The sequence below is a fragment of the Micromonospora phaseoli genome (genome assembly GCF_900109115.1).
Classification (GTDB): domain Bacteria; phylum Actinomycetota; class Actinomycetes; order Mycobacteriales; family Micromonosporaceae; genus Micromonospora; species Micromonospora phaseoli.
Window position 1 is genome coordinate 376,371 of sequence record NZ_FNYV01000003.1, and the last position, 115,343, is coordinate 491,713.

The 115,343-nt window shown below is 71.6% G+C and carries 96 protein-coding genes, 2 pseudogenes and 1 riboswitch (2 of these 99 cut by a window edge); of the genes and pseudogenes, 35 read left to right on the top strand and 63 right to left on the bottom strand.

The annotated features are described in order from the left end of the window. From sucD to BMY89_RS10000, 3 genes are all read right to left on the bottom strand, one after another. Nucleotides 1-113 carry the 5' end (the start) of a succinate--CoA ligase subunit alpha gene (sucD, locus tag BMY89_RS09990; protein WP_092378383.1) on the bottom strand. 775 nt of this gene lie to the left of the window's left edge, so only the first 113 of its 888 coding nucleotides appear in the window; the start codon lies at nucleotides 111-113; the stop codon falls past the left edge of the window. 2 nt (nucleotides 114-115) lie between these two features. Then, nucleotides 116-1,294 carry an ADP-forming succinate--CoA ligase subunit beta gene (sucC, locus tag BMY89_RS09995; RefSeq protein ID WP_092378386.1) on the bottom strand — a complete coding sequence of 393 codons (1,179 nt, stop codon included), beginning with the start codon at nucleotides 1,292-1,294 and terminating at the stop codon, nucleotides 116-118. A gap of 533 nt (nucleotides 1,295-1,827) precedes the next feature. Then, nucleotides 1,828-2,232: a coenzyme B12-dependent isobutyryl CoA mutase small subunit gene (locus tag BMY89_RS10000; protein WP_092378389.1), complete on the bottom strand. Its 405-nt coding sequence runs from the start codon at nucleotides 2,230-2,232 to the stop codon at nucleotides 1,828-1,830. 523 nt (nucleotides 2,233-2,755) lie between these two features. On the opposite strand from BMY89_RS10000, the gene BMY89_RS10005 reads away from it, so the two are divergent. After that, complete coding sequence (locus BMY89_RS10005) at nucleotides 2,756-3,469, top strand: M23 family metallopeptidase (protein ID WP_092379237.1); 714 nt, start codon at nucleotides 2,756-2,758, stop codon at nucleotides 3,467-3,469. 274 nt (nucleotides 3,470-3,743) lie between these two features. Beyond that, nucleotides 3,744-4,532 carry a M23 family metallopeptidase gene (locus tag BMY89_RS10010; protein WP_175510335.1) on the top strand — a complete coding sequence of 263 codons (789 nt, stop codon included), beginning with the start codon at nucleotides 3,744-3,746 and terminating at the stop codon, nucleotides 4,530-4,532. 50 nt (nucleotides 4,533-4,582) lie between these two features. Here the strand turns inward: BMY89_RS10010 and pcrA are convergent, their stop codons facing one another. Further along, on the bottom strand, nucleotides 4,583-6,985 hold the full coding sequence (pcrA, locus tag BMY89_RS10015) for a DNA helicase PcrA (protein ID WP_092378394.1): 2,403 nt from the start codon (nucleotides 6,983-6,985) through the stop codon (nucleotides 4,583-4,585). A 325-nt stretch (nucleotides 6,986-7,310) separates the two neighbouring features. Between pcrA and BMY89_RS10020 the strand changes: the two genes are divergently transcribed. Next, nucleotides 7,311-7,694, top strand: a complete 384-nt coding sequence (locus BMY89_RS10020; protein WP_092378398.1) for a chorismate mutase — start codon at nucleotides 7,311-7,313, stop codon at nucleotides 7,692-7,694. A 160-nt stretch (nucleotides 7,695-7,854) separates the two neighbouring features. On the opposite strand, the gene BMY89_RS10025 is transcribed toward BMY89_RS10020, so the two are convergent. From BMY89_RS10025 to BMY89_RS10055, 7 genes are all read right to left on the bottom strand, one after another. Next, nucleotides 7,855-8,865 (bottom strand): ABC transporter ATP-binding protein, encoded by a 1,011-nt coding sequence (locus tag BMY89_RS10025; protein ID WP_092378401.1) that lies wholly within the window; start codon nucleotides 8,863-8,865, stop codon nucleotides 7,855-7,857. Then, a complete protein-coding gene (locus tag BMY89_RS10030; protein WP_092378404.1) occupies nucleotides 8,858-9,895 on the bottom strand; it encodes an ABC transporter ATP-binding protein in 1,038 nt (345 codons plus the stop codon). The genes BMY89_RS10025 and BMY89_RS10030 overlap by 8 nt, the downstream gene beginning before the upstream one ends. Nucleotides 9,896-9,980: 85 nt before the next feature. Then, nucleotides 9,981-10,919, bottom strand: a complete 939-nt coding sequence (locus tag BMY89_RS10035) for an ABC transporter permease (protein ID WP_092379240.1) — start codon at nucleotides 10,917-10,919, stop codon at nucleotides 9,981-9,983. A 75-nt stretch (nucleotides 10,920-10,994) separates the two neighbouring features. Further along, on the bottom strand, nucleotides 10,995-12,005 hold the full coding sequence (locus BMY89_RS10040; RefSeq protein ID WP_092378406.1) for an ABC transporter permease: 1,011 nt from the start codon (nucleotides 12,003-12,005) through the stop codon (nucleotides 10,995-10,997). Nucleotides 12,006-12,105: 100 nt separating this feature from the next. Beyond that, nucleotides 12,106-13,740 (bottom strand): peptide ABC transporter substrate-binding protein, encoded by a 1,635-nt coding sequence (locus BMY89_RS10045; RefSeq protein ID WP_092378409.1) that lies wholly within the window; start codon nucleotides 13,738-13,740, stop codon nucleotides 12,106-12,108. Nucleotides 13,741-14,109: 369 nt separating this feature from the next. Beyond that, nucleotides 14,110-14,781, bottom strand: a complete 672-nt coding sequence (locus tag BMY89_RS10050; protein WP_372433331.1) for a response regulator — start codon at nucleotides 14,779-14,781, stop codon at nucleotides 14,110-14,112. Nucleotides 14,782-14,795: 14 nt separating this feature from the next. Continuing rightward, complete coding sequence (locus BMY89_RS10055) at nucleotides 14,796-16,061, bottom strand: ATP-binding protein (RefSeq protein ID WP_092379243.1); 1,266 nt, start codon at nucleotides 16,059-16,061, stop codon at nucleotides 14,796-14,798. Nucleotides 16,062-16,231: 170 nt separating this feature from the next. Between BMY89_RS10055 and BMY89_RS10060 the strand changes: the two genes are divergently transcribed. From BMY89_RS10060 to BMY89_RS10070, 3 genes and pseudogenes are all read left to right on the top strand, one after another. Next, on the top strand, nucleotides 16,232-17,812 hold the full coding sequence (locus BMY89_RS10060; protein ID WP_092378415.1) for a PspC domain-containing protein: 1,581 nt from the start codon (nucleotides 16,232-16,234) through the stop codon (nucleotides 17,810-17,812). After that, nucleotides 17,809-18,060: pseudogene (locus tag BMY89_RS31455) on the top strand (hypothetical protein); the annotation flags it as partial. The gene BMY89_RS10060 and the pseudogene BMY89_RS31455, both read left to right, overlap by 4 nt. Nucleotides 18,061-18,466: 406 nt before the next feature. Beyond that, nucleotides 18,467-19,714, top strand: coding sequence for a phosphatidylserine decarboxylase (locus BMY89_RS10070; RefSeq protein WP_092378422.1), 1,248 nt, complete (start codon nucleotides 18,467-18,469; stop codon nucleotides 19,712-19,714). A 56-nt stretch (nucleotides 19,715-19,770) separates the two neighbouring features. Here the strand turns inward: BMY89_RS10070 and BMY89_RS10075 are convergent, their stop codons facing one another. The 3 genes from BMY89_RS10075 to BMY89_RS10085 all read right to left on the bottom strand — a co-directional run bounded on the left by BMY89_RS10075 (nucleotide 19,771) and on the right by BMY89_RS10085 (nucleotide 23,022). Further along, nucleotides 19,771-20,691, bottom strand: coding sequence for a CDP-alcohol phosphatidyltransferase family protein (locus BMY89_RS10075; protein WP_092379246.1), 921 nt, complete (start codon nucleotides 20,689-20,691; stop codon nucleotides 19,771-19,773). 366 nt (nucleotides 20,692-21,057) lie between these two features. Then, on the bottom strand, nucleotides 21,058-21,963 hold the full coding sequence (locus BMY89_RS10080; protein ID WP_092378425.1) for an NUDIX hydrolase: 906 nt from the start codon (nucleotides 21,961-21,963) through the stop codon (nucleotides 21,058-21,060). 111 nt (nucleotides 21,964-22,074) lie between these two features. Continuing rightward, nucleotides 22,075-23,022 carry an NUDIX hydrolase gene (locus BMY89_RS10085; RefSeq protein ID WP_092378428.1) on the bottom strand — a complete coding sequence of 316 codons (948 nt, stop codon included), beginning with the start codon at nucleotides 23,020-23,022 and terminating at the stop codon, nucleotides 22,075-22,077. A gap of 144 nt (nucleotides 23,023-23,166) precedes the next feature. Between BMY89_RS10085 and BMY89_RS10090 the strand changes: the two are divergent. Further along, a pseudogene (locus BMY89_RS10090) lies at nucleotides 23,167-23,460 on the top strand (PspC domain-containing protein); the annotation flags it as partial. 330 nt (nucleotides 23,461-23,790) lie between these two features. On the opposite strand, the gene guaA reads toward BMY89_RS10090, so the two are convergent. Then, on the bottom strand, nucleotides 23,791-25,347 hold the full coding sequence (gene guaA, locus BMY89_RS10095) for a glutamine-hydrolyzing GMP synthase (protein ID WP_092378431.1): 1,557 nt from the start codon (nucleotides 25,345-25,347) through the stop codon (nucleotides 23,791-23,793). 161 nt (nucleotides 25,348-25,508) lie between these two features. On the opposite strand from guaA, the gene BMY89_RS10100 reads away from it, so the two are divergent. Further along, complete coding sequence (locus tag BMY89_RS10100) at nucleotides 25,509-26,213, top strand: bacteriorhodopsin (RefSeq protein WP_092378434.1); 705 nt, start codon at nucleotides 25,509-25,511, stop codon at nucleotides 26,211-26,213. 3 nt (nucleotides 26,214-26,216) lie between these two features. On the opposite strand, the gene BMY89_RS10105 is transcribed toward BMY89_RS10100, so the two are convergent. Then, nucleotides 26,217-27,908: an FAD-dependent oxidoreductase gene (locus tag BMY89_RS10105; protein ID WP_092378437.1), complete on the bottom strand. Its 1,692-nt coding sequence runs from the start codon at nucleotides 27,906-27,908 to the stop codon at nucleotides 26,217-26,219. A gap of 213 nt (nucleotides 27,909-28,121) precedes the next feature. On the opposite strand from BMY89_RS10105, the gene BMY89_RS10110 reads away from it, so the two are divergent. Continuing rightward, on the top strand, nucleotides 28,122-29,219 hold the full coding sequence (locus BMY89_RS10110; RefSeq protein WP_092378440.1) for an LCP family protein: 1,098 nt from the start codon (nucleotides 28,122-28,124) through the stop codon (nucleotides 29,217-29,219). Between the two features lie 58 nt (nucleotides 29,220-29,277). Here BMY89_RS10110 and BMY89_RS10115 read toward each other — a convergent pair whose 3' ends face one another. From BMY89_RS10115 to guaB, 4 genes are all read right to left on the bottom strand, one after another. After that, nucleotides 29,278-30,732, bottom strand: a complete 1,455-nt coding sequence (locus BMY89_RS10115) for a M1 family metallopeptidase (RefSeq protein ID WP_232521165.1) — start codon at nucleotides 30,730-30,732, stop codon at nucleotides 29,278-29,280. Nucleotides 30,733-30,916: 184 nt separating this feature from the next. Then, nucleotides 30,917-32,290 carry a M1 family metallopeptidase gene (locus BMY89_RS10120; RefSeq protein WP_232521214.1) on the bottom strand — a complete coding sequence of 458 codons (1,374 nt, stop codon included), beginning with the start codon at nucleotides 32,288-32,290 and terminating at the stop codon, nucleotides 30,917-30,919. 170 nt (nucleotides 32,291-32,460) lie between these two features. Next, nucleotides 32,461-33,579 (bottom strand): GuaB3 family IMP dehydrogenase-related protein, encoded by a 1,119-nt coding sequence (locus BMY89_RS10125; protein ID WP_092378445.1) that lies wholly within the window; start codon nucleotides 33,577-33,579, stop codon nucleotides 32,461-32,463. Between the two features lie 37 nt (nucleotides 33,580-33,616). Next, nucleotides 33,617-35,179 carry an IMP dehydrogenase gene (gene guaB / locus BMY89_RS10130; protein ID WP_092378448.1) on the bottom strand — a complete coding sequence of 521 codons (1,563 nt, stop codon included), beginning with the start codon at nucleotides 35,177-35,179 and terminating at the stop codon, nucleotides 33,617-33,619. Nucleotides 35,180-35,406: 227 nt separating this feature from the next. On the opposite strand from guaB, the gene BMY89_RS10135 reads away from it, so the two are divergent. After that, the gene (locus BMY89_RS10135; protein ID WP_092379252.1) at nucleotides 35,407-35,820 is read left to right on the top strand and encodes a DUF5319 domain-containing protein; all 414 of its coding nucleotides are present in this window, start codon (nucleotides 35,407-35,409) and stop codon (nucleotides 35,818-35,820) included. A gap of 17 nt (nucleotides 35,821-35,837) precedes the next feature. Here the strand turns inward: BMY89_RS10135 and BMY89_RS10140 are convergent, their stop codons facing one another. Continuing rightward, nucleotides 35,838-36,641 carry a helix-turn-helix transcriptional regulator gene (locus BMY89_RS10140; protein WP_092378451.1) on the bottom strand — a complete coding sequence of 268 codons (804 nt, stop codon included), beginning with the start codon at nucleotides 36,639-36,641 and terminating at the stop codon, nucleotides 35,838-35,840. Nucleotides 36,642-36,895: 254 nt separating this feature from the next. Here BMY89_RS10140 and BMY89_RS10145 point away from each other — a divergent pair, with 254 nt between their 5' ends. Further along, entirely contained in the window at nucleotides 36,896-37,279 is a 384-nt protein-coding gene (locus BMY89_RS10145) for a WhiB family transcriptional regulator (protein ID WP_092379255.1), read from the top strand. Between the two features lie 151 nt (nucleotides 37,280-37,430). On the opposite strand, the gene BMY89_RS10150 is transcribed toward BMY89_RS10145, so the two are convergent. The 3 genes from BMY89_RS10150 to groES all read right to left on the bottom strand — a co-directional run bounded on the left by BMY89_RS10150 (nucleotide 37,431) and on the right by groES (nucleotide 41,223). Beyond that, nucleotides 37,431-39,020: a molybdopterin-dependent oxidoreductase gene (locus BMY89_RS10150; RefSeq protein WP_092379259.1), complete on the bottom strand. Its 1,590-nt coding sequence runs from the start codon at nucleotides 39,018-39,020 to the stop codon at nucleotides 37,431-37,433. Nucleotides 39,021-39,188: 168 nt separating this feature from the next. After that, nucleotides 39,189-40,838 carry a chaperonin GroEL gene (gene groL, locus BMY89_RS10155; RefSeq protein WP_092378454.1) on the bottom strand — a complete coding sequence of 550 codons (1,650 nt, stop codon included), beginning with the start codon at nucleotides 40,836-40,838 and terminating at the stop codon, nucleotides 39,189-39,191. Between the two features lie 70 nt (nucleotides 40,839-40,908). Next, nucleotides 40,909-41,223, bottom strand: coding sequence for a co-chaperone GroES (gene groES, locus BMY89_RS10160; protein WP_089155197.1), 315 nt, complete (start codon nucleotides 41,221-41,223; stop codon nucleotides 40,909-40,911). A gap of 458 nt (nucleotides 41,224-41,681) precedes the next feature. Between groES and BMY89_RS10165 the strand changes: the two genes are divergently transcribed. The 7 genes from BMY89_RS10165 (at nucleotide 41,682) to BMY89_RS10195 (ending at nucleotide 50,161) form a co-directional block, all read left to right on the top strand. Continuing rightward, the gene (locus tag BMY89_RS10165; protein ID WP_092378457.1) at nucleotides 41,682-42,926 is read left to right on the top strand and encodes a class I SAM-dependent methyltransferase; all 1,245 of its coding nucleotides are present in this window, start codon (nucleotides 41,682-41,684) and stop codon (nucleotides 42,924-42,926) included. Between the two features lie 216 nt (nucleotides 42,927-43,142). Then, entirely contained in the window at nucleotides 43,143-44,237 is a 1,095-nt protein-coding gene (locus BMY89_RS10170; RefSeq protein WP_092378460.1) for a sugar ABC transporter substrate-binding protein, read from the top strand. Between the two features lie 103 nt (nucleotides 44,238-44,340). Beyond that, nucleotides 44,341-45,159 carry an ATP-binding cassette domain-containing protein gene (locus BMY89_RS10175; RefSeq protein WP_092378463.1) on the top strand — a complete coding sequence of 273 codons (819 nt, stop codon included), beginning with the start codon at nucleotides 44,341-44,343 and terminating at the stop codon, nucleotides 45,157-45,159. After that, nucleotides 45,156-46,415 (top strand): sugar ABC transporter permease, encoded by a 1,260-nt coding sequence (locus BMY89_RS10180; RefSeq protein WP_092378466.1) that lies wholly within the window; start codon nucleotides 45,156-45,158, stop codon nucleotides 46,413-46,415. Before BMY89_RS10175 ends, BMY89_RS10180 begins: the two co-directional genes overlap by 4 nt. 29 nt (nucleotides 46,416-46,444) lie before the next feature. Then, on the top strand, nucleotides 46,445-47,626 hold the full coding sequence (locus BMY89_RS10185) for an ROK family transcriptional regulator (RefSeq protein ID WP_092378469.1): 1,182 nt from the start codon (nucleotides 46,445-46,447) through the stop codon (nucleotides 47,624-47,626). Nucleotides 47,627-47,764: 138 nt separating this feature from the next. Continuing rightward, nucleotides 47,765-48,502, top strand: a complete 738-nt coding sequence (locus BMY89_RS10190; RefSeq protein WP_092378473.1) for a DUF4142 domain-containing protein — start codon at nucleotides 47,765-47,767, stop codon at nucleotides 48,500-48,502. An 18-nt stretch (nucleotides 48,503-48,520) separates the two neighbouring features. After that, complete coding sequence (locus tag BMY89_RS10195; protein WP_092378476.1) at nucleotides 48,521-50,161, top strand: copper resistance CopC/CopD family protein; 1,641 nt, start codon at nucleotides 48,521-48,523, stop codon at nucleotides 50,159-50,161. A gap of 31 nt (nucleotides 50,162-50,192) precedes the next feature. Here BMY89_RS10195 and BMY89_RS10200 read toward each other — a convergent pair whose 3' ends face one another. From BMY89_RS10200 to BMY89_RS10245, 10 genes are all read right to left on the bottom strand, one after another. Then, on the bottom strand, nucleotides 50,193-50,447 hold the full coding sequence (locus BMY89_RS10200) for a hypothetical protein (RefSeq protein ID WP_092379261.1): 255 nt from the start codon (nucleotides 50,445-50,447) through the stop codon (nucleotides 50,193-50,195). A gap of 14 nt (nucleotides 50,448-50,461) precedes the next feature. After that, nucleotides 50,462-51,508 (bottom strand): tRNA (adenosine(37)-N6)-threonylcarbamoyltransferase complex transferase subunit TsaD, encoded by a 1,047-nt coding sequence (gene tsaD, locus BMY89_RS10205; protein WP_092378478.1) that lies wholly within the window; start codon nucleotides 51,506-51,508, stop codon nucleotides 50,462-50,464. A 7-nt stretch (nucleotides 51,509-51,515) separates the two neighbouring features. Further along, a complete protein-coding gene (rimI, locus tag BMY89_RS10210; RefSeq protein ID WP_092378481.1) occupies nucleotides 51,516-51,968 on the bottom strand; it encodes a ribosomal protein S18-alanine N-acetyltransferase in 453 nt (150 codons plus the stop codon). Next, entirely contained in the window at nucleotides 51,965-52,642 is a 678-nt protein-coding gene (tsaB, locus tag BMY89_RS10215; protein ID WP_092379265.1) for a tRNA (adenosine(37)-N6)-threonylcarbamoyltransferase complex dimerization subunit type 1 TsaB, read from the bottom strand. The genes rimI and tsaB overlap by 4 nt, the downstream gene beginning before the upstream one ends. A gap of 416 nt (nucleotides 52,643-53,058) precedes the next feature. Next, nucleotides 53,059-54,219 (bottom strand): glycoside hydrolase family 11 protein, encoded by a 1,161-nt coding sequence (locus BMY89_RS10220; RefSeq protein ID WP_170147625.1) that lies wholly within the window; start codon nucleotides 54,217-54,219, stop codon nucleotides 53,059-53,061. 318 nt (nucleotides 54,220-54,537) lie between these two features. Then, nucleotides 54,538-55,239 (bottom strand): uracil-DNA glycosylase, encoded by a 702-nt coding sequence (ung, locus tag BMY89_RS10225; RefSeq protein ID WP_092378487.1) that lies wholly within the window; start codon nucleotides 55,237-55,239, stop codon nucleotides 54,538-54,540. Between the two features lie 60 nt (nucleotides 55,240-55,299). Then, nucleotides 55,300-55,788 carry a tRNA (adenosine(37)-N6)-threonylcarbamoyltransferase complex ATPase subunit type 1 TsaE gene (tsaE, locus tag BMY89_RS10230; protein ID WP_092378490.1) on the bottom strand — a complete coding sequence of 163 codons (489 nt, stop codon included), beginning with the start codon at nucleotides 55,786-55,788 and terminating at the stop codon, nucleotides 55,300-55,302. Continuing rightward, on the bottom strand, nucleotides 55,785-56,888 hold the full coding sequence (locus BMY89_RS10235; RefSeq protein WP_092378494.1) for an alpha/beta fold hydrolase: 1,104 nt from the start codon (nucleotides 56,886-56,888) through the stop codon (nucleotides 55,785-55,787). The genes tsaE and BMY89_RS10235 overlap by 4 nt, the downstream gene beginning before the upstream one ends. Then, the gene (gene alr / locus BMY89_RS10240) at nucleotides 56,885-58,003 is read right to left on the bottom strand and encodes an alanine racemase (RefSeq protein ID WP_092378497.1); all 1,119 of its coding nucleotides are present in this window, start codon (nucleotides 58,001-58,003) and stop codon (nucleotides 56,885-56,887) included. The genes BMY89_RS10235 and alr overlap by 4 nt, the downstream gene beginning before the upstream one ends. Before the next feature lie 41 nt (nucleotides 58,004-58,044). Beyond that, the gene (locus tag BMY89_RS10245) at nucleotides 58,045-59,514 is read right to left on the bottom strand and encodes an NAD(P)H-hydrate dehydratase (protein ID WP_092378501.1); all 1,470 of its coding nucleotides are present in this window, start codon (nucleotides 59,512-59,514) and stop codon (nucleotides 58,045-58,047) included. Between the two features lie 152 nt (nucleotides 59,515-59,666). Between BMY89_RS10245 and BMY89_RS10250 the strand changes: the two genes are divergently transcribed. Both BMY89_RS10250 and BMY89_RS10255 read left to right on the top strand, forming a co-directional pair. Further along, nucleotides 59,667-60,014 (top strand): hypothetical protein, encoded by a 348-nt coding sequence (locus BMY89_RS10250; protein WP_232521166.1) that lies wholly within the window; start codon nucleotides 59,667-59,669, stop codon nucleotides 60,012-60,014. After that, nucleotides 60,011-61,630 carry an alpha/beta hydrolase gene (locus BMY89_RS10255; protein WP_092378505.1) on the top strand — a complete coding sequence of 540 codons (1,620 nt, stop codon included), beginning with the start codon at nucleotides 60,011-60,013 and terminating at the stop codon, nucleotides 61,628-61,630. The genes BMY89_RS10250 and BMY89_RS10255 overlap by 4 nt, the downstream gene beginning before the upstream one ends. 11 nt (nucleotides 61,631-61,641) lie before the next feature. Here the strand turns inward: BMY89_RS10255 and glmS are convergent, their stop codons facing one another. Continuing rightward, nucleotides 61,642-63,555, bottom strand: coding sequence for a glutamine--fructose-6-phosphate transaminase (isomerizing) (gene glmS / locus BMY89_RS10260; protein ID WP_092378508.1), 1,914 nt, complete (start codon nucleotides 63,553-63,555; stop codon nucleotides 61,642-61,644). A gap of 156 nt (nucleotides 63,556-63,711) precedes the next feature. Between glmS and BMY89_RS10265 the strand changes: the two genes are divergently transcribed. Beyond that, a complete protein-coding gene (locus tag BMY89_RS10265; RefSeq protein WP_092378511.1) occupies nucleotides 63,712-64,905 on the top strand; it encodes a pyridoxal phosphate-dependent aminotransferase in 1,194 nt (397 codons plus the stop codon). A gap of 17 nt (nucleotides 64,906-64,922) precedes the next feature. Here BMY89_RS10265 and BMY89_RS10270 read toward each other — a convergent pair whose 3' ends face one another. Continuing rightward, on the bottom strand, nucleotides 64,923-65,522 hold the full coding sequence (locus tag BMY89_RS10270; RefSeq protein WP_170147626.1) for a PadR family transcriptional regulator: 600 nt from the start codon (nucleotides 65,520-65,522) through the stop codon (nucleotides 64,923-64,925). A 108-nt stretch (nucleotides 65,523-65,630) separates the two neighbouring features. On the opposite strand from BMY89_RS10270, the gene BMY89_RS10275 reads away from it, so the two are divergent. Then, nucleotides 65,631-68,480, top strand: coding sequence for an FtsX-like permease family protein (locus tag BMY89_RS10275; RefSeq protein ID WP_092378518.1), 2,850 nt, complete (start codon nucleotides 65,631-65,633; stop codon nucleotides 68,478-68,480). A 119-nt stretch (nucleotides 68,481-68,599) separates the two neighbouring features. Then, nucleotides 68,600-69,229 (top strand): ABC transporter ATP-binding protein, encoded by a 630-nt coding sequence (locus tag BMY89_RS10280; RefSeq protein ID WP_372433330.1) that lies wholly within the window; start codon nucleotides 68,600-68,602, stop codon nucleotides 69,227-69,229. Between the two features lie 63 nt (nucleotides 69,230-69,292). Here BMY89_RS10280 and glmM read toward each other — a convergent pair whose 3' ends face one another. From glmM to BMY89_RS10310, 6 genes are all read right to left on the bottom strand, one after another. Beyond that, nucleotides 69,293-70,651, bottom strand: coding sequence for a phosphoglucosamine mutase (gene glmM, locus BMY89_RS10285; RefSeq protein WP_092378523.1), 1,359 nt, complete (start codon nucleotides 70,649-70,651; stop codon nucleotides 69,293-69,295). A 132-nt stretch (nucleotides 70,652-70,783) separates the two neighbouring features. Continuing rightward, complete coding sequence (rpsI, locus tag BMY89_RS10290; RefSeq protein WP_092378526.1) at nucleotides 70,784-71,248, bottom strand: 30S ribosomal protein S9; 465 nt, start codon at nucleotides 71,246-71,248, stop codon at nucleotides 70,784-70,786. A 20-nt stretch (nucleotides 71,249-71,268) separates the two neighbouring features. After that, nucleotides 71,269-71,712: a 50S ribosomal protein L13 gene (gene rplM, locus BMY89_RS10295; protein WP_092378529.1), complete on the bottom strand. Its 444-nt coding sequence runs from the start codon at nucleotides 71,710-71,712 to the stop codon at nucleotides 71,269-71,271. 210 nt (nucleotides 71,713-71,922) lie between these two features. After that, complete coding sequence (locus BMY89_RS10300; protein WP_092378532.1) at nucleotides 71,923-73,290, bottom strand: NarK family nitrate/nitrite MFS transporter; 1,368 nt, start codon at nucleotides 73,288-73,290, stop codon at nucleotides 71,923-71,925. 102 nt (nucleotides 73,291-73,392) lie between these two features. Continuing rightward, nucleotides 73,393-73,698 carry a type II toxin-antitoxin system PemK/MazF family toxin gene (locus tag BMY89_RS10305; RefSeq protein ID WP_175510336.1) on the bottom strand — a complete coding sequence of 102 codons (306 nt, stop codon included), beginning with the start codon at nucleotides 73,696-73,698 and terminating at the stop codon, nucleotides 73,393-73,395. Further along, nucleotides 73,676-73,933, bottom strand: a complete 258-nt coding sequence (locus BMY89_RS10310) for a hypothetical protein (RefSeq protein WP_175510337.1) — start codon at nucleotides 73,931-73,933, stop codon at nucleotides 73,676-73,678. The genes BMY89_RS10305 and BMY89_RS10310 overlap by 23 nt, the downstream gene beginning before the upstream one ends. A 292-nt stretch (nucleotides 73,934-74,225) precedes the next feature. On the opposite strand from BMY89_RS10310, the gene BMY89_RS10315 reads away from it, so the two are divergent. From BMY89_RS10315 to BMY89_RS10335, 5 genes are read left to right on the top strand one after another with little or no spacing between them, the layout of a single operon-like run. Further along, nucleotides 74,226-76,244 (top strand): molybdopterin oxidoreductase family protein, encoded by a 2,019-nt coding sequence (locus BMY89_RS10315; protein ID WP_232521215.1) that lies wholly within the window; start codon nucleotides 74,226-74,228, stop codon nucleotides 76,242-76,244. Further along, entirely contained in the window at nucleotides 76,241-77,677 is a 1,437-nt protein-coding gene (locus BMY89_RS10320; RefSeq protein ID WP_092378541.1) for an FAD-dependent oxidoreductase, read from the top strand. Before BMY89_RS10315 ends, BMY89_RS10320 begins: the two co-directional genes overlap by 4 nt. Further along, nucleotides 77,674-80,196, top strand: a complete 2,523-nt coding sequence (gene nirB, locus BMY89_RS10325) for a nitrite reductase large subunit NirB (protein WP_092378543.1) — start codon at nucleotides 77,674-77,676, stop codon at nucleotides 80,194-80,196. Before BMY89_RS10320 ends, nirB begins: the two co-directional genes overlap by 4 nt. Then, a complete protein-coding gene (nirD, locus tag BMY89_RS10330) occupies nucleotides 80,193-80,540 on the top strand; it encodes a nitrite reductase small subunit NirD (protein ID WP_092378546.1) in 348 nt (115 codons plus the stop codon). Before nirB ends, nirD begins: the two co-directional genes overlap by 4 nt. Next, complete coding sequence (locus BMY89_RS10335; RefSeq protein ID WP_092378549.1) at nucleotides 80,540-81,628, top strand: uroporphyrinogen-III synthase; 1,089 nt, start codon at nucleotides 80,540-80,542, stop codon at nucleotides 81,626-81,628. Before nirD ends, BMY89_RS10335 begins: the two co-directional genes overlap by 1 nt. A 57-nt stretch (nucleotides 81,629-81,685) precedes the next feature. Here BMY89_RS10335 and BMY89_RS10340 read toward each other — a convergent pair whose 3' ends face one another. Genes BMY89_RS10340 through BMY89_RS10355 form a run of 4 tightly spaced genes read right to left on the bottom strand, consistent with a single transcriptional unit; the run spans nucleotide 81,686 to nucleotide 86,215 of the window. Beyond that, nucleotides 81,686-82,309 (bottom strand): GTP-binding protein, encoded by a 624-nt coding sequence (locus BMY89_RS10340; protein WP_092378552.1) that lies wholly within the window; start codon nucleotides 82,307-82,309, stop codon nucleotides 81,686-81,688. Beyond that, nucleotides 82,290-82,652 (bottom strand): DUF742 domain-containing protein, encoded by a 363-nt coding sequence (locus tag BMY89_RS10345; RefSeq protein WP_092378555.1) that lies wholly within the window; start codon nucleotides 82,650-82,652, stop codon nucleotides 82,290-82,292. Before BMY89_RS10345 ends, BMY89_RS10340 begins: the two co-directional genes overlap by 20 nt. Nucleotides 82,653-82,688: 36 nt before the next feature. Beyond that, the gene (locus BMY89_RS10350) at nucleotides 82,689-83,096 is read right to left on the bottom strand and encodes a roadblock/LC7 domain-containing protein (protein WP_092378558.1); all 408 of its coding nucleotides are present in this window, start codon (nucleotides 83,094-83,096) and stop codon (nucleotides 82,689-82,691) included. Next, on the bottom strand, nucleotides 83,093-86,215 hold the full coding sequence (locus BMY89_RS10355; protein WP_092378561.1) for a sensor histidine kinase: 3,123 nt from the start codon (nucleotides 86,213-86,215) through the stop codon (nucleotides 83,093-83,095). The genes BMY89_RS10350 and BMY89_RS10355 overlap by 4 nt, the downstream gene beginning before the upstream one ends. 444 nt (nucleotides 86,216-86,659) lie before the next feature. Between BMY89_RS10355 and BMY89_RS10360 the strand changes: the two genes are divergently transcribed. Further along, nucleotides 86,660-87,841: an ABC transporter substrate-binding protein gene (locus tag BMY89_RS10360; RefSeq protein ID WP_092378565.1), complete on the top strand. Its 1,182-nt coding sequence runs from the start codon at nucleotides 86,660-86,662 to the stop codon at nucleotides 87,839-87,841. Between the two features lie 2 nt (nucleotides 87,842-87,843). On the opposite strand, the gene BMY89_RS10365 is transcribed toward BMY89_RS10360, so the two are convergent. Both BMY89_RS10365 and BMY89_RS10370 read right to left on the bottom strand, forming a co-directional pair. Next, nucleotides 87,844-88,704, bottom strand: coding sequence for an ABC transporter permease (locus BMY89_RS10365; RefSeq protein WP_092378568.1), 861 nt, complete (start codon nucleotides 88,702-88,704; stop codon nucleotides 87,844-87,846). Between the two features lie 91 nt (nucleotides 88,705-88,795). Further along, the gene (locus BMY89_RS10370; protein WP_092378572.1) at nucleotides 88,796-89,821 is read right to left on the bottom strand and encodes an ABC transporter substrate-binding protein; all 1,026 of its coding nucleotides are present in this window, start codon (nucleotides 89,819-89,821) and stop codon (nucleotides 88,796-88,798) included. A gap of 269 nt (nucleotides 89,822-90,090) precedes the next feature. On the opposite strand from BMY89_RS10370, the gene BMY89_RS10375 reads away from it, so the two are divergent. From BMY89_RS10375 to BMY89_RS10390, 4 genes are all read left to right on the top strand, one after another. Continuing rightward, the gene (locus tag BMY89_RS10375; protein ID WP_092378575.1) at nucleotides 90,091-90,876 is read left to right on the top strand and encodes an ABC transporter ATP-binding protein; all 786 of its coding nucleotides are present in this window, start codon (nucleotides 90,091-90,093) and stop codon (nucleotides 90,874-90,876) included. Between the two features lie 2 nt (nucleotides 90,877-90,878). Further along, on the top strand, nucleotides 90,879-91,829 hold the full coding sequence (locus tag BMY89_RS10380; protein WP_092378577.1) for an LLM class F420-dependent oxidoreductase: 951 nt from the start codon (nucleotides 90,879-90,881) through the stop codon (nucleotides 91,827-91,829). Further along, nucleotides 91,826-92,155 carry a cupin domain-containing protein gene (locus BMY89_RS10385; RefSeq protein WP_092378580.1) on the top strand — a complete coding sequence of 110 codons (330 nt, stop codon included), beginning with the start codon at nucleotides 91,826-91,828 and terminating at the stop codon, nucleotides 92,153-92,155. The genes BMY89_RS10380 and BMY89_RS10385 overlap by 4 nt, the downstream gene beginning before the upstream one ends. Before the next feature lie 78 nt (nucleotides 92,156-92,233). Next, nucleotides 92,234-94,591 (top strand): hypothetical protein, encoded by a 2,358-nt coding sequence (locus BMY89_RS10390; RefSeq protein ID WP_092378583.1) that lies wholly within the window; start codon nucleotides 92,234-92,236, stop codon nucleotides 94,589-94,591. A gap of 156 nt (nucleotides 94,592-94,747) precedes the next feature. Here the strand turns inward: BMY89_RS10390 and thiC are convergent, their stop codons facing one another. The 7 genes from thiC to BMY89_RS10425 all read right to left on the bottom strand — a co-directional run bounded on the left by thiC (nucleotide 94,748) and on the right by BMY89_RS10425 (nucleotide 101,038). Beyond that, a complete protein-coding gene (gene thiC, locus BMY89_RS10395; RefSeq protein WP_092378586.1) occupies nucleotides 94,748-96,340 on the bottom strand; it encodes a phosphomethylpyrimidine synthase ThiC in 1,593 nt (530 codons plus the stop codon). Between the two features lie 14 nt (nucleotides 96,341-96,354). Further along, nucleotides 96,355-97,146: a bifunctional hydroxymethylpyrimidine kinase/phosphomethylpyrimidine kinase gene (thiD, locus tag BMY89_RS10400; protein ID WP_092378589.1), complete on the bottom strand. Its 792-nt coding sequence runs from the start codon at nucleotides 97,144-97,146 to the stop codon at nucleotides 96,355-96,357. Then, nucleotides 97,143-98,201 carry a thiamine phosphate synthase gene (locus BMY89_RS10405; RefSeq protein ID WP_307818765.1) on the bottom strand — a complete coding sequence of 353 codons (1,059 nt, stop codon included), beginning with the start codon at nucleotides 98,199-98,201 and terminating at the stop codon, nucleotides 97,143-97,145. The genes thiD and BMY89_RS10405 overlap by 4 nt, the downstream gene beginning before the upstream one ends. After that, nucleotides 98,198-98,983 carry a thiazole synthase gene (locus tag BMY89_RS10410; RefSeq protein ID WP_092379274.1) on the bottom strand — a complete coding sequence of 262 codons (786 nt, stop codon included), beginning with the start codon at nucleotides 98,981-98,983 and terminating at the stop codon, nucleotides 98,198-98,200. The genes BMY89_RS10405 and BMY89_RS10410 overlap by 4 nt, the downstream gene beginning before the upstream one ends. A gap of 5 nt (nucleotides 98,984-98,988) precedes the next feature. After that, nucleotides 98,989-99,189 (bottom strand): sulfur carrier protein ThiS, encoded by a 201-nt coding sequence (thiS, locus tag BMY89_RS10415; RefSeq protein ID WP_092378594.1) that lies wholly within the window; start codon nucleotides 99,187-99,189, stop codon nucleotides 98,989-98,991. Continuing rightward, nucleotides 99,180-100,418: a glycine oxidase ThiO gene (thiO, locus tag BMY89_RS10420; RefSeq protein WP_092378597.1), complete on the bottom strand. Its 1,239-nt coding sequence runs from the start codon at nucleotides 100,416-100,418 to the stop codon at nucleotides 99,180-99,182. The genes thiS and thiO overlap by 10 nt, the downstream gene beginning before the upstream one ends. Beyond that, nucleotides 100,412-101,038, bottom strand: coding sequence for a thiamine phosphate synthase (locus BMY89_RS10425; RefSeq protein WP_092379277.1), 627 nt, complete (start codon nucleotides 101,036-101,038; stop codon nucleotides 100,412-100,414). The genes thiO and BMY89_RS10425 overlap by 7 nt, the downstream gene beginning before the upstream one ends. Next, nucleotides 101,033-101,141: riboswitch (TPP riboswitch) on the bottom strand. Its footprint overlaps the gene before it by 6 nt. A 358-nt stretch (nucleotides 101,142-101,499) precedes the next feature. On the opposite strand from BMY89_RS10425, the gene BMY89_RS10430 reads away from it, so the two are divergent. Then, complete coding sequence (locus tag BMY89_RS10430) at nucleotides 101,500-107,325, top strand: ThuA domain-containing protein (protein WP_092379280.1); 5,826 nt, start codon at nucleotides 101,500-101,502, stop codon at nucleotides 107,323-107,325. A 69-nt stretch (nucleotides 107,326-107,394) separates the two neighbouring features. Here BMY89_RS10430 and BMY89_RS10435 read toward each other — a convergent pair whose 3' ends face one another. The 3 genes from BMY89_RS10435 to BMY89_RS10445 all read right to left on the bottom strand — a co-directional run bounded on the left by BMY89_RS10435 (nucleotide 107,395) and on the right by BMY89_RS10445 (nucleotide 110,748). Further along, complete coding sequence (locus tag BMY89_RS10435; RefSeq protein WP_092378600.1) at nucleotides 107,395-108,345, bottom strand: aldo/keto reductase; 951 nt, start codon at nucleotides 108,343-108,345, stop codon at nucleotides 107,395-107,397. 70 nt (nucleotides 108,346-108,415) lie between these two features. Further along, nucleotides 108,416-110,095 (bottom strand): ABC-F family ATP-binding cassette domain-containing protein, encoded by a 1,680-nt coding sequence (locus BMY89_RS10440; RefSeq protein ID WP_092378603.1) that lies wholly within the window; start codon nucleotides 110,093-110,095, stop codon nucleotides 108,416-108,418. 47 nt (nucleotides 110,096-110,142) lie between these two features. Beyond that, nucleotides 110,143-110,748, bottom strand: coding sequence for a class I SAM-dependent methyltransferase (locus BMY89_RS10445; RefSeq protein WP_092379283.1), 606 nt, complete (start codon nucleotides 110,746-110,748; stop codon nucleotides 110,143-110,145). Between the two features lie 131 nt (nucleotides 110,749-110,879). On the opposite strand from BMY89_RS10445, the gene BMY89_RS10450 reads away from it, so the two are divergent. Beyond that, a complete protein-coding gene (locus BMY89_RS10450) occupies nucleotides 110,880-111,959 on the top strand; it encodes a hypothetical protein (protein ID WP_092378606.1) in 1,080 nt (359 codons plus the stop codon). 97 nt (nucleotides 111,960-112,056) lie between these two features. On the opposite strand, the gene truA is transcribed toward BMY89_RS10450, so the two are convergent. The 5 genes from truA to rpsK form a co-directional block, all read right to left on the bottom strand. Next, nucleotides 112,057-112,887, bottom strand: coding sequence for a tRNA pseudouridine(38-40) synthase TruA (gene truA, locus BMY89_RS10455; RefSeq protein ID WP_092378609.1), 831 nt, complete (start codon nucleotides 112,885-112,887; stop codon nucleotides 112,057-112,059). 73 nt (nucleotides 112,888-112,960) lie between these two features. Further along, nucleotides 112,961-113,518, bottom strand: coding sequence for a 50S ribosomal protein L17 (rplQ, locus tag BMY89_RS10460; protein WP_092378612.1), 558 nt, complete (start codon nucleotides 113,516-113,518; stop codon nucleotides 112,961-112,963). 34 nt (nucleotides 113,519-113,552) lie between these two features. After that, nucleotides 113,553-114,575 carry a DNA-directed RNA polymerase subunit alpha gene (locus BMY89_RS10465; protein ID WP_074472529.1) on the bottom strand — a complete coding sequence of 341 codons (1,023 nt, stop codon included), beginning with the start codon at nucleotides 114,573-114,575 and terminating at the stop codon, nucleotides 113,553-113,555. 97 nt (nucleotides 114,576-114,672) lie between these two features. Continuing rightward, nucleotides 114,673-115,299 (bottom strand): 30S ribosomal protein S4, encoded by a 627-nt coding sequence (gene rpsD, locus BMY89_RS10470; RefSeq protein WP_092378615.1) that lies wholly within the window; start codon nucleotides 115,297-115,299, stop codon nucleotides 114,673-114,675. Between the two features lie 14 nt (nucleotides 115,300-115,313). After that, nucleotides 115,314-115,343: the final stretch of a 30S ribosomal protein S11 gene (gene rpsK, locus BMY89_RS10475; protein ID WP_030329919.1), read on the bottom strand. Its footprint extends 378 nt past the window's final position; the window shows 30 of its 408 coding nt (coding positions 379-408); the start codon falls outside the window, past its right edge; its stop codon occupies nucleotides 115,314-115,316.

A 115,343-nucleotide genomic window follows, 5' to 3' on the forward strand; every position in this document is an offset into this window, starting at 1 on the left:
CCGCCCACCACATTCGTGCCGGCGGCGAGCATCCGCCGGGTGTGCTTGGAACCCTCGGAACCGGTCATCCCCTGCACGATGACCTTCGAGTCCTTGGTCAGCCAGATAGCCATTGTCAGACCCCCGCAGCCGCCAGCTCGGCGGCCCGCTCGGCCGCGCCGTCCATGGTGTCGACCCGCTCGATCAGCGGGTTGTTCGCCCCGTCGAGGATCGCCCGACCGGCCTCGGCGTTGTTGCCGTCGAGGCGCACGACGAGCGGCTTGGTGACCCGCTCGCCCCGCTCCTCGAGCAGGCCCAACGCCTGCACGATGCCGTTGGCCACCGCGTCGCAGGCGGTGATGCCGCCGAAGACGTTGACGAAGACGCTCTTGACCGACGGGTCGGAGAGCACGATCTCCAGGCCGTTGGCCATCACCGCGGCGCTCGCGCCGCCGCCGATGTCGAGGAAGTTGGCCGGCTTGACGTTGCCGTGCCGCTCGCCGGCGTAGGCGACCACGTCGAGCGTGGACATCACCAGACCCGCGCCGTTGCCGATGATGCCGACCTCGCCGTCGAGCTTGACGTAGTTGAGGTCCTTCTCCTTGGCGGCCTGCTCCAGCGGGTCCACGGTCGCCTGGTCGACCAGGGCCTCGTGGTCGGGGTGCCGGAAGCCGGCATTCTCGTCCAGCGAGACCTTGGCGTCCAGCAGCAGCAGCTTGCCGTCCTTGGTCTTGGCCAGCGGGTTCACCTCGACCAGCGTGGCGTCCTCGGCGACGAACGCCCGCCACAGGCCCACGGCCACCTCGACGACCTGGTCGGCGACGTCGGCCGGGAAGCCGGCCGCCTCGACGATCTCCCGCGCCTTGGCCTCGTCCACGCCCTTGACGGCGTCGATCGGAGCCTTGACGACCTTCTCCGGGGTCTCGGCGGCGACCTGCTCGATGTCCATGCCGCCGGCCACGCTGGCGATGCAGAGGAAGGTGCGGTTCGCCCGGTCGAGCAGGTACGAGAAGTAGTACTCGTCGGCCACGTCCGCGGTCACCGTGATCATGACCTTGTGGACCGTGTGGCCCTTGATGTCCAGGCCGAGGATGTCGGTGGCGCGGGCCACCGTCTCCTCCGCGCCCTCGGCCAGCTTGACGCCGCCCGCCTTGCCTCGTCCGCCGACCTTCACCTGCGCCTTGACGACCACCCGGCCGCCGAGGCGTTCGGCTATCGCGCGGGCCTCCTCCGGGGTCGTTGCGACGCCGCCGGCGAGCACGGGAAGTCCGTGCCGCTCGAACAGGTCCCGCCCCTGGTACTCGTACAGGTCCACGATTGCGCGTCCCGTCCCGTCTCTGCGGCGCACCGTCGCGCCGCCACCAGCGTATGGAAAGAAAACAGTGCGATGCCTGACATCAGTTGAAGTTGACGCAGGCCGTTCGAAGCCTTGCCAACCGGACCGCTCGGCGGTGCGTACCGCTGCCGGCCTCGCGATCTCCTCCGACCGCAAGGAGAGGTTGGAAAGGATTCACTGGGCGCAGCCTAGCGATGTCGGCACGGCCGGCAACCGAGCGGGTGCGCGGTGTGCGGTAATGCACAGCCGCAGGCGACGCTGCGTCACCGGTGCCGCACCACGGGGCTGCGGACGGCGGGCCGTCACCCGTTCGGGCGATCTTGCCGGGCCGGCAGCGGATCTCGGCGGTCGCGCGTAACCCCGCTGGAAGGGCGTCGTTGAGTGAGGTGTCGGAGCGCTGGAAAGCGCGAAGACGGAACGGCCGATGCCCTGTCGGTCGAGGGGTGGCGGCGGGGCATCGTGCATAGAGGGGCCGGACGTGTGAGGGGTGCGTCCGGCCCCTCCCCCTGCGCTCAGCTCACCGGCTGGGCGACGTTGCTCCGTACCCACTCCACGATGGACTGGGTGGTCGCGCCGGGGGTGAAGATCTTCGCCACTCCGAGTTGCTCCAGCTCGGGCAGGTCGGCGTCCGGAATGATGCCGCCGCCGAACACGACGATGTCCCGGGCGTCCCGCTCGTCGAGCAGTTCGAGGACCCGGCGGAACAGCGTCATGTGCGCTCCGGAGAGCACCGAGAGGCCCACGGCGTCGGCGTCCTCCTGGATCGCGGTCTCCACGATCTGCTCCGGGGTCTGGTGCAGCCCGGTGTAGATGACCTCCATGCCGGCGTCCCGGAGGGCACGCGCCACCACCTTGGCGCCACGGTCGTGGCCGTCCAGGCCCGGTTTGGCGACGACGACCCGAACACGAGAGCTCATCTGGGCATCCCTTTCACCGGCTCCGCGGCACTTACCTGAACGAACGGTAACCCGGCCGGCCGGCGCCGGGGAACGGGGGCCGGCATGGAGCCCATGATCACGCCGATATCCGGACGGACCAGGACGGCCCGGCGGCCCGGTATCGCCGCTCAGCACAGCGGCATGGCGAACCAGCGGGCGGGAGTCACCGACGGAACGCGCCGCCATCGCAACCTCACGCAGAGGCACGACCGACGCGGGCCACGTCAAGCGGGACGACTCCGCCGATCGGTCACGGTGTGCGACGAAAGGATGATACCGAGGACGCCCCTCCAGCACCCCAAGCCGTGACAATCTCGGACGGAAATGGACAGAACATCGCAGGCAATTCGGCGCTCCGGCTTGTGACAGGACTGACGGTTGGCTACCGTGTCCACGGTTGTCATCAGGTCTACGGACGGGTGACGACGCGGTCAGCCGACACAGGGTCACCAGATCCGAACGACGGTTGAGTGCTTCGGAACCCCGACAACGGAGGGTGTGCGTGCGCCAGCGCCTGTCGTCTGAGCCCGATCGATATCGCGGTCGTCGCCGCGTACCCACCCCCCCACGTAGCCGCTACGCCGCGGTCGTCACCACCGCCTTCGTCGGTGCCGGTGTGGTGGCCCTCGGCGCCAACGCCATGCCGGACGCGAAGAGCGTCAACCCCTCGGTGCTCGACGAGCTGAAGCAGGCGTCGATCAGCAGCCAGGGCGTGGCGGAACGCGCCGACGCGGCCGAGCGCCCCTCCCGTGACAGCCGCACCGGCCCGGAGACCGCCACCGACTCCGGGGTCTGGCTGCTGCCCCTGCAGGGCTACGACTTCAAATCCCCGTACGGGATGCGTTGGGGCAAGCTGCACACCGGCATCGACCTGGTCGCCCCGGAGGGCACTCCCTACGTCGCCATCCACGAGGGCACGGTCACCAAGGCCGGCTGGTTCGGCGGCTACGGCTACGCGGTCATCGTCACGCACGTGGACGGCAGCGAGGCCATCTACGGCCACTCCTCCGCGCTGAGCGTGCGCGAGGGCCAGCAGGTCAAGGCCGGCGATCAGCTCGGCCTGGTCGGCAACACCGGCCACTCCTACGGCTCCCACCTGCACCTGGAGATCCATGTCAAGGGGTCACCGCTCGACCCGGTGCCGTGGCTGCAGGAGCGCGGAGTGGACATCAAGCTGCAAGTCGAGGCAATCTACAGCGAGGTAGCTGCGTCCTGACGCCGCGTAACGCCCGTTGACCGCCCGGATCGTCGGATCCGGGCGGTTTTCTTTGCCGCCACGATGACGCAAGTGTCCCAGCTCACAGCAGGAACTGTACCCGGCGCCACAGGCAGCGGGATCCACCGCTCTGGGCACTCGGCCACAGGCGCGGACAGAACCGGACAGCGTGCCGGCCGCCGTCACCGGCCGACCAAGACCCCGGTACCCGTACCGACCCGGATCGACACCAGGATTTCGAGGTCATGTGCCACTCGAACCAGTGAGGTCCGCCGTGCAGGACGACAACCCCACCCCGAACCGCAAGACCCCCCACGCCCCGGCCCGGCACCGGCGCCGCCTCGGTTGGCGCGCCCGCTACCTGGTCGTCGGTGCGGTCACCCTGGTCGGCCTCGGCGTCGGTGGTGCCGTCGCAACCACCCGCGACGGCGGCCCGACCCCGAGCCCGGTCTCCGTTGATGCGCAGGCCCGGGCCGAGGCCGCCGCCCGCGCCGACCGCTCCGGGCGCGAACCGGTCACCCCCGCGGCCACGGACAGCCCGGCACCGACCCCGTCGGCGAGCCCGACCGCGAGCCCGACCGCGAAGCCCAGCCCGCGGGCCACCAAAGCGACCAAGGCCACCACGGCGACCCGGAAGCCGGCCAAGAGCACGCCGCCGAAGGCGTCCTGGGTCCTCCCGATGGCGGGAGCCTCCATCACGTCCTGCTACGGACCGCGCTGGGGCACTCTGCACGCCGGCATCGACTTCGCGCTGCCCGCCGGCACCCCCGTCCGGGCCGCGTTCGGCGGCACCGTGACGAAGGCCGGTGACGTCGGTGACGGGTACGGCATCTCCGTCTTCATCGACCACGGGAACGGCTACCTCACCCACTACGCCCACCTGAGCACCGCCAGGGTGGGTGTGGGCGAGAAGGTCAGCACCGGGCAGACCATCGGCCTGGAGGGGTCCACGGGCGACTCCACCGGCCCGCACCTGCACTTCGAGGTGCATCAGGGTCAGATGTGGAACCAGATCGACCCGGTGCCGTTCCTGCGCGCCCGGGGCATCGACGTGGGCTGCTGAGCCGCCGACCGACGGGGTTGCCGTCCCGGCGCGAACACCGGGACGGCCCCTCAGATCTTCTCGATCGGAGCGTGCCGCAGGACCAGCCACAGCGTCTGGTCGCCGAAGTCGATCTGAGCCCGGGCGCCCGCGCCGTGCCCCTCCACCGCCACCACCCGGCCCAGCCCGTACCGCTGGTGGTTGATCCGGTCCCCGGCGGTGACCTTCGGCCCCTGCGGCAGCTCGCTCGCGGTGGCCAGCCGGCTGCCGTCCACGCCGAGCTTCCGCGCCAGCTGCACGGCCCTGGGGGTGCCACCGGCAAAGGAGCCACGGCCGTCGGAGACCCGCTCCGCGCGGCCACCGACACCGCCGCCCCCGCCGCCCCACGAGGTGTACGACCCTTCGGTCCGCTCCCAGCGGACCAGCTCGGGCGGCAACTCCTCGACGAACCGCGACGGCGGGTTGTAGGACGGTTGTCCCCAGGCCGAGCGGGTCACCGCCCGGGAGAGGTAGAGCCGCTGACGGGCACGGGTGATGCCGACGTACGCCAGCCGGCGCTCCTCCTCCAGCTCCCGGGTGTCGCCCAGGGAGCGCAGGTGCGGGAAGACGCCGTCCTCCAGACCGGTCAGGAACACCACCGGGAACTCCAGGCCCTTGGCGGTGTGCAGGGTCATCAGGGTGACCACGCCCTGATGCTCGGGATCATCGGTGGGCACCTGGTCGGCGTCGGCGACGAGCGCGACCTGCTCCAGGAAGCCGGCCAGGGTGGCCCGTTCCCCCTCCGCGCCGGTCGCCTCGATCCGCTCGGTGTACTCGCGGGCGACGCTGACCAACTCCTGAAGGTTGTCGACCCGACCGGCGTCCTGCGGGTCGAGGCTCTCCTCCAGCTCGGTCAGGTAGCCCGAGCGGGTCAACACCGCCTCCAGGACGTCCTCCGGGGTGCCGCCGTCGGCCAGCTCACGGGCGGCGTCGAGCAACGCGACGAAGTCGCCGATGCCGTTGGCCGCGCGGGTCGAGATGCCCGGCGCGTCCTTGGCCCGGCGCAGCGCGGCGCCGAAGGAGATGCGGTCCCGGCCGGCCAGCGCCTCCACACACGCCTCGGCGCGTTCGCCGATGCCCCGCCGTGGTGTGTTGAGGATCCGGCGGAGGCTCACCGTGTCGTCGTCGTTGACCACCGCCCGCAGGTAGGCCAACGCGTCCCGGACCTCCTTGCGCTCGTAGAAGCGCACCCCGCCGACGACCTTGTACGGCAGGCCGACCCGGATGAACACCTCCTCGAAGACGCGGGACTGGGCGTTGGTGCGGTAGAAGACCGCCACATCGCCCGGCCGGGTCTCTCCGGCGTCGACCAACCGGTCGATCTCCCGGGCCACCCAGTCCGCCTCGGCGTGCTCGGTGTCGGCGACGTACGCGACGATCGGCTCACCCGTGCCGGCGTCGCTCCACAACCGCTTCGGTTTGCGGGACGTGTTGCGGTCGATCACCGCGTTCGCGGCGTTCAGAATGGTCTGGGTGGAGCGGTAGTTCTGCTCCAGCAGGATGGTGCGGGCGTCGGCGAAGTCGCGCTCGAACTCCAGGATGTTGCGGATCGTCGCGCCACGGAAGGCGTAGATCGACTGGTCCGCGTCGCCGACCACGCACAGCTCCGCCGGATCGAGACCCTCGGTGCCGGAGACCAACTCCTTGATCAGGACGTACTGGGCGTGGTTCGTGTCCTGGTACTCGTCGACCAGAACGTGCCGGAACCGACGGCGGTAGGTCTCCGCGACGTGCGGATGTGACTGGAACAGGTGCACCGTCGTCATGATGAGATCGTCGAAGTCGAGCGCGTGCGCCTCGCGCAACCGCCGCTGGTAGAGCGTGTACGCCTCGGACAGGGCGCGTTCGTTGGGCCCGCTGGCGCGGCCGGCGAAGGTCTCCGGGTCGACCAGCTCGTTCTTCAGATTGGAGACCTGAGCGGCCAGGCCACGCGCCGGGTAGCGCTTCGGATCCAGATCGAGCTCCCGGGTGACCAGCTGCATCAGCCGGCGCGAGTCGTCCGCGTCGTAGATCGAGAACGTGGACTTCAAACCGGCGTGCTCATGCTCGGCGCGCAGGATCCGCACACAGGCGGAGTGGAACGTGGAGACCCACATCAGCCGGGCGCGCGCGCCGACCAGGGCGGTCACCCGCTCCTTCATCTCGCCGGCGGCCTTGTTGGTGAAGGTGATCGCGATGATCTCACCGGGGTGCACGTCCCGCGCGGCGAGCAGGTACGCGATCCGGTGGGTCAGCACCCGGGTCTTCCCGGACCCGGCACCGGCCACGATCAGCAACGGCGAGCCGGCGTGGGTGACCGCGTCCCGTTGCGGGCCGTTGAGTCCCTCCACCAGTTGCGCCGGGTCGAGGCGGCCGGGCACGGGCCGATGCGGCGGCCGCGCCTGGGCGGGCTCGGGCGCGGGCGGGGACGCGGGGATGTCGAAGAGAGGATGCATCGCACGGCGAGTCTATGCCGCCGCCCCGACATCACCCGCCTCGGCTGCGGTGCAAGGAAGGGCCCCTTATTAACGCCTGGAGTAGAGCAGGGGCCCCTTCTTAACGGCTTTGACGGCTTTCCTTGCGCACCCCCCACAGCGGGCGGCATACTCGACGGCGTGTTCGATCAGCGCTTCTACTTTTACTACGGCACCGGGAGTCCGGCAGCCGTAGGTCGCGCCTGATCGACTAGACCTGCGAAAAGCCCCGGGCTCCGAGGAGCCCGGGGCTTTCGTCGTCCCGGGATCCGGGCACTGGGCACCAGACCGTGAGAGGTACCCGAAGATGACAGACGTGATGGAACAGAGCGGAGCCCCGGCTGGTTCCGGCGCGACCCCGAACGGCGCGGGCCGCGACGGCACGATCGCGGCCGGTCGTCCCGACGGCGACCCGGGCAGCCCTGTCACCGGCACCCAGCAGCCCGACGCCGCCGCCCGGATCGCCGAGATCCGGGTACGGATCGACGAGATCGACCGGACGCTCATCGAGCTGTGGCAGGAGCGGGCCGCGCTGTCCCAGGAGGTCGGCACGGTCCGGATGGCCTCCGGCGGGACGCGGCTCGTGCTCTCCCGCGAGCAGGCGATCCTGGAGCGGTTCCGATCGGCCCTCGGCGCCGACGGCACGCAACTCGCGCTATTGCTGCTGCGGGCCGGCCGCGGCCCGCTCTGAGCGGTGACGGGTGACGACCTGCCGGTCCTCGTCCACCCGTCAGCCGAACGAGGACCGGGGCGCCGGCCGCTGTAACAGCCGACGCCCCGGTCACTGAGGAGGCACTACCTTCACCGTCGCTCCCGGTACGGATGGTCGGGCACGGACGGCGTCTGTGTGGCTACTCCGCCGCGTGCACCACGTCGCGTACCTCGGCGAAGTGGCAGGCGCTCGGGTGGCCGGACTTGTCGCGGATCTGCAGGAGCGGCTCCTGCTCGGCGCAGATGTCCTGTGCCTTCCAGCAGCGGGTACGGAACCGGCAGCCCGACGGCGGGTTGGCCGGCGACGGGACGTCACCGGTCAGCACGATCTGGTCCCGGAGTCCCCGCAGCTTCGGGTCCGGCACCGGCACCGCGGACAGCAGCGCCTGGGTGTACGGGTGGGTCGGCTTGTCGTAGATGTCGTCCTCGGTGCCGATCTCGATGATCTTGCCGAGATACATGACCGCGACGCGGTCGGCGATGTGCCGCACCACCGACAGGTCGTGGGCGATGAAGACGTACGACAGGCCCAGCTCCTTCTGGAGCTTCTCGAGCAGGTTGATCACCTGTGCCTGGATGGAGACGTCCAGCGCCGAGACCGGCTCGTCACACAGGATGATCTCCGGGTTGAGCGCCAGCGCCCGGGCGATGCCGATCCGCTGCCGCTGCCCGCCGGAGAACTGGTGCGGGTACCGGTTGATGTGCTCCGGGTTGAGGCCGACCAGCTCCAGCAGCTCCTGCACCTTGCCCCGCCGGCCGCTCTTCGGCACCACGTCCGGGTGCACCTCGAACGGCTCGCCGATGATGTCACCGACGGTCATCCGCGGGTTGAGCGAGGTGTAGGGATCCTGCATCACCAGCTGGATGTTGCGCCGGCCCCGCCGCCGCTCCTCCGCGCTGACCTTGGACATGTTCTTGCCCTGCACGAACAGGTCACCGGAGGTCGGCGTCTCCAGCCCGACCAACATCCGGGCCAGCGTGGACTTGCCGCAGCCGGACTCGCCCACGATGCCGAGCGTCTCGCCCCGGCGCAGCTGCAGGTTGACCCCGTCGACAGCCTGGACCGCACCGTACTGCTTCTTGAAGACGATGCCCTTGGTCAGCGGGAAGTGCTTGACCAGGTCTCGGGTCTCCAGCACCACGTCACTCATCGCCCTTGACCTCCTTCCAGAAGTGGCATGCGGCGGTACGGTTCGGCGACACCTGGTACAGCGGCGGCGCCGGGTCCTTCCGGCAGACGTCCTGCGCGTAGCGGCACCGAGGGTTGAAGGCGCAGCCCGGCGGGATGTTCGTCAACGCCGGCGGCAGGCCCTTGATGGCGCTGAGCTCGTGGCCCTTGAGGTCCAGGCGCGGGATCGACTCCAGCAGACCCTTGGTGTACGGGTGGGCCGGCGTGGCGTAGATGTCGTTCACGCCGGCTTCCTCGATGACCCGGCCGGCGTACATGACCGAGATCCGGTCCGCCACGTCGGCCACCACACCCATGTCGTGGGTGATCAGCACCAGGCCCATGTTCCGTTCCCGCTGCAGTTCGGCCAGCAGCGCCATGATCTGGGCCTGCACGGTCACGTCCAGCGCGGTGGTGGGCTCGTCCGCGATCAGCACCTCGGGGTCGAGCGCCAGCGCCATGGCGATCATGACGCGCTGCCGCATACCGCCCGAGAACTGGTGCGGGTAGTCGTTCACCCGCTGGCTCGCGGCCGGGATCTTGACCAGGTCGAGCAGCTCGACGGCGCGAACCTTGGCGTCCTTGCGGGACATCCCCCGATGCTTGCGGAAGAGCTCGGCGAGCTGGAACCCGACGGTGAAGACCGGGTTCAGCGCGGAGAGCGCGTCCTGGAAGATCATCGCGATCCGGTTCGCCCGCACCTTGCGACGCTCGGACTCCGGCAGCTTGAGCAGGTCGACGCCCCGGTAGAGGATCTCCCCACCGGTGATGAAGCCGGGTGGGGAATCCAGGATGCCCATGATCGCTTGAGCGGTCACGCTCTTGCCGCAGCCGGACTCACCGAGGATCGCCCGGGTCTCGCCGGCCCGCAGGTCGAAGCTCACCCCGTTGACGGCATGCGCGATGCCGTTGCGGGTGCGGAACTCCACATGCAGATCCTTGACCTGCAGCGGCAGCGCGTTCGGGTCGACACCCGCCAGCGCCTCCAGCTTGACGTTCACATCAGTGCTCATGCCGGCACTCCGCTTCGCTCCGTGCCTTCGTGAGGCACCGTCGCCGTGTGCTGATGATTCGCTCGCTGACACTCGCTCATGGGACTCACCGGAACTTCGGGTCGAGGGCGTCACGCAGGGCGTCACCCATGAGGATGAAGGACAGCACCGTGCCGACCAGCAGACCGCAGGGGAAGAGCAGCAGCCACGGGTCCTCCAGGAAGTAGACCTGGTGGGTGCTGATCATGATGCCCCAGGACTGCGCGGGCGGCTGGAGCCCGACGCCGAGGAAGGTCAGCGTGGCCTCCGCGGCGACGAACGACCCGAGCACGATGGTGGCGTAGACCAGCATCGGGGCGATCGCGTTCGGCAGGATGTGCCGGAACATCAACCGCGAGTTGCGGGCGCCGACCGCCTTGGCGGCCTGCACGTAGTCCAGGTCCTTCGACGAGATGACGCTGCCCCGGATGATCCGGGCGATGGTCGGCCAGGCCAGCAGGAACAGCACTCCGGTGATGGTCCAGATGTTCTGCCGCTTGATCACGGTGAGGAAGACGATCGCGCCGAGCAGGAACGGCAGCGAGAAGAAGATGTCCATCACCCGGGAGATGATCGTGTCGACCCAGCCGCCGTAGTAGCCGGCGAGCAGGCCGAGCGTCCCACCGAACAGCACGATGCCGCTGGTCGCCATCACCGCGATCACCATCGACGGACGCGCGCCGTAGATGGCGTGTGCGTAGTAGTCGCACCCCAGGATGTCGAACCCGAAGGGGTGCTCCCCGCTCGGGGAGATCCGGGACCGGTCGGTGTTGCAACTCCGCGGGTCCTGGCTGGTCCACAACTTCGGGAAGGCCGCCATGGAGCCGACCACGAGGACGTAGATGAACGCGATCACGAAGATCGGATCGCGCAGCAACTGCCGCCGGGCGTCCGCCCACAGGCTGGCGCTGCGCCCCTCGCCGCCGGTCGTCGCCTCGGTCGACGGACCGTCACCGCCCACCGGCGCACCGCCGACGGCGGTACCCGCGCTCGTCAGGTCGCTCATGTCCACACCTCGTTTCGCTCCACCCGGCCACCGGGGGCGGTCGGAAGACCCTGCGTCAGCCTCAACACGATCCGCTCACTCATAGCGGATCCTCGGGTCGAGCACGGCGTACAGGAGGTCGACCAGCAGGTTGGCGACCAGCACGACCAGCACCAGCATGGTCACCACGCCGACCACCACCGAGGACTCACCGGTCCGCGCGGACATCGTCACCAGCCGGCCGATGCCCGGCACGTTGAAGATGGTCTCGGTGACCACCGCGCCGGCCATCGCGGCGCCGATGTCGACGCCCAGGAAGGTGATCACGGGGATCAGCGAGTTGCGCAGCGTGTGCACGCCGATGACGCGCTTGTTGGTCAGGCCCTTGGCCCGGGCCGTCCGGACGTAGTCGGCCCGGATGTTCTCCATGATGCTGGTCCGGGTGAGCCGGGCGGTGACCGCCAGCGAGGTCGCGCCGAGCACCATGCCCGGGATGATCAGACTGGCCATGGGGTAGTCGGGCTTGAAGACGGGGCTGAACATGCCCGACGAGATCACGTCTGGAATCCAGTCCTGGCCACGCAGCACGTTGCCGAACTTGACCCCGACGAACTCCCGCACCACCACACCGAGCACGAAGATCGGCACCGAGATGACGAAGACCGTGCTGATCTTCACCAGGTAGTCGGCGAAGCTGCCGCCGCGCAGGCCGGCGAGCACGCCGGCGGCGATTCCCACGACAGCCTCGAAGAGAATCGCGATCACCAACAGCTTGAGGGTGAACGGAATGGCATCGGCCACCAGGTCGGTGACCTCCCGCTGGCGCAGGTTGATGCCGAAGTCGAAGTGGAAGAAGATGTTCTGCAGCCGGTCCGCGAAGAGCCCGAAGCAGGGATTGCCCCGCTGGTCCAGGCAGGGGTCGCCGTAGCCGAGCCGCTCGGTGATCGCCTGCAGCAGGGCGGGCGGCGGCGTCCGGTCTCCGAACAGCGCCCGGACCGGGTTCCCGCTGAACTGGATCGCCAGCGCGGTCATGTAGTGGAGCAGGAACATGGTGCCCAGCACGGTGGGAATGAACTGGAGCAACCGTCGAATGACGTAGCGCCCCATGTCGGGGTCTCCTCTCGGCGCTGACGTGGCGGCAACGATCACCCTGGTGGGGTGATCGTTGCCGCCACGTCGTGTTACGGCATGATCAGGAGGCGGAAGCTCAGTTCTGCTTCAGCGAGGTCGCACCGTAGTCGGCGTCCGAGACGGAGTTCCAGACGAACTGGTCCACGTTCTCACCGTAGACCGCCGCCACCTTGCTCCACCACATCGGGATGACCGGCAGGTCCTCGCCGAGGATGTCCTCCGCCTTCTGGTAGGACGGGATCGCGGCCTGGATCGAGTCGGCCGAGTCACCCTCCTTCATCAGCGCGTCGAACTCGGCGTTGGTGTAGCCCGAGTTGTTGCTGCCGGCACCGGTGCCGTACAGCGGGTAGAGGTAGGTCTCCATGAACGGGTAGTCCGGGCCCCAGCCGAGGCGGAAACCACCGGTGAACTTCTTCTGGTCCGCGGTCTCCAGGTACTCGGCGAACTGCAGGTTGACCTTCAGCTCGTAGTCGATGCCGAGGGCCTCCTTGATCTGGTCACCGACCGCCTGCAGCCACTGGTCGTGACCGGCACCGGCGTTGGCCCACAGGATCAGCTTCTCGCCGGCCGGCCAGCCGCCAGCCTCGGCGAGCAACTGCTTGGCCTTCTCGACATCCTTGGCGCAGTACTTGCAGACGCCCTCGCGGGCACCCTCGAAGGTCGGCGCGACGTAGCCGGTGGCCGGGGTGAACCGACCGTCGAAGACGGCGTCGATGATCGACTGGCGGTCGATCGACAGCGACAGCGCCTGGCGGATCCGCTTGTCCTCGAACGCCTTGTTGTAGATCGGCATGCCGACGTAGGTGAAGCTGTCACCCGGCTGCTCGTACATCCGGTCGCCGTAGGTGGCCTTGGCCTCCTTGTAGCGGGCCGGCGGCAGGGTGTACATCACGTCCAGCTCGCCCGCCTGGAAGGCGGCGTAGCCGGCGTCGACGTCGGCGAAGATGCGGTACTCGATGCGGTCCGGCTTGCCAGCCTCGCCCTTCCAGGTGTCGCTACGGACCACGTTGATCGCGACGTTGTGCTGCCAGCTGCCGTCGATCTTGTACGGGCCGTTGCCGATCGGCGTCTCGTTGCACTTGGCGATGTCGTCGACGCACGCCTGGGCCATCGGGAAGAAGCCCGGGTAGCCGATCGTGGTCGGGAAGCCGGAGAACGGGGCGTCCAGCTCGACGGTGAAGGTCAGGTCGTCGACCTTCTTCAGACCCGACAGCTCCTTGGTGGCCGGCTCCGGAGCCTTCTGCGGGCCCTCGCCGTCCGGGTCCGCCGGCGCCACGTCGTCCTTGCCGACGATCCGCTTCATGAAGTAGCCGTTGTTCTGGGCGTTCGGCCCGTAAGCGGCGAAGTTCCACGACCGGATGAACGCGTCGGCGTTGACCGCTTCACCGTTGTCGAAGGTGTAACCGCTCTTGAGCTTGATCGTCCAGAGCTTCTGGTCCTCGGACTCGACCGACTCGGCCAGGTCCATCTCGACCGCCGAGCTCTCCGCGTTGTACTTGACCAGACCACGGAAGAGCTGACGGATCACATACAGCGACGGCTCGTCGTCGCCACCGGACGGCGTCAGGAACGCCGGCTCCGAGGCATAGACGCGAAGCGTGCCGCCAGTCTGGCCGCTCGACTCGTTGTCGTCGCCACCGCCGCCGCAGGCGGTGGCCAACATGGCAGTGGCGGTCGCCGCGACCGCCACCTTCAGGAATTTCCCGCGCATGGGAGTGCCTCCTCAGGGCGCTCGGCTCACGAGGGGGTGTGAGGTGGTTGCCACTGTGACACCCGATGCGCCCAGGCGGGAAGGCGTGTTATCAACCCGATACGCGGCCGGGACGACGCCGACATCGACCCGAAGCCGCCCTCACGCCGCCTCAGCGGCATGGTATGACCTGCTCGTCAACGCAATTTTCGCGCTCAGCGGGTCGTCAGCGGCACCGGGCGGACGAATCCACGAAGTGACCGATACATCGACGTGAGTCCCGCCACTCTGGGCAGGATGCTACCCGAAAGGATGAGTCTGATTCCAGCCTCGCGGCCGATCCAGGTCAACGCGCCAAAGATCTTGAGGGGTGACCCGATACGGTCCCGGTCACACCAGACGGCGGTCCGCCGCCCATCGGGACAGCTCGTACCGGTTGGACATCTGGAGCTTGCGCAGCACGTTGGAGACGTGCGTCTCGACCGTCTTGATCGAGATGTAGAGCTCCCGCGCGATCTCCTTGTACGCGTAACCCCGGGCGAGCAGCCGCAGCACCTCGCGCTCCCGGTTGGTCAGCTGGTCCAGTTCGGGATCGGCGACCGGAGCGTCCGGGCGGGCCGCGAAGGCGTCCAGCACGAACCCGGCCAACCGCGGACTGAACACCGCGTCACCGTCGGCCACCCGCCGAATCGCCGCGGTCAACTCGTCCGGCGAGATGGTCTTGGTCACGTAGCCCCGGGCACCGGCTCGGATCAGCCCGATCACGTCCTCCGCGGCGTCGGAGACGCTGAGCGCCAGGAAACGCACCTGGGGATGGCTGCGGCGCATCGCCTCCAGCACCGCCCGCCCGCCGCCGTCGGGCATGTGCACGTCGAGCAGGACGACATCCGGTTCGGTCGCCGCGATCCGGCTGACCGCCTCCGCGACGGTGCTCGCCTCGCCCACCACCTCGACGTGCGCGCCGAGTTCGGCGCGTACGCCGGCACGGAACATGGCGTGGTCGTCGACCAGGAACACCCGCAGCCGCTCGGGCCCGGTGCCTGCCGGTTCGACCGGTGACATCGACTGCTCGGCCATCATCTGTCCCTCTCCGCCGTGGCCGATTCCCGGGAGATCGGCAGGATCAACCGGACCTCGGTCCCCTCTCCAGGCCGGGAGCGGATCTCCGCCCGGCCGCCGTGCCGCTTCATCCGCCCGACGATGGAGCCTCGGACACCGTGCCGATGGTCCTCCACCGTATCCGGGTCGAAGCCCGTGCCCCGGTCCCGTACGAAGACACTGACCTGCTCGGGCTCCACCTCGGCGTAGAGCGACACGGTCTGCACCCCGGCGTGCCGGGCGGCGTTCACCAACGCCTCACGGGCCGCCGCGACCAGCGCACCGACCCGCTCGTCGGTCTCCCGGTCGCCGACGACGACGGCCTCCACGGTGATCGCGAACGTGTCCTCCACCTCGGCCGCGGCCTGCTCCAGCGCGGCGGCGAAGCGTTCGGTCGGCGACGCGGTGGGCTTGTACAGCCAGTTGCGCAGCGACCGCTCCTGCCCACGGGCCAGCCGCTGCACGGTCTTGACGTCGCTGGCGTTGCGCTGGATCAGCGCGAGCGTGTGCAGCACCTGGTCGTGCACCATGGCCGCCAGCTCCGCCCGCTCCTGTTCCCGGATGCGGCCCTCGCGCTCCGAGCGGAGCTGGCTCCACGTGCGCCAGAGCACCGGCGCGGCCACCACCCCGACGCCCGCCAGCCCGACCAGCGCGAAGATCACACCGTTGATCACGGCGTCGAGGTTCTGCGCCGGGGAGTAGACCGCGGCGACGCCGATGATGCCGACCGCGACCAGCACCCCGCCACCGACGAAGCGGAGCACGAAGGCCCGCCGGTCGCTCTCCTCTATCACCGCGCCGAGCCAGGGCACTGGCATCGACTCGCCCCACTGCCGTCGCCGTTCCGGTGCCGACTGGTGCCAGATCACCCCGGCGCCGACCGCGATGATGGCGACCAGCCACCCCGCGGTGCCGGTCGCACCCACCGAGTCGAAGACCATCACCTGGATCAGCAGTACGCCGAGCCCGATCGCCACGAACGGCAGCAGCTGGGCAACATCCCGGCGGGGCGGTACCGCGGTGTCACCGGGGCGCAGCGGGACGACGGCCCAGAAGGCCGCGTAGAGCAGCAGACCGAGCCCGCTCAGTCCGAGCAGCACCATGAAGGCGATCCGGACCCGGACCACCGGGACGTCGAGGTGCTCAGCGATACCGGCTGCCACCCCGGCGGCCATCCGGTGCTCCGGGGCGCGGTAGAGGCGGGGTGGTTGACTGACGGTGCTGATCGCGGGCTCCCTGGTCAGGACGGTCGGGCCGGACAACGGGCGGGGTTCCGGCGTCGATTCGATCGTCACACGCGCCGTGGTGGTCCGACCACGGGGACGCCCCCGACATTCCGGCAGGCTGGATCTCAGGGTGGGGTCAGGGTCGCTTCCGGAGGTCGCTCGGGCCCGCGGCGCAGCAGGATCGAAGCATGACCGACGATGCTGCCCGACCGCAGCGGCCGGAGCCGACGGAAGCGGACCCGACGAGACCGCCGTCTGCCCCGCCGGCCGACACACCGCCGGCCGGGGGGACGGCATGGGACGCGTACGCCACACCACCGCCGCCCGGACCCGAGGGACCGGGTGGTACGCCCTTCGGTGGCACCGGTTTCACGTCACGCTACGGGCTGGTCCGGCCCCGCGAGGGCCGCTACCTGGCGGGCGTCTGTGCTGCGGTCGGCCGGGCGACCAACACCGATCCGGTGCTCTGGCGGGTGCTGCTCGCGGTGCTCGGTTTCTTCGGCGGCGTCGGCATCCTGGTCTACGTCGCCGCCTGGCTGATCATTCCCGGCGAGGGCGACAGTGCCTCCCCGGTCGAATCGATGCTGGGGCGAGGCCGTTCCAGCATGTCCCCGGTCACCGTGATCGTGCTCAGCGTCCTGGTCGCGGTGGGCTTCGGCTTCATCGTCACCGACCCGTTCCGCGCGGTGCTGCTCGGCGCGGCCATCCTGGTCGGCGGCGCGCTGCTGCTCAACCGTCAGCAGCGCGAGCAACGACCCGGCGCGGCACCGCCCTCGCCGGCGATGCCGGGCGTGCCCCGCACCGACGCGCCGGCCCCACCGCCAGGTCCGGTGCCACCGGTCGGCTACCTCGGCGCGCCTGCCTACCCACCGCCGTACCCCGGCTTCGGCCGGACCGCGACCGCTGTGCCGGCCGCCTTCCACACCCCCGGCCCCGCCTCCGGCGTCCCGCCGGCACCGCCGGTGTCCCCGGGGCCCGGCGAGACCACCCTCAATCTGGCAGCGGCACCGGCACCAGCGTGGCCTCCAGCCGCCCCGCCGGGCCTCCCGGCCACCGCACCGACCTACCGCCCGCCGTTCGCCCCGCACGGCCCGTACGCCGGGCAGGGCACGGTCGCTCCGCCTCCGCCGACGAAGGTCAAGCGACCCAAGAAGCCCCGCGAACGATCCGCCCTCGGCGCGGTGACCTTCTCGCTGATCTTCGTCGCGCTGGGTGTGGTCGGTGTGCTCGACCTCCTGGACGTGTTTTGGATCGGTGCCTCGGCCTACTTCGCCGCGGCGCTCGCCGTGATCGCTCTCGGCCTGCTGGTGGGCACCTGGTTCGGCCGGGCCCGCTGGCTGATCGCACTCGGTCTGGTGACCGCCGCCGCGTTGGCCGTGGCCACGGTCGCCGAGAGCTACGACCGGGTCCGCGGCGTGGACGGCGCGGTCACCTGGGCACCGACCGACCACGGCAGCCTCGCCGTGCGGTACGAGCAGAGCTTCGCCGACGCGGTGCTCGACCTGCGCGCGATCGATTTCAACGAGCGGGACACGGAGATCACCGTGGTCATCAACTTCGGCGAGGCCACCGTCGTGCTGCCGCCCAACGTGGACGTAACCGCCGTGGCCCAGGTGACCGCCGGTGACGCGAACATCTTCGGCCAGCGGGCGCGTGGACTGGAGAACCGGCTCGCGGAAACCGTCGATCTCGGCGCGGACGGCTCCGGCGGCGGCAAACTGCGCCTGAACCTGCACGTCAACGCCGGACACATGGAGGTGACCCGGTGAGGGCACACCGCACCGATCTGGTGTCATTCGCCTTCGGGCTGCTCTTCCTCGCCCTCGCCGCCTGGTGGCTGCTCGCCCAGGTGCTCGGCCTCGTCCTGCCGCCGGTCGGCTGGTTCCTGGCCGGCGGGCTGATCCTGGTCGGCGGGCTCGGTCTGATCGGCGCCCTGCGCTCCAGCCGGCACGGCGGCAGGCCGGCGACGGCCGATTCGCCTGGCGAGGCCAGCCAGGAACCGCCGGAACCGGCCGACACGCAGGAGCCGGCCAACACGCAGGAGCCGACCGACACGCAGGAACCAGCCAGCCCGCAGGAGCCGGCCGACTCGCAGGAGCCGGCCGCCACGCGGGACCGGGTTGACACCCAGGAACTAGCCGACACGCAGGAACGGGCCGGCACGCAGACCGACGACGACCGTACGCTCAATCTGCTCGCCGACGAGGAGGCGCCACCGACTGGCCGGCCGGGGCCCGCCTGACCATGCGGCGCCGGCCGTCCGCCGCCTATGCTGGCCGGTGTGCCCCGCCGGTGCCGGCCGGCCACGTCGCAGGGCAGCGTTCGCGGGTCACCGGCTCGCGGGTCGTCCGTGGCCGGGCCGACCTCGCCGCTGGCGGTGATCTCGCGTCAGTCGCCACTACCCCGTCAGGAGCCCGTTCGAGATGACCCAGTCCCCCGCCGTGCGTACCCCCGGCCGATCCGGCCCGGTCCGCCTCGGCGAGCGCGCCGCCCGTACCCTCGTCTCCGAGCTTGCCCGGATCAACGATCCCAAGGTCGCCCTGCTGGTCGGCGCGGCCCCGGAGTCCGCGGTGCTGGCCGCGGCCATCGAAGCGATGCTGCCCGGCGACACCCTCACCGTGGTGCCCGCCGAGCGGGTCAGCGTCACGGCGCTACGGGAGCACGTCAGCGCCCAGGGCCGCTGGGTCGCCGACCGGGTCCGCGTCGTGGACAGCCTGGCCGAGGCCGAGCCCGCCGCGGTGGTCGTCGCCGGCGAGGCGCTCACCGGCACCGCGGACGAGGCCCGCCTCGCCATCGAGGCACTCACCAAGTACCTGGCCGACGGCGCGGTACTCAGCGTCGCGACCGCCGTCGCCCGGACCGCCGGCGCCGCCGCGGAGTTGGACCGGCAGGGCGCGCTGCACGGCATCGGCGAGGACCTGGTGCTGCGCAACTCCCCGCCGGTACGCGTGTACCGGCTCCGCTTCACCCCGGCGGACGCGGCTTCCGCCGAGCGGCTCGCCCCGGCGTACCGGCCGTCGAGCGTGCCGCTGACCCGCGACATGCACATCGACAGCAACGGTGTGGCCGCGGCCGGCATCGCCCTCGGGCTGGCCGCGTTGACCCGGCTGTCCCGGCCCAAGTCGAAGCTCTGGCTGCTGCCGGCGCTGGCCGCCGCACCGATCGCCGCCTTCTTCCGGGACCCGGAGCGGGACGTGCCGGAGGATCCGTCGGCCGTGGTGGCCGCCGCCGACGGTCAGGTGCTGTCGGTGCAGCGCCTGCATGACGAGCGCTTCGGCGACGGCGAGTTCCTGCGGATCGCCGTGTTCCTCTCGGTACTGGACGTGCACGTCAACCGTTCCCCGGTGGCCGGCAAGGTGGTCGACTACTTCGTCGCCGACGGCGGGTTCGTCAACGCGATGAAGCCGGACGCGGAGCACAACGTGGCCGCCTACACGGTGCTGGACACCACGCACGGCACCGTGGTGGTGGCCCAGCGGACCGGCCTGATCGCCCGGCGGATCGTCCAGCGTGCGCCGATCGGCGCGTTGCTGGCTCGGGGCGAACGGTTCGGACTGATCCGCTTCGGCTCGCGTACCGACGTCTACCTGCCGGCGGACGCCGCGGAGCCGTTGGTCGGGCCGGGTGACAAGGTGGTCGGCGGAGCGAGCGTCGTCGCCCGCTGGCGCTGACCGCAGATACGTGAAAGGGGCACCGCGTCCGCGGTGCCCCTTTTCGCTGTGCGGGGTCAGGCGATGGTGCGCCGCTGACGCAGCCAGAGCACCGGGCCACTGATCAGGTACCCGACCACGATCAGACCGAAGGTGAGCCGCACGTCGATCAACGCGCCGATCACCGGAGCGAACCACACCCACGGCGGCAGCTTGACCAGCCGGGCGAGCTTGGCGTACGGGAAGCTGCTGACCATGGTGAAGGCGAGCAGCGCCACCCCGGCGACCTGCACCGCCCCGGGCACCGGCATGCCGATCACCACCATCAGGGCGAGCACGGCCGCGGCCATGGTGGTGGGCACTCCGCAGAAGAACCGACCGTCCTGGGGCGAGACGTTGAACCGCGCCAGGCGAATCGCGGCACAGGCCGCGACGAGCGCGGCGGCCACCGCGGCGGCAGCCGTCGGCACGGAGCCGACGAGCGAGGCGTAGACCACCACGGGCGCGGCGAGGCCGAAGGAGCACATGTCGGCCAGCGAGTCCATCTGGGCGCCGAACGGGCTGGCCACCCCGAGCTTGCGGGCCAGTGCGCCGTCCAGGCCGTCGAAGGCGACGCAGGCGATGAGGAGCAGGGCGGCGAGCCGCACGTCGCCCTGCATGGCGACGAAGATCGCGTTGATGCCGAGCACGAGGCTTGCCAGCGTGCAGGCGTTGACCAGTGCGAACTTCATCCGCCGAGCCGTTGTCCGCTCGCCGGGGAGCAGTGGGGCGGGTGTCGCCGCCGACTCGTCGGGCACCGGGGTCGGCACGACGGCCGGGCTGACCGGCGTGATCGGCTCCAGCCGAACGCGGTGGAACCGCTGCAGGCCGTATCGACGGCGCGGGCGGTCCTGGTACCGGGGCTCGGGCAACACGTCGGCCGCGCCGTGCAGTTGCGTACCTCGGCGGCCGACGCGAACCAGCAGGACCTGGCGGGCGAGGGTGCCGCTGCGGCGCAGCGGGCCCGTCCAGCTTCGCCCTGCGGGGCGCGGGCTGTCAGTCGTACGACGCCGGCGCCATGGGGCTCTCGGCACGTTTCCTCCATCACCGGATCAACTGGCCGCCACGGGGGCGGGTGTCCGGCTGTCTCGTGCCGGACCTTCCTGGTCCGGCAGCCGTTTTGCGGAGTACACCATCGCACAGGGGGGTGGAGATTGGCGATAGCTGCCGGCGGTACTTAATACATCCCTTAACCGCGCGAACCGCCGTGTTGTTCCCATCCCGGACTTCAGGGCCCGTTTCCTCCGCTTCCCCTGCCCTCGACTGTACCGGAGGCTGTCTGCGCGGGCTCGACGAGCGGACCCGGGCCGAGCCAGACCTCTGAGTTACGCCGGCCAATCGAAGGCCGCGGCGGCGATCTCCGTCAACGGAAGTTTTCGCAGCTCAGATGGGGTGAACCAGCCGGCGCGGGCGGTGGAGCCGCCGGCCAGTTCGGTCACCGCCGGTTCGGTCGGAAAATCGACCAGCACGCGGTAGACGACGCGGATGCCGTGCCAGTCGAGTGGGTACCCCTCCGGGCCGAGGGCGGCCGGATTGTGCAGATTGTCCATGCCGATCAGCTCGGTCACCCGGCCCAGCTGCCCCGACTCCTCTACCAGTTCACGTAGCAACGCGGTGACGGGTTGTTCGCCATGGTCCGTTCCGCCGCCCGGCAGGTGCCACCGCCCAGCACCCGGATAGCCGTCGGCGATCAACGACAGCAGCACCCGCCCGGCGGGATCGGTGACCACCCCGTACGCCCCAAAGCGCTGCCGTCGATCGCCGTCAGGTGCGGCGAACGGCAACCGACGGCGCAGCGCACCGGGCGGCAGCGGGACGACCGGCAGCCCGAGCGCCTCGGCGCTGAACGCCAGCAGCGGCAGCTCGGCCGCCTCGTCCAGGGTCAGCCAGCGCGCCAGGTCGGTGGTGCCGTCACGCTCGGCAGACAACTGCCCGCCCGTCGGCACCACGTCGAAGAGCATCCGGTCGGTGTGCAGGGCCACCCCCAGATCGGGGTACGGCAGCACATCGGCGACCACCGCCCGCAGCCCAGCCACCGCGACGGTCAGCCCGGTCTCCTCGGCGACCTCACGGACCACCGCGTGCGCGGGATGCTCGGCGTGCTCCAGCCCGCCGCCCGGCAGCGACCACACCCCCGGAAAGTCCGCCAGCGCGGATCCCCGCACCAGCAGCACCCGTCGATCGGCGTCCCGCAGCACCCCGTACGCGCCGACCCGCCGTACCTGCTCCACGACGCCCCCGTCCCGCCGCCAACCGCCGCACTCCGGGCCGGAGCCGCGCCGATCATCAGGTTATCGCCGTACGACGATAACCTCATGATCAACCCGCGGGCCGAAGTGGGGTCAGGTGAGCTGGGCGGCCTGGACCGCTTCGGCGGTGACCTCGGTCAGCCGGTCGGTGGGCAGGGCACCGAGCTCGTCGCGGCCGAACCAGCGGGCTTCGCAGGTGGAGCCGCCGATGTCGCCGACGGTGGGCGGGGCGGGCTGGTCCACCACCACCCGGTAGAAGGCGCGCACGCCGTGCCAGTCGATCGGATAGCCCTCCGGGCCGAGCGAGGCGGCATCCCGGTGGCTGGCCACCCCGAGCAGCCCGACGAGTCGCCCGGTCTGCCCGGTCTCCTCGACCAACTCCCGGATCAGCGCCGCGCCGGGCTGCTCGCCGTAGTCGGTGCCGCCGCCGGGCAGGTGCCAGCAGCCCGCACCCGGGTAGCCGTCGGAGACCCGGGTCAGCAGCACCCGCCCGTCCGGGTCGGTGACCACGGCGTACGCGGCGAAGCGCTGCGCTCGGTGCAGCCCGTCCGGGCCGGGCACCGCATAGAAGGAGGGGAACTCCGGCGCCTCGTCCGGCACGATGTCCGCCGAGGAGGCGGGCAGCGCCAGCGCACGCGCGGTGAACGACCGCAGCGGCAACCGCCGCGCCTCGTCCAGGGTGAACCAGCGGGCCAGGTCGGTCGGGCGGTCGACGCGGTCGGTCAGCGAGCCGCCCCGGACCGAGACCCGGTAGACCAGCCGGTCGGTGTGGATGGTGATGCCACGCTCGGGCAGTGCCCGCATGTCGGCCAGCACATCGTGCAGGCTGCCGACGGCCACCGACAGGCCGGTCTCGGCGGCGGTCTCGCGGACGACGGTGTGGTGCGGATCCTCGCCGTGGTCAACCGCGCCACCGGGCAGGGACCACGTACCAGGGGTGCCGGAGCGCTCCGATGCGCGGACCAGCAACACTCTGTCTACGGAATCAGTACAGACTGCGTATGCCGCGATTCTGCGGAGCGGCTCCAGCATGGTGGTCACGGAGCCAAATTCTCCCCGCGACCGGTTACCAGCGCGGAAAAGAGTCAGATTCCTGACTGATCACTCGTCCCTGAGGGGAGGCTCAGGGTATGGATCCGGGCGGTCACCGAGGTCGATGCGCCTCGCGGCGTGGACCGTGGAGGCATGACTTCCACACCTCAGGCGCCGTACAAGCAGCTGCGCCGCCCCACCACCGACCGGATGATCGCCGGGGTGGCCAGCGGAGTCGGCCGCTACTTCGCCGTCGACCCCAACCTGGTCCGCGTCGCCTTCGCCGTCGCCACGCTACTGACCGGCGGTATCGCCGCCCTCGCGTACCCGATCATGTGGTTCCTGATGCCCGAGGAGCCGGCCGATGCGCCCGCCTGGCCGCACCCGGCGGGCAACCCGCCGTTCGGACCCGCCGGGCCGCAGCCGACGGGCACCGCCCCGCACCCCGCCTGGCCGCAGCCGGCCACACCGACGGGCGGCACGCCGCACCCCGCCTGGCCGTTCCCCGGCTCCGCCGGCCCGACGGCGCAACCGGCCCCGCACGACGCCCCGCCGGCATCGGCCACCTGGTCACCGCCGGCGTACCCGGGCACGCCGGCCGCCGACGCCGTGCCCGACCCGGCCACCGCACCCGAGGAGGTCGCGCCCGGATCCGCTGCCGTCCCGGTGCCGGAGCCCACATCGGGACCGGAACCCACGGCCACTCCGGAGCCAGCACCGCGGCCCACGCCGCAGCCGCCGGCGTGAGCCGACGTCATGCCCAGCGGTGGGCCGATGTCACTCCCACTCGATGGTGCCCGGGGGCTTGCTGGTGACGTCCAGCACCACCCGGTTCACCTCGGCCACCTCGTTGGTGATCCGGGTGGAGATCCGGGCGATCACGTCGTAGGGCAGCCGGGACCAGTCGGCGGTCATCGCATCCTCGCTGGAGACCGGGCGCAGTACCACGGGATGACCGTAGCTGCGCCCGTCGCCCTGCACGCCGACGCTGCGCACATCGGCCAGCAGCACCACGGGGAACTGCCACACGTCCCGGTCCAGGCCGGCGGCGCTGAGCTCCTGGCGGGCGATGAAGTCGGCCCGGCGCAGCACGTCGAGCCGCTCCTGGTCGACCGCGCCGATGATCCGGATGGCCAGGCCGGGGCCGGGGAACGGGTGCCGCCAGACCATCGCCTCGGGCAGGCCGAGCTGGAGACCGAGCGTACGGACCTCGTCCTTGAACAGCGTCCGCAACGGCTCGACCAGGGCGAACTTGAGATCCTCGGGCAGCCCGCCGACGTTGTGGTGACTCTTGATGTTGGCGGTACCGGTCCCGCCGCCGGACTCGACCACGTCCGGGTAGAGGGTGCCCTGCACCAGGAACTCGACGTCGCCGTGCGAGGCGATCTCCCGGGCGGCGGCCTCGAAGACCCGGATGAACTCCCGGCCGATGATCTTGCGCTTCTGCTCGGGGTCGGTCACCCCGGCCAGCGCGCCGAGGAACCTGTCGGCCGCGTCGACCACCTTCAACCTGATGCCGGTCGCCGCGACGTAGTCCTTCTCCACCTGCTCGGCCTCGCCCGCGCGCAGCAGACCGTGATCGACGAATACGCAGGTCAGCTGGTCACCGACGGCCTTGTGCACCAGCGCGGCGGCGACCGCGGAGTCCACCCCGCCGCTCAGGCCGCAGATGACCTCCTTGTCACCGACCTGCGCGCGGATCCGCGCCACCTGCTCGTCGATGATGTTCTCGGCCGTCCAGGTCGGCTCGATCCCGGCGATCTCGTACAGGAAGCGGGTCAGCATCTCCTGGCCGTGCGCGGTGTGCCCCACCTCGGGGTGGAACTGCACGCCGGCCCGGCGGCCGGCCACGTCCTCGAAGGCGGCGACCGGCGCGCCGGCGGACTCGGCGGTCACCGTGAACCCCTCGGGCGCCTCGGTCACGCAGTCGCCGTGGCTCATCCACACCGGTAGGTCGGCCGGCAGATCACGGAGCAGTACACCCGGGTCGAGCAGGCGCGGGCGCAGCGGAGTGCCGCCGTACTCGCGGCCGCCGGTGCGCGCCACCGTGCCACCGAGGGAACGGGCCATCGCCTGGAACCCGTAGCAGATCCCGAAGACCGGCACCCCGGCGGTGAACAGCCCGTCGTCGACCTGCGGGGCACCCGGCTCGTAGACGCTCGCGGGACCGCCGGAGAGGATGATCGCGGCGGGATCGCGGGCCAGCATCTCGGCCACCGGCATGGTGTGCGGAACGATCTCGGAATAGACCTTCGCCTCACGGACCCGGCGGGCGATGAGCTGGGCGTACTGGGCTCCGAAGTCCACCACGAGGACGGGGCGAGGCAGGCTCATGGGTGGCCATCCTACCGAGCGTGACGTCGACACCCCCGGGCGGCCGTCCGGTCCGGGGCACCGGCGCCGAGTCTGACGTAACCGGCCTCCGGTCAACACTCGCCGCGATAGCGTGACAGCCAGTTGACCAGGGCAAATACCCGGACCACAGGAAGACGAGGGTGGCCGTGACCGAGGCCTGGCTGTGGGTGTACGTGGCAGCGATGGCAGCCGGTGCGCTGCTCTTCATCGTCTGGAGCCGCGACCGCCAGCAGGTGCCGCGAGCGGAGTACCTGGTGGCAATGGCGATTCCGCTCTGGTCCGGCCTCTGGTACGCGGTGATGGCTCTCGGCGGTGGGCAGACCGAGATCGCCGGTGAGACCACCTACTGGGCGCGGTACGTCGACTGGGTGGTGACCACTCCCCTGCTGCTGATCGCCCTGGCCTTCACCGGCACCCAGGCGCTGGCCCGCAAACCGTGGCGCATCGTCGGGCTGCTGATCGGTGCCGACGTGGTGATGATCCTCAGCGGCCTGCTGGCGGACCTGTCGACCGCGCAGTGGCTGCGCTACGGGCTATACGCACTGGGCGTGGTCGCGCTGATCGTCGTGTACTCGCTGATCTGGGGCCCGCTGCGCGCCGCCGCGGAGCGGCAGCCGGCACCGATGGCCCGGACCTACCGGGAGGTCGCCGCGCTCCTCAGCATCCTGTGGCTCGGCTACCCACTGATCTGGATCCTCGGCCCCTCCGGGCTCGGGCTCTTCGGCGACGTCACCGACACCGCGCTCTTCGTCCTGCTGCCCATCCTGTCGAAGGTGGGCTGGAGCATCGTCGACCTCTCCCGGCTCCGGTCGCTGGGCCGCCGGGGTGAACTCACCGTTGCCTGACAGTCAGCGCAGCGCGCCCGGGGCGTCGGCCGGCACCGCCGGGTGGTGGGGTGGCACCGGCTCCAGACGGGTGTACGCCGAACCGACCGGCGGCCTCGGGTCTGATTCGCCTTTGTTGGGCCAGAACGACATCGCCCGCTCCGCCTGCGCGGTGATCGTCAACGACGGGTTCACCCCGAGGTTGGCCGACACCGCCGCCCCGTCGACCACGTGCAGCCCAGGGTGACCGTGGATCCGGTGGTACGGGTCGATCACCCCGTCGGCCGGTGACTCACCGATCACCGCCCCACCGAGGATGTGCGCGGTCATCGGGATGTCGAACGGCTCGGTCAACGCACCGCCCGGCGTACCGTCGATCTCCTCCGCGAGCAACCGGGCCGCCCGGTTGCCGGCCGGGATCCAGGTCGGGTTGGGGGTCCCGTGGCCGGGGCCGGAGACCAACCGGCGGCCGAGCGGCCCGCGCCGCAACCGGGTGGTCAGCGAATTGTCCGCCGACTGCATGACCAGGGCGATCACCGTACGCTGCGACCACTCCCGGACGGACAGCAGCCGGAGTGCCTGGCGGGGCTGCCGGACGAGTTGCCCGAGCCAGCGGCGTACCCGGTGCGGCCCGCCGTCGACCAGCAGCGACTGGAGCAGTCCCATCGCGTTCGAGCCCCGCCCGTAGCGGACCGGTTCGATGTGGGTCTGCGGGTCGGGGTGGAAGGAACTGGTGATCGCCGTTCCCTCGGTGAAATCCGTCCCGCGCGCCCGCGCTCGTCGAAGCGGCACCGAGGCGCCGAGGATCGCCTCCGAATTGGTCCGGGTCAGCTCGCCGAGCCGCGGCGAGAGGTGAGGCAACGCGCCGCGATCGCGCATCTCGTGCAGCAGCCGCTGGGTACCCAGCGCCCCGGCGGCGAAGACCACCTGATCGGCGTGGATCACCTGTGCGCGCCTGCGCAACCAGGCGCCGGTACGCCCGGTGTGCACCTGGTATCCGCCGTCGACCGGCCGGACCGCGGTCACCGTGGTCAGCGGGTGCACCCGGGCACCGAGCCGCTCGGCCAGCCAGAGGTAGTTCTTGACCAGGGTGTTCTTCGCACCGACCCGGCAGCCGGTCATGCACGCGCCGCAGTGGGTGCAGCCGTTACGCGGCGGACCGGCGCCACCGAAGTACGGATCGGCGACCCGCTCCCCCGGCCGCCCGATGTGCACGCCGACGGGGGTGGGGTGGAAGGTGTCCGCCACCCCCATCCGCTCGGCGACCCGTCGCATCGCCCGGTCCGCCGCGGTCACGATCGGGTAGGTGGTGACTCCGAGCATCCGCTTCGCCTGGTCGAAGTGCGGTGCCAACTCGGCCCGCCAGTCGGTGACGTCCCGCCACTGGGGGTCGCGGTAGAACGCGTCCAGCGGCTCGTAGAGGGTGTTGGCGTAGACCAGCGAACCGCCGCCGACGCCCGCTCCCGACAGCACCAGCACCCCGCCGCCGGCCCGCCGGTCGGCCGCCCGGAGCAGGGTGAGGCGTTGCAGGCCGAAGCAGCCGAGCTTCGGTGCCCAGAGGAACCGCCGCAGCCGCCAGGAGGTCTGCGGGAACTCGTCGTCGGCGAACCGCCGGCCGGCCTCCAGCACGCCGACCGAGTAGCCCTTCTCGGCGAGCCGTAGAGCAGCGACGCTGCCGCCGAAGCCGGACCCGATGACGACCACGTCGTACCGCATGGACGCATCATTACTCGTGAGTAGCTCTCGCGCCAGGGGCAGTACCCGGGCGATCATGCTCGTCACCCGGCCGGCGCGGTCGGCCTCGCGTCCGCACCCGCCGCCGGCGCTCCCGGCCCGGCACCCGGCCGGCGGGCAAGTCCTGTCGCCCGGGGACGCAACCCCCAGGCCGTGCCACGGCGTTGGTTCGGTATCGACAGAAGGAGGCGGGGGATGGTATTCGGAGGCAACCGGAGACAGCTGACGCTGGTACTGGCCGGTCTGGTCACGGTCACCGTGGTGGCCGTCGGCGCGGTGGCGGTGTCCCGGATGGTCAGCGACAACCGGACGACGCCGACCGCCGAGGCCACCACCCCGAGCGCGCAGCCGAGCCCCAGCCCCAGCACCCCGCCGCCGGGAGCCGACATCACCGGCCCGCTCAACCTGCTGCTGGTCGGCGTCGACACCCGGGTCAGCGTGCCCGACTGGAAGCCGAACGCCGACGCCGTACTCGTGCTGCACGTGCCGGCGGGGCTGTCCCGCGGGTACCTCTTCTCCCTCCCCCGCGACCTGGTGGTGGACATTCCGGCGTACGAACCCGCCAGCTACCGGGGCGGGCGGACCAAGCTCACCCACGCGATGAGCTACGGCAGCCGGGTGCCGGGCGAGTCGAAGGCGGACCCCGCCCAGGGGTACGAGTTGCTGCGCCGGACCGTCAGCGACTACACCGGGCTGCGCATCGACGCGGGCGCGGTGCTCACCTTCGGCGGCTTCGACAAGTTGGTGGACAGCCTCGGCGGCGTGGACATCGACATCGACCAGCGGGTGGTGTCACGGCACCGTCAGCCGGACGGAAAGCACCGGGAGCCGGGCCCGGGGGTGGGCGGCTACGTCGGGCCGCAGATGGTCTACGAGCCCGGCGAGGCGCACCTCAACGGCTGGCAGGCGCTCGACTACGCCCGGCAGCGCTACCTGCCCGGCGGCGACTACACCCGGCAGCGCCACCACCAGCAGCTGATCCGGGCAATGATCGGAAAGATCCTCGACGAGGACCTGGCCCGGCAGCCCGAGCGGGTCGAGCAGGTGGTCACCGCACTCGACGACGCGCTGCTCTACGTCGGCGGACGACGGATCGTCGACTTCGCGTACGCCCTCGGCGGGCTGCCGCCGCAGGCGCTCACCCTGGTCGGCCTGCCCGGAGCGTCGGTCGGCCGGGGCAACGCCTACCGGGGCGAGGAGTTGACCCGGGTGGGCCGCCGGTTCATCACCGAACTGCGCGCCGGCCGGGTCGACGCCTTCCTCGCCGAACACCCGGACCTGAAGGTGCCTTAGGCCCGGTGTCTCCTGGATCCCGTTTCGTCGAGCCGAAACGGGATCCAGGAGTCCCGCCCTAGAGACGCTTGGGCGCCGCGGGCTTCTTCTTGCCGTAGAGCCAGGCGTCGAAGAGCTTGTCCAACTGCTTGCCGGAGATCCGTTCCGCCAGCGCGATGAACTCCTCCGTGGTGCCGTTGGCGTCCCGCTTCTCCCGGGCCCAGGTCTTGAGGATCTCGAAGAAGGCTTTGTCCCCAACGGAGACCCGCAGCGCGTGCACGGTCATCGCGCCGCGCACGTAGACCGACTCGCTGAACAGGTTCTTCACCCCCGGCTTGCCCGGTGGCGTCCGCCAGACCTCCGCCGGCACCCGCGCCATCCGGATGTCGAAAGCCTCCTTCGCGGTGAACTCACCGCTGTGCTCCGCCCACAGCCACTCGGCGTACGACGACAGACCCTCGTTGAGCCAGATGTCCTGCCACCTGTTCAGCGCCACGCTGTTGCCGAACCACTGGTGGGCGACCTCGTGCGCGACCACGCCGGTGTTCTCGCCCTGCCGGAAGAAGCCGGCGGAGTAGACCGGTCGGCTCTGCGTCTCCAACGCGTACCGGATCCGATCGTCGGAGATGACCACACCGCCGTACGCCTCGACCGGGTACGGGCCGAAGAGGGTCTCCAGGTAGTCCGCCACCTTGACCGTTTTGGCCATCGACGCGTCCGCGGCGCCCTTGGAGACCTTCGTGGTCACCGCGTGGAAGACCGGCCGTCCCTTGTGCTCGCCCTCGGTGAGCCGGAACTTCCCGATCGCCACCGTGCTCAGGTAGCTGGCCATCGGCGTGTTCTCGGCCCAACGCCAGGTGGTCCAGCCGTCCGTGCTGGTCTTGCCGCCCGGCACACCGTTGCTGACCGCGGTGAGGCCATCCGGGACGGTGATCTCGAACCGGTAGGTGGCCTTGTCCGACGGGTGGTCGTTGACCGGAAACCAGGTGCTGGCCGACTCGGGCTCGCCGAGGGCGATCGCGCCGTCGGAGGTGTGCAGCCAGCCGCCCTCGCCGACCGCCTCGTTCTTCAGCGGCTTGGGCTTGCCCGCATACGTGATCTCGGCGGTGAAGTCGCTGCCGGTGGCCAGACCGGCGGCGGGCGTGACGACCAGCTCGTTCTTGTCCTGCCGGTGGTTGGCCGCCGCACCGTCGACCGTCACCGCGCTCACCTTCAGGCCGGCCAGGTCCAGGTTGAACGACGACAGGTCGACGGTCGCCTTGGCCTGCACCATCGTGACGCCGGTGAGCTGGTCCTTCGCCGGGTCATAGCGAACCTTCACCGTGTAGCCGGCGACGTCGTAGCCGCCGTTGCCGTACCCGGGAAAGTAGGGGTCGCCGGCCCCCGCAGCGCCCGGCTGGAAGTCCGGTGCGGGTGCCGCCGACTCGCCCCGCGCCGCCGAGGACGGCTCCGTCTCCTCCGGAACGGCCGAATCACAGCCGGTCAGCCCCAACGCCCCCACCAGCAGCAGAGCCACGCTCCGCCGCAGGTGCATCCGCCCACCTGTCATCGCACGTCCTCCCCGTGACACGTGACCGACCGACGGCCGGTCCGGGCGACCGGCTCCGTCCGATCGCAGGCCGCAGCCTACCGATAAGTGATCACCGGAAGAACGTCGATTCGACGGTGGCAGCGAGCCGTCTTCCGGCCGACGGTGGCCAGGCGGACGAAGTGCCTCGTCAGGGCAGGGCAGGCGGGGCGGTGCCGGTGAGCCAGGTGTCGAAGAACGCACCCAGCGAACGCCCGGACACCCGGTCGGCCAGCGCGACGAGATCGGCGGTGGTCGCGGTGCCGTCCCGCCGCTCGGCGGTCCAGGTCCGCAGGATCTCGAAGAAGGCGTCGTCGCCGACGGTACGCCGCAACGCGTGCACAGTCAGCGCCCCGCGCTTGTAGACGGCGGTGCTGAACATCTGGCCCGGGCCGGGATCGAGAGTGCGACGGGACCAGTCGGTGGTCGCGTACTGGAGTTCGAAGTTGCGCTGGGCGCTGCGCCCGCCGTCGTGCTCCTCCCACAGCCACTCGGCATAACTGGCGAACCCCTCGTTGAGCCAGATGTCGCCCCAGCGGGCCAGCGCCACACTGTTGCCGAACCACTGGTGGGCCATCTCGTGGGCGACCACGCTGTAGTTCGGCTCACCGTCGCGGAAGAAGCCGGGACCGTAGACCGGCCGCGACTGCGTCTCCAGCGCATAGCCGATGCGAGCATCGGCGACCACCACGCCGCCGTAGGACTCGAACGGGTACGGGCCGAAGCGGGTGGCGAGGAAGTCGGCGATCTCGCCGGTCCGCGCCATGGAGGCGGCCTCGGGACCCGTGCCGGGCAACCCGGTCGGTACGGCGGTGACCAGTGGCTTGCCGGCGTGCTCGCCGGTCTCCACCTGGTAGTCGCCGATCACCAGGGTGGTCAGGTAGCTCGCCATCGGCGAACGCTCGGCCCAGCGCCAGGTGGTCCAGCCGTCGGCGGCGGTGCGTTCCCCCGGCACCCCGTTGCTCAGCGCGGCGAGCCCGTCGGGCACGGTCACCTCGATGTCGTAGGTGGCCTTGTCGGAGGGGTGGTCGTTGACCGGGAACCAGGTGGCCGCCGAGTGGGGTTGACCGAGCGCGATCGCGCCGCCGTCGGTGTGCTGGAATCCGCCGCTGCCCAGCACACCGTCGGCGATCGGCTCGGGCACGCCGGCGTAGTTCACGTCGACCGTGAACGAGCTGCCTGCGGCGAGACCCCGAGCCGGGGTGACGACCAGTTCGTCGTCGGCGTGCCGGTGCTCGGCCGGGGCACCGTCCACACTGACCGCGCTGACGTCCAGGCCGGTCAGGTCGAGGTTGAAGCGGGACAGTCCCTGGGTCGCGGTCGCGCTGACCTCGGCCCGGCCGGCGAGCCGGTCGTCGGCCGGGTCGTACCGCAGGGTCAGCCGGTAGTGGGTGACGTCGTACCCGCCGTTGCCGCTGCCCGGCACGTACGGGTCGGCGAGGTCCGCAGCGCCCGCCCGCAACCCGCCGGGCTCCGCGACGTCCCGGTCACCGGTGCAGCTGACCAGCACCACCGCCGCCACCATCGCCGCAGCCACACCGGCCACCCACCGCCCGCCAAGCCTCCTGCTCACCAGCCCGAGCCTACCGTCGGCATCTCGGTCGATCATGGAGTTGTGGCACGCGGCGAATCGGGCATCACCGTCCCGACCGGGCGCCACAACTGCATGATCGACGCTGACCGGGGCGGGGTGGGTCAGCGGTCCAGGACGAGGCCGACCTTCTGGAACTCCTTGAGGTCGCGGTAGCCGCACTTGGCCATGGCGCGGCGCAGGCCGCCGAAGAGGTTGAGCTGGCCGTCGGGGGCGTCAGCGGGACCGAAGAGCAGGCGCTCCATCGAGCCCAGCGGCTCACCAGCGGCCTCGAACGCGCCCCGGGGCAGCGACGGGTGGCTGGCCGCCGAGTGCCACCAGGCACCGCCGGCCGGCGCCTCCTCACAGAGCGACAGCGGCTCACCGAGCATCACCGCGTCCGCACCGCAGCCGAGCGCCTTGGCGATGTCCCCGGAGGTACGGATGTCACCGTCGGCGATCAGGTGCACGTGCCGCCCGCCGGTCTCGTCGAGGTAGTCGCGCCGGGCCGCGGCGGCGTCGGCGATCGCGGTCGCCATCGGGACCCGGATGCCGAGTACCGACTCGGTGGTGGACCACTCGTCCCCGCCGATGCCGACGATCACGCCGGCCGCGCCGGTCCGCATCAGGTGCAGCGCCGTCTTGTAGTCGGTGCAACCGCCGACGATGACCGGCAGGTCGAGGTCGGCGATGAACTCCTTCAGGTTCAGCGGTTCGTCGGTGGTCGAGACGTGTTCGGCCGAGACGATGGTGCCCTGGATGACCAGGAGGTCGACGCCCGCGTCGAGGATCACCGGGGCGAGCGCCAGGGTGTGCTGCGGTGAGACCCGCACCGCCACGGTGCCGCCGCCCTCGCGCAGCTCACGGACGCGCTCGGTGATCAGATCCGGCCGGATCGGCTCCGCGTACACCTCCTGGAGGCGCTTGGTGGCGGGCGCGTCCTCGTCGAGGCCGGCGAGCTCCTCCAGCACCTTCGTCGGGTTTTCGTAACGGGTCCACAGTCCCTCGACGTTGAGCACCCCGAGGCCGCCGAGCTGACCGAGCCGGACGGCCGAAGCCGGGCTCATCGTGGCGTCGGAGGGGTGCCCGACGCAGGGAATGCCGAACTGGTACGCGTCGAGCTGCCAGCCGGTCGAGACGTCGTCGACGTCCCTGGTCCGCCGAGAAGGCACGATCGCGATGTCGTCCAGGTGGTAGCCGCGCTGCGCGGTCTTGCCCAGCCCGATCTCGACCACGTCACGCATGGGGCACTCCAGGTGTGTTCGGGGGTGGTGGGAGGGGTCAGCGGGTGTGGTAGTTGGGCGCTTCGACAGTCATCTGGATGTCGTGCGGGTGGCTCTCCTTGAGCCCGGCCGCGGTGATCCGGATGAGCTGACCGCGCTGGTGCAGCTCGGGGATGTTCTCCGCGCCCGCGTACCCCATCGCCAGCCGGAGGCCGCCGACCAGCTGGTGGGCCACCCGGGCCAACGGGCCGCGGTACGGCACCTGACCCTCGACGCCCTCCGGGACCAGCTTCTCGTCGCTGGTCACGTCCTGCTGGAAGTAGCGGTCCTTCGAGTACGACTTGGCCTGCCCGCGGGACTGCATCGCGCCGAGCGAACCCATGCCGCGGTACGCCTTGAACTGCTTACCGTTGACGAAAATCAACTCGCCGGGGCTCTCCTCGCAGCCGGCCAGCAGGCTGCCGAGCATCACCGTGTCGGCGCCGGCGACCAGGGCCTTGGCGATGTCGCCCGAGTACTGGATGCCGCCGTCACCGATCACCGGCACACCGGCCGGGCGGGCAGCCCGCACGGCCTCCATGATCGCGGTGATCTGGGGCACGCCGACGCCGGCCACGATCCGGGTGGTGCAGATCGCTCCTGGACCGACACCGACCTTCACCCCGTCCGCGCCCGCGTCGACCAGGGCCTTGGCGCCGGCGTAGGTCGCCACGTTTCCGCCGACGATGTCGATGCCGACGTCCTTCTTGAGCCGGCCGACCATCTCCAGCACCGCACGCTGGTGACCGTGGGCGGTGTCCACGATGATCACGTCGACACCGGCGTCGACCAGCACCCGGGCCCGCTTGTAGGAGTCCTCACCGACACCGATGGCCGCCGCCACCCGCAGCCGGCCCGCGTCGTCCTTGGTGGCGCCCGGGTACTGCTCGCTCTTGGTGAAGTCCTTGACGGTGATCAGCCCGCGTAGCTTGCCGGAGCCGTCGACGATGGGCAGCTTCTCGACCTTGTGCTGGCGCAGCAGGCCGAGCGCCTCGTCCTTGCTGACCCCCACCGGGGCGGTGATCAGCGGCGCCCTGGTCATGATCTCGTGGACCGGCGTCGCCGGATCGGAGACGAACCGCATGTCCCGGTTGGTGACGATGCCCACCAGCTGCCCCTGCGCGTCCACCACCGGTACGCCGGAGATGCGGTAGCGCCCGCAGAGCTGGTCGACCTCGCGCAGCGTGTCGTCCGGGCTGGCGGTCACCGGGTTGGTGATCATGCCGGACTCGGAGCGCTTGACCAGGTCGACCTGGAGCGCCTGGTCCTCCACGGAGAGGTTGCGGTGCAGTACGCCGATGCCGCCCTGGCGGGCCATCGCGATCGCCATCCGCGCCTCGGTGACCGTGTCCATCGCGCTGGACAGCAGCGGGATGGAGAGCGAGACGTTGCGGGTGAGCTGGGTGACGGTGTTCACCCGGCTGGGCACCACGTCCGACTCGCCCGGCTGGAGCAGCACGTCGTCGAAGGTCAGCCCCAGCGGCACCACCCGGGCCGAGCCGGCGGGCAACTCGGGCAGATGCCCGCCCAGCTCGCCACCCTCGAAGCCGGCGGAAGGGTCGATGCGGGGCGAATTCTCCACGATTGCTCTCCTGAGCTGCTCGAACTGGGCTTCAGTGAGGTGGCACGGGTGGGCACCGGCGAACGCCGGGCAAGAGTGCGTCAGCCTCATCGTACCCATTGGCCGGGGTGACACCGGCTCCGGCGGCCCGGTCCGGCGCGGTCACGGCGTGCCCAGCACCACCGCGTCCCCTCGGCTTGCCCGAGAGGGGACGGGCATCGGCGGTGGCTTGGGTCTACGGTGAGGGGGTGCACGACGAGCCCATGGACCCGTTCACCGGCGACCCGACCGATCCGACGGCCGATTTGGACGACTCCGGCGACGACGACGCCCAGCTCGACCCGCTGACCGACGTCGAGCGCCAAGACGTGCTGGAGGACCTCGCCGACCTGGAGATCTACCAGGCGCTGCTCGCGCCGATCGGGGTACGCGGGCTCGTCATCGAGTGTGAGGACTGTCGGGAGCCGCACTACTTCGACTGGGACCTGCTCCGGGGCAACCTGCGCCACCTGCTCAACTCCGGGCGTCCACGGGTGCACGAGCCGGCCTACGACCCGGATCCCGACCACTACGTCACCTGGGACTACGCGCGCGGTTACGCGGACGGCGTGCACGACACCCTCAGTGAGGGCACCGAGGACGAGCCCGGCTCGGGCAGCTGACCCGGCTGCCGGTCGGCTCAGGCGACCAGCCCGGCCCGGAAGCCGGCTGCCACCGCGTGCGCCCGATCGCGGGCACCCAGCTTGCGGAACAGCCGCCGGGCATGGGTCTTGACGGTGTCCTCGGAGACGAACAGCTCCCGGCCGATTTCGGCGTTGCTCTTGCCTTCGGCCATGCCGAGCAGCACCTGCAACTCCCGCTCGGTGAGGCCGATCGTGGACCGCTCGGCCCGGGGCGGCGAGAGGGGCTTGCCCGGCTCGGGTTCGGCGCCCGGCTCGGCGGGGTCGTCGCCGCGCTGCACCGGCACCATCGCGGGACCACCCGCGGCGTCCACCGCAGGCCGGGCCGGCACGGATTCACCTGAGGTACGGCCACCGGGCGTCGGCCGGGCCGGGCTGCCGACGGTCGCGGCGTCCCGAGCCGGGTCCGCGATCCGGTGCCGGCTGGATCCTCGGCCGGGCGCGGACAGCAACAGCAGCGCCTTGGCGACCGCGCTGGTGAGATCGTGGTCCACGCCCTGGATCAGCCCACGGGCCCCGGCATTGATGGTCGCCGCAGCCGCCTCGGACTCTTCCACCCCCAGCAGCAGGACGGCGGCCTGCGGCGCGCGGGCCAGTACCCGGCGGACGAAACCGGCGCTGTCAGGTCGGGTCAGGGCGGTGTCGACGAGGACCACGTCCGCGGGACGCTCGGCCAGCCGCAGCATCACCTCGGGATCGGAGACCGCCGTCCGGACGGCACCGGACAACCCCAGCCGCGCCGCGGCGGAGGTCAGGTGCTGCGCCGCGAGCGGCGTTCGAACGCACACAAGAACGGTACGCACAGAGATCTCCTTTCCGCACACGAGCAGACCATGACCGCCTGCTGTCGGGAGGAGGTTCCGGGCAATCCTCCCAACTTTTCCGACAGATAGGGCATATGCCGCAAGTCGTCGGGATGTTCTGGATCAAAGACGTGTGAGTCGAGAGCCACCCGGGTACGACAGGGGCCAGGCCGGGAACGGTGCGCCCGCGCGGCCCGCCGCCCGGACAGCCGGCCACAAGCGTCTCGCGGTGCCGCGCGAGAGGAGGGGTGCTGATGTCGAACGTACGTAGACTGCCCGGACCCATCGTCGACCTCTGGGACTGGCAGCGCCTCGGCGCCTGCCGTGGCCGGGACAGCGCCCAGTTCTTCCATCCCGACGGCGAACGGGGTACGTCCCGGCTGCGTCGGGAGTCCTCCGCCAAGGCCGTCTGCCGCGCCTGCCCGGTCCGGGCCGAGTGCGCCGCCCACGCCCTGTCGGTGCGGGAGCCGTACGGCGTGTGGGGTGGCTTCAGCGAATCCGAGCGACTCCGGCTGCTCGCGGTCGGCTGGGAGGATCTCGCCGACCGCCGACAGACCCGGGTCGACGTCAACCGGCTGGAGGCCCGCCTCGGCAGCTCCCACCGGTCTACGCTGCCCGCGCAGCGCAACGTCGCCTGACGCAAGCAACCGACGCCGCGTCCCGATGCCGGGACGCGGCGTCGCTCTGTCTGGCCCACCCCGGGCCGAGGCTCCGGCCAGGCGGTCGCCAGTTGCCCTCCTGGGCGGTCCCCGAGTCCCGACCAGGACGACCGCCGGGTGGCGAAGCGGATCAGGCGACGGTGAGCGTGACGGTGTGCCAACCGGTCGCGCCGTCGGGGGCGACGTCCTGCTGCTGGGGGGTCTGGGTCTCGCCGGTGCTGTCCGTGGCCCGGACCTGGAGGGTGTGCTCGCCGGGGGTGGCCTGCCAACGCCACGACCACTGCACCCAGGTGTCCGCCGACACTGTCGGGGCCAACTCCGCCTCCTGCCAGGGTCCTTCGTCGACGCGTACCTCGACGCGGTCGATGCCCCGGTGCTGGGCCCAGGCGACGCCCGCGACCACGACCGGGCCGGCGGCCGGGCGGTTGCGTGGGCGGGGCGTGTCGATCCGCGACTGCGTCTTCACCGGCCCCTGGGCCGACCAGCCCCGGGGCACCCAGTACGCGTCGAAGTCGGCGAAGCTGGTCAACTCCAGCTCGGTGATCCACTTGCACGCCGACACGTACCCGTACAGGCCGGGGACCACCATCCGGACCGGGAAGCCGTGCGCCACCGGCAGCGGCTCGCCGTTCATGCCGACCGCGAGCAGGGCGTCCCGACCGTCGCGCAGCACGGCGGTCGGGGTGCCACACGTCCAGCCGTCGACCGAGCGCCCGACCACCTGGTCCGCTCCGTCGAGGGGCGCCGCTTCGTCGAGCAGTTCCCGCAGCGGCACGCCGAGCCATCGGGCGTTGCCGATCAGGTCACCGCCGACCTCGTTGGAGACGCAGGCCAGGGTCACCCAGCGCTCGACCATCGGCCGGGCCAGCAGGTCGGCGTAGCTCAGCGTCACCGGGTTACCGACCCGACCGTGGATGCGCAGCCGCCAGCTCTCCGGATCGACCTGGGGCACCACCAGCGCCGTGTCGATCCGGTAGAAGCCCCGGTTCGGGGTCACGTAACTGGCCAGTCCCGCCACGGCCAGGTCGGCCCCGGCCGGCACCGGCGGCGCGGCGGAGACCGGAGCGGGCAGCGTGATCGCGTCCCGGGCGGCCGACACTCCACGCCGTCCGGCCAGCCATCGCCCGGCGACACCACCCACGGCCGCCACCCCGAGCACGGTGCCGACACCGGTCAGGAACCGCCGCCGCGAGTCCGGGTCGACCGAGCGCCCCGGCCCCGGATCAGGCTCGCTCGCGGGGGTAGCCGTCGAATCGGCGGTGGGCGGAGACCAGGGCCACGGGTCGAACTCCAGCGGGCCGGCGATGAACGCCCAGAGCGCCACCCCACCGACCACCGCCCCGACCAGCGAGGGCAGCGCGTCGGCGGCGTTCGCGTCCGCTCGGGTCAGGGCCGCCGCCGTGCCGAGCGCGGCGAACGCCGCGATGCCGGCCAGGCCCACCGTCAGGCGGCGGGCGGCCAGCATTCCCAGCAGGGCCGCGAAGCCGCCGAGCAGCAGTGCCGTCCCGACCAGCAGAGCGATCTTGTCGTACGTGCCGAAGACCGCGATGCCGAACCGCTTGACCGGCTCGGGGGCGGTGTCCACGACGAGGCCACCGACCGCGACCAGTGGCGACGATCGGGGGCCGGTCAGGGCCGCCACCAGTTCGGCGGTGCCGATGGCCGCCGCGGCGGCGGCGACGCCGGCCAGGGCGGCGTACCGGGGTGTCGTGCTGCTCACCGGCCCAGTGTCGCCGAACTGCCGGCTCCCCGGTAGCGCGGCCGGCATTACGTGATCTGACGGTTGCGACAGACTGAGCCGGCCCACGCCGACGCCCACTGGACGCGGACAAGAAGTCCGGGGCGCACCGTCAACGACGGTGCGCCCCGGACTGGCGTACGGCAGGGCTCAGAAGCCCGGGCCGTGCTGGTGGCTGTGACCGTGGCCGTGACCGTGGCCGTGGCCGCCCGAGGCGGGCTCCGACTCCGCCGGCTTCTCCACCACCAGGCTCTCGGTGGTGAGCAGCAGCCCGGCGATCGACGCGGCGTTGGTGACCGCGTTGCGGGTCACCTTGACCGGGTCGATGATGCCGGCCTTGACCAGGTCGACGTACTCGCCCACGGCAGCGTCGAGGCCGTGGCCCCAATCCTTGCCGGTGACCTTCTGCACCACGACGTAGCCGTCGTGGCCGGCGTTCTGGGCGATCCAGCGCAGCGGCTCGACCAGCGCCTTACGCACGATCGACACGCCGACCTTCTCGTCGCCGGTGAAGCCGAGGTCGTCGTCGAGCACCGGCAGGATCTGCGCCAGGGCGGCACCGCCGCCGGGCACCGTACCCTCCTCGACCGCAGCCTTGGTCGCGGCGATGGCGTCCTCGATGCGGTGCTTGCGCTCCTTCATCTCGACCTCGGTGGCCGCGCCGACCTTGACCACGGCGATGCCACCGGAGAGCTTCGCCAGCCGCTCGGCGAGCTTCTCCCGGTCCCACTCGGAGTCCGAGGCCTCGATCTCCTTGCGGATCTGGGCGACCCGGTCGGCGACCTCGCTGCTCTGGCCACCACCGTCGACGACCGTGGTGGTCTCCTTGTCGACCACGATGCGCCGGGCGCTGCCCAGCACCTCCAGGCCGACCTGGTCGAGCTTGTAGCCCAACTCGGGGGCGACCAGCTCGGCGCCGGTGAGGATCGCCATGTCCTGGAGCATCGCCTTGCGGCGGTCACCGAAGCCGGGAGCCTTGACCGCGCAGACCTTGATGGTCTTGCGGATCGCGTTCACCACCAGGGTGGAGAGCGCCTGCCCCTCGACGTCCTCGGCGATGATCAGCAGCGGCTTGTTGTTCTGGAGGACCTTCTCCAGCAGCGGCAGCAGCTCCTCGATCGCCGAGATCTTCTGCGTGGTGATCAGGACGTACGCGTCCTCCAGGACCGACTCCTGCGCCTCCGCGTCGGTGACGAAGTTCGGCGAGATGAAGCCCTTGTCGAACTGGAGGCCCTCGGTGACGTCCAGCTCGGTCTGCAGGGCGGAGCCTTCCTCGACGGTGATCACACCGTCGCGGCCGACCTTCTCCATCGCCTCGGCGATCAGCTCACCGATGGTGGCGTCCTGCGCGGAGATCGTCGCCACGTGCGCGACCGACTTCTTGTCGGAGACGTCGACCGCCTTGCCGAGCAGCGCCTCGGAGACCTTGGCGGCGGCGGCGTCGATGCCCCGCTTGAGGCCGGCCGGGTTGGCGCCCGCGGTGACGTTGCGCAGGCCCTCGCGGACCATGGCCTGGGCGAGCACGGTCGCGGTGGTGGTCCCGTCGCCGGCGACGTCGTTGGTCTTGGTCGCCACCTCCTTGACCAGCTGCGCGCCGAGATTCTCGTACGGGTTGGTGAGCTCGATCTCCTTGGCGATGGTCACACCATCGTTGGTGATCGTCGGCACACCGAATTTCTTGTCCAGGACGACGTTGCGTCCGCGCGGCCCGAGGGTGACCTTGACCGTGTCCGCGAGCGCATTGACACCGTGCTCAAGCAGGTGCCGGGCGTCGTCCGAGAAGCTCAGGATCTTCGCCATCAATGTCCCTTCGAAGCGACGATGCCCCGGCCCGGCGAGCCGGACCGGGGCAACGTCACTGATCGGTTGCTTACTTCTCGATGACCGCGAGGACGTCGCGGGCGGAGAGCACCAGGTACTCCTCGCCGGCGTACTTGACCTCGGTGCCGCCGTACTTCGAGTAGAGGACGGTGTCGCCGACGGAGACGTCGATCGGCACGCGGTTGCCCTTGTCGTCGATCCGGCCCGGGCCAACAGCGAGGACGGTGCCCTCCTGCGGCTTCTCCTTGGCGGTGTCGGGGATCACGATGCCCGAGGCGGTGGTGGTCTCGGCCTCGTTCGCCTGGACCACGATGCGGTCCTCGAGCGGCTTGATCGCAACCTTGGTCGCGGTAGTCACGGGCATACCCTCCTGGGGTACTTGGTTTCGTTGCCGGTCGGCATGCCGACCGGCGTCAATCTGCCACATGCCACCGGGCGGGGCCGTCGTCGCGGGTGCCGGTCCGCCTGGCGTTCAACCCCCGGACACCAGGGCCCGGAGATTGGCACCCTCAGGGTGAGAGTGCTAATCGCAGGTTATTCCTCGGCTAGCACTCCGTCAAGGAGAGTGCCAATCCGCGCCTCCCGTGTCGCCTCTCAACCACCCGGTGCCGCCAGGTCGGCGAGCGGGCAACCATGCGCGATCAACTGGAGCACCTGCGGGGCACCCCCGCCACCGGTCGGCACATTGATCGTCTGCACTCCAGTGACTCGGTCATCGGCGTGTCGACTCACTGAAGTGCAGACGATCAAGCCGGGCCCCGGCGAGTGCCTGCCCCCCCCCGGCGGGTGGGTCGTCGTGGTGGGGGCCGGGAGAATGGGCGGGTGGATCTGGAGCAACTGGCCGCGTTGCGTACGCCTGAGGGGTCGGCCGCGCTCGACGCGGCGGACCGGGTGGCCGGCGGCGATCCGCTGGCCGCGGCCATGGCGCTTCGGGCGGCCGGGGTGCCGGCCGGACTCGCGGCGACGGCGCTGACCCAGGCGGAGCTGCGCCGCAGGGCGGTGGGCAAGTTCGGGCCGACAGCGGCCACGATGTTCTTCACCCGGGCGGGCCTGGAGCAGGCCACCCGCGCGGTGGTGGCACGACGCCGGGCGCACCGGCTGCGCGCCGCCGGGGTGGCCACGCTGGCCGACCTGGGCTGCGGGCTGGGTGCCGACGCGCTCGCCGCCGCCCGCGAGGGCATCCGGGTGTACGGCGTGGAGGCCGACCCGCTCACCGCCGTACTGGCCGAGGCGAACGCGCGGGCGGCCGGGCTGGCCGAGCTGTTCACCGTCGAGTGCGGCGACGCGACCGCGTTCGACGTGACCCGGGTGGCGGCGGTCTTCTGCGATCCGGCCCGCCGTCGGGCCGGCACCGGCCGCCGGATTTTCGACCCCAACTCGTACTCACCGCCGTGGGACTTCGTCACCGGCCTGGTCGAGCGGATGCCGTACACGGTGGTGAAGGTGGCACCCGGCATCGACCACGCCCTGATCCCGTCGGGCGCCGAGGCCGAGTGGGTCAGCGTCGACGGCGACCTGGTCGAGGCGACCCTCTGGGCCGGCCCGCTCGCCGAAACCCCCCGCCGGGCGACCGTAGTGAAGGAAGGGCCCCCGGTTAACGCCTCAGGTAGCAAAGGGGCCCCCTGTTATCACCCGGCCGGCGGCGAGTCGGTGCACCAGTTGACCGGGTCGGGGGCGCTGGAGGCGTCGGTCGGGCCGGTACGCCGCTTCCTGTACGACCCGGATCCGGCGGTGGTCCGCGCTCACCTGGTGGCCGAGCTGGCCATCGAACTGGACGCCTCGCTGGCCGACCCGACCATCGCCTACCTCTACGCCGACCAGGCGACGTCGACCCCGTACGCCCGCTGCCTGGAGGTGACCGACGTGTTGCCGTTCTCCCTCAAGCGGCTGCGGGCGCTGCTGCGGGAGCGCCGGGTCGGCCGGGTGGAGATCCTCAAGCGAGGCTCCGCGCTGGAACCGGAACGGCTCCGGCGTGACCTGCGGCTGGCCGGCGACCAGTCGGCGAGCCTGGTACTCACCCGGGTCGCCGGTGCCCCGACGGTGCTGGTCTGCCGCCCGACGGCGTGAACTCGACCCCGGCTCGGGCCGCAACACCACCTGACGCGTTTCGGGTCGAGACCGGCCGGTGGCGGCCGGGTGTCGACGGCGTTGCTGAATTGTTACCGCCGACAACAAACTCGTGACCACCGCACCCTTGTGCTGGCGAGTTGACGCGGAATACGTTGCCGGACACAACAAAACAAACACCGACACCCATCCCCCACCCTCGAAAGGACCCTGCACATGCGCAAGGGCTTCCTCGCCGTCGGCGCCGTGGGCCTGCTGGCCCTCGGCAGCATGACGGCCTGCGGTAACGACTCCGGCGACGACCAGGCCGGGTCCGACCAGACCCCGAAGATCGGCGTGATCCTCCCGGACAGCAAGTCCTCCGTCCGTTGGGAGAGCGCGGACCGCAAGTTCCTCGAAGAGGCGTTCAAGGCCGCTGGCGTCGAGTACGACATCCAGAACGCCCAGGGCGACAAGTCCGCCTTCCAGACCATCGCCGACCAGATGATCACCAGCGGCGTCACCGCGCTGATGATCGTCAACCTGGACTCCGGCACCGGCAAGGCCGTCCTCGACAAGGCCAAGTCGCAGGGCGTCGCGACCATCGACTACGACCGCCTCACCCTCGGCGGCTCGGCGGAGTACTACGTCAGCTTCGACAACGAGGCCGTCGGCAAGCTCCAGGGCGAAGGCCTGGTCAAGTGCCTGACCGACCAGAAGGTGGAGAACCCGGTCGTGGCGTACCTCAACGGGTCGCCGACCGACAACAACGCCACCCTGTTCAAGAACGGGTACGACTCGATCCTCAAGCCCAAGTTCGACGCGAACGAGTACACCAAGGGCCCGGACCAGTCCGTGCCGGACTGGGACAACGCCCAGGCCGCCACGATCTTCGAGCAGATGCTGACCCAGACCGGCGGCAAGATCGACGGTGTGCTGTCCGCGAACGACGGCCTCGGCAACGCCGCCATCTCGGTGCTGAAGAAGAACAACCTCAACGGCAAGGTCCCGGTGACCGGTCAGGACGCCGACCCGCAGGGTCTGCAGAACATCCTCGCCGGCGACCAGTGCATGACCGTCTACAAGGCGGTCAAGCAGGAGGCGGACGCCGCCGCCGAGCTGGCCATCGCGCTGGCCAAGGGCGAGCGCAAGGAGACCGGCCAGACGGTGAAGGACCCGGAGGGTGGCCGTGACGTGCCCGCCGTCCTGCTGACCCCGACGGCAATCTTCAAGGAGAACGTCAAGGACGTCATCGCCGACGGCTACGTGACGAAGGAGCAGGTCTGCACCGCCGACTTCGCCACGCTCTGCACCGAAGCGGGCATCAGCTGACCGCACCCGCCTAGGCGACGCCGCCCGGCACGGCAACCCCGTGCCGGGCGGCGCGACGCCGCTGGACGGTCCCGATCTCCCCTCCGCGAATAAGGAGAACCCCGTGTCCGCGACCCCACTGCTGGAGCTACGCGGGATCGACAAGAGTTTCGGTCCCGTCCAGGTCCTGCGCGACGTCGCCCTCTCCGCCTATCCCGGCGAAGTGACCGCGCTCGTCGGCGACAACGGCGCCGGCAAGTCGACCCTGGTCAAGTGCATCAGCGGCATCTACCCCACCGACGCCGGGCAGTTCGTCTTCGACGGCCGGCCGGTGAGCATCAACAGCCCGCGTGATGCCGCGTCGCTCGGCATCGAGGTCGTCTACCAGGACCTCGCGCTCTGCGACAACCTCGACGTCGTGCAGAACATGTTCCTCGGCCGCGAGAAGGTCAGCGGGATCGTTCTCGACGAGCCGACGATGGAGCAGATGGCCGCGGAGACCCTGGCCGGGCTCTCCGTGCGTACCGTCAAGTCACTGCGCCAGCACGTCTCCAGCCTCTCCGGCGGCCAGCGCCAGACCGTGGCGATCGCCAAGGCCGTGCTCTGGAACAGCAAGCTGGTCATCCTGGACGAACCGACCGCCGCGCTCGGCGTCGCGCAGACCGCCCAGGTGCTCGAACTGGTCCGCCGGCTGGCCGACAACGGCCTGGCCGTCGTGCTCATCTCGCACAACATGAACGACGTCTTCGCCGTCTCCGACCGGATCGCCGCGCTCTACCTCGGCCAGATGGTCGCCCAGGTGAAGACCACCGACATCACCCACGCCCAGGTGGTCGAGCTGATCACCGCCGGTCGCTCCGGCGGGCACGGGCCCGCCGCCGAAGCGGCCACCGGCGGCAACGGCGCGGCACCGGCCGGCACCACCCCAGGAGGCGTTTCATGAGCAGCACGGCCGTCAAGCAGGACGGGCCGGCCGCCGTCGCACCGGCACCCACCGTCGGCAGTCACGCCCGCGACTACTGGCGCCGGGTACGCGGTGGCGACATCGGCGCCCTGCCCGCCGTACTCGGCCTCTTCGTGCTCTGCACGGTCTTCTCGATCATGCGGCCGTCGTTCCTCACCGCCGGCAACCTCGCCAACCTGTTCACCCAGGGCGCGGCGGTCACCCTGATCGCGATGGGCCTGGTCTTCGTCCTGCTGCTGGGTGAGATCGACCTGTCGGCCGGCTTCGCCAGCGGCGTCTGCGCGGCGGTGCTGGCCAACGTGGTGACGGTGCTGGGATACCCGTGGTACGTCGCGGTGCTCGCCGCCGTCTTCACCGGCATCGTCATCGGCACCTCACTGGGTTTCCTGGTCGCCAAGGTCGGCATTCCCTCCTTCGTCGTCACCCTGGCCGGTTTCCTGGCCTTCCAGGGTGTGGTGCTGCTGCTGATGGAGGAAGGCCGCAACATCTCGGTACGCGACTCGGTGCTGGTGGCGATCGCCAACCGCAACCTGCCCCCGGCGCTCGGCTGGGCGCTCGCCGCACTCGCCGTCGCCGGCTACGCCGCCGTGCAGTTGCTCCGGTACCGCAGCCGCGCCACCCGGGGCCTGGTCAACGACCCGTTCACGGTGGTGCTGGCCCGAATCGGCGGGCTGACGGTCATCCTCGGCCTCGCGGTCTACGTGCTCAACCTGGAGCGCAGCCGCAACGTGCTGATCAGCTCGCTCAAGGGCGTGCCGATCGTGGTGCCGATCATCGCCGTACTGCTCGTGCTCTGGACGTTCGTGCTGCAGCGCACCAGCTACGGCCGGCACATCTATGCGGTCGGCGGTAACAAGGAGGCCGCCCGTCGGGCCGGCATCAACGTGGACCGGATCCGCATCTCGGTCTTCATGATCTGCTCGACGATGGCCGCGATCGGCGGCATCGTCGCCGCCAGCCGGGCCAACTCGGTCGACCCGAACACCGGTGGCAGCAACGTGCTGCTCTACGCCGTGGGCGCGGCCGTGATCGGCGGCACCAGCCTCTTCGGCGGCAAGGGCCGCGTCCTGGACGCGGTGCTCGGCGGCGCCGTGGTCGCGGTGATCGACAACGGCATGGGCCTGATGGGCTACAGCTCCGGCGTCAAGTACGTGGTCACCGGCGTGGTGCTGCTGCTGGCCGCCAGCGTCGACGCGCTGTCCCGACGACGAGCCGCCGCCACCGGTAACCGCTGACCCGCTCCACCGAAGGTAGTCACTCCCCGATGCGCGTAGGACCGAGCCAGGACGAGATCCGTCGACAGAATCTCGGTGCCCTGCTGCGCCACGTGCACCTGCACGGCGCCACCACGCGCGCGGAGTTGACCACCACGCTGGGGCTGAACCGGAGCACCATCGGCGCGCTCACCGCCGACCTCGCCGCGGCCGGCCTGGTGAGTGAGGGGGCGCCGAGGGAAACCGGCCGGGCCGGACGACCATCGCTGGTCGTCCGGCCCGAGTCGGACCGGGTGTTCGCGTACGCGTACAGCATCGAGGTGGACCGGCTGCGGGCCGCGCGGGTCGGTCTGGGCGGTGCGGTGCTCGACCGCCGGGAGCTGGACCGGCCACGCGGTCTCACCGCCACGGAGGCCGCGCCGCTGTTGGCCGGGGCCGTCAAGGAGATGCGGCAGGCGCTGCCGGAGGGCGCCGTCTGCGTCGGCGCCGGGGTGGCGGTCTGCGGCATGGTGCGCCGCGACGACGGTCTGGTCCGGCTCGGGCCGACCACCGGTTGGGTGGACGAGCCGATCGGCGCGGCGCTCGGCGCGGAACTCGGCGTCGACGTGCCGGTCACGGTGGGCAACGTGGCCGATGTCGCCGCCTTCGCCGAACATGCCCGTGGCGCGGCGGCCGGTTGCGACAACGTCATCTACCTCTACGGCGACGTCGGAGTGGGCGCCGGAATCATCGCCGGTGGCCGGCGACTGACCGGGCACGGCGGCTACAGCGGTGAGGTCGGGCACATGGTGGTGGTCCGCGACGGGGCGCGCTGCGAATGCGGCAACCGGGGCTGCTGGGAGACCGAGATCGGCGAGCACGGACTGCTCCGGGCCGCCGGCCGCTCCGACGCCCGGGGCCGGGACGCGATGCTGGCCGTCTTCGACGCCGCCGACCGGGGTGACGCCCGGGCCCAGAGCGCCGTACGCCAGGCCGGCGACTGGCTCGGCTTCGGCGTCGCCAACCTGGTCAACATCTTCAATCCGGAGATGGTCATCTTCGGCGGCACCATGCGCGACCTCTATCTGGCCGCCGCGGCCCAGATGCGCAGCCGGCTCAACTCCAACGGTCTGCCCGCCTGCCTGGAGCACGTACGGCTGCGCACCCCGAAGCTCGGCGAGGACGCCCCACTCGTCGGTGCCGCCGAACTCGCCTTCGACCGGCTGCTCGCCGACCCGCTCGACGTCGGCTGACCTCGACCGCGAGTCGGTTTCACCAACTGATGAACTGATCAGGCAAACCATCCGTACCAGTGTGCGGACGGCCGGGCCGACGGGTTCGGACGTCCGTCGCTCATACGATCGGTTCTCGTCCGAGGAGGCGCCGCAGACATGGCACCGCTGGATTCCGCTCGTCGCCGGCAGGGCAACCGGTCCCGTCGCTTGGCGGTGCTGCTCATCATGATCGCCGCAGGCATCGGCCTGCTGCCGGGCGTGGCGCTGGCCGCGCCCGCCGGTCAGCAACTCGCCGCCGCCGACCAGGCACTGCTCGACGGGGTACGGCTGGCCGGGCTCTGGGAGATGCCGGCCGGGCAGATGGCCGCCGAGAAGGGCCAGTCGCGGGTCGTCCGCGAGATCGGCGCGGAGATCGCCCGACAGCACGAGGAGCTGGACCGGCTCACCGTGGAGGCCGCCAACAAGCTCGGTGCCACCATCCCGAACACACCAACGGCGGAGCAGCAGGGTTGGCTGGACGAGATGAAGAACGCCAATGGCGCCCGCTTCGACCAGATCTTCGTCACCCGGCTGCGGGTCGCCCACGGCAAGATCTTCCCGGTTGTCGGTGCGGTCCGGGCCAGCACCCGCAACGCCGTCATCCGGGACCTGGCCAACGCGACGAACACCTTCGTCGGCGACCACATGGTCATGTTGGAGAGCACCGGACTGGTCCGCTGGGCGGAGCTGCCGCCCGCCGCGCTGCCCGCCCCCGGCAACGACGGCCTGTTGGCTGCCGCGTCGGCCAACACCGGCCCGCAGATCGGCGTCAGCAACACCCTGATCTGGGCGATCTTCCTCGGCGCCCTCGGCACCGGTGGTTTCCTCACGTACCGCATGTTCCGGCGTAGCTAGCCTCCGCCACGTGGACCGATGACCACCCGTACCCGGGCCGCTGCCCTACTCGGGCTGATCCTGGTTTCGTTGTGCGCCGCCCTGGGCCCAGCCGGCCCAGCGGCGGCGCACGCCGTCGTGGTGGCCACCACCCCGCAGCGCGACGAGGTTCTCGGGTACGCGCCACGCGAGGTGCTGGTGACCTTCAGCGAGACGATCGGTGTGGTCCCCGGCCGGGTGCAGGTCCTCGCGCCCGACGGCAAGCGGATCAACATCGGCGAGCCGGAGGTCCGGAATCGGACCATGCGGATCGCCCTGCGGCCCTCCGACCGTCCACTCGGCACCTACCTGGTCAGCTACCGCGTCATCTCGGCCGACAGCCATCCGGTCGCCGGCAGCTTCACCTTCGCCGCCGGGGCGCCGTCGGCGACCCCACCGACACCGCCGACGGAGTCCGAGAACCCGGCCGGGGCGCTGGTGCCGGCGGCGAAGTACATCGGATATCTGGGCCTGGTCCTGGCGGTCGGACCGCCGCTGCTCGTGGCCACCATGTGGCCCCGCCGCCGCTCCCGTCGGGGCGCGACGACAATGGCGCTGCTCGGGCTCGGCCTGGTCGCCGTCAGCACGGTGGGCACCTGGATCGGGCAGGCCGCCCAGGTGGTCGGCGCGCCGACCGGGCAACTCACCCCGGCCGACCTGCGCGCGGTCGCGGACAGCGACATCGGGGTGGTGCTGCTCGCCCGGCTGGCCCTGGTCGGCCTGGCCGCAGCCCTGGTGCCGGCGGTCGTGCGCGGCACGGCCGGCCGAGCACGCGGTGGTGCGCTGGCCGTGGTGGGCCTGGCCGGGATGGTCACCTGGCCGCTGGCCGGGCACCCCGTCGCCGCACCGCTGCCACCGGTGAGCATCGCGCTCGGCACCCTGCACATCGCCGGCGTGACCGTCTGGCTGGGCGGCCTGATCGCCCTCACCGTGTTCCTGCTGCGGGACACCCACGAACGGGTTCTCGGCCGGATCCTGCCCGCCTGGTCGCGGCTGGCCACCCTCGCGGTGGCCTGGCTGATCGCCGCCGGGCTCGGCCAGGCCGCGATCGAACTCGGCCGACCGTCGGCGCTGCTCGGCAGCACCTACGGACAACTGCTCTGCGCCAAGGCGGCGCTGCTGGCCGGGGTGCTGGTCGTGGCGGCCGGCCAGCGACGACTGATCAGCCGGCAGGACGCCGCCGGCCGGCCCCGACGGGTCGCCCGCGCGGCCGGCGTCGAACTCGCCGCGACGGCGGTGGTGCTGGCGCTGACCGCGGTGCTCGTGCAGACCCCACCCGGTCGTACGGCCGGCACCTCACCCGGCGGGGTGACCCGGGAGGGCGTCGCGCAGTCGCTGCGCACCAACCTGTTCACGCTCCAGTTCGACGTCTACCCGGCAGCCGCGGGCACCGCGAACAGCCTGCACGCCTACGTCTACACGCCACAGGCGAAGGAGCTGCCGGTGGTGGAGTGGACCATCACCGCCGCGCTGCCGGCGGCCGGCATCGAGCCGATCACCGTCGAGGTCGACGCGCTGGAACCACACCACGGCAGCGCCGAGATCCACTTCCCGACCGCCGGCGAGTGGACGCTGCGGATCACCGCCCGGACCAGCGAAATCGACCGCTCCACCGCCACCACCACGGTGACCATCCGCTGACGGGCCACCGCAGGGTTAAGTCGTCGACGGTTCAGCGGTCCACCTGGGTGAAGTCCCAGGCGTGTGGCGCGCGGGCGATCAGCATCACCGGCGGATCCGGCAGTGACCGGGGGCTGCTGCGCCACTTGGAGATCACCACCACCCGGTGGTCGGTGGAGGAGAAGACCTCACTGGACAGGTGCAGCGGGTCGTGTTCGAACTCGGGCAGGGCGGTGTCGCAGACCCAGGTGATCAGGTCGGCGAGCGCGTACGACTCCGCTCGTGCCTCCCACATCCGTACGATCACGTCGCCGTCCTCCCTCACACGCTGATCGTGGTCAACGGCATGGCCGAATCCGTGGGCAGGTCGAGCCGGCTCGGCGCGACACCCGAGGCGACCAGGTGCGCGCCGAGCGCCGCCACCATCGCGCCGTTGTCGGTGCAGAGCCCGGGTCGGGGAACGCGTACCCGGATGCCGTGTCGGGCGGCCCGTTGTTCGGCCATCGCCCGCAGCCGCGAGTTGGCCGCCACTCCCCCGCCGATCACCAGAGTCTCGATGCCGTTGGTACGGCAGGCGTCCAGCGCCTTGCCGACCAGCACGTCGCAGACCGCCTCCTGGAAGGACGCGGCCACGTCGGCGACCGGCACCGGCTCGCCGGCCCGCTGCCGTGCCTCCACCCAGCGGGCCACCGCGGTCTTCAGCCCGGAGAAGGAGAAGTCGTAGCGGTGCGCGGCGAGGTCCTTGGCGGCGGTCAGCCCGCGCGGGAAGGCGATCGCCGCCGGGTCGCCGGCCCGGGCCTCCCGGTCGATGTACGGCCCACCGGGGAAGGGCAGGCCGAGCAGGCGGGCCACCTTGTCGAAGGCTTCGCCGGCCGCGTCGTCGATGGTGGCGCCCAGCGGGGTCACCCCTCGGGCCAGGTCGTCGACCAGGAGCAGGGACGAATGCCCGCCGGAGACCAGCAGCGCGACCGCCGGTTCGGGCAACGGCCCGTGCTCCAGGGTATCCACGGCGACGTGCGCGGCCAGGTGGTTGACGCCGTAGACGGGTTTCTCGGCGGCGACCGCGTACCCCTTGGCCGCAGCCACCCCGACCAGCAGCGCGCCGGCCAGACCGGGACCCGCGGTGACCGCGATCGCGTCGATGTCGGCGAGGGTCACCCCCGCCTCGGTCAACGCCCGCTGCATGGTCGGCACGATGGCCTCCAGGTGCGCCCGGCTGGCCACCTCGGGCACCACCCCGCCGAACCGGGCGTGCTGCTCCACGCTGGATGCCAGCGCGTCGGCGAGCAGGGTGTGCCCGCGAACGATGCCGACGCCGGTCTCGTCGCACGAGGTCTCGATGCCGAGGATCAGTGGTTCGTCAGCCATGGGAGTCTCAGTCCTGGATGCGCTGCATCACCAGCGCGTCGGTGTTGCTCGGTTGGTAGTAGCCGCGCCGCACGCCGATCGGCTCGAACCCGTGCATCGCGTACAGCCGCTGCGCCGGCGCGTTGTCCGCGGCGACCTCCAGCAGCACCGCGCGTACCCCGAGGCGGGTGGCCTCGGCGAGCAGCGCTTCCAGCAGCAACCGCCCGACCCCACGGCGCTGCGCGTCGCGCCGGACCGCGATGTTCTGCACCCACGCCTCGTCGGGCGGGGCAAGAGCCAGCCCCGCGTAGCCGAGCACGGTGCCGTCATCGTCGGTCGCCACCCGGTAGAAATGCCCGTGCGACAGCTCGTTCCAGAACATCGCCGCGGACCACTGTTCGGCCCCGAAGAGATCCGCCTCGATCGGCAGCACCTCGTCGATGTGCCACCAGCGGAACGGGGCCGCATGCGCCGGGCTCACGGCAGGACCGGTTTGCGCGCGGTGGCCGCCACCGCATCGGGTCGGCGCAGGTAGAGCGGGGTCAACGGATCGCCGGGTGCGCCGGCACGGATCCGCTCGGCGGCGAGGGTGGCCAGCGCGCCCGCATCCGGGTAGCGCGGCTCGTCCCGCAGCGGCAGGCCCAGGGCATCGGCGTAGCGGTGGGCACCGTCACCGACGGCCGTGGTCGCGCCCAACTCCCGGGCCCGCTCGGCGGCCACCGCCGGCGCGCCGACCTCCGGACCGACCAGACGTTGGCCCGCACCGTCGTAGACCGCCCAGTAGATCTCCCGGCGTCGCGCGTCGGTCGCGGCCAGCACCGGCTCGCCGGCCGCCGCCGGATGGCCGATGGCGTCCAGCGAGCAGACACCGTACGCCGGAATGTCGAGCACCTGCCCCATGGTGGCGGCGGTGACCAGGCCCACCCGCAGCCCGGTGAACGGGCCGGGGCCGAGCCCGGCGACAATCGCGGCCAGGTCGACCGGGCGGGCGCCCGCGTCGGCGAGCACCGCCTCCACCTGCGGGGCCAGCAGTTCACCGTGGGCGCGGGCGTCGACCGTGCACCGTTGCGCCCGAGTGACCACCGAGTTCGCGGTGACCTCGACCAGCGCCGCGGTCACCGCCGGGGTCGAGCTGTCCACCACGAGTACGAGCACGGTGAACCAGCCTAGCCGCATCGCCTCCGGCCCTTGGACGCCCGCCCGCCATCGCCGCCGGGTCGTAGCGCTCGCGCGCACCGCACCCATGACGGTAAGTAGTCAGGACATTTAACGACGAAGGCACCTGGATCCCGGCGACCGAGGCGCTTGTGCCCCCGGTAACACCGAGGTCGGCAGCCCCGTACGGCGCCGTATCGCCAACATCAGGGCGCGGCGCCCTCGGTCGTGCTGAGCAGGGCTCCGTCACATCGCTTACCGCACTGTGACGGAGCCCTGCCGACCGAGGCTGGCACAGCGTCAGTCGCACCAGGCACCGGCGCTGTGATTGCACAGAGCAATCACTATTCAATACTGCTGTGGTTCTCAAGGAGGCACGGGGCCAGGCCCGTCAGAGCCCGGCCCCGAGCGACGGATCAGTTGCGGCGGCTCCACTGCTGGTTTGCTCCACCCCAGCAGCTGTACAGCTGGATCGCAGCCCCGTTACCGCTGCCACCGGCGTCGAGGCACAACCCTGACTGCACTCCGGTGATCGTGCCGTTGGAGTTGATGTTCCACTGCTGGTTCGCGCCGCTGTGGCAGTCATACAACTGGATCCGGGTGCCGTTGCTCGTGCTGGAGTTCGGCACGTCCAGGCACTTGCCGTTCACCGTCAGCTGCCTGCTGGAGGTGTGGGTGAACCGCTGGTTCGAGCCACCCCAGCAGTCATACAACTGGATCTGGGTGCCGTTGCTCGTGCTGGAGTTCGGCACGTCCAGGCACCGGCCGGACTCCTGACCGACGATCATCTGGCCGGAACCGCCACTGGGCGGCGGGGTGGTCGGGTTGGGCGGGTTGGTCGGGCCGGGGCCGGGGGTGCCGCCTTCCGAGACGGTGATGTCCGAGCTTCCCTGGCTCTGGTAACCCTCGGTGGCCATGATCTGGTAGTAGTGGTTGCCGAGGTTCAGGCCAGCGCGGGCCCAGGCGTCGAAGTGGTTGGCGGTGGTGATGGTGCCGCTGCTGCGCTTCTGCTGCCGGACGCTCCAGTACTGGTAGAACGTCTGGGTGCCGTCGATCGAGGGCTGGTTGACCCGCTGGCTGCGCAGAATGTCGTAGGTGCCGCCGTCGGTGGTGACGCTGCCGAGCCGGGTGGCGCCGCTGCTCGGGTTGTAGCTGCCGAAGTTCTCGACGATGTAGTACTCGACGAGCGGGCTGCGGGTCCAGCCGTACAGGGCGAGGTAGCTGTTGTTGTTGCCCGGGTTGTAGCTGCCCGAGTAGCTGATCGTGCGGCGGGTTCCGGGGTTCCAGCCCTTGCCGCCGACCCAGTTGTTGGTGCTCCTGCTCCACGAGCTGGTGTAGCGGCCGTTCTCGCGCAACACCATGCAGGCGTCGCCGCTGTCCTTCCAGAACGAGAAGAAGAACCCGTTGTGGGTGCCTTCCGTGTTCGAGCAGACCTGCCGGTCGGCCTCGGCGTGGGCGGGGCTGGCCGAGATCGCGACGGTGCCGGTGGTGGCCAACACTGCGGCGAAGGCTGCGGCAGCCAGCATCCTGACGCGGCCGCGTCGGCGACTCTTGGGGTGGGTGGGGACTTCGTTCATGGTGGTGTGCTTCTTCCTGCGAGAGGCGGCGTGACGTAATCGGCGGGGTGCGGGTGGTTGAGGGACGGTCACCACGTGTCGATGCCACGCCATGGTTGTACGAATTGCCGGACTGTCAGTTGGGTGGGTGCTCTAACTGCTACTTTCCGGTGCTACTGACCCCCAGACTGAAGACGTTAGCCAGCATCTATATTTCCGATATCGTTATCCAAGGATCGACGTTAGTCAAGGAATACCGGTAGACCGGCTCCACCGACCAACCAGGCGGATGCCACCACCCAGGCACGCGCGGGCGGCGGGGCGGGAGGAGCACACGGCTCAGCCGGCCGAGCGCTCCCAGTCGATTGTGGGCAGGCCGGCGTCGGCGAGCGCCTTGTTGGCCGCGCTGAACGGGCGGCTGCCGAGGAAACCGCGTGGGTTCATCGGGCTGGGGTGACCGGCCTCCAGGACCACGTGCTGCGGGTTGCTGACCAGCGCCGCCTTCTTGCGCGCATAGCCACCCCAGAGCAGCAACACCACCCGCGAGTCCAGCGCGTCGAGGGCCCGGATGGTCGCATCGGTGAACTGCTCCCAACCGCGGTTGGCGTGCGAGCCGGGGGTGCCCTGCCGCACGGTCAGCACCGAGTTGAGCAGCAGCACACCCTGCGCCGCCCAGCCGTCGAGGTTGCCGCTGCGCGGCTTCGGCACGCCCAGATCCTCGCCCAGCTCCTTGAAGACGTTGCGCAGCGACGGTGGCACCGACACACCCTCGCGCACGCTGAAGCTGAGCCCGTGGGCCTGACCGACGCGGTGGTAGGGATCCTGCCCGAGGATCAGCACCCGGCAGGCCGACGGCGGGCAGAGCCGATAGGCCGAGAAGAGATCCTCCACCGGCGGAAAGACCGGGCCGGCGGCGTACTCCGCAGCGACGAACTCGCTCAACGCGGACATCCGGGCCGGGTCGAGATGAGGCGCCAGCACCGCCCGCCACTCGTCGGGGAGCAGCGCCAGCAGGTCGGGAGCGGGGGTGTCGTCGGGCATCGGCAACCTTTCACCGGTCGGAACGTCTGCGGGCACTGTAGGCACCGGGTACGACAGCGCTCAGCCCCGGGCGGTGAGGGCCCCGAGGCGCTGCGCCCAGTCGCCACCGACCGGCTCCAACTCCGCCGTCCGGGTGTCGTCGTCGTGCCGATGCAGGCGGATCTGCAGATGGGCGTCGGCCAGTTGCTCGACGAGTCCTTCGCCCCACTCGACCACGGTCACCGAGTCGTCGACCGACGCGTCAAGGTCGAGGTCGTCGATCTCGGCCCGGGGGTCGCCCGCGTCGCCCAACCGGTACGCGTCGGCGTGCACCAACGCCACCTGCCGCCCGTCGACCGGATCGGGGCGGTGCACCCGGGCGATCACGAAGGTCGGCGAGGTGATGTCACCGAGCACTCCCAGCCCGGCCCCGATCCCCTGGGTCAACGCGGTCTTGCCGGCACCCAGGGGGCCGGTGAGCAGCACCAGGTCGCCGGCGCGCAGGAGCTGCGCCAGCCGCCGGCCGAACGCGTGCGTGTCCGCGACGGCCGGCAGTTCGAACCGGATCACGACTCGTCCCGCTCGCAGGTGTCGAGGAATCGGCTCAGCGCGACGTTGACCTCGTCGGCGTGCTCCAGCATCACCACGTGCCCGCTGTCCTGGATCTGGACGAACTCGGCGTGCGGCAGTCGCCGGACGATCTCCTCGGAATGGATCAGCGGCGTGATCATGTCCTTGTCTCCGACGATCACCAGGACCGGTGTGCCCTCCAGCGCGGCCAGCGCGGGGAACCGGGAGTGGGTCGCCAGCGTACGCAGGTAGCGGGTCACCGTGTCGGCGGAGGTACGGGAGTTCATCTGCTCCACGTACGACACCAGGGCCGGGCTCGGCTTGGCAGTGCCGAAGCCGTACCTGCGGGTGAGCAGCCAGGCCACGTTGCTGGTCGACCTGCGGGCCCGGTCGATCACCGGCCCGCCGTAGCGGGTCACGTTGCCGGCCATGTAGAGCACCGGTGCGCCGACCCGGCCGAGCAGGGCGGGCGCGACCAGCTTCGTCTCCGCCAGCATCCCGCCCGAGGTGGCCATCAGCACGGTGCCCACCACCCGGTCGCCGAACATCTCGGGGAACAGCTCGGCCAGCGACATGATGGTCATGCCGCCCATCGAGTGGCCGACCAGCACCAGCGGCCCGTCCGGTGCCACCTCGTCGATCACCCGGCGGAGCGTGTGTCCGAGCGCGACCAGGTCGTACTCGCCGCTCTCCAGCCGCCCCGACCGGCCGTGCCCGGGCTGGTCGTACGCGACGATCCGGTGCTCGCCCCGCTGCGCCAGCATCTTGCGCTGGAAGTGGAAGGTGCCCATGTCCAGGCAGAAGCCGTGCACCAGCACCACGGTCGGATTGTCCGCGACCGGCCGGGTCGGCTCGACGACCTCGACGTGGATGTCGGTGCCGTCGGGCATCTCCAGCCGGTACGCCGCGTCGGAGCGCTGCTCGCCGAAGACCTCGTCGGCGTACGGGTCGGCGGGATCATCCTTGAACCGGCGGACCAGGGCGCGTTCCGTGGCGACACCGGCGGCCAACCCGGCGGCGGCCACGCCGAACACCGCACCGACCAGGCCGGCAGCCTTTCCCACGGTGGTCCGGGGCCGCGGGATGCGCAACCCCGTCATACCGGGTGACCGTCGTAGACCCGGGGTACCCGGGTACTGCCGAACCGGGTGACGATCTCGTAGTTGATGGTGCCGACCGCCTCGGCCCAGTCGTCGGCGGTGGGGCCACCGTCGGTGCCGTCGCCGAACAGGGTGACCACGTCGCCGGCGGCCACCGGGTCGTCGCCGCAGTCGAGCACGAACTGGTCCATGCAGACCCGGCCGGAGATGGTCCGCCGAACTCCGCCGAGCTGCACCGGGCCGGAGTTCGAGGCGTGCCGGGGTACGCCGTCGGCGTAGCCGAGTGGCACCACGGCCAGGTTCGCCTCGCGCTCGGTGGTGTAGGTGTGGCCGTACGAGACGCCCGAGCCGGCCGGGACGCGCTTGGTCAGCATCACCCGGGCCCTGGCGGTCATCGCCGGGCGCAGCCCGTAGGTCTGGCCCGCCACCGGTGAGAGGCCGTAGACGGCCAGTCCCGGGCGGACCAGGTCGAAGTGGGTGTCAGGCCGGGTCAGCGTGGCCGCCGAGTTGGCCAGGTGTCGGTAGCGCGGGTGCAGCCCGGCCCGCTCGACCATCTCCAGTCCCTCGTGGAAGACGGCCAGCTGACGGTCGGTGGTCGGATGACCGGGCAGGTCCGCGTAGACGAAGTGGCTCCACACCCCGACCACCTCCACCAGTCCGTCGGCCTGCGCCTTGGCCGCGGCGTCGAGCAGGGTGGGCCAGTCGGCGACGGTCGCCCCGCCCCGGGCCAGGCCAGTGTCGATCTTCAAGTGCAGTCGGGCCGGCCGCCCGGCGGTCCGGCTCGCCTCGATCATCTCGTCGAGCTGCGGGAGGCTCGCCACCCCCAGGTCGACACCAGCGGTGACGCCGGTGTGCAGCGGCAACCCCGGCGCGAGCAGCCAGGCCAGCACCGGGGCGTCGATGCCGGCCGCGCGTAGCGCCAGCGCCTCGTCCAGGGTGCAGACGCCGAGCCAGTTCGCCCCGGCGTCGAGCGCGGCCCGGGCCGCCGGCACCATGCCGTGGCCGTAGCCGTCACCCTTGACCACCGCCATCACCTCGGCGACGGTGCCGGCGCGCAGCCGGTCGACGTTCTCCCGGATCGCGTCAAGGTCCACACGTACCTCGGCCTGCCACATGGCCCCAGCCTACTTTCCGCGCTGATCACCGCGGCGGGTACTCAGGTCAGGTCGGCCAGCACCGGGCGCAGCGCGGCGGCCACGTCCGGCGCGGTCACCGGGCCGCCCCGGGCCGCCTCCCGGCCGGCGAGCCCGTGCAGGTACGCCGCCACGGCGGCGGCCCGCTCCGCGGGCAGCCCCGCCGCGAGCAGCGAACCGAGCAGGCCGGCCAGCACATCGCCGGTGCCCCCGGTGGCCAGTGCCGCAGTGCCCGTCGGGTTGACGTACGCCCGGCCGTCCGGCGTGCCGATCACCGTGCGATCCCCCTTGAGCAGCACCACCGCGTTCATCCAGGCGGCCAGCCGCAGCGCGGCGGCGACCCGGTCGGCGCCGGGTTCCTCGCCGCAGAGCCGGGCGAACTCCCGGTCGTGCGGGGTGACCACGATCGGTGCGTCCCGCCGGCGCAGCTGATCGGCGAGGGAGCCGTCCACCAGCAGGGTCAGCGCGTCGGCGTCCAGCACCACCGGCACCGGCGCGGCGAGCACCGCTCGCAACTCCGCCGCGGCCTGTTGACCGGTGCCGAGCCCCGAACCACACACCCACGCCTGGACCCGGCCGGCGTCGGCGACCCGATCGGCGGCGATCACCGACGGGTGGTTGCGCACCACCTCGTCCCGGGCACTTCCGGCGTAGCGGACCAGGCCCGTCGGGCCGGCCAGCGCGCCACCGACGGAGAGCACCGCCGCACCGGGGTACGTCGCGGACCCGGTGGCCAACCCGACCACGCCCCGGGTGTACTTCTCGGCGGCGGCGGCGAGGGTGGGCCACCAGTCGGTCACGTCCGAGCGCTCCACGACGTGCAGCGCCGGGCTGCCCCGTAGCCACGGCGCCAACCCGATGTCGACCAACTCCACCTGGCCGGCCAGGGCCGCGGCGGGTCCGACCGCCAGGGCCGGCTTCAGCGCGCCGAAGGCCACCGTCACGTCGGCGCGTACCGCGTTGGGTCGGCCGGACCCGGTCACCGGCACCGCCCCGGTGTCCACCGCGACGCCGCTGGGCACGTCCACCGCCACCACGGTCGCCCGGGCACCGTCGCGCCCCCGGTGGCTCGGCAGGCTCGCCGCCAACTGCTCGGCGCGCCCCCGCAGCCCACCCTGGCCACCGATCCCGACGATCCCGTCGAGCACCAGGTCGAGAAGGGCCGGCGGACGGTCCACGACCCGCCCACCGGCGCCGCGCAGCGCAGCCAGCCCCTCGGCGTGGGCCCGCTCCGGGTGCAGCAGCAGGGCCGACACGGTCGCGCCGCGCCGAGCCAGGCGGGCGCCGGCGTACAGCGCGTCACCGCCGTTGTCGCCGGAGCCGACGAGCAGCAGCACCGGGGCGGCGTAGACCCCGCCCCGCTCGGCGAGCAGGAGCGCACAGCGCCGGGCCAGTCCGGCGGCGGCGCGTTGCATCAGCGTGCCGGGCGGCACGGTGGCCATCAGTGCCGCCTCCGCCGCGCGGACGTCCGCCACCCGCCAGACCGGTCTCATGCCGCACCCCGTTCCGCGTCGGCGATCACGCGGCCCACCCTACCGGCGGGCGGGCCGCAAGATAGCCCGTCGGCCGCGCACCGGCAACGCCTGTGGACGACCACGGGGTACGCCCGCCGTCGCTTGTCCACAGGGCACGGCGGCATCGTCCGGTGCCGCCTAGCGTCGTCGGCGTCGTGGTGGACGGGGGCTGGGAGGAACCGATGGCCGACGAGGAGTTGACCGTGCGTCCGGAGCTGCTGCACCGGGTTGGGCGGTCACTGGGCGACACCGGCTACCGGCTGACCCACGGGCTGTCCGGCGTGCCGGGGCTGGCGGCACCGGCACCGGACTGGTCGGCGGCGGCGGCGCTGGCCATGCTGGAGGCGTCCGTGCACGCCTGGTCCGGGCGACTCGGTTCCCGGGTGGCGGAGACCGGCGACGCGGTGCTGACCGCCGCCGGGGCGTACGAGTCGGTGGACGATCGGGCCGCCGCGCGACTCTCCGTCCTGCCCCGATGACCGGGCCGACGCCGACCCGCGTGGCATCGGGGCAGGTCGGCTACGCCCAGCTGGCCACGGCGGATCCGGCCGCCTGGCGGGCCGCCGGGACGGCCTGGGCGAGCCTGGCCGGGCTGGCCCGGCGGCGGGCCGGCGAGCTGGCCGACGGGGCGACGGCGCTGCGCTCCGGCTGGTCGGGCTCCGCCGCCGGGTCCGCCGGTGCGCGACTGTCCGGGCTGCGGGCGGAGCTGGTCGCGCTGGCCCCGGCGGCGATCGAGACCGACCAGGTGCTCGCCGAGTTCGCCGCGCGGCTGGTGGCCGCCCGAGCCCGGCTGGCCGGCGCGGTTGCCCTCGCCGACACGGCGGGTGTGCTGATCGACCGTTGGGGCCGGGTACGCCCCGACCCCGCTCGGGTGCCGGCGGACCGCGCCGGTCCCACCGTCGTCCAGGTCTCCACGGCCCTGCGGGACGCCCTGGACCTGGCCGCCGCGGCCGACCGGGAGGCCGCCGTACGCCTCGCTCGGCTCTCCGAGGGGGCCGATTCGGGCTGGGTGGCCCGGCCGCCACCGGACCGGCCCGCGCCGGACGCCGACCCCACCCTGGTGCACCGGTGGTGGACCGGGCTCACCCCGGCCGAGCGACGCTGGCTGGTGGCGCACGAACCCGAGCTGGTCGGTCCGCTCGACGGGGTGCCGCCGGCCGATCGTGACCAGGCCAACCGGCTGCTGCTCGGCACCCGGCGGGAGGCCCTGCTCGCCCGCTGGGAGCAGCTGCTGGGGCGGGTGCCACGCGGGCCGCTGGAGCTGGCCGGGCTGCGTGGCGTCGAGGCAGCCCTGGCCGGCCTGGACGCGCTCACCGTCCGGCTGGAGTCACCCCAGCCGCCCCGGGCGTATCTGCTGGGACTGGACGTCGGCGGCGAGGGACGGGCGGTGGTGGCGCTGGGCAACCCGGATCGGGCCACCGACGTCCTGACCTACGTGCCGGGCATGGGCTCCGGGCTCGACGACGCCACCGGGGAGCTGGGCCGGGCGGCGCGGGTGCTGGCCCGCTGCGCAGAGTTGGCGCCCGGCGAGGAGACCTCGGCGGTGCTCTGGCTGGACTACGACGCCCCCGACTTCCTGCACGAGGCGGCCGGGGACGGGCAGGCCCGCGCGGCCGGCGACGCGCTGCACCGGTTCCAGGAGGGGCTGCGGGCCAGCCACGACGGGTCACCGGCGCGACAGACCGTGCTGGGGCACAGTTACGGATCGCTGGTGGTGGGCACGGCCGCGCGCGATCACGGGCTGGCCGCGGACGCGCTGGTCTTCGTCGGCTCACCCGGGGTGGGGGTGGCGCACGCGGCCGAGTTGGGGCTGCCGCCCGGGCAGGTGTGGGCCAGCACCGCCCCGGACGACGTGATCCGACTGACCCGCCCGCCGGGCGACCTGGCCCGGCAGGCGGTGCTCGGTGCCTCCCCGATCGGCGCGATCGCGGGATTGCTGGACGGGCCGAGCGACGAACGCTGGTTCGGGCGTGACCCGACCGGGCCGGCCTTCGGTGCCCGGAGCTTCCCCAGCGGCCGGTACGGCCACACCGGCTACTGGGATCCGGCCAACCCGGCCCTGGACGGCATGGCCCGCATCGTGCTCGGCCAGTGACCGCCCGAGGGCTACTCCACGGTGACGGACTTGGCGAGGTTGCGCGGCTGGTCGACGTCGTGTCCCCGAGCGGCGGCGATCTCGGCCGCGAACACCTGTAGCGGCACGGTGGTGACCAGCGGGGCGAGCAGCGTCGGCGTACGCGGCACGTAGATCAGGTGGTCGGCGTAGCGGACGACGGACTCGTCGCCCTCCTCGGCGATCACGATGGTGCGGGCGCCTCGGGCGCGTACCTCCTGGATGTTCGAGACGACCTTGTCGTGCAGCAGCCCGCGGCCGACCGGCGACGGCACCACGCAGATCACCGGGGTGCCCTGGTCGATCAGCGCGATCGGGCCGTGCTTCAGCTCGCCCGCGGCGAAGCCCTCGGCGTGCATGTACGCCAGCTCCTTGAGCTTCAGCGCGCCCTCCAGCGCCACCGGGTAGCCGACATGCCGGCCGATGAACAGCACCGTCGGTTCGGAGCGCAGCTCCCGGGCCAGCTCCCGGACCGGCTCGATCCGCCCGAGCAGGTCCCGCAGCTTGTCCGGCACCTGGTGCAGTTGCTCGACCACGGCCGCCACCTCGTCGGCGAACTTGACGCCGCGCACCTGGGCCAGGTGCAGGCCGATCAGGTAGCAGGCGGCGAGCTGGGTCAGGAACGCCTTGGTGGAGGCGACGGCGATCTCCGGCCCACCGTGGGTGTAGAGGACCGCGTCGGACTCCCGGGGGATGGTGGAGCCGTTGGTGTTGCAGATCGCCAGCACCCGGGCCTTCTGCTCCTTGGCGTGCCGCAGCGCCATCAGGGTGTCCATCGTCTCGCCGGACTGCGAGATCACCACGATCAGCGTGGACCGGTCGAGCACCGGGTCGCGGTAGCGGAACTCGCTGGCCAGCTCCACCTCGCAGGGGATCCGGGTCCAGTGCTCGATGGCGTACTTGGCCACCAGGCCCGAGTGGTACGCGGTACCGCAGGCGACGATGAAGATCTTGTCGACGTCGCGCAGGTCCTGGTCGCTGAGCCGGACCTCGTCGAGCATGATCTCGCCGGTCTCGGTCAGCCGGCCGAGCAGCGTGTCGGCGACCGCCTGCGGCTGCTCCTCGATCTCCTTGAGCATGAACCAGTCGTAGCCACCCTTCTCGGCGGCCGAGGAGTCCCAGTCGATGTGGAAGTCCTTGCCGCTGGCGGGCTGCCCCTCGAAGTCGGTGATCTCGATGGTGTCGGCGGTGATCAGGACGATCTGGTCCTGACCCAGCTCGACCGCCTCGCGGGTGTACTCGATGAACGCGGCGACGTCGCTGGCGAGGTAGTTCTCCCCGTTGCCGCGGCCGACCACCAGCGGTGAGTTGCGGCGTGCGCCGACCACCGCGCCGGGCACCGCCGCGTCCACGGCGAGCAGCGTGAAGGCACCCTCCAGCCGCTGGCAGACCACCCGCATGGCGGCGGCGAGCAGCTGCGGTCCGTCCGGCTGACCGGCCGAGCGCAGGTCGGCCAGGGCAACGGCGAGCAGATGCGCCGCGCACTCGGTGTCGGTGTCGCTGAGGAACTGGACGCCGTCGTCCTCCAGCTCGGTGCGGAGCTTGGCGAAGTTCTCGATGATGCCGTTGTGGATCACCGCGACCCGGCGGTCGGGCGACAGGTGCGGGTGGGCGTTGCGGTCCGTCGGTCCGCCGTGGGTGGCCCACCGGGTGTGCCCGATGCCGGTGGTGCCGTCGCCGATGCCGATCGGGCTGGCGCCGCAGCCGCTCGGGTCCTCGGCGGCCCGCTCGGAGAGCACCTTCTCCAGGTTGGCCAGCTTGCCGGCCTTCTTCTCGGTCAGCAGCTCCCCGTCGCAGACGACGGCGACGCCGGCCGAGTCGTAGCCGCGGTACTCCAGCCGCCGCAAGCCGTCGAGCACGATGCCGAGCGCCGGTCGGTCACCGGCGTAACCCACGATTCCACACATGGGTCGCAGCCTAACCAGTTTCGCTCACGATGTCTGCTCGAAAGTCGGGTAAACAATCACGGAATTTGAGCGATCGGGGGCTGACGGTGATCAAGGTCGTAAAGCACGCAGGCGGATCCGGGCGGCACCACCGGGTGCACCCGTACCCTGGCGGGCGTGACGAGCACCGATGTCGACCCGCTGGTGACCCGGATGCGCCCGTTCGGGACGACGATCTTCGCCGAGATGTCCGCCCTCGCCGTGCGTACCGGCGCGGTCAACCTCGGACAGGGCTTTCCGGACACCGACGGTCCACCGGAGATGCTCGCCAGCGCGGCCGAGGCGCTGCGCTCCGGCCACAACCAGTACCCGCCGGGTCCCGGCATCCCCGCGCTGCGCGCCGCCGTGGCGGCACACCAGCGCCGGTTCTGGGGTCTGGAGTACGACCCGGACGGCGAGGTGGTGGTGACCGCCGGGGCCACCGAGGCGGTCGCCGCCGCGATTCTCGCCCTCTGCGAGCCCGGCGACGAGGTGGTCTGCTTCGAGCCGTACTACGACTCGTACGCCGCCTCGATCGCGCTGGCCGGCGCGGTGCGACGACCCGTCACCCTGCGTCCCGGCCAGGACGGGCGGTACGCCTTCGACCCGGCCGCGCTCCGCGCCGCCTTCGGCCCCCGCACCCGGCTGGTGCTGCTCAACTCCCCGCACAACCCGACCGGCAAGGTGTTCACCCCGGCCGAGCTGTCACTGATCGCCGAACTCTGCCAGGAGCATGGCACGTACGCGGTGACCGACGAGGTGTACGAACACCTGGCCTTCACCGACGCCACGAGCGGGCATGTGCCACTGGCCACCCTGCCGGGAATGTGGGAACGCACCCTGCGGATCTCCTCGGCCGGCAAGACCTTCTCCTGCACCGGCTGGAAGGTGGGCTGGGCCAGCGGGCCGGCCGCGCTGGTGTCGGCGGTGCTGCGGGTCAAGCAGTTCCTCACCTTCGTCAACGCCGCGCCCCTGCAACCCGCGGTCGCGGTGGCACTCGCGCTGCCCGACTCCTACTTCACCGACTTCCGGGCGGGTCTGCAGGCCCGCCGGGACCAGTTGGTCGGCGGGCTGACCGACGCCGGCTTCGACGTGCTCGCGCCGGAGGGGACGTACTTCGTCACCGCCGACATCACCGCCCTCGGCGGGCACGACGGCGTCGAGTTCTGCCGCACGCTGCCCGAACGCTGTGGCGTGGTGGCCGTACCCACCCAGGTCTTCTACGACGATCCCGAAGCCGGCCGCCGGTTGATCCGGTTCGCCTTCTGCAAGCGTCCCGAGGTGCTCACCGAAGCGGTCTCCCGGCTGCGCCGAGCGCAGCCGGGACGCTGACCGGCGGGTACCCGCGCTCAGCCGGCGGCGCGCGTCGTGCCGGCCTGTTCCGAACCGGTAACCGGTGCGGCGGTCGCCAGGTCGGCCAGCACCTTTGCGCCGTCGGCGAGCAGCACCGCCTCGGCGTGGTCGATGAAGGCGAGATCGGCCTCGACGTGCCGGCTCGCCGCGGCGAGCAGCAGCCCGACCACCGGGTCGTCGGCCCGACGCCGTAACCCGTCGAGGTTGCGCAGCTCGCGCATGAGGTGGCCGCGCTGATTGCCCAGCACCGTCCGGACCGTCTGCCCGGACCCCGACCGGGCGGCGGCGGTGACCTTGAGGAAGAAGTCGTCCCGGAAGCCACCGCTGCGCGGGCTCGGCTCGTTCAACCAACGGTCCAGCTCGGCGCGGCCGCCGGGCGTGATCTCGTAGACCACCCGGTCCGGCTTGACCGGCTGGGGCTGCCGCTCGGCGAGCACCATGCCGTCGCGGGAGAGCCGGTCCAGGATCTGGTAGAGGTGCCCGATGTTCAGCGCACCCCACTGTGGACCCACGGCGTCCTCGAAGGAGCCCTTCAGCTCGTAGCCGTAGCTGGGGCCGCGGGCGAGCAGGGCCAGGACCGCGTGCTGGATCGCCACCGTCTCCTCCGATCTGGGCGACCGCCCGGACCGATTCTGCCCGGCCGGGCCTTGCATTGCCACAATGTATCGCGCAGAGTGGTCAGCAGCACAACGGGGAGGCGCGACATGTTCCGGTTCATCTGGGCAGAGCTGCGCGGCCGTGCGGGAAGGTCGGTGGCGCTGCTGGTCGGCGTGCTGGTGGCGACCACCGGTTTCGTCGTCCTGACCGGCGCCACCACCACCTCCCGGTTGGAGGTTACCGGCGCCGTCGAGCGGAACACCCGGGCCGCGTACGACATCCTCATCCGACCGCCGGGGGCGCGCACCGCCCTGGAGTCAGAGCACCGCCTGGTCCGCCCGAACTACCTCTCCGGGCTCTACGGCGGCATCACCCTCGGGCAGTACGAGCAGGTGCAGCAGGTCGCCGGGGTGGACGTGGCCGCCCCGATCGCGATGCTCGGCCACTCGACGACCTACGTGCAGATGTCGATCGACCTCACCGACGCCGTCGATCCCACGCTGGACCACCAGGTGATCCGCATCGACCCCACCTACGTCGCCGAGCGGGGTCTCTCCACCGCACCGGGCAAGCCCTCCTACGTGTACGTCACCCGACGCCCGCTGATCCACCCTGTCCTCGACCCGGAGGACCCCTGGGGCTCAAGCCGCTACACAGACGGCCGGGTCTACCCCTGGACGGTGGAGTGCGGGCTGGCCGCCCGCGAGGTCCAGCCGGACGGCACCAGCCGGCCGGTCTGTGACCCGTACAACGCCGTCACGGGGGGCAATCCCAGCATCCGGTCGGAGCGCGAACTCTGGAGTGTCGCCATCGCTCGGCTGCTGCCCGACGGTCGCTTCGAGTTCAGTGACCCCGGTCTCGGTGCGAGTCACGCGCCCTCCAGCAAGAACCTCACCGTTACCCACCGGCTGGCGCTGGAGCGGCTGGTGGTCGTACCGCTGCTGCTGGCCGCCGTGGACCCCGACGCCGAGCAGCGCCTGGTCGGCCTCGCCGACGCGGTGGTGGACGGTCGTCCGCTGGACGAGACCGACACGCCCACCATCGAGGCGCTCCCCGACTTCTACCCCGACCGGGTCGTCCCGGCGCTCATCGCCGACCGGCCCTATCTGGACGGCGGGCTGCGCGCGGAGATCAGCCGGCTGCCGAGCACCAACCTGGCGGGCCTGTCGAGTGCCGAATTGGAGGCGGCGGTGGAGCGCACCCGCCGCATCCCGGCCGGCGACCGCCACCTCGACCTCGCAGACAGCTACCGCGCCCTGCTCGACGGCGGCCTCGGCACCCGGTTCCTCGGCGACGGGTGCTGCCGGGGGCAGATCAACGTGCTCGCCCAGCCGGGCCCGGTGGAGTACGCCCGCGAGCCGGACGGCACCCTGCGCATCCCCCGCGCGTCGCCACCCGACCCGGCGGCCTTCGGCGACCAGCAGGAGGGCAACTCGCTGCCGCGGCCCTGGCTCACCGACGACATCGGCTCGCGCGACCTGCGCCGGCTGGTCGTCCCGACCAACGGCGCCCTCAACGCCTGGTCGGCGGTGGGGGTGTTCGATCCGGACAAGTTGACCGGCTTCGGCGAGCTGAGCAGGGTGCCGCTGGAGACGTACGAGCCACCCACCGCCGAGGGCGCGGACGAGCGCAGCCGCGCCGCGCTCGGTGGCGAGCCGCTGCTGCCCAGCGGCAATCCGGCCGGCTACCTGTCCGCTCCGCCGCTGGTGCTGACCAGCCTGGCGAGCGTGCCGGAGCTGCTGAAAGACAGCAGCGGAACGCAGCGGAACGCCCCGATCAGCGCGATCCGGGTCCGGGTGGCCGAGGTGGACGGCTACAGCGAACGCGCCGCCGAGCGGGTCCGGCTGATCGCCGAGCGGATCGCCACCGAGACCGGCCTGGACGTCGACATCACCCTCGGCTCCTCGCCGGCACCGCAGACGGTGGAGTTGCCAGCGGGTTCCTTCGGCCGGCCGGGCCTGCGGCTGACCGAGAACTGGTCGGCGCTCGGCGTGGCCTCGGTGATCATCGAGGCGGTCGACCGTAAGAGTGCCGTGCTCTTCGTCCTGGTGCTGGTCGTCTGCGTACTCTTCCTCGGCAACGCGGTCACCGCGGCCGTCCGGGACCGCCGGTCCGAGCTGGCGGTGCTCGCCTGCCTGGGCTGGCCGGCACGGCGGATCGGCGCGCTGATCCTCGGCGAGGTGGCCCTGCTCGGCCTGGCCGCCGGGCTGCTCGCGGTCGGCCTGGCGTTCCCGCTCGGTGCCGCGCTGGGCATCGGGATCGACTGGCGGCGGGCGCTGCTCGCCGTACCGGTGGCGCTGCTGCTGGCGCTGGTCGCGGCGCTGACACCGGCGCTGCGGGCCACACGCGCCCACCCGGCCGCCGCACTGCGGCCCTCGGTCGCCGCCGCCCGCTGGGTACGCCGCCCGCGGACGCTGCCCGGCCTGGCCCTGGTGAACCTGCTCCGCACCCCCGGGCGCACCCTGCTCGGCGCGACCGCGCTGGCCATCGGGGTGGCCGCCCTCACCCTGGTCGGCGCCACCGCCTATGCCTTCCGGGGGGCCATCGTCGGCAACCTGCTCGGCGACACCGTGTCGTTGAGCGTGCGCGACGCCGACGCGGTGGCGGCGGTCGCGACCGTCCTGCTCGGCGCCGCCGCAGTCGCCGACGTGCTCTACCTGAACATCCGGGACCGGGCGGCCGAGCTGACCACCCTGCGCGCCCTCGGCTGGACCGATGGCGAACTGAGCCGATTGATCGGGTACGAAGGACTGTTCCTCGGCGCGCTCGGCGCGCTGGCCGGCGCGGGCCTCGGGCTCGGCGCGGCGGCCTGGCTGGTGGGCGACCTGCCGGCGGCGCTGGTGCTGGTGGCCGCCGCCGGCGCACTGGTCGGGGTGCTGGTCACCGGCCTGGCCGCGCTCGTTCCGGCCACGCTGCTGCGTCGCCTACCCGCAGCACGACTACTGGCAGAGGAGTGAGCATGGACGCGACCAGGGGCAGCACGGTCCGCACCACCGGACTGGTCCGGCAGTTCCGCACCGGCACCGAGCGGTTGACCGCGATCGACGACGTGACCCTGGAGATCGCCGCTGGCTCCCTGGTGGCGCTGACCGGACCGAGCGGCTCCGGCAAGTCCACCCTGCTGCACCTGATCGGCGCGATCGAGCAGCCCGACCAGGGCAGCGTTGCGGTGGACGAGGTGGAGATCAGCGCGTTGGGCCGGGTCGCCCTGTCCCGCTACCGCCAACGGGTCGGCTTCGTCTTCCAGCGCTACCACCTGCTGCCGGCGCTGACCGTGCTGGACAACGTGATCGCACCGGTGCTGCCCCGCCGGGGGCGCACCGACCATGCGGCGCGCGCCCGGGAACTGCTCGAAGCTGTCGGCCTGGCAGGCCGGGAGCAGGCGCTGCCCGCCCAGCTCTCCGGTGGCCAGCAGCAGCGGGTCGCCATCGCTCGGGCCCTGATGGGTCAACCCCGGCTGCTGCTCGCCGACGAACCTACCGGCAACCTCGACTCGACCACCGGCACACAGCTGCTCGACCTGCTGCTCCAGCTACGCGAGCAGCACGGCATGACCATCCTGCTGGCCACCCACGAGCCGATCATCGCCGCCCGCTGTGACCGGCTGATCCGCCTCGGCGACGGCCGGATCGTGGAGGACGTCGACCTCACCGACGGTGAGGATCCCGCCGACACCTACGACCGGGCGGCCCGGCTCCGCCTCTGACCCGGCGGGCCCAGGTCGCGCTGGTCGGGAACCCCACCGTCGCGCCGGGCAGCCGCACGGGGGTCAGGTGGTCGCGGGGCTGGCGGTGCGGACCTGGTCGGCGATGCGCTCGGCGACCTCACGGGCCGTCTGCTCGGTGGCGGCCTCGACCATCACCCGCACCAGCGGCTCGGTGCCCGACGGGCGCAGCAGCACCCGGCCCGTCTCACCCAACTCGACCTCGGCCCGCTCGACCTCGGCGCGGACGGCGGGTGCGGCGGCGCCCACGGTACGGTCACCCACCGGCACGTTGATCAACACCTGCGGCAGCTTGGTCACCACGGCCGCGAGGTCCGACAGGGGCCGGCCGGTGGCCGCGATCCGGGCCATCAGGTGCAGCCCGGTCAACACCCCGTCGCCGGTGGTGGCGTACGCCGGCATCACGATGTGTCCGCTCTGCTCGCCACCCAGGGCCAGCCCGGAGCCGCGCAACTCCTCCAGCACGTACCGGTCGCCGACCTTGGTCTCGACCAGCCGGATGCCCTCGGCGGACATGGCCAGGCGCAGGCCGAGGTTGCTCATCACGGTGGCCACCAGGGTGTCCCCGGTCAGCGTGCCGGCCTCACGCATCGCCAGGGCCAGGATCGCCATCAACTGATCGCCGTCGACCTCGTCGCCGTCGGCGGTCACCGCGACGCAACGGTCGGCGTCGCCGTCGTGCGCGAGGCCGAGGTGCGCGCCGTGCTCCACCACCGCCTGGCGCAGCGCCTCGATGTGGTTGGAGCCGCACTCGTCGTTGATGTTGAGCCCGTCCGGCTCGGCGTTGATCGCGATGACCTCGGCACCGGCCTCCCGGTACGCCGCCGGTGCGACCTCGGCCGCGGCGCCGTTGGCGCAGTCGACCACGACCTTGATCCCGTCGAGGCGGTCCGGCAACGTGCCGACCAGATGCTGCACGTAGTGGTCCGCGCCGTCGAGCAGGTCGTGCACCCGGCCGACTCCCGCGCCGACCGGGCGCTTCCAGGCGGTGATGGCGTTGGCCTCGATGGCCGCTTCGATCCGCATCTCGATCTCGTCGGGCAACTTGTGCCCGCCTGCGGCGAAGAGCTTGATCCCGTTGTCCGGCATCGGGTTGTGCGAGGCCGAGAGCATCACCCCGAGGTCCGCCTTCGCCTCCGCGGTGAGGAACGCCACCGCCGGGGTGGGTAGCACGCCGACCCGGACGACCGTCGCACCCGCGCTGGTCAGTCCGGCCACCACGGCCGCCTCCAGCATCTCGCCGCTGGCCCGGGTGTCTCGACCGACCACGGCCAGCGGCGCGCGGCTGCGATCCGACTCGGCGAGGGTGTGCGCGGCCGCGACGGCCACCGAGAGTGCCAACTCCGGGGTGAGGTCGGCGTTCGCCCGCCCGCGTACGCCATCCGTGCCGAACAACCGGCCCATACCCACCAACCTCCGATGAAACTGCCGATGCAGGAAATTTGCCCGGTTACGCGGAGACGGAAACGGCCGGCCCACCTCCCTGTCGGGGAGGCGGACCGGCCGTCCGTCAGAAGTACAAGGTGCGGCTGGAGATCAGCGCTTCGAGTACTGGGGAGCCTTACGGGCCTTCTTGAGGCCGTACTTCTTGCTCTCCTTGACCCGGGCGTCCCGGGTCAGGAAGCCGGCCTTCTTCAGCGCCGGGCGGTCGTCGGGCTCGTTGACGATCAGCGCCCGCGCGATGGCCAGCCGCAGCGCACCGGCCTGGCCGGTGGTGCCGCCGCCGCGCAGGTTGGCGATGACGTCGAACGTCTCGGGCTTCTCGGCGGTGACCAGCGGGTCCTTGATCAGCTGCTGGTGCACCTTGCTCGGGAAGTAGGCCTCCAGGTCACGCCCGTTGCAGGTGATCTTGCCGGTGCCCGGCACGATGCGAACCCGGACGATGGCCTCCTTGCGCCGACCCACGGTCTGGATCGGGCGGTCACCACGAGGCGCGCGCGCGACGGGCGCCGGCGCCTCGGTGGCCTCGGGGGCGACCTCGGTGGCGGTGATGTCGGTCATGCTGCTTCCTTCGCCCGCGCTCACTGCGCGATCTGCTTGATCTCGAACGGCATCGGCTGCTGCGCGCCGTGCGGGTGCTCGGCACCGGCGTAGACCTTCAGCTTCTTGATGAGCTGACGGCCGAGCTTGTTGTGCGGGAGCATCCCCTTCACAGCCAGCTCGATGGCCCGCTCGGGGCGCTTGGAGAGCAGCTCCTCGTAGCCGACCTGCTTGAGGCCACCCGGGTAACCGGAGTGCCGGTAGGCGATCTTCTGCTGACGCTTGTTGCCGGTCAGCGCAACCTTGCCCGCGTTCACGACGACGACGAAGTCGCCCGTGTCGACGTGCGGCGCGAAAGTCGGCTTGTGCTTGCCCCGCAGCAGCGTGGCGGCGTGGGTGGCCAGGCGGCCCAGCACGACATCAGAGGCGTCGATGACGTGCCACTGACGCTCGATCTCACCCGGCTTCGGGCTGTACGTACGCACAGGTATACCTTGTCTCGTCGTCGGTCTGGGGTCGCGCGCCGAGGTGACCGGAACTTCCCAGCCGGACCAGCGCGCACGAACGACCAAGCGTACCTCAGGCGGCACGCCCACAGATGTCGTACAACAGCAGGCAACGATACCCGTAGCCCCGGCGGCCGGTCAAAACGGGGTACCCGGCCGGCGCGCCGAGCGGGAGGGCCATGACCGGGCTCACACCCTCGCGCGGGCCATCCGGCTGCCCGGCCGGAGGTAGGCCGCCCAGGTGACCACCAGCAGCACCAGAAAGAAGCCCACGTAGAAGCGCAGCGCCGGCTGGATGCCGCCGTAGGTGCTGCGGGCCCAGGCGTAGCAGATCGGCACCAGGAAGCCGCCGAAGGCGCCCACCGCGGAGATGATGCCCAGCGCGCCGGCGGCCTGGCGGCGCATCGCCAGCATCACCTCCGGCGTACCGCCCTGCTCCTCTCCCTTGATCTGGAAGATCCGGCTGATCATGCGGTAGGTCGAGCCGTTGCCGATGCCGGTGGCCACGAACAGGAGCAGGAAGGCCGCGAAGAACACGCCCATGCTGCGCTGCTCGACCGACCAGAGCGCGGCCAGGGCGCCGGCGGCCATCAGCACGAAACTCGCCACCGTGATCCGGGCGCCGCCGACGAGGTCGGACAGGCGGCCACCGAACGGCCGACAGATCGAGCCCACCGCCGCACCGAGGAACGCCCAGGACAGCGCGACGTCCGGCCGACCGAAGACCGAGTTGAGCAGGGTGGGAAAGGCCGCCGAGTAGCCGATGAACGATCCGAAGGTGCCGATGTACAGCAGCGACATCACCCAGGTGTCACGGTGCCGCAGCGACGACCAGACCGGCCCCACGTCGGCCTTGGCCTCGACCAGGTTGTCCATGAAGAGGTACGCGCACACCGCGGCGATCACCGCCAGCGGGATGTACATCAGGCCGGCCCGGGCCAGCACGAGCCCGCCACCCAGCACGATCACCTGGGGCACCAGGAACTGCACGACGGCCACCCCGATGTTGCCACCGGCGGCGTTGAGGCCCAGCGCCCACCCCTTCTCCCGTTCCGGATAGAAGAAGGAGATGTTCGCCATGCTGGAGGCGAAGTTCCCGCCACCGAGCCCGGCCGTGGCGGCGATCAGCAGCAGGGGCAGGAAGCCGATCTCCGGATTCTCGACCGCCCAGGCCAGGCCGGCGCAGGGCACGATCAGCAGCAACGCCGAGATGACGGTCCAGTTCCGGCCGCCGAAGACCGGCACGGCGAAGGTGTACGGCAGCCGCAGCAGCGCGCCGACCCCGCTGGGCACGGCGGTCAGCCAGAGCGCCTGGCTGGTGGTGAGTTGCCAACCGGCGTCACCGAGCCGGACGACGACGATGCTCCACAGCAGCCACACCGAGAAGCCGATGTGCTCGGCGAAGATCGACCAGATGAGGTTGCGACGGGCGACGCCGCTGCCGACCTGCCGCCAGAAGCCTGGATCCTCCGGCGCCCAGTGCCCGATCCATCGACCTGGCCGACGATCCAGGCTGTCTTCTCCGATTACCGCTGGTTTCGCGCTCGTGGTGGTCATGGCGCAGAAGCTAGGGAGCCGCCGTTACCACGGCGTTCGTCGTTCGGGTCGGCCGGGCAACGGGGACCGCACCACGGCTCGCCGGCGTTGGTGAGGAGCGCGTCAGAGCTGTTGCAGGATGCGCAGCGCCCGGTCGATCCGCCGGATGGTCTCGGTGTCGGCGACGTCCACGCACTCGGTGAACCACTTCTTCATCGGCGAGGAGATCCGGTCGGGCATCACCACCCAGCCGCCCATCGGCACCGCCAGGGGCGAGTCGCGCAGCAGCGCCGCCTCGACCACCTCGGCGACGATCACGATGGGCACCGCGGTGGAGTTGTAGACATCGGAGCTGATCACCAGACCGAGCCGCTCCCGGGCACCCTCGATCCGCCAGACCTCGCCCCTACGCAGCACGCGGGCGACCACCGAAGAGCAGGTCGTCGACCATGTCCACCTCCTGGGCGTCAGCCAGGGACGCGGACTCCAGATCCAGCCCCGCCCGCCCGACGGCGGTGGCGTGCGCGGTGAAGACCTCACGCAGCGCCTTCTCCTGGGCCGCCTGATCCATCCAGGCGGAGAGCGAGAGCCCTTCGCGCTTGGCGAACCGCCGGGCATCCGCGATCGTCTCGTCCGAGAACGACAGAGTCACCTTGGCTGTCATGCCGAACAGAATACCCATTGGTATGACCAGCAGTCATCCTCCGAGTACCACAGCCAGCCGTCTTCCACATCCCAAGAAGATCGTCTCACCTAACGGACCCTGCCAGTCGTCCGGCAACCGACGTGCGGTGTGAGCGGCTCTTGACAGGGCCGAAACAAACGAGACGCGGACCGGAAACCGCCCAACGGCACGCTTTGCCGACATGACAGACGGTGTGCGACCCGCGACACGACCGGGGCGGACGCCCCGCGAGGTGGCGACGCACTGCCCGTACTGCGCGCTCCAGTGCGGCATGATCCTGCGCGAGGAGACCGACGGGGTGACCGTGCTCCCCCGGCAGTTCCCCACCAACCGGGGCGGCCTGTGCCAGAAGGGCTGGACCTCGGCCGAGCTGCTCGACCACCCGGAACGGCTGACCACCCCGCTGCTGCGCGATCCGTCCACCGGTGAGCTGCGCCCGGCGAGCTGGGACGCCGCGCTGGACCGGATCGTCACCGGCCTGCACGACGTGCAGCAACGTCACGGCCGCGACGCGGTCGCCGTCTTCGGCGGCGGCGGGCTCACCAACGAGAAGGCGTACGCGCTGGGCAGGTTCGCGCGGGTGGCGCTACGTACCCGGCACATCGACTACAACGGACGGTTCTGCATGTCGTCGGCCGCCGCGGCCGGCATGCGGGCCTTCGGCGTGGACCGGGGGCTGCCGTTCCCGCTCTCCGACCTCGGCCGCGCGGACACCCTGCTGCTGGTCGGCGCGAACCCGGCGGAGACCATGCCGCCGCTGATGCGGTGGCTGACCGAGCAACGGGAGCGGGGCGGTCGACTGATCGTGATCGACCCCCGGGTGACCGCCACCGCCCGACAGGCCGACCTGCACCTGCAGGCACTGCCCGGCACCGACCTGGCGGTGGCCAACGCGCTGCTGCACATCGCCCTCACCGAGGGCTACGTCGACGCGGACTACATCGCCACCCGCACGGCCGGCTTCACCGCCGTACGGCGCACCGTGGCGAGTTGGTGGCCGGCCCGCGCCGAGGCGCTCTCCGGCGTACCGGTGGCCGACCTGGAGGAGACCGCCCGGGCCCTGGCCACCGCGCAACGGGCGATCATCCTCACCGCGCGCGGGGCCGAACAGCACGCCAAGGGCGTCGACACGGTCAGCGGCTTCGTCAACCTGGCGCTCGCGCTCGGCCTGCCCGGTCGCCCTGGCTCCGGCTACGGCTGCCTGACCGGGCAGGGCAACGGGCAGGGCGGTCGGGAGCACGGGCAGAAGGCCGACCAGCTGCCCGGGTACCGGAAGATCGACGACCTGGAGGCCCGTGCGCACGTCGCGCGGGTCTGGGGGGTGCCCGCCGACGAGCTGCCCGGACCGGGCGTGCCGGCGTACCAGCTGCTGGACTCGCTGGGGACGGACCAGGGGCCGCGGGCGCTGCTGGTCTTCGGCTCCAACCCGGTGGTCTCCGCGCCGCGCGCGGGCCGGATCGAGAGTCGACTGCGCGACCTGGACCTGCTCGTCGTCGTCGACTTCCTGCTCTCCGAGACCGCCGCGCTGGCCGACGTGGTGCTGCCCACCGCGCAGTGGGCCGAGGAGGACGGCACGATGACCAACCTGGAGGGTCGGGTGCTGCGCCGCCGGGCGCTGCGCCAACCGCCACCGGGGGTACGCACCGACCTCACCATCCTCGCCGACCTCTCCACCCGCCTTGAGCTGCGGGGAGGGGGCTCGGCCGACCCCCACACGGTCTTCGAGGAGCTGCGCCGGGCCTCGGCCGGCGGCCTCGCCGACTACGCCGGGATCAGCTGGGACCGGATCGACGCCGCCGACGGGGTGTTCTGGCCATGCCCCGCGGACGACGGGCCGGACTCGCCGCGGCTCTTCACCGATCGCTTCGCCACCCCCGACGGGCTGGCCCGGTTCCACCCGGTCGAGCACCGTCCGGCGGCCGAGGAGGTCTGCCCGGAGTACCCGCTGCACTTCACCACCGGTCGGGTCCTCGCGCAGTACCAGTCGGGCACCCAGACCCGTCGGGTGGCCGCGCTGCGCCGGGCCGCCCCCGACGCCTTCGTGGAGCTGCATCCCGACCTCGCGGAGCGACTGGGCGTGACCGACGGCGAGCCGGTGAGGGTGGTCTCCCGACGGGGCGAGTTCCAGGCACCCGCCCGGCTCAGCCCGGCCATCCGGTCCGACACCGTCTTCGCCCCGTTCCACTGGGGCGGGCAGGCGCGCGCCAACTCCGTCACCAACGACGCCGTCGACCCGGTCTCCGGGATGCCCGAGTTCAAGATCTGCGCCGTCCGGGTGGAGAAGCCATGAGCCAACGGGTCGTGGTGGTCGGCAACGGGATGGCCGGTTCCCGCCTCGCGGCGGAGCTGCACGCGCGGGGCGAGGACCTGAAGGTCACCGTGCTCGGCGCGGAACCGCACCGGGCGTACAACCGGATCATGCTGTCCAATCTGCTGGCCGGGAAGATCGGCGAGCCGGACGTGGAGTTGGCCGAGGTCGCCGGGCGCGGCGTCGACCTGCGTACCGGAGTCACGGTCAGCACGATCGACCGGGCGAGCGGGCAGGTGCTCACCGACGACGGCGACCGGATCCCCTACGACCACCTGGTCCTCGCCACGGGCAGCCGGGCGGTGGTGCCGCCGCTGCCCGGCCTCGATCCGTTGCGGCTACCGGAGCGGGTGATCCCGTTCCGCACCCTGGACGACTGTCGGCGCATCCTCGCCCTGGCCGGCCACGCCCGGCGCGCCCTCGTGCTGGGCGGCGGGCTGCTCGGCCTGGAGGCCGCCCGGGGACTCGCCGCCCGGGGACTCGACGTGGGCGTGGTGCACCGGGTGCCGTACCTGATGGAGCGTCAGCTCGACCCGGCCGCCGGCGCGATGCTCGCCGGCACGCTCACCGGTCTCGGGGTGACCACCCACCTGGCGGTCGCGCCGACCGGAGTCGAGGCCGACGCGTCCGGGGTCCGTCTGGCGCTGTCCGACGGGCGGTCGCTCGACGCCGACCTGCTGCTGCTCGCCTGCGGGGTACGCCCCGACACGGCCCTCGCCGCCGCGGCCGGCCTGGCCGTCGAGCGGGGCGTGCTGGTCGACGACCGACTGCGGACCAGCGACCGGCAGATCTCGGCGATCGGTGACTGCGCGCAACACCAGGGCACGCTGACCGGGCTGGTCGCGCCGGCCTGGGCGCAGGCCCGGGTGGTCGCCCAGGTGCTGACCGGGCAGGACCCGCTGGCCCGGTACCAGCCGCGGCCGGTGGTGACCCGGCTGAAGGCGGCCGGCATCGACCTGGCCGCGATGGGCGATCCGACGGGTGGCCCGGGCGAGGAGCTGACCTTCGCCGACCCGGCGCGCGGCACCTACGCCTGGTTGCGCATCCACGACGAGCGGCTGGCCGCCGCGATCCTGCTCGGCGACAACCCCTCCGTGGGCACGGTGATCCAGCTGTTCGACCGCGGTCACCCGGTGCCCGGCGACCGGCGGGCACTGCTGCTCGGGCGGGCCGTCGGCGGGGCCGTCGCGGCACCCGCCGCGTCTCCGGCGCTGATGCCGGACGCGACCACGGTGTGCCAGTGCAACACCGTGAGCAAGGGCGCGCTGGTGCACTGCTGGCGGGGTGGGGCTCGCACGCTCGACGCCGTGGTCGCGCAGACCCGGGCCGGCACCGGCTGCGGCAGCTGCCGCGACGCGGTGGCCGGCATCGTCGACTGGTTGTCCAGAGCAGATCCGGTGGAGGTGGGGCGATGACCGGCGGCAGGGTGGTCGTCATCGGCAACGGCATGGTCGGCCAGCGGTTCGTGGACGCGCTGCGCGACCGCGACCCGCAGGCGCGGTGGCGGGTCACGGTGCTCGCCGAGGAGACCCGTCCGGCATACGACCGGGTACGGCTCTCGGCGTACTTCGACGGCGCCGACGCCGACGAGCTGAACCTGTACACCGCGCACGACGGAGTCGAGTTGCGCCTCGGCGAACCGGCCACCGGCGTGGACCGGGCCCGCCGCGTGGTAACCACGGGCGCCGGCGAACACCCGTACGACGTGCTGGTGCTCGCCACCGGGTCGTCTCCCTTCGTGCCGCCGGTGGACGGCGCGGGCCTGCCCGGTGTCTTCGTCTACCGGACCCTGGACGACCTGGCCTCGATCAGCGAGTACGCACAGGGCCGCCGGGCCGGCGCGGTGATCGGCGGCGGACTGCTCGGCCTGGAGGCGGCGAACGCGCTGCGCCTGCTCGGGCTGGGCACCAGCGTGGTGGAGTTCGCCCCACGGCTGATGCCGGCGCAGGTGGACACCGCCGGCGGCGCGATGCTCCGCCGTTACGTGGCGGAGCTGGGCGTGGCGTGCCACCTGGGGGTGGCCACCACCGCGCTGCGTGCCGGCCCGGACGGGTCGGTGGCCGCCCTGGAGCTCGCCGACGGCACGGTGCTCGACACCGATCTGGTGGTGGTGGCCGCCGGCATCCGTCCCCGCGACGAGCTGGCCCGCGCGGCCGGGCTTGAGCTCGGCCCACGCGGTGGTGTGCTGGTCGACACCGCCTGCCGGACCACCGACGAGCGGATCTACGCGGTCGGCGAGTGCGCCGCCGTCGACGGCACCTGCTACGGCCTGGTCGCCCCCGGCTACGCGATGGCGGAGGTGGTCGCCGACCGGCTGGTCGGCGGCGCGGCCACCTTCCCCGGCGCGGACACCGCCACCAAACTGAAGCTGCTCGGCGTCGACGTGGCGTCCTTCGGCGACGCGCACGGCGCGACGCCGGGTTGTCTGGACGTCACCTGGACCGACCCGGCCGCCCGGGTCTACGCGAAGCTGGTCCTCTCCGACGACGCCAGGACACTGTTGGGCGGCGTGCTGGTCGGCGACGCCGCCGCGTACCCGACGCTGCGGGCCAGCGTGGGCGGGCCGCTGCCGGCCGCACCGCTGGCCCTGCTCGCCGGTGACGACGCGGTCGGCGCGTCGGTCGGCGCCCTGCCGGCGACCGCGCAGGTCTGTTCCTGCAACGCGGTGACCCGGGCGGACATCGACACGGCGATCGCCGGCGGCTGCGCCGACGTGCCCGCCCTGAAGGCGTGCACCCGGGCCGGTACCAGCTGCGGTTCCTGCGTGCCGATGCTCAAGCAACTGCTCGACGCGGCCGGGGTCACCCAGTCCCCGGCCCTGTGCGAGCACTTCGACGTCAACCGCCAGGAGCTGTTCGACATCGTCCGGGTACGCGACATCCGGACGTTCTCGCGGCTGATCGCCGAGCACGGCCGGGGGCGGGGCTGCGACATCTGCAAGCCGGTGGTCGCCTCGATCCTCGCCTCGCTCGGCAACGGCCACATCCTCGACGGCGAACAGGCCTCGTTGCAGGACACCAACGACCATTTCCTGGCGAACCTGCAACGCGACGGGAGCTACTCGGTGGTGCCCCGGATCCCCGGCGGGGAGATCACCCCGGAGAAGCTGATCATCATCGGCGAGGTGGCCCGGGACTTCAACCTTTACACGAAGATCACCGGCGGGCAGCGGATCGACCTGTTCGGGGCCCGGGTCGAGCAGTTGCCGCAGATCTGGCGCCGACTGGTGGACGCCGGCTTCGAGTCCGGGCACGCGTACGGCAAGGCGTTGCGCACCGTGAAGTCGTGCGTCGGCTCCACCTGGTGCCGCTACGGGGTGCAGGACTCGGTGGGGCTGGCCATCGCCCTGGAGCTGCGCTACCGCGGGCTCCGCGCCCCACACAAGATCAAATCGGCGGTCTCCGGCTGCGCCCGCGAGTGTGCCGAGGCCCGCAGCAAGGACTTCGGTGTCATCGCCACCGAGACCGGATGGAACCTCTACCTCGGCGGCAACGGTGGCTTCCGGCCACGGCACGCCGACCTGTTCGCCACTGATCTGTCCACCGAGGCGCTGATCACGCTGATCGACAGGTTCCTGATGTACTACGTCCGTACCGCCGACCGTCTGCAACGTACCGCCGCCTGGATCGAGGCGATGGACGGCGGACTCGACCACCTCCGGTCGGTGATCGTGGACGACTCACTCGGCCTCTGCGCCGAACTGGACGCCGCGATGGCCCGGCACGTCACGGGCTACTCGGACGAGTGGCGCGACGTGCTCGACGACCCGGAGCGGCTGCGCCGGTTCACGTCCTTCGTCAACGCGCCGGACGTACCCGACCCGTCGATCACCTTCGTCACCGAACGCGGACAACCCGTTCCCGTCGGTGGCCGGTCACCCTCACCCGACGGCCGTCAACCGGTCACGCTCGGGCTGCCGGAGGTGCGGCGATGAGCACCACGACCACCCTGCGCTGGCACACCGTCTGCCCACTGCACCGGCTGGACCCGGACCGGGGCGTCGCCGCCCTCGTCGACGGGGTGCAGGTGGCCCTCTTCCGCACTGTGGACGGGCTGTACGCGATCGACAACCGGGACCCGGTCGGCGGGGCGTACGTGCTGTCCCGGGGGATCGTGGGCAGCCGCGCCGGTGTGCCGACGGTCGCTTCGCCGCTGCACAAGCAGGTGTACGACCTGCGTACGGGGGATTGTCTCGACCTGCCCGGGATTTCGGTGCCCCGGCACGAGGTCCGTTGCCGGGACGGCATGGTCGAGGTGCGGCTGCGACAGGAGGGCTGATGCGCGAGGAACTGGCCGGCTTCACCATCGGGGTGACCGCCGACCGGCGGCGGGACGAACTCGCCGCGCTGCTCCAACGGCGCGGTGCCCGGGTGGTGCTCGCTCCCGCTCTGCGGATCGTCCCGCTCGCGGACGACACCGAGCTACGCGAGGCCACGCGAGCGTGCCTGGAACGTCCACCGGACATCCTGATGGCGAACACCGGCATCGGGATGCGTGGCTGGTTGGAGGCCGCCGAAGGGTGGGGACTGGCCGAGCCGTTGCGCGGGGTGCTCAGCAGCGCGTACGTGGTGGCCCGGGGTCCCAAGGCCCGCGGGGCGATCCGCGCGGCCGGCCTGTACGACCAGTGGTCGCCCGCCTCCGAGAGCTGCGACGAGGTGGTCGATCACCTGCGGAGCCGAGGAGTGTCCGGCCAGGTGATCGCCATGCAGCTGCACGGCGAGCGGCAGCCGGAGTGCACCCGCGCGCTGGAGGATGCCGGCGCCACCGTCATCGAGATCCCGGTCTACCGCTGGGCCCCGCCGACCGATCCGGCGCCACTGCACCGGCTGGTCGACCTGGTGGCGAGCCGGCTGGTGGACGCGGTCACCTTCACCTCGGCACCGGCGGCGGAGGCGCTGCTCCGGGCCGCCGGGGATCGCACGGAGGCGGTTCTGGAGGCGCTCCGCGGTGACGTACTGGCCAGCTGCGTCGGCCCGGTCACGGCGGAGCCGCTGGTCCGGCGCGGGGTCCCGGTGAGCGCGCCGAGCCGGGCCCGGCTGGGTGCGCTGGTCCGCACCATCGTCGACGAGTTGCCCCGGCGGACGGTCACCATCAAGGTCGCCGGGCACCTGCTGACCCTGCGCGGCCACGCGGCGGTGCTGGACGGCGAGCTGCATCCGCTCGCCCCGGCACCGATGGCGGTGCTGCGGGCCCTGGCCCAGACGCCGGGACGGGTGCTGTCGCGGACTGCCCTGCTCCGGACGCTGCCGCGGGGCGCCGACGAGCACGCTGTGGAGATGGCGGTGGCCCGGCTGCGAGCCGGGCTGAAGGCACCGCGCGTCGTGCAGACCGTCGTCAAGCGCGGCTACCGCCTCCGCGTCGACTGAGGGTGCGGGTCCCGCCGTACCGGCCGGCGCCGGGCCGGCGGGACACCGCGAAGATTCTCAGCCGACCGGGGTCGGAAAGCCACGGTCGTGCTCGGCCTGCAGCCGCGCCATGGCGTGCTCGACGACGGTCACCAGTACCCGCTTGACCGGCTCGCGTTGCCGGGCGTCGGTCATCACCAACGGCACGTCCGGTGAGATGGCCAACGCCTCGCGCACCTCGTCCAGCTCGTACTGCGGCGCACCGTCGAACCGGTTGAGCGCCACCACGTACGGCAGGTTGCGGTTCTCGAAGTAGTCAAGCGGGGCGAAGGCGTCGGCGATCCGGCGGGTGTCCACCAGAACGGCGGCGCCCACCGCGCCTCGGATGATCTCGTCCCACATGAACCAGAACCGGGTCTGTCCTGGCGTCCCGAAGAGGTACAGGATCAGGTCCTGTGCCATGGTGATCCGGCCGAAGTCCATGGCGACCGTGGTGGTCTCCTTGCCCGGCACGTTGGACGGGTCGTCGATACCGACGCCCGCCGCGGTCATCACCGCCTCGGTGGTCAGCGGTGTGATCTCGGAGATCGCACCGACCAGCGTCGTCTTGCCGACACCGAAGCCACCCGCCACGACGATCTTCGCGGAGATGATTCCCCGGCTCTGGCGGGCCCCGGCGGGGTCATAGCTCGCGAAGTCCACTCAGCACCCTTCCCAGCATTTCCATCCGCTCCTCGTACCCTGTGGCGGGAGCGGCCGTCTGTAGCGTCAACAGGCCCTCGGCCACCATGTCCGCGACCAGAACCCGGGCGACACCCAGCGGCAACCGGGTGTACGCGGCAATCTCGGCCAGCGACTCGGGACGGCCCTCGCAGACCATGGCGATGCGATGCTTGTCGTGCCCGGCAAAGCGCGACTCGGCGATCTGGGTGGGACCGGCCACCAGCACCGCCTCCAGGGCGATGTCCTGTAGTGGCTCGGTCCGACCCCGGGTGACCGCGTACGGCCGAACCAACGCACCACGTGGGTCACGCCGGTGCTCCATCCGCAATCACCTCCTTCATCCGCTGGCACGCGCCTGTTATGACCGCACCGCGTCCCGGGGCAGCGGCACCAGCGCCGCGCCGACCCGCTCCACCAGCAGCGCCATCTCGTAGCCAACCTGGCCGACGTCGCAGCTACGCGCCGCGAGCACCGCCATCGACGACCCGTCGCTGATGGACATCAGGAACAGGTAGCCGCTGTCCATCTCGATGACTGTCTGCAACACCCCGCCAGCGCTGAACATCCGCGCGGCCCCCTCGGTCAGACTGACCACGCCGGAGGTGATCGCGGCGAGTTGATCCGCCCGATCCGCTGGCAGGTCGCGGGAGGAGGCGAGCAGCAGCCCGTCCGCGGACACCGCCACCACGTGGGCGATACCCGCCACGCTGTCGGCGAAGTTGCTGAGCAGCCAACCCATGTCCTGCATGGCCGCTGGCCTGTTCATCGGCTCGTCTCCTTGGTCGAAGTGCTGTTCTGACTCGCCCCGGCCGTCCGGCCACGCTGGACGCCGCGGTGGTAGGCGGACAACAGACCACGTACTTCGTCCGGGGTCCGGCGGCTGTGCTCACGCCCGCTGCGTGGCTCGATACCGCCCGGCACGAGTTGCGCCTGGGGTACCCGCTTGGGCAGGCCGGACCGGGTCGTCCCGGCGGGGGTGGGTTCGGCCGCCCGGCTGGCTCGTGACCAGCCCTCGTCGGCCGCCGTCCGCCAGGCCTCGTCCTCGGCGCCGCTGGTCGGCGGCGGCGCGGCGGGCGGCGGTGCGGCAGGTGTCGGGGCGGCGGGCGGCGGGGCCACGGGCGCCGCCTGCGGCGTCCTGGACGGCGGACCGGCCGTCGCGGCGGCCGGCGGCTGGTACGACGGCGGCGGCGCGGGCGTACCGGCGGCCGCCGCGCCCGGCGTACGGGTGGGCAACGGGCTCCGTCCCCTGGTCGGCTCGACGGTGGGCGCCGGTGGATCGGCTGCCGGTGCCGGTGCCGGCTCGTCGAACTTCGGCCGGCTGAAGATGGCGGTCGCGTCGTTGCCGTGCGACCGGAACCAGACCGCCTCCATCTCCCGGAAGATCGGCGAGTCGGCGGTCGGCTCGGGCGCAGCGGTGATCGGCGCGGTCGTGGTCGTGGTCGGGGCGGTGGCGGCCAGGCTGGCGCCCAGCCCCTGGAAGCCGGAGGTGTCGTAGCCCCCACCCGCGGAGCTCTGACCGGTGCCCGGGACGTAGCCGCCCGTCGGCGCGGTGACCGGCGCACCGGCGACGGGGCCGACCGGCAGCCCGGGTGCGGCCGGTTCGCTGTAGCCACCGGCGCCCCGGGTCAGCAGCGGGTCGAGGGTGGTCTGGGCCACCGTCGGGGTACCCGCGTTGAATCCGCCGGCGAAGGCCGGTGGCGGCGTACGGGTCGGTGGCGGGCTGTCGGGTACTGACTCTGTGGCCGGCCAGGGCCCCGAGGACGGCGTGCTGTTACGCCATCCGTCGATCAACGTCGCGGTGCTGCCACGCCCCGTACCGCCGGTCGGTTCGTTGAAGCCGGCCGGTGCCAGCGGGGTCTGCTCGACCGCGAGCGGCTGCCGGGGCCGGGTGATCGCCTGATCGCGACCGCGCAGGCTGGGCAGCACCACCGTGGCGGCGGGCAGGGTGACCTGGGCGACGGTGCCGCCCTCGACGTTGCGGCGCAACTCCACCCGGATCCCGTAGCGGGCTCCGAGGCGGCTGACCACCGCGAGACCCATCAGGCGGAAGGCCGACACGTCGACGTTGGACGGCTCCGCGAGCCGCCGGTTGAGCGAGTCCATCTGCTCGTCGGTCAGCCCGAGGCCCCGGTCCTCGATCTGGATGAGCACGTAGTCCCGGATCCGCCGGCCGTCGGCGACGACGGTGGTGTTCGGCGGTGAGAAGCGGGTGGCGTTGTCGAGCAGCTCCGCCACCAGACGCACCACGTCGTTGACCGCGTGGGCGGCCACCGACACGTCGGTGTCGACGGTGCCGAACTCGATCCGGTTGTAGAGCTCCACCTCGGACTGCGCGGCCCGCAGGACGTCGACCAGCAACGCGTCCTCGCGGCGCGGCACCGTCGAGTCCGCCCCGGCCAGCACGAGCAGGTTCTCGTCGTTGCGGCGCATCCGGGTGGCGAGGTGGTCGAGTTCGAACAGCTGGGCGAGGCGCTTCGGGTCCTCTTCGCCCCGCTCGATCGCGTCGAGTTCACCGATCATGCGGTCGACCAGGGTCTGACTGCGTCGGGCCAGGTTCAGGAACATCGCCGAGACGCTGGTCCGCAGGGCTGCCTGTTCGGCCGCGACCCGGACCGCCTCCCGGTGTACGACGTTGAACGCCAGGGCGACCTGACCCACCTCGTCGCGGTTGTTGAGCTGGATCGGGTCCCGTACCTCCCGGACGATCTCGTCGACGCTGCCGTCACTGACGTTGCCCATCCCCTGCAGGCGGCGCACCGCCTCCGGCAGGTCGTGGTTGGCCACCGAGAGGGCGCCTTCACGCAGCCGGCGCAGCGAGTGGTTCAGCGAGCGGGCCAGCACCACGGCCAGGGTCACCGCGATGATCAGGGTGAGCAGCACCAGCGTCGTCTCGACGACGGCCTGCCGGATGACGTCCGAGCGTGCCTGCTCGGCCTGGTCCAGCAGGCGATCCTGCAGCTCGATCTCGGCCCATCGCATCAGCTCGTTCACCGCGCCGATCGAGGCCGTGGCCTCCTGCGCGGTGAACGGCGCGCGTTGGTTGACCGACCGGCTGAGGTCGGTGGCGATCCGGTCGGCGAGCACCACGGCGTCGCCGGAGACGGTGCTCTCGACCAGGGCGCGCTGAATCGGGTCGGCGGCCAGCGAGAAGGCCACCAACGCCTCCTGCTGCCCGGTGAGGGTCGCCACGAACACGGAGAACTGCTCGCTGTCCAGCCGGCCGGCGCTCAGCGCGGTGAAGGCGACCGCCTCCTCCTCCGCGACGGCCGCCTTGGCCCGGGCGAAGGCGGCGACCGCCCGGCGGCTGTCACCGAGCTGTTCGTCACCGGGCAGCTGGGCCAGTCCGTCGCCGTAGGCGACCAGGTCGGTCAGGACCACGCCGTAGCGCAGGGTGGCCTCGGCCACCTCCATCTGCTGGCGGTCGAGCACCTCCTGCCGGGTGCCGTCGAGGGTGTCCAGGTGCGCGTCGATGGCCGCGAGTCGGTCGCGGACCGCGGCGGGGGCGTCACCGACCCGGGCGCGCTCGGCGCGGTACTCGTCGACCCGCTCCTGGGTCTGCCGGACCCGCAGGTTGTACGCGTCGGCCTGCTGGGCGGGGGTGGCCAGGTAGGCCGCCGCCGCCATCCGTTCGGCGTGCAGGTCGTTCGTCAGCGCCGAGATGTCGATGGAGAGCGCGGTGAGCGACCGCGCCTGGGTCGCGTCGTAGGCCCCCTCACCGACGGAGACCAGACGGACCGTGGCCAGCGCGATGACCGCAGCCACCGGCACGACCAGGATCAGCGCCAGCTTGGACCGGATCCGGGCGTCCCGCAACCTGGGCAGCCGGCCGCGCCCCTGGTGCGCGGCGTTACCGCTGGCGGACAGGGTCGTCGGTCCGGTGCTCACGACATCGCCTCCGTCGTTTTCTTTCCGCCTGAACCATCGACCCGTCCGTGGAGCGACGGCCGGCGCCATGCGCGGCACGGCCGCGATTTCATCAGACGAGATCGTGTTTGGGAAGCCGCAGGCGGGCAGGAAACGGTCGGAGGGCACGCATCCCGTGATCCGGTCAACTAATACCTACATTTCCACAGCACCCTGAACAGGGCATGTCACTCCAGAGTGGCCAAACATGTCGCCACAGTGAGCATTTGAAAACATCTGGTTACACCAACATGTGGGACCACTGTCCCGAAACGCCGCCGGTGGTCCGCTTGACCGCAGGGCCCGGCATTGGCAAGGTTTTGCAGGCTTCGCGCACACGGTACGGCAGAGCCATCCCATTATCCACAAGGGACGGACGTGCCACCGGTGACCGGGCCCCGCCCGCGCCGTTTCAGGAGGACACAGTTGACCCCCTTCCGCTCCACGACCACCACGGCGCTCGTGTCGACCCTGCTGGCCACCACACTCGCCGGCTGCCAGTTCGGAGGGCAGGAGCAGGACACGAGCCCGATCGTGATCGCCGCCGACCTGGAGCTCTCCGGTGCGGCGGCCGGGGTCGGCAAGGCGTACCGACAGGCACTGGAACTGAAGCGCCAGCAGTTGAACGCCTCGGGCGCGCTGAACGGACGGACGATCGAGCTTTTGGTCAAGGACAACCGTTCCGATGCCAGTGAGTCACTGCGGAACATCGCCGACTTCAGCAATGATTCGCGGGTCACCGCCATCATCATGGGCGGCTGCAACGAATGCGCGGTCGGCGCGGCCCGTACCGTCGACGAGAAGCAGATCCCCACTGTCGCGCTCGCCGCGGCCAGCGCCGTGACGAGCCCGGTGTCGGAACGCCGGTACATGTTCAAGCTGGCGCCGAACGCCGCCGACAACGCCGCTGCGCTCACCGTCGAGTTGCGTCGCCGCAACATCGACACCGTCGGCCTGCTGCGCAGCGACAACGCCTACGGCGTGGAGGGCTCCACCGCGCTGGCCCGCGAATTCGCCAAGGTCGGCATCCAGGTGCTGGCCGAGGCGTCCGTCCGGGGTACCGACACCGAGCTGGACCGACAGGCCACGACGCTGACCGCGGCCGGGCCCGACGCACTGGTCATCTGGACCCCGCCGGAGCAGGCCATGCTCGCCACCAGCGCGGTCAAGCGGATCGGCTTCGATGGCGCCCTGTTCCTCGACGCCTCGGCCGCCGGTGACCTCTTCCTCGGCTCGGCGGCGCGGGCGGCGGAGCGGGCCACCCTGGTCTTCACCCAGACGATGGTCATCGACGACGTGATCGCGACCACCCCGGCCAAGGCCGCGCGCCGCCAGTGGTTCCAGGACTACACCGCCCGCTTCGGCGGCTACCACGGCTCGGCGTCCTTCGCCGCGGACGCGGTCCAGCTCATCGCCGACGCCGAACTGCGCGCCGGTGGGCCGGCCGGCCAGGTCGACCGCGACGCCCTCCGGGACGTGCTGGAGACGTCCCAGATGGACGGACTGTCCGGGCCGATCCGGATGACGCCGGACAACCACTCCGGGCTGATGCCACAGGCGTTGACGACCCTCGTCGCCCGCAACGGCCGGTGGCGGCTGCAGGGCTGACGTCAGCGGCTGGAGGTGGTCTCGCGCAGCCAGGGCAGGCTGCGGCGCTCGGCGAGCACCAGCGCGGCGTAGAGCAGGATGCTGACCAGGGCGACCAGGATGATCGCCGCCCACGCGGTGGCGGTGTCGCCGATGCCGGCGTACTGCTGGATGACGTAGCCGAGACCACCTTCGCCGGCCTGGAACTCGCCGATGACGGCACCGATCGCGGCCAGCGGCATGGCGACCTTGAGGCCGACGAAGATCTGCGGCAGCGCGGCCGGGAACCGGACCTTGCGGAACGCCTGCCAGCGGGAGGCGTTCCAGGACCGCGCCAACTCGGCCAGCTCCGCCGGCGTGGTGGTCAGGCCGGTCGCGGTGGACAGCACGATCGGGAAGAAGCAGAGCAGGAAGACCATGGTCAGGATGGGCTTCTGACCCCAGCCGAGCGCCACCACCAGCAGCGGACCGAGGGTGATCTTCGGAACCGCGTTGACGGCGACGAGCAGCGGGGTGAACATCCGCTCGACCGTCCGGGAGGCGGCCAGCGCCAGGCCGATCAGCACCCCGGCCACGGCGGAGAGCGCGAAGCCGAGCAGGATCTCGCCGGTGGTCGCGGCGGTGTGTTCCAACAGCCGTGCGGGGCGCGCGGCGAACGCGGTCAGCACGTCACCGGGCGGCGGCAGGGCGGCCGGGTGGATCAGCTCCAGCCGGGCCACCAGCCACCAGAGGCCCAGCGCGACCAGCAGACCGGCGGCCGGCAGGAGCGCCGTGACCGCGCCGGCCCGCAGATCGTCCGGTCGCCACCGCCGGCCACGCGGTACGACCGGGGACTGCTCGGCAGCGAGCGTCGCCTCCGGCTGCCGTGGGCGGACGTCGGTCATCGGGATCCTCCTGCGGTTCGGTGCTTTCACGGGGCGGGGTACGCCACACCGGCGGGCCGGTGCGGCGTACCCCGTGCGGAACTGGTCGGTCTCAGGCCGCCGGCGCGAGGCTGAAATCGATGATCTGTTCGGGGGTGAGGTCCGACTTCAGGGCACCCGCACCGCGCAGGATCGCGATGCTCTTGGCGACCCGACCACTGTCCAGCGTGCCCAGCGCCGTCCCGGAGTTGCTGGAGCGGACGTAGCCGGCCATCAGCTCCAACTCGGCTGCGGCCGCGGCGGGATTCACGGCCTCGGCGTTCTTCGCCAGGATCTCGGCCGCCTCCTGCGGGTTCGCCAGGGCGTACTCCAGGCCCTTGAGCAGCGCCGCGGAGAACCGCTTGACCATCTCCGGCTTCTCGGTGGCGATCTGCTTGGAGGTGATCAGCACGTTGCCGTAGAGGTCCTGCATGACGTTGCTGTACGGCAGCATGACGGCCTTCTTCTTGGTCACCGTCTCGATGGTCGGCTGGCCGACGACGAACTGGCCGATCCCGTCGACCGAGCCGGAGGCCAGGGTGCCCATCAGGGTCTGCGCCTCACCGTTGACCCAGGTCACCTTCGTGTAGTCGATGCCGGCCAGCCGCGCGTACGTCGGGAAGAGGTTGCGGACCACCGAGCCGGGAGTGTCGGCGAGCTTCTTGCCCTCCAGGTCCTTGGGCGTGTTGATGCCGGTGCCCTCGACGGTGGCGATGGCGGCCATCGTGCGCTGCTGGATGGCGGCCACCGCCACGAAGTCCTTGGCCTCGCCGTTGCCGAACTGGAGCAGACCGCCGGTCAGGTCGATCGGACCGAAGTGTGCCTGGCCGCCGACGACCGTCTGGATGATCGAGCCGGTGCCCTGCCCGGGCTTGATCTCGACCTCGAAGCCGGCGTCCTTGAAGTAGCCCTTCTCCTTGGCCACCCAGGCGTAGGCGTCGCGACCGAAGTTGCCGAACGACGTGAGGTAGGTCACCTGCTCCAACGACGAACCCACGCCGTTGTCGTCGGCGTCGTCCGATCCGCTGCTGCACGCGGAGACCATGGCGAGGGCGGTGGCCATCGTGGCCGCGGCGACCGTGCGGGTCAGCCTTCTCATCAGTGCACCTTGTCCTTTCCAACCGGGGCGTCGGGCCGCCGGAAGGGAGTTGTCGGGGCGGCACCGGCAGCCGGATGGAAGCCGACACCGCGTACGAGGGGGACTCTTCGCGGGCACAGCGTACGAGAACCTCACCTTTGCGACGCCAGGCGTACCGGGTTGCGGAACGGAAACAAAGTGATGTCCACCCCCGGACGGTGCGATAGGGGACGCGGACCGCTAGCCTTTGGCGGATTCCTGACTACCCACTCAGGGGAGGCCCGCCGGAGATGATCCGACTGTCCGAGGTCTCGCGCACCTTCGACGGCCGTGCCGGCCGGGTCGAGGCGTTACGCGGCATCACCCTCGATGTCGCCGAGGGCGAGTTCGTCGCGGTACTCGGCCGCTCCGGGTGCGGCAAGTCCACCCTGCTGCGTCTGATCTCCGGCCTGATCCCGGTCTCCTCCGGCGAGATCACCGTCGCCGGCGCACCGGTCACCGGGCCGCGCCGGGACATCGCCATGCTGTTCCAGCGGCCGGCCCTGCTGCCGTGGCGCACGGTGCTGGACAATGTCCTCCTGCCGGTGGAGATCTTCGGCTGGAAGCGCGCCGACCACCGGGACCGGGCGCGGAATCTGCTCGACGTGGCCGGGCTCTCCGGCTTCGAGAAGCGGCTGCCGCACGAGCTGTCCGGTGGCATGCAGCAGCGGGTGTCGCTGTGCCGGTCACTGATCGGCGACCCCCGGGTGATGCTGATGGACGAGCCGTTCTCGGCGCTCGACGCGCTCACCCGCGAGGAGTTGGCCGGGGAGTTGCAGCGGGTGCACATGCGCAACGGCGCGACGGTCGTCTTCGTCACCCACTCCATCGACGAGGCGGTGCTGCTGGCCGACCGGGTGGTGGTGCTCAGCCCGCGTCCCGGCCGGGTCCGCAAGGTCGTCGAGGTGACCATTCCCCGGCCCCGCACCCTCGGCCGCAACGCCCACTTGGCGGACGTCGCCCGGGTCAGTGCCGACCTGCACGAACTGCTGATGGAACGCGACGAGCCGGCGACCGCCGGCACGGAGGGACGATGAACATGCGGGTGGCCGTCTTCACCGAGCCACACCGGGGCGCCAGCTACGACGACCAGCTCCGGTTCGCCCGACTCGCCGAGGATGGCGGCTTCGAGGCATTCCTCCGCGCCGACCACTACCAGGCCATGGGCGACGAGCCGGCGCTGCCCGGCCCGACCGACGCCTGGCTGACGCTGGCGGCGCTCGCCCGGGAGACCAGCCGGATCCGACTGGGCACCCTGGTCACGTCGGCGACCTTCCGGCCGCCCGGCCCGCTGGCGGTGATGGTGGCGCAGGTCGACCAGATGAGTGGCGGCCGGGTCGAGCTGGGCATCGGCGCCGGCTGGTACGCCCGCGAGCACGTCTCGTACGGCATCCCCTTCCCCGGCACCAGCGAACGCTTCGACCGGCTCGCCGAGCAGCTGGAAGTGATCACGGGACTCTGGGGCACCCCGTCCGGCGGGACCTTCAGCTACACCGGCGACCACTACCGGCTCACCGACTGTCCCGCCCTGCCCAAGCCGGTGCAGACCCCCGGGCCGCCGGTGATCGTCGGCGGACGCGGCCCCAAGCGCACGCCGGAGCTGGCCGCTCGGTACGCCGACGAGTTCAACGTGCCCTTCACCAGCGTCGAACAGACCGCCGAGGCGTACGACCGGGTACGCGAGGCGGGTCACCGGGTCGACCGCAGCGGCTCCGGACGCCGGCCGCTGACCCTCTCCGCCGGGATCGTGGTGGCGATCGGCCGTACCGACGCCGACGCGCGGCGGCGGGCCGCGCCGCTGCACGTGAAGAGCGCGCTGCCGCCCGAGGACCCGGTGGTCGGCTCCCCGGAACAGTTGGTCGACCGGATCGGCGAATTCGCGGCGATCGGCACCTCCCGCGTGCATCTGCGCCTGATCGACCTCAACGACCTGGACCACCTGGAGCTGATCGCCGCCGAGGTGCTGCCCCGACTGGACGGAACCCCATGACCGGGACACCACTCGACCTGCACTCACCCGGAGGAGAACCCGTCCTCGGTCCGGTGGGGCAGGAGATCGTCTTCGAGAACGACCGGGTGCGGGTCTGGCACATCCGGCTGGAGCCGGGCGAGCGGCAGCCGCTGCACCGGCACGACCACCCCTACCTCGTGGTGGCCGTGCAGGGCGCGAAGAACGTCGTACAGACCGTCGACGGCACCAGAATCGACGCCGACGAGCCGACCGGCGGGGTGGTCTACCGCGACCCGGGGGCCGTTCACATGCTCACCAACGTCGGGGACACGACATACCTGGCCCGGCTGGTCGAGCTCAAGTAGACCCGCCGCGAGCAGGTACTCCGGCCTCGCACGGCGCGCCGGTGGCGATCGGTGACGACGGACCGTAACGTGCCGGACATGGCCCATCGGACATCGAGCCGACTTCTGTTCACAGCGTTCGGCGTCAGCCTGCTGGCCGGCGCCGGGCAACTCGGCCTCGCCTTCGGCTTCGGCATCGTCCGGCTCACCGGCGCGTTCACCGGCGTGAGCGTCAACCAGTGGCCGGCCCAGCTCGTCTGGGCCGGCTGGTTCGCCACGAACGCCGCCGTGATCGGTGCCGTACTCGCCGAACGGCTGGTCCGCCACGGCGGGCAGCTCACCGGGACCACCCGGCGGCTGGCCGTCGCGGGCAGTGCCGCGCTGGGCGCCATGGTCGTGGCGCCGCTGTGCATGCAACCGGCCCGTGGCGCCGAACTCATCTCGGTCGACCCGGTCTGGGCCGTGGCGATCTGTGCCGGCCTCGGCGCGGTGATCGGCGGGGGCGCCGCGCTGGCCGTGCTGGTCCGGCCACCGCTCGCCTGGAACATGGCCGTGGTGGCCGCGGTGGTCTGGCTGCTCGCGCTGCTGTCGGTCCTACCGTCACTGGGCGCGAGCGGACCGCTGACCCCGGTTCGCCTCGGTGTGCTGGAGCCGGCGTGGCTCTCCGCCGACGCGGCACAGCAACTGGCGCTGCTGATCCTGCCGACGGTGACCCTGCTGGCCGGTGCGGCGACCGCGGCCCTGGCCCGGCGGCGCGGGCATCCACCGCTGGTCAGCGTCCCGAGCGGGGTAGCCGGTCCGGTGCTGGTGGCGTTCGCCTACCTGGCCGCCGGTCCCGGCAGCGCCAGCGACCGCTACCAGCTCACGCCCTACTACGGCGCGCTGATCGCGGTCGTCGTCGGTGCGCTCGGCTCGGCCGCCGCCGCGCTGCTGCCCTGGCCGCCCGATGGGCGGGCCACCGCCGACACGGCCATCGAGCCGACCGCCATCCTCCAGCCGCTGCCCGAGGTCCCAGCCCTGCCCGGGTCGGCCAGCCGGCCGACCGACACGGAGTCGACCACCACCGGCCCGGCGGTGGTCGTCGACGACCGGGTCGGCGCGGGGCCGGCGACCGGCGGTGCGCGCACCAGCGCGGATCAGCCCATCGGTACCACCGACGGCTCCCCGCCGCACTGGCACTGGCCGGATGCCCGTACCGACGCACCCGACGACCCGACGACGTCTGCCTTCGGCAGTGCCGCCACTGAGGAGTCGGCGAAGCGCGGTACCGCCGCCGCACTGGCGGCAGACGAACCAGTGGCGGCAGACGGACCAGTGGCGGCCATGCCGGCGGCAGACGAGCGGGCCGAGGAGCCGGGGGCCGACCCGTCCCCGGCGACGACCGACTCGGCACCCGTGGGTGACGGCAGCGACATCCGGCCCGGGGTCCGAGCCACTCAGCCGGTCGACGACGTCCCGGCGACGACATCCGCAAAGGCCCCGGCTCCCCGCCGTACCCGCAAGCCCCGGACGCCCACCACCTCTCCGAGCCCGGCGGATCCCCCAGCCGGAGCAGATGTCGAGGCGCCCACCGAGCCTTTGCCCGTCCCCTCCACGCCCGTCCCCTCCACGCCCGAACTCTCCACGCCCGCTTCCTCCGTCCCCGTCCCCTCCGCAGCCGCTACCTCGACGCCCGAACTCTCCACGCCCGCTACCTTGACGCCCGTCCCCGCCGCAGCCGCACCTGCGGCGGCACCCACCCCAGCACCGGAGGTCGCCACGAGTGAATCGGTCGAGGTGACACCGCCCGAGGTGGCGCCGCGACCCGGGCACCGGTTCCCGATGCCGGACCTGAACCGGGCGACGGCCTGGAACGCCTTCGCCCCCGCCGGTCCGCGCGTCCCGCAACCGGCCAGCGAGCCGGGACCGACCGCCGCCACCGGTTCAGCCGCCGCCACCGACAGCCCCGCCACCAACGGCCCGGCCACCATTACTAGCCCTGCCGGCACCACCACCGGCCCAGCCGGCACCGCGAGCCCTGCCGGCACCACCACCGGTCCAGAAAGCAGCGCAGCCGACACCGGCACCGATCCGGCCCGGCTCGACGGGCCTGGCCCGGCGAAGCCGGCACGGGGCCTGGCGGAGGCCTTCGCCGCGACCCCGGAGGTCTCCACCGACCCGGCGGCCACCGCCCGGGACGTGTCAGCGGCCTTCACCAAGCCACCCGCCGCCCGCGCCGAAGACGTCCAGCCGGACAGCGAGGCCGAGCGAGGCAGGCGCGGACTGTTCCGCCGAGGCAAGGCGCGCTCCGGGGAAGCAGGTGCGGCGGCGGATCGTGACGAGTCGCTGCTGGCCCAGGACGAGGAGTACGTCGACTGGGTGTCCGGGCTGAGTCGGCCGCTGGACGACGACGAGCCCGAACCGTCGAATGAGCCACGCCGCTCCCTGCGCTCCTCCGGGCGACACCACCGCGACTGACGTCGCCACCCGCGAACCGGGCCGGGCCGGGCACCTGCTCCCCCGGCTGGCCCAGCCGTCCCCAGCGGACCGACCGCCGGTGCACACCGCCGTCGCCACCAGACCCGGCGGCCGGACCCGGCGGCCGGACCGACCGCCGGGCCCGGCGGAACCCGGTCAGGCGAGCGGGAGGTAGACCCGCCCGCCGGCGGCGACGAACTCCTCGGACTTGTCCTTCATGCCGCGGGCGGCGTACTCCTTGAGGTCCTGGCTGATCTTCATGGAGCAGAACTTCGGTCCGCACATCGAGCAGAAGTGGGCCGTCTTCGCCGGCTCGGCGGGCAGGGTCGCGTCGTGGTAGGACCGCGCGGTCTCCGGATCCAGCGAGAGGTTGAACTGGTCTTCCCAGCGGAACTCGAAACGCGCCTTGGACAGCGCGTCGTCCCACGCCTGCGCGCCCGGATGTCCCTTGGCCAGGTCCGCCGCGTGCGCCGCGATCTTGTACGCGATCACGCCGGCCTTCACGTCGTCCCGGTCCGGCAGCCCCAGGTGCTCCTTCGGGGTGACGTAGCAGAGCATGGCGGTGCCGAACATGCCGATCATCGCCGCCCCGATGGCCGAGGTGATGTGGTCGTACGCGGGCGCGATGTCCGTGGTCAGCGGGCCGAGGGTGTAGAACGGCGCCTCGTGGCACCATTCCTGCTGGAGGTCGACGTTCTCCTTGATCTTGTGCATCGGCACGTGCCCCGGGCCCTCGATCATGACCTGGACGTCGTACTCCCACGCCACGCTGGTCAGCTCGCCCAGGGTGCGCAGTTCGGCGAACTGCGCCTCGTCGTTGGCGTCCGCGATCGAGCCGGGCCGCAGCCCGTCGCCCAGGGAGAACGTCACGTCGTAGCGGGCCAGGATCTCGCAAAGTTCACGGAAGTTGGTGTAGAGGAAGTTCTCCTCGTGGTGCGCCAGGCACCAGGCGGCCATGATCGAGCCGCCTCGCGACACGATCCCGGTGACCCGGTCGACCGCCAACGGCACGTACGGCATCAGCACCCCGGCGTGCACCGTCATGTAGTCCACGCCCTGCTCGGCCTGCTCGACGACGGTGTCCCGGAACACCTCCCAGCTCAGCTTCACCGGATCGCCACCGACGGACTCCAACGCCTGGTAGATCGGCACCGTGCCGATCGGCACCGGCGAGTTGCGCACGATCGCCTCGCGGGTCTCGTGGATCCGCTTGCCGGTGGACAGGTCCATCACCGTGTCCGCGCCCCACCGCGTCGCCCAGGTCAGCTTCTCCACCTCCTCGGCCACCGACGAGGTGACGGCCGAGGTGCCGATGTTGGCGTTGACCTTGACCAGGAACGCCTTGCCGATGATCGCCGGTTCGCACTCCGGGTGGTTGATGTTGAGCGGCAGCACCGCCCGTCCGGCCGCGATCTCGTCCCGGACGAACTCCGGCGCCATGCCCTCCCGGATCGCCACGAACTCCATCTCCGGGGTGACGATCCCGGCCCGCGCGTACGCGAGCTGAGTCGGCCGTTTCCCGTCCACCCCGCCCAGCGGGGTGCCGGCGCCGCGTACCGGAGCCACGTCGCCCCGCTCGGCGATCCACGGTCCGCGCAGTGCGGCCAGCCCGACCTCCGGGTCCGAACCCGGCCCGGCGGTGTCGTAGAGCCGCACCGGCGGGTTGTCCCCGGTCAGCTCCACCTCCGCGAACGGCACCCGGATGTCCGGCCGGGATCCCTCGACGTACACCTTGCGACGTGCCTGCATGACAGCCTCCCTGATCAGGCGGACCAGCCGAAGTGGTCCATCGGGCCGCGTCCCGCGCCCAATTCCCAGTCCCGCGCGCCGGTCAGCGCGCGGGTGACGTACTCCTTGGCGGTCGCGACCGCCACCGGCACCGGATCGCCCAGTGCCAGCCGCACCGTGATGGCCGCCGAGAACGAGCAACCGGTTCCGTGGGTATGGCGGGTCGGCACCCGGGGAGCGCGCAACACACTCGTCCCGTCCGGGCCGTGCAGCACGTCCACCGCCTCCTCGCCGGTGTCCACGTCGCCGCCGGTCACGATCACCCACTCCGGCCCGCCGGCCGTCAGGGCCCGGGCGGCCGCCGTCATCTCCGCAACACTGGTCACCTGGGCCCCGGTGAGGGCCGCCGCCTCCGCGCTGTTCGGGGTCGCCACCCGGGCGTACGGCAGCAGCCGCTCCACCGCCTCCACCACACCGAGCCGGTGCCCGCTGGTGGCCACCAGCACCGGGTCGACGACCAGTTGCGGCAGCCGGCCGGCCGACGCCGCGTCGGCGACCGCGCCCGCCACGGCCGGGGTACCGAGCATCCCGGTCTTGACCGCCCGCACCGCGAAGTCCGACAACACGCTGTCGAGCTGTTCGGCGACGAGTTGCGGCGGCAGCGGCAGGACGGCGTCCACACCCCGGGTGTTCTGCGCGGTGATCGCGGTAAGGACGCTGGTGCCGTACGCGCCGAGCGCCGCGAAGACCTTCAGGTCGGCCTGGATGCCGGCGCCACCGCCGGAGTCGGAACCGGCCACGGTGAGCACGGTGGTGGGGGTGGTCACGTCTCTCCCTCGGGGTTCTCGGGGCTTGCTGTTGGGGGCTGCGGCCGACCGTGCCCACTCCGGGCGGTCAGGCTTGATCCCTGCGTGGGCACGGTCGGCCGCAGCCCCGTCGTGGGCCGTGCCGTCCGGAGCTGCGCGGCTTCGCGGTTCGGGAGCGGCGGGAGGTTCGCTCGCGGGGGCGGGTTCGCTGGTGGCGTTGGGGCTGTTGGGGGCGGAGGGTGGGTATTCGAGGTGGCCGCCTCCTGGAAGGCCTCGACGAGGGTGGTGGCCGCCAGGTGGGGGTCGGGGGCACGCATGACGGTGCCGAGGACGGCCACTCCGGTGGCGCCGGCCTGGACGCAGGCGCGCACCTGGGTCGGGTACTCGATGCCGCCCAGGGCCAGCGCCGGCACCGGGCACCGCCGGATCAGCTCGGCCAGCCCCTCGGGCAGCAGAGGTGGGCCGTAGCCGGGCTTCGTTCTGGTGGGGTAGACCGGCGAAAGGGTGACGTAGTCCTCGCTGCTGAGCCGGCGTAGCTCCGCCTCGTCGTGACAGGAGCGACCGACCAGGTCGGCGGCCGGCGGCGGGTAGGGGCCGGCCGCCGACAGGTGGAGCGCGATCGGCGTCCGGACCTCTGTGGCGACTCCGGCCGCGCCGATGCAACCGACGGCGCCGGCGCGGCAGGCGCCGGTGCCGGTGCGGCAAGTGCCGGTGCCGGTGCGGCAAGTGCCGGTGGCGGTGCCGGCGGCGCGGCAGGCGCCGGTGCCGGCGACGTCGCGGCCCTGGTCGGCGAGCAACGGGTCGGGGCCGGCGACGACGAGGGTGCCGCCCGCCTCGGCCAGGATCGGTCGCAGCTCGGCAGCGAGGGCGAGGCGTTCGGCGCGCGGCAGGTCCTTCTCGCGCAGCACCACCCATCGCACTCCCCCGGCGACGGCCGCCGCCACCACGGTCGCCAGCGGCCCTCGCGCCACCCGTCGATCCGTCAGCAGCACGACGCCCGAGATCGAGTGAATCTTGGTACCAATCGGCCCCCGTAGGGGCGTTCTCGTACCAAGATCTTGAGTCCGCGCCGTCACAGGTCGGGACGTCCTTCGTGGGGGGTGGACGCGAGGGCGTGGAAGCGGCGGGGGATGCGGCCAGCGCCGTGGGCGAGCCGGCCGGCCTCGATCGCGTACCGCATCGCGGTGGCCATCGCCACCGGGTCCGCCGCCCGGGTCACCGCGCTGGCCAGCAGCACCGCGTCGCAGCCCAACTCCATGGCCAGCGCCGCGTCGGAGGCGGTGCCGATGCCGGCGTCCAGGATCACCGGCACGTCGACGTGTTGCCGGATGAGCCGGATGTGGTGCGGATTGTTGATCCCCAGGCCGGATCCGATGGGCGCGCCCGCCGGCATCACCGCCGCGCAGCCCACGTCGGCGAGGCGGCGCGCCAACACCGGATCGTCCGAGGTGTACGGCAGCACGGTGAATCCGTCGTCGACGAGTTCCTCGGCGGCGCGCAGCAGCTCCACCCCGTCGGGCAGCAGCGTGCGCTCGTCGCCGATCACCTCCAGTTTGATCCAGTCGGTGTCGAACGCGTCCCGGGCCAACCGGGCCACCTTCACCGCCTCGCCGGCCGTGTAGCAGCCGGCCGTGTTCGGCAGCAGCCGCACGCCACACCGGTCGATCAGGTCCAGCAGGCCGCCCGAGCGACCCGGTACGGCCTCCACCCGCCGCAGCGCCAGGGTGACCAACTCGGTGCCGGATGCCCGGATCGCCTGCTCCAGCACGTGCAGGTTCGCGGCCCCGCCGGTGCCGAGGATCAGTCGGGAACCGAACCGCACGCCGCCCAGCTCGAAACCAGTCGGTTCGCCATCCATCCGGCTCACCCGCCCTGGGCGGCGCTGAGCACCTCAACCTGGTCGCCGCCGCACAGCGCGGTCGCCGGCCAGCCGGTACGCGGCACCACCTCGCCGTTCACGGCCACCGCCACGCCCCGCTCCTGACCGGAGACGTCCCGGACCAGTTCGGCGACCGTGACCCCGTCGCGCACGCTGCGCTCGACACCGTTCACCGTCAGTTCCACGAGTCATCCTCCATCGCTCGCTCGGACGTTGTACGAGCACCAGACCCGACCGCCGACGCGGATGCGACGCCGCCGGACGGGGGCGGCTCGGCAGCCGGCGCGGCGTTCGGCGTGACCGCGAACCGGTCCGGCCGGAAGGGGGCGAGCAGCGGATCAGCGCCGCCACCGGTGATCAGGTCGGTGATCAGGTCCGCGGTGACCGGGGTCAGCACGATCCCGTGCCGGTGGTGACCGGTGGCGACCAGCACGTCCGGTTGACCCGGCAGCGGACCCAGGATCGGGGCGTTGTCCGGCGTACCGGGGCGCAGTCCGGCCAGCGTCTCCACAAGGTCGTACTCGGCGAGTTCGGGCACCAGATCGACTGCCGCTCGCAGCAGCCGCAGCACCGCGCCCGCGCAGACACCCAGGTCGGAGCGCTCCTCGACGGTGGCGCCAACCACCACCTCACCGCTGTCTCGCGGGACGAGATACACGTGCTCGCCGTCGGCATACCCCCGCACGACGTGCCGGAAGCCCGGCGGACCTCCATCGGGTGTACGCAGCCGCAACACCTGACCCTTCACCGGCCGGACCGGCAGCCCGGTCAGGGCGGCGGCGCCGCAGCCGGCCGCGACCACGGTCACGCCCGCCGTCACGTCGCGCAGCCGGCGCACCGGCTCGCTGACCAGCACCGCGCCGGCTCGCTCTGCCGCGAGCCGCAGCGCCGGCACCAGTCGACGCGGGTCGACCTGGTGGTCGGTGGGGGCGAGCGCGCCACCCCGCACCCGGGGAGCCAGCGCCGGCTCGCGCTCACGCAGCTGCGAGGGACGCAGCGGCGTCACCGGCAGCCCCAACCCCTGCTGGTACGCCCACAGCCGGCGCGCCTCGGCCAGATCGTCCGCGGTGAGCCCGACCACCAGCGTGCCCTCGGTCCGGTAGCCGATGTCCACACCGGTCGCCTCGGCCAGCTCGGCAGCGAATCCGGGCCACCGGGCGGCGGATTCGGTGAGCAGACCGGTCAGCTCCCGCTCGCCGAAGTACGCCTCGGCCACCGGCGCCAGCATCCCGGCGGCGACGTGCGAGGCACCCGACCCGGGCGCCGGATCATGCACCACCACCCGCATCCCGCGCGCCGCGCACCGCCACGCGATCGCCAGCCCCACCGGCCCCGCCCCCACCACCACCACATCTGGTGTAAGGAAGGGCCCCTTGTTAACGCCTCCGGTAGAGGAAGGGCCCCCTGTTAACACGAGAGCCCCCGGAGCAACTCGACGGCGGCGCGGGCCGGGTCGGCCGCAGCGGAAAGCGCACCGACCACCGCCACCCCGTACGCCCCGGCGGCCCGCAGCTCGGGCACCGCCGCAGCTGTCACTCCCCCGATCGCGATGACCGGCACGTCGACCGCCTCCGCCACCGCCTGTACACCGGCCGCCCCGATCTCCGGCGGCAGCCCGCTCTTGGTGGTGGTGGCGTAGCAGGGGCCCACACCCAGGTACGTCGCGCCGGCGGACACCGCCTCGACGGCCGTTCCCGGATACCGCGCGGTGGCGCCCAGCACGGCGGTCGGACCGAGTACCTGTCGGGCCGCCGTCACCGGCAGATCGTCCGCGCCCACGTGACCGCCAGCCGCCCTCGCCGCCAACGCCACATGCAGCCGGTCGTTGACCAGGCAGGTCACCCCGTAGGGCGCGGTGAGCCTGACCACCCGCTGGGTCAGGTCGTACGCCTCGCGGTCGGTCGCGGTCTCCGCTACCCGGACCTGCACCACCAGTTCGGCACGAGCCACCGGCAGCACGGCTGCCAGCACGGCGAGCGGATCCCGTCCGGGCCGGGTGTCGGTGATCAGATGCAGTCGCCCCAGGGACGGCATGGCGGTACTCCTCCCTGCGCCGGCATTACCCGGATCAGGTTCGACGGTCGGGGGCTCTCAGCCCCCCTCTCAGCCCGGTCGACCGGGCTCCCGTGGGTCACTTGCGTGTCACCGTACGACAGATCCGCCGGACTGCCAAGGCGTGCGCCCAGCTCCGGCGTGACGGCGGATGTGTTAACAGGGGACCCCTGCTCTACCGGAGGCGTTAACAGGGGGCCCCTCCTTCGGCGCAGGCATGGGTGCTTTGCACCTGTCCAGACAGGAATGTCACCCGCCGTTGCCGAAACGTTACCAATCGAAGCCTTGCCATTAATCGATTTCAGCGGATTAATTTGTTCAGCGACTCGACATAATGCCGAAACGGATGCCCCGGCAAGGCGGTCCTGATCGGCTCCATCCGGGCCGGTCTTCGGCGAGCCGGCCCCCGCGACCCAAGTCCAGTGTGGACGAAGGAGACCGGTGTGCCTCGACCCCGCCGTGCCCGCCTACCTCTGACAGCAACCTTTCTCTCCCTCGGCCTCGCCGCGACCATGCTCTTCGGAGTCCCCGCCGCGAGCGCCGCCCCGGCCGCGAACGCGGCGCTGCCCGCGAACGCCAGGCAGGCAGCCCCCGAGGCCGCCGCCGAGCCGTTCTCGGTGCTGGTCTTCTCGAAGACCGCCGGCTTCCGACACGGCTCCATTCCGGTCGGCATCGCCGCCATCCAGCAACTCGGCGTCGAGCACGGTTTCACCGTCGACGCCACCGAGGACAGTGCCGCCTTCACCGACGCGAACCTGGCGAACTACCAGGCGGTCATCTGGCTTTCCACCACCGGTGACGTGCTCAACAACGAGCAGCAGGCGGCCTTCGAGCGCTACATCCAGGCCGGCGGCGGGTACGCCGGCATCCACGCCGCCTCCGACACCGAGTACGACTGGTCCTGGTACGGCGAACTGGTCGGCGCGTACTTCAACAGCCACCCGGCCAACCAGCAGGCGACGGTCAAGGTGGAGGATCCCGCCCACCCGTCCACCGCGGAGTTGCCGGAGCAGTGGTCCCGGTACGACGAGTGGTACAACTTCCGCACCAACCCGCGCGGCGACGTGCACGTGCTGGCCACCCTCGACGAGACCAGCTACTCCGCCGGCTCCGGCGCGATGGGCCACGACCACCCGATCGCGTGGTGCCAGGACTACGACGGTGGCCGGGCCTGGTACACCGGCGGCGGCCACACCAACGAGTCGTACGCCGAGCCGCAGTTCCTCGCCCACCTGCTCGGCGGTATCCGGACCGCAGCCGGGGTGCAGGACGCCGACTGCCGCGCCTCGCTGACCGAGAGCTTCGAGAAGGTGACGCTGGACAGCAACACCAGCAACCCGATGGAGCTGGACGTCGCACCCGACGGCCGGGTCTTCTACATCGAGCGCGACGGCCGGGTGCAGATCGTCAAGCCGGACACCGGCAACACGGTCACCGCCATCGACCTCGACGTCTTCACCGGCAACGAGGACGGCCTGATCGGCATCCGGCTCGACCCGGACTTCGCCACCAACAACTGGGTGTACCTGTACTACGCCCCCAACGACGGGGTCGCGCGCAACCTGCTGTCCCGGTTCACGGTGGGCGGCGACTCGATCGACGCGGCCACGGAGAAGGTCGTCCTCCAGGTCGACACGCAGCGCAACACCTGCTGCCACGCCGGTGGCACCATGACCTTCGACTCCGCCGGCAACCTCTACCTGGCCACCGGCGACAACACCAACCCGTTCTCCTCGGACGCGTACACGCCGATCGACGAGCGGCCCGGACGAGCCGACTATGACGCGCAGCGGACCTCCGGCAACACCAACGACCTGCGCGGCAAGGTGATCCGGATCCACCCGGAGGACGACGGGACGTACACCGTCCCGGAGGGCAACCTGTTCCCGCCGGGTACGGCGCAGACCCGCCCGGAGATCTACGCCATGGGCTTCCGGAACCCGTTCCGGATCGGCATCGACCCGAGCACCGACACCCTCTACGTCGCCGACTACGGCCCGGACGCCGCCTCGGACAACCCGAACCGTGGCCCCCGGGGCCTGGTGGAGTGGAACATCGTCGCCGAACCCGGCAACTACGGCTGGCCGTACTGCCAGGGAAGCAACGAGGCGTACAACGACTACCAGTTCCCGTCCGGCCCGAGCGGACCGAAGTTCGACTGCGCCGCCGTGGTGAACAACTCGCCCAACAACACCGGCCTGACCAACCTCCCACCGGCCATCCCGGCCACCGTCGACTACGGCTACAGCGGTGACCCGCGGTACCCGGAGATCGGTGGCGGCGGCGCGCCGATGGGCGGCCCCGTCTACCGGTACGACGCCGACCTCGACTCGGACCGCAAGTGGCCGGCGTACTTCGACGGCAAGGCGCTGCTCGGCGAGTGGAACCAGTCGAAGATGTACACGATGCAGGTCACCGGGGACGGCCAGGAACTGGTCGACATCAACCAGCTACTCACCGGGATGACCTTCATCCGCCCGATGGACTTCGAGTTCGGCCCCGACGGCGCGATGTACCTGATCGAGTGGGGCAGCGGCTTCGGTGGCAACAACGACAACTCCGGCGTCTACCGGATCGACTACATCGCCGGTGACCGGGCACCGATCGCGGTGGCCAGTGCCGAGCCGACCTCCGGTCCGGCCCCGCTGGCCGTGGCCTTCTCCAGCGCCGGTTCCCGCGACCCGGACGGCGGCGGGTTGACCTACGCGTGGACGTTCGGCGACGGTGGCACCTCCACCGAGGCGAACCCGACCCACACGTACGCCGAGGCGGGCAACTACACCGCCCAGCTCACCGTCACCAACCCCAAGGGTCGTACGGCGGTGGCGAACGTCCCGGTCACGGTGGGCAACACCGCCCCGACCGTGACCATCGAGTTCCCGCCGGACGGTGGCTTCTTCAACTGGGGCGACCAGGTCAAGTACACCATCAAGGTGACCGACCCGGAGGACGGGGAGATCGACTGCGACGACGTCCAGCTCCAGGTTCTCCTCGGTCACGACGAACACGCCCACCCGCTGGAGCAGCACACCGGTTGCACCGGCACGGTGCAGACCCAGCTCGCCGCCGGGCACGGCGCCGAGGCGGACGTGTTCACCGTCTTCGAGGCGACCTACACCGACCAGGGCGGGGTCGGCGGGGCCGGCCCGCTGACCGGTCGGGTCATCGAGATCCTCCAGCCGAAGCGCAAGCAGGCCGAGTACTTCAGCGACACCGGCCGGGCGCCGAACAGCACCGGTGGCGGTGATCCCGGTGTGCAGCGGGAGACCACCAGCGACGCTGCCGGCGGTGGCCAGAACATCGGCTTCATCGAGGACGGTGACTGGTGGTCGGTCGTTCCGGCCGACCTGACCGAGATTGACGAGATCCGGTTCCGGGCCGCCTCGGCGGTCGACGGCGGCGTGATCGAGGTGCGGGCCGGCGCGGTCGACGGTCCGGTGGTCGCCTCGGCCACCGTGCCGAGCACCGGCGACTGGCAGACGTACACCGACGTCACCGCACCGGTGACCGGTGCAGCGAGCGGATCGCTGTACTTCGTGGCCCAGGACCCGGCCGGCGGCGCGGGGTCGCTTTTCAACGTCAACTGGGCGGACTTCATCGGCAAGGGCGTCACCGACAACGCACCGCCGGTGGTCACCGCCACCGCCACCCCGGCCGGCGGCACCGCGCCGGTGACCATCGCGTTCGGCGGCACGGCCACCGATCCCGAGGGCGACACCCCGCTGACCTACGAGTGGGACTTCGGTGACGGTGACACGGCGGACACTCTCCAGGCCGAGCACACGTACCGCGCGCCCGGTAACTTCACCGCCACCCTGACGGTGACCGACAGCCGGGGTGCCCGGTCGTATGCCACCGTGCCGGTCCGGGTCGACTCGCCGAACACGTCCTGCCTCGGGGCACGTTCGGACGACTTCGACGGCGACACGCTCAACCGCGACCGGTGGACCAGCGTGGTGCGGGAGAACCAGCTCCTGTCCGTCTCCGACGGCGCGCTGCGACTTCCCACCGGGGTCGGTGACCTCTACGGCAGCCGCAACGACGCCACCAACCTGGTGCTCCAGCCCGCGCCGACGGGTGCCTGGCAGGCGACCACCAAGGTGACTCTCCCGGTCACGGCCAACTACCAGCAGGCCGGCCTGCTGGTGTACGGCGACGACGACAACTACGCCAAGCTGGATCTGCTCTACAACGGCAGCCGACGGGTGGAGTTCATCCGGGAGGACGCCGGCACGCCACGCAACGAGAGCACCGACAGCGCCGCTGCACCGGCGGGTGACACCGTCTACCTACGGGTGAGCAGCGACGGCACCGACCTGACCGCCGCGCTCTCCGCCGACGGGCAGACCTTCACCCCGGTCGGCCGGTCCGCCGCGCTGGCCGGCATCGAGAACCCGCGGATCGGTCTGTTCGCCCTCAACGGCGGCACTGACGCGCCCGTGGTGGATGCCGCGTTCGACTGGTTCCAGGTGATACCGGACGAGCCGGCCGGCCCGGTCGACCCGTCCGACGAGTTCACCGGCATCTCGCTGGACAAGTGCCGGTGGGACGCGATCCTCCGGGAGGACCTGAGCGCCTACCGGGTCAGCGGTGGCTCGTTGCACATCGACGTGCCCAACGGTGACATCTACGGCACCAACAACACCGAGCCGACGAACTTCATCCTCCAGAACGCGCCGAGCGGCGACTGGACGATGGAGACCAAGATCGACGGCAGTCTGCTGGACGAGCAGTACCAGCAGGCCGGTCTGATCGTGTACGGCGATGACGACAACTACCTGAAGTTCGACTTCGTGGTGGACAACCAGGCCGGCCAGCCGGTGTCCCGGCGGATCGAGCTGCGCAGCGAGATCGACGGGACGATCCAGGATCCACAGCCGGGTGCGGAGAACCTGACCTCGGCCGAGTGGTATCTGCGGCTGGCCCGCACCGGTGACACCTTCACCGGGTCGTACTCGGCCGACGGCACCACCTGGACGGCCCTGACCGGGCTGACCAACGCGGCCGTGGGGGCCACCCCGAAGGTGGGTGTGTTCACCCTCGGCGGCAACCAGACCGCCTCGAAGTCGGCGTCGTTCGACTACTTCCGGTTCTCCACCGAGGCCGGACCGGACGACGACACCGCACCGGTCACCACGGCCGAGGTGTCCGGCACCCCGGTCGAGGGTTGGCTCACCGGCCCGGCGACTGTCACCTTGACCGCCGCCGACAACGACGGCGGCAGCGGGGTGGCTCGCACCGAGTACCAGCTCGATGACGCCACCGCCTGGACCGCCTACACGGCACCGGTGCAGGTGACCGGGGACGGCGAGCACGAGCTGCGGTTCCGCTCGGTGGACGAGGCCGGCAACGTGGAGGAGACGAAGACGGTCGCCGTCCGAATCGACGCCACCGCGCCGGTCAGCACCGCGACGTTCGCTCCGGCGAACGACGCGGGCTGGCACGACGGCACCATCCCGGTGGTGCTCACCTCGACCGACGCCGGTTCCGGGGTGAAGCTGCTGGAGTGGTCGCTGGACGGCGGCGACTGGACGCCGTACACGGAGCCGGTGCAGATCAGTGGTGACGGGGACCACGAGCTGCTCTACCGGGCCACCGACAACGCCGGCAACGCCGAGACGCTCAAGTCGGCGGTGGTCCGGATCGACGGCACCAAGCCCACCCTGCTGGTCTCCGGCATCGCCGACGGCCAGCTCTACGGGGACAGCCAGGACGTCCGGGTGTCGTGGCAGGCGGTCGATCCGACCTCGGGCATCGCCTCAGTGGTCGGTCAACTCGACGACCGCCCGTACGTCAGCGGCACGCTCCAGGCGATGTACGAGCTGCCGCTGGGCCTGCACGAGCTGACCGTCACGGCAACCGACAAGGCGGGCAACGCCACCACCGCGTCGGTCCGCTTCTTCGTCACCACCTCGTTCCGGGACATGCAGAACCTGCTGGACCGGTTCAAGGCGACGGGCCGGCTCTCCACGAAGGCACACAACCAGTTGTCGAAACGGCTCTCCAACGCCCGTACGGCAGAGGCGGAGGGCAACGACAAGCGGGCGATCAACCAGCTCACCGCGTTCCGGACGCTGGCCGGTGACGCTGAACTGGTCGGCGAGGCCGAGGTCCGGGACGTGCTGATCCGGGACGCCGACGCCATGATCGTCCGGCTCGGTGGCTCAGCCAGCACAGCGGGCGTACGCGCCAACGACGGTGATTCCGTCGCCGGCGCCGGCCGGCTCGGTGGTGACCCCACCCGGCTGGCTCCCGGGCGTCGCCTCTGAGCGACCGTCCCGACTGAACACCGAGGCCCCGTCCGGCACCAGCCGGGCGGGGCCTCGTCGGTGCGGTGGCTACCGGTCGAGCACCACCCGCAGGGCCTTGAGATCGGCCTCGGTGGGCTGCCAGGCACCGGCCTCGGCATTGGCGCGCACCTGCTCGGGCGTGGTGGCGCCGGCGATGACCGAGGTCACCGCCGGCTGGGCGGCCAGCCCGCCGATGGCCACGTGCAGCACCGACACGCCCCGTTGCGCGGCGTACGCCTCGAGACCCTCGATGGTGTCCCAGTCGGCGGCGGCGAGACGCTGGGCGTACCGGCCGCCCCCGGCCAGGCGGCTGCCGGCGGGTGGGGACTCGCTGCGCTTGTACTTGCCGGTGAGCAGCCCGTTGGCCAACGGGAAGAACGGCAGCATGCCCAGGCCGAACCGCTCGCAGGCGGGCAGCACCTCGATCTCGGCGTCCCGGTTGAGCAGGCTGTAGTGGTTCTGCGCGCTGACGAACCGGGTCAGCCCCCGGGTCTTGGCCGTCCAGTCGGCGTCGGCGATCTGCCAGCCGGCAAAGTTGGAGTTGCCCAGGTAGCGCACCTTTCCGGCGCGGACCAGGTCGTCCAGTGCGGAGAGCGTCTCGTCGATGGGGGTGCCCGGATCGGGCTCGTGGAACTGGTAGAGGTCGATGTAGTCGGTGTCCAGCCGGCGCAGCGTGGCCTCGACCGCCCGGATCACGTAGCGCCGCGAGCCGCGTACCCCGAAGTCGCGCCCGTTGCCGCCGCTCATCGACATGCCGAACTTGGTGGCCACCACCACGTCGTCGCGGCGGCCCTTGAGGGCCGCGCCGAGCTGCGCCTCCGAGGCCCCGTGCGGCTCGCCGTAGATGTCGGCGGTGTCGAAGAAGTTGATCCCGACGTCGAGGGCGGCGTCGACGACCGCGCGGGTGCCGTCGAGATCGAGTTTGCGGCCGAAGTTGTTGCAGCCGATCCCCACGACGGACACCACGAGCCCGGAGTCGCCCAGCCGGCGATAGGTCATCTCAGTCACCAGATCACCATATGTCGCCCCGATGACCGCCCGCCGAGTCAGGTGACCAGCTCATGGTCGATCACCTGACGTCCCAGACCGGCTCGTCCGTCTCCACCACCTCACCGTCGCCGCCGAACAGCAGGAACCGGTCGAAGGTGCGGGTGAACCAGCGGTCGTGCGTCACCGCCACCACCGTGCCGGCGAACGCCGTGAGCCCGGCCTCCAGCGCCTCGGCCGAGGCCAGGTCGAGGTTGTCGGTCGGCTCGTCGAGCAGCAGCATGGTCGCGCCGGACAGTTCGAGCAGCAGCACCAGGAAGCGTGCCTGCTGCCCGCCGGAGAGAGTGCCGAACCGCTGGTCACCCTGCCCGGCCAGCTCGTACCGGCTCAGCGCGGCCATCGCCGCGTGCCGGTCCATGCCGGTCCGGTGTTCGTCTCCCCGCCAGAGGATCTCGACAAGCGTCTTCGGCGTCAGCTCCGGCCGGTCGTGAGTCTGGGAGAAGTGACCGGGCCGGACCCGCGCGCCGAGCCGGGCCACCCCGGCATGGGCCACCGGCGCGAGCGCCGCCGCCGAGTCGACCGGTCCGTTCGCCGGATCCGGGTCGGTTCCGCCCCGGGCCAGCAGGCGCAGGAAGTGGGACTTGCCGGTGCCGTTGGCACCCAGCACCGCGAGGCGGTCGCCGTACCACAGCTCCAGGTCGAACGGATAGGTCAGGCCGTCCAGCTCCAGCTGCTCGCAGATCAGCGCGCGTTTGCCGGTCCGCCCGCCGGCCAGCCGCATCCGGATGTCCTGCTCCTTCGGCGGTACGGGCGGCGGCCCGGCCTCCTCGAACTTGCGCAACCGGGTCTGCGCCGCCTGGTAGCGCGAGGCCATCCCGGAGTTGTACGCGGCCTTCTGCTTGTACATCAGCATCAGCTCACGCAGCTTCTGGTGCTCCTCGTCCCACCGCTTGCGCTGTTCGTCGAGGCGGTCGTGTCGGGACACGCGCGCCTCGTGCCAGCTGGCGAAGCCGCCCGGGTGCACCCAGGCGCTGCCGCCCTCCACCGCGACCACCCGGTCGGCGGTGTGTGCCAGCAACTCCCGGTCGTGTGAGACGTAGAGCACCGACTTGGCCGATTCCCGCAGCCGCGCCTCCAGCCAACGTTTGCCAGGCACGTCGAGGAAGTTGTCCGGCTCGTCGAGCAGCAACACCTCGTCGGGGCCGCGCAGCAGGAGTTCGAGCGCGAAGCGTTTCTGCTGTCCACCGGAGAGGGTACGGACCGGGCGGTGCCGAGCGGTGTCCCACGGCAGTTCGAGGACGATGGTGGCGACGGTGTCGAAGAGCACCTCGGCGTCGTACCCGCCGGTCTCGCCCCAGGCGGCGAGCGCGTCCGCGTACGCCAACTGGGCCTTGCCGGCGGCGGTGCTGTACTTGCCGCGTAGCTCGGCCGCTCGCATGGCTGCCTCGGTCTCGACCAGGCGGTGGCCGGCGGCACGCAGCCCGGGCGGGGCGAGCGACAGCGCCAGGTCGGCGAGCGTCGACTCGTCACCGATCATGCCGATGAACTGACGCATCACGCCCAACCCACCGGTACGCGTGATCGCGCCGGTCGGTACCGGCAGGTCGCCGGCGACCATCCGCAGCAACGTCGTCTTGCCGGCGCCGTTCGGTCCGACCAGCGCCACCTTGGCGCCCTCACCGACCCGGAACGACACGTCGGCGAAGAGTTCCCGACCGTCCGGCAGGACATGCCCGACCGCCGCCACGTCCACGTATCCCACGCGGGCATCCTGCCGGAGCCAGGCCCGCCGGCCAACCCATTACCCGGTCAGCGGCTGACCCGCAGCACCCGGAAGCCCTTCTGGCTGGCGTGCCGCCCCACCTGCCAACCCTGGTCGACCAGCCAGCGCTGCAGCGAGTCGCCGCCGAGATGACGGGCCGCCACCAGCCAGGCGATTCCGTCCGGGGAGAGTCGAGGCAGCCAGCGCAGCAGCATCTGGTGCAGTTCGTCCTTGCCGACGCGGATCGGCGGGTTGGACCAGATCTGGGTGAAGCCGATGTCGCCGGGCACGTCTTCGGGGGCGGCCACGTGCACCCGGCCCGTCGCGCCGAGGCGGGCCGCGTTCGCCGCCGTCAGTTCCCGGGCCCGCTCGTTGACGTCCACCGCCCAGACCGTCGCGGCGGGGGCGACGGTGGCGAGCACGCTGGTGATCGGGCCGAAGCCGCAGCCGAGGTCGAGCAGGGTACCGGTGGTGGTGGGGGCCGGCAGCTCGGCCTTGCGCAGCAGCACGGCCGTGCCCAGGTCGAGGCGGGTGGCCGAGAAGACCCCGGCGGCGGAGGCCAGGGTGTAGTCGCGGCCGGCGATGGTGAACTGCACCTCGCGGGCATGGGCGGGCGCGTTCGGCTCGACGGTGAAGTAGTGGTCCCCGGTCACGCCGGCCATTCTCGCACCGGGCCGGATCGAGCCCGCCGCCCGTGTCGAGTCGTCGATCGATCCGACACAACGGTCCGGCACGTTTCGCAAAAATGCCCCCTAAAGGGATAAACATCCCTATTGTGGACCACATGGTGTATCGGTACGACTCCGATGAGGACGCATACGTCCCTTACCGGGAGGACGAGCCCCAGGGCGAGTCGCCCCAGTCCGCTCCGCCGCCCCCGGCCGGGCCGTCCCCGTCGCGCTTCCCCACTCCGTCGCTGGCGAGTCCGAACCAGCTCCTGCTGCCCTCGGCGGCACCGCCCCAGGAACCGGCACCACGGTACGAGATGGCACCCGCAGCGCCCGCCGAACCGGCACCGACCGTTGTGGCGGCAGCGCCGTCGGATCCGGCCACCCCGACCGCCGCGCCACCACCGCGACGCGGTGGTGGCCGCGCCTGGCAGGTGCTGATCGGGAGCGCGGCCGTACTGGTGCTGCTCGGCCTCCTCGGCCTCACCGCCGCCGCCCTGCTGGACGGCCGGCAACTGATCGGCCAGCAGGCGGCGCCCAGCGACGCGACCGACACCACCCGGGGCACCGAACCGGCGCAGCCGAGCGACCTCGACTCCCGGGACACCGACCAGGCACCGCTGACCGCACGGGAGGTCTTCCCCGCCAGCACCCTGACGGTCGGTGACGGCCAGACCGGGTACGAGGTGCTCCGCACCCAGTCCAGCGCCAGTTGTCCGGTGGCCGCCACCGGGGAGGTCGCAGAACTGCTGGTCCGGCTCGGCTGTAACCAGGTCGTCCGGGCCACCCTTCGCGCGCCGGACGGAGACCACCTCGTCACCACCGGGTTGTTCAACCTCACCGACCGGTCCAGCGCCGAACGGGCCCGGGACCAGATCCGCCGGCTGCTCGACGAGCGGCAGGGCCGCTTCCGTGGCATGTCGGCGGACGAGGGCACCGAGGTCCTCGCCACCGCTCCGGCCAGGGTCGGCTGGCAGGTACGCGGCCACTACATCGCGTACGCGGTGGTCGCCCGGGTCGACGGCGCGACCATCCGCTCCGGCGACACCGGCGTCCGCGAGATCCTCTTCGACATGCTCGAACAGCACCTGAACCAGGGTGTGCTGGAACTGCGGGCGGCCGGTGGCACGGCGAGCCAGCCGACCGAGACGCCCACCGACGGCACCGGCAACCAGGACGGAAACACCGAGAACTGACCGGCACGACGGGAGGCGGGCGCTCCGTGCGCCCGCCTCCTGTCCGTGTCTGCCGTCCGTGACGTCGGGCAACCGTGGCGTACCGCTGTCGGCGACCTCAGGCCTCCGCCGGCACCCGCAGCCGCCGGGTCGCCTCGGCCCGGCGGGCGTACTCGGCCGGATCTTCCGGGTAGCCGACCGCCACCAGGGTCAGACCGTGCGCCGGCGCCACGGTCACCTCGCTGGACCGTTCCCGGCGGGTGAGCAGACCGGCCGGCCACTGGACCGGCCGGCGGCCGTCCCCGGCGACCAGCATCGCGCCGACCAGACTGCGCACCATGGCCTGGCAGAACGCGTCCGCCTGCACGGTGGCGACCAGAGTCCCGTCGGCGTCCCGCCGCCAGTCCAGCCGGGTCACCTCCCGCAGCGTGGTCGCGTTCTCCTTGCGCCGGCAGTACGCCGCGAAGTCGTGCTCCCCCACCAGGCCGGCCGAGGCGGCGGTGAGCCGGTCGAGGTCGAGCGCGCGAGGCCAGGCCAGGATCTCGTGCCGGCGCAGCGGATCCGCGCCCCAGGCAGCGTCGGTGATCCGGTACTCGTAGCGGCGGAAGGTCGCCGAGAACCGGGCGTCGAAGGTGGCCGGAACCGCGCTCATCGCCCGGATCCGCACGTCCGGTGGGAGCAGCCGGGCCAGTCGACGCAGCAGCCGACCCTCGTGCGCCGCCCAGACCTGCGCGGGCAGGTCGACGTGGCAGACCTGGCCGGTGGCGTGCACCCCGGCGTCGGTACGCCCGGCGACGGTCAGTCCGGTCGCGGTGCCCGCGCCGAGCACCAGGTCCAGCGCCTCCACCAGCACCCCGGCGACCGTACGCCGGTCAGGTTGGGCGGCCCAGCCGGAGAAGCCGGTGCCGTCGTACGCGACGTCCAGCCGTAGCCGGGTTCGGTCGTCCACCTCGTACCTCCGTCAACGGCGTCGGGCCCGGCACCCCGTGAGGGATGCCGGGCCCGACGATGCCTGCCTGCGCTCAGGCCTTGTTCTCGGTGGCCTCGTCGCTGTCCTTGCGGGCAGCGACGGTGTCACCGGAGACCGACTGGGGCGCCTCGGCGTCCTGGTCGGCCGGCCGCGACTGCGGGGCCTCGTCGGCCGGGGCCAGCGCCTCGACCTTGTCCTGCTGGGCGGCCTTACGACCGGCGGTCTTCTTGTTCGCCTTCGGCTCGGCGACCTGAAGCTCCTCGACCAGCTCGATGATCGCCATCGGTGCGGCGTCACCCTTACGCGGACCGGTCTTCACGATCCGGGTGTAACCGCCGTTGCGGTTGGCGTACCGCGGCGCGATCTGGTCGAACAGGGAGTAGACCACGTCCTTGTCCTTGACCACGGTCAGCACCCGACGGCGCGACGCGAGGTCGCCCCGCTTGGCCTTGGTGATCAGCTGCTCGGCGAGCGGACGCAACCGCCGGGCCTTGGTCTCGGTGGTCTTGATCTTGCCGTGCTGGAACAGCGAGGTGGCCAGGTTGGCCAGCATCAGCCGCTCGTGCGCGGGGCTGCCGCCGAGGCGGGGGCCCTTGGTGGGCGTGGGCATGCTTGGTGCTCCTCAGGTGTGGCGGCAGCGCGGACTAGAGCTGCTCGGTCTCGCGGTAGTCGTCGGTGTCGTAGTCAGCCTCGCCGAAGGTGTCCACGACGTGCGCCGGGTCGAAGTTCGGAGCCGAGTCCTTCAGCCCCAGACCCATCCCGGCGAGCTTCATCTTGACCTCGTCGATCGACTTCTGACCGAAGTTGCGGATGTCGAGGAGGTCGGCCTCGGTACGCCCGATGAGCTCACCAACGGAGTTGATGCCCTCGCGCTTGAGGCAGTTGTAGGAGCGGACGGTCAGATCCAGCTCCTCGATCGGCAGGGCCAGGTCCGCCGCCAGCTGTGCGTCCTGCGGGGACGGGCCGATGTCGATGCCCTCCGCGGTCTCGTCCAGCTCCCGGGCCAGCCCGAACAGCTCCACCAGGGTCGAGCCGGCCGAGGCCAGCGCGGTACGCGGGCCCATCGACGGCTTGGTCTCGACATCGATGATGAGCCGGTCGAAGTCGGTCCGCTGCTCGACCCGGGTCGCCTCGACGCGGTACGTCACCTTCAGCACCGGCGAGTAGATCGAGTCCACCGGGATCCGGCCGATCTCCGCGCCCGCCTGCTTGTTCTGCGCCGCCGTGACGTAGCCCCGGCCCCGCTCGACGGTCAGCTCCATGTCGAGCCGGCCCTTGCCGTTGAGGGTGGCGAGCTTCAGGTCCGGGTTGTGCACCGAGACACCGGCCGGGGGCTGGATGTCACCGGCGGTCACGTCGCCCGGGCCCTGCTTGCGCAGGTACATGCTGACCGGCTCGTCGTGCTCGGAGCTGACGCACAGCTCCTTGATGTTCATGACGAGCTCGACCACGTCCTCCTTGACCCCGGGGATCGTGGTGAACTCGTGCAGCACACCATCGATCTTGATCGAGGTGACCGCCGCACCCGGGATCGACGACAGCAGCGTACGCCGCAGCGAGTTGCCCAGGGTGTAGCCGAAGCCGGGCTCCAGCGGCTCGATGGTGAACCGGGACCGGGTCTCGTTGATCGACTCTTCGGAAAGAGACGGTCGCTGACTGATGAGCATGTCTTCTCTTCTCTTCCGGGGCGCCCGCCATATGACGCCCACGACACAACGTGTTCCGGTGGCCCGCCCGTCGCCGGACGGGCCACCGCAACGAGCCCTACTTGGAGTAGAGCTCGACGATCAGCTGCTCCTGGACCTGGGTGTCAATCACCTGGCGGGCCGGGAGCGAGTGCACGAGCACCTTCATCTGGCTGGGGATGGCCTCAAGCCACGCCGGAACCGTCTTCGCGCCGGCCTGAGCCTGCGCGACGATGAACGGGGTGAGCTCCTTGCTCTTGCCCCGGACCTCGATGATGTCGTGCTCCTTGACGCGGTACGACGGGATGTCGACCTTCTTGCCGTTCACAATGAAGTGACCGTGCTTGACCAACTGGCGGGCCATGTCCCGCGAGTGGGCGTAGCCAGCCCGGTAGACCACGTTGTCCAGCCGCGACTCGAGGATCTGCAGGAGGACCTCACCGGTCTTGGCCTGCTTGGCCACGGCCTCCTCGTAGTAACCGCGGAACTGCTTCTCCAGCACGCCGTACACGCGGCGGGCCTTCTGCTTCTCACGGAGCTGGAGCAGGTACTCCGTCTCCTTGGTGCGGCCGCGGCCGTGCTGCCCGGGCGGGAACGGCCGGGACTCGAACGGGCACTTCGGACCATCGCACTTGCTGCCCTTGAGGAACAGCTTCATCTTCTCCCGCCGGCAACGGCGGCAGTCAGCACCGGTGTAACGAGCCATCTCTCTCTAACCTCTCAGACCCGACGACGCTTCGGCGGACGGCA

Excerpts from the sequence above, each read along its gene's own strand:
- BMY89_RS10025 (WP_092378401.1), bottom strand. The coding sequence starts at position 8,865 with ATGAGTGACGTGGTGCTGGAGACCCGAGACCTGGTCAAGCACTTCCCG.
- BMY89_RS10425 (WP_092379277.1), bottom strand. The coding sequence starts at position 101,038 with ATGCCGTCCCTGGGGCGACTGCATCTGATCACCGACACCCGGCCCGGA.
- BMY89_RS10235 (WP_092378494.1), bottom strand. The coding sequence starts at position 56,888 with ATGACGGGGTTGCGCATCCCGCGGCCCCGGACCACCGTGGGAAAGGCT.
- BMY89_RS10180 (WP_092378466.1), top strand. The coding sequence starts at position 45,156 with ATGAGCAGCACGGCCGTCAAGCAGGACGGGCCGGCCGCCGTCGCACCG.
- BMY89_RS10335 (WP_092378549.1), top strand. The coding sequence starts at position 80,540 with ATGCGCGAGGAACTGGCCGGCTTCACCATCGGGGTGACCGCCGACCGG.
- BMY89_RS10255 (WP_092378505.1), top strand. The coding sequence starts at position 60,011 with ATGACCGGGCCGACGCCGACCCGCGTGGCATCGGGGCAGGTCGGCTAC.
- rpsI (WP_092378526.1), bottom strand. The coding sequence starts at position 71,248 with ATGACCGACATCACCGCCACCGAGGTCGCCCCCGAGGCCACCGAGGCG.
- BMY89_RS10190 (WP_092378473.1), top strand. The coding sequence starts at position 47,765 with ATGGCACCGCTGGATTCCGCTCGTCGCCGGCAGGGCAACCGGTCCCGT.
- BMY89_RS10315 (WP_232521215.1), top strand. The coding sequence starts at position 74,226 with ATGATCCTGCGCGAGGAGACCGACGGGGTGACCGTGCTCCCCCGGCAG.
- rplQ (WP_092378612.1), bottom strand. The coding sequence starts at position 113,518 with ATGCCCACGCCCACCAAGGGCCCCCGCCTCGGCGGCAGCCCCGCGCAC.
- BMY89_RS10300 (WP_092378532.1), bottom strand. The coding sequence starts at position 73,290 with ATGACCACCACGAGCGCGAAACCAGCGGTAATCGGAGAAGACAGCCTG.
- BMY89_RS10195 (WP_092378476.1), top strand. The coding sequence starts at position 48,521 with ATGACCACCCGTACCCGGGCCGCTGCCCTACTCGGGCTGATCCTGGTT.
- BMY89_RS10390 (WP_092378583.1), top strand. The coding sequence starts at position 92,234 with ATGGCCCATCGGACATCGAGCCGACTTCTGTTCACAGCGTTCGGCGTC.
- groES (WP_089155197.1), bottom strand. The coding sequence starts at position 41,223 with ATGCCCGTGACTACCGCGACCAAGGTTGCGATCAAGCCGCTCGAGGAC.
- BMY89_RS10345 (WP_092378555.1), bottom strand. The coding sequence starts at position 82,652 with ATGGAGCACCGGCGTGACCCACGTGGTGCGTTGGTTCGGCCGTACGCG.
- BMY89_RS10105 (WP_092378437.1), bottom strand. The coding sequence starts at position 27,908 with ATGCGGTACGACGTGGTCGTCATCGGGTCCGGCTTCGGCGGCAGCGTC.
- BMY89_RS10040 (WP_092378406.1), bottom strand. The coding sequence starts at position 12,005 with ATGGGGCGCTACGTCATTCGACGGTTGCTCCAGTTCATTCCCACCGTG.
- alr (WP_092378497.1), bottom strand. The coding sequence starts at position 58,003 with ATGTGGCAGGCCGAGGTACGTGTGGACCTTGACGCGATCCGGGAGAAC.
- BMY89_RS10185 (WP_092378469.1), top strand. The coding sequence starts at position 46,445 with ATGCGCGTAGGACCGAGCCAGGACGAGATCCGTCGACAGAATCTCGGT.
- BMY89_RS10070 (WP_092378422.1), top strand. The coding sequence starts at position 18,467 with ATGACCCAGTCCCCCGCCGTGCGTACCCCCGGCCGATCCGGCCCGGTC.
- BMY89_RS10245 (WP_092378501.1), bottom strand. The coding sequence starts at position 59,514 with ATGAGACCGGTCTGGCGGGTGGCGGACGTCCGCGCGGCGGAGGCGGCA.
- BMY89_RS10220 (WP_170147625.1), bottom strand. The coding sequence starts at position 54,219 with ATGAACGAAGTCCCCACCCACCCCAAGAGTCGCCGACGCGGCCGCGTC.
- BMY89_RS10380 (WP_092378577.1), top strand. The coding sequence starts at position 90,879 with ATGCGGGTGGCCGTCTTCACCGAGCCACACCGGGGCGCCAGCTACGAC.
- BMY89_RS10060 (WP_092378415.1), top strand. The coding sequence starts at position 16,232 with ATGACCGACGATGCTGCCCGACCGCAGCGGCCGGAGCCGACGGAAGCG.
- BMY89_RS10035 (WP_092379240.1), bottom strand. The coding sequence starts at position 10,919 with ATGAGCGACCTGACGAGCGCGGGTACCGCCGTCGGCGGTGCGCCGGTG.
- rpsD (WP_092378615.1), bottom strand. The coding sequence starts at position 115,299 with ATGGCTCGTTACACCGGTGCTGACTGCCGCCGTTGCCGGCGGGAGAAG.
- BMY89_RS10145 (WP_092379255.1), top strand. The coding sequence starts at position 36,896 with ATGTCGAACGTACGTAGACTGCCCGGACCCATCGTCGACCTCTGGGAC.
- nirD (WP_092378546.1), top strand. The coding sequence starts at position 80,193 with ATGAGCACCACGACCACCCTGCGCTGGCACACCGTCTGCCCACTGCAC.
- BMY89_RS10110 (WP_092378440.1), top strand. The coding sequence starts at position 28,122 with ATGGTATTCGGAGGCAACCGGAGACAGCTGACGCTGGTACTGGCCGGT.
- BMY89_RS10030 (WP_092378404.1), bottom strand. The coding sequence starts at position 9,895 with ATGAGCACTGATGTGAACGTCAAGCTGGAGGCGCTGGCGGGTGTCGAC.
- BMY89_RS10410 (WP_092379274.1), bottom strand. The coding sequence starts at position 98,983 with ATGGATGGCGAACCGACTGGTTTCGAGCTGGGCGGCGTGCGGTTCGGT.
- BMY89_RS10045 (WP_092378409.1), bottom strand. The coding sequence starts at position 13,740 with ATGCGCGGGAAATTCCTGAAGGTGGCGGTCGCGGCGACCGCCACTGCC.
- nirB (WP_092378543.1), top strand. The coding sequence starts at position 77,674 with ATGACCGGCGGCAGGGTGGTCGTCATCGGCAACGGCATGGTCGGCCAG.
- BMY89_RS10125 (WP_092378445.1), bottom strand. The coding sequence starts at position 33,579 with ATGCGTGACGTGGTCGAGATCGGGCTGGGCAAGACCGCGCAGCGCGGC.
- BMY89_RS10275 (WP_092378518.1), top strand. The coding sequence starts at position 65,631 with ATGTTCCGGTTCATCTGGGCAGAGCTGCGCGGCCGTGCGGGAAGGTCG.
- tsaD (WP_092378478.1), bottom strand. The coding sequence starts at position 51,508 with ATGGCTGACGAACCACTGATCCTCGGCATCGAGACCTCGTGCGACGAG.
- glmM (WP_092378523.1), bottom strand. The coding sequence starts at position 70,651 with ATGGGCCGGTTGTTCGGCACGGATGGCGTACGCGGGCGGGCGAACGCC.
- BMY89_RS10375 (WP_092378575.1), top strand. The coding sequence starts at position 90,091 with ATGATCCGACTGTCCGAGGTCTCGCGCACCTTCGACGGCCGTGCCGGC.
- BMY89_RS10310 (WP_175510337.1), bottom strand. The coding sequence starts at position 73,933 with ATGACAGCCAAGGTGACTCTGTCGTTCTCGGACGAGACGATCGCGGAT.
- BMY89_RS10450 (WP_092378606.1), top strand. The coding sequence starts at position 110,880 with ATGGTGTATCGGTACGACTCCGATGAGGACGCATACGTCCCTTACCGG.
- BMY89_RS10320 (WP_092378541.1), top strand. The coding sequence starts at position 76,241 with ATGAGCCAACGGGTCGTGGTGGTCGGCAACGGGATGGCCGGTTCCCGC.
- BMY89_RS10170 (WP_092378460.1), top strand. The coding sequence starts at position 43,143 with ATGCGCAAGGGCTTCCTCGCCGTCGGCGCCGTGGGCCTGCTGGCCCTC.
- guaA (WP_092378431.1), bottom strand. The coding sequence starts at position 25,347 with ATGAGCCTGCCTCGCCCCGTCCTCGTGGTGGACTTCGGAGCCCAGTAC.
- BMY89_RS10370 (WP_092378572.1), bottom strand. The coding sequence starts at position 89,821 with ATGAGAAGGCTGACCCGCACGGTCGCCGCGGCCACGATGGCCACCGCC.
- BMY89_RS10385 (WP_092378580.1), top strand. The coding sequence starts at position 91,826 with ATGACCGGGACACCACTCGACCTGCACTCACCCGGAGGAGAACCCGTC.
- BMY89_RS10000 (WP_092378389.1), bottom strand. The coding sequence starts at position 2,232 with ATGAGCTCTCGTGTTCGGGTCGTCGTCGCCAAACCGGGCCTGGACGGC.
- groL (WP_092378454.1), bottom strand. The coding sequence starts at position 40,838 with ATGGCGAAGATCCTGAGCTTCTCGGACGACGCCCGGCACCTGCTTGAG.
- BMY89_RS10020 (WP_092378398.1), top strand. The coding sequence starts at position 7,311 with ATGACAGACGTGATGGAACAGAGCGGAGCCCCGGCTGGTTCCGGCGCG.
- BMY89_RS10050 (WP_372433331.1), bottom strand. The coding sequence starts at position 14,781 with ATGTCACCGGTCGAACCGGCAGGCACCGGGCCCGAGCGGCTGCGGGTG.
- BMY89_RS10465 (WP_074472529.1), bottom strand. The coding sequence starts at position 114,575 with ATGCTCATCAGTCAGCGACCGTCTCTTTCCGAAGAGTCGATCAACGAG.
- ung (WP_092378487.1), bottom strand. The coding sequence starts at position 55,239 with ATGCCCGACGACACCCCCGCTCCCGACCTGCTGGCGCTGCTCCCCGAC.
- pcrA (WP_092378394.1), bottom strand. The coding sequence starts at position 6,985 with ATGCATCCTCTCTTCGACATCCCCGCGTCCCCGCCCGCGCCCGAGCCC.
- BMY89_RS10115 (WP_232521165.1), bottom strand. The coding sequence starts at position 30,732 with ATGCACCTGCGGCGGAGCGTGGCTCTGCTGCTGGTGGGGGCGTTGGGG.
- glmS (WP_092378508.1), bottom strand. The coding sequence starts at position 63,555 with ATGTGTGGAATCGTGGGTTACGCCGGTGACCGACCGGCGCTCGGCATC.
- BMY89_RS10435 (WP_092378600.1), bottom strand. The coding sequence starts at position 108,345 with ATGACCTATCGCCGGCTGGGCGACTCCGGGCTCGTGGTGTCCGTCGTG.
- BMY89_RS10365 (WP_092378568.1), bottom strand. The coding sequence starts at position 88,704 with ATGACCGACGTCCGCCCACGGCAGCCGGAGGCGACGCTCGCTGCCGAG.
- thiC (WP_092378586.1), bottom strand. The coding sequence starts at position 96,340 with ATGCAGGCACGTCGCAAGGTGTACGTCGAGGGATCCCGGCCGGACATC.
- BMY89_RS10350 (WP_092378558.1), bottom strand. The coding sequence starts at position 83,096 with ATGAACAGGCCAGCGGCCATGCAGGACATGGGTTGGCTGCTCAGCAAC.
- BMY89_RS10120 (WP_232521214.1), bottom strand. The coding sequence starts at position 32,290 with ATGGTGGCGGCGGTGGTGCTGGTCAGCTGCACCGGTGACCGGGACGTC.